Raw genomic sequence first — 115,343 nt, 5'->3', positions numbered from 1 at the left:
AGTGTGCGCCATTACCTGCGCCGCTTTCAATCATGACTCTATGGCCATTGGCTACCAGTGCTGACACCGCATCTGGTGTAAGGCAAACCCTTTTTTCCTGAAAGTGTGTTTCTTTTGGAAGGCCAATATACAGTGCGCCTTTTTTATTATAAACCTCTAAGGTTTCTTCTTGTGGCATTAATTGCTCACGGGTAAACGGCGACAGTGATTTGCTCATTTAAGTTAAATTGATAACTCAAATTACGGATAATATTTTAAATGGCGCAAGTGTAATATGAAAAATCGGTTGGATTGAATTGTTTTAATGCCGTGTACAGATCGCAAATTGATTTAGGCTCTTTGCGTCTTAGCGTCTTGGCGAGAAACAACTAAATATACCACGCAAAGTCGCTAAGTCGCAAAGCGAAGAGCTTTTTATATTTGAACACATGAATATATCTTCACAATTTCTTTTGCGTCTTAGCGTCTTAGCGAGAAACAACTAAATGTACCACGCAAAGTCGCAAAGTCGCAAAGCGAAGGGCTTTTTACATTTGAACACATGAAATATCTTCCCAATTTCTTTTGCGTCTTAGCGTCTTGGCGAGAAACAACTAAATATACCACGCAAAGTTGCAAAGTCGCAAAGCGAAGAGCCTTTTATATTTGAATACATGAATATATCTTCACAATTTCTTTTGCGTCTTAGCGTCTAGGCGAGATATACACCAAGAGATCTCAAAGGTTCGCTAAGGTTAATGCAAAGTTCAATACGTGTTTCTATTTTATCTCTTTGTGTTTTGTAGAGTTCTTTTTAGTCTTCCTCGTTTTTAAAAGAAGAGTTGATCCGGAACTATGCGTATTTTAAAATATTATTGTGAACTAAAGCTAGATTGGATTATTAAAAATACTGCTTTACCTTACCCCAAAACGTGGTAGGTTTAATCATAAACTCAGCTTCTAATTCTTCCATCGTTTTACCGGCGTCGTTTAATTTATCCATCATTTGGGCCCTGATTAAATAAATCGAAGGTATGATGATGGCCATTAATGGAACTAAGTATATTAACTTAAATTCATCGAAATGTAGAGATTCATCGGCGATAACACCTGCCAGCTGATAGGCATACATGGCGATTGGCACTAAAATAGCATGGTACCACCAATGTTTACAAGTAAAAAACCATATTAAAAGCAATAATAACGGTACCAACTTACCCATTATTGACCATACACCAATCTGTGCACTTTCGTAATAACCACTTCGGTATGTAAAAAGTCCTGTTGTCCAAACCTGTTCGTTCGGAACGAAAGTATATAAATAAAACAAAAAGGGAGTCGCTGCCACTAAAGTGCCGGCAATACTCCCCATTACAATGACTTTTCTACTAAGTTTTTTATCCGTTAGAGTTGATCTTAACGAGTCTTTTGTCGATTTGCGTAGTTTGCTGATCATCTAAATTGATAATTTTGTCAAATGCTTGTGCAGTAAACAGAACACCACCAAAAATTGCAATTGCTAATACATACTTTTTTGTTTTCATAATTCAAGGGATTTAATTAATTAATTACACTTCAAAGATAACTTTCAACACAGGCTTCAACTGTTAATGAAATGTTAAAGAAAATGAGGTGTACCCCTTAAACGTTACGGTTTTTCCGTAGTTCTTAGCAATACTCTGCGGTGTGCGGGCTAAAATTTTAACATTTTTTTGACTGCAATAGGTGCATTTTTAGGTTAAACAATAGTTTTCGGTTAATTTGAGGCTGCGTACATCGTTATTTACAGTACTAAAATACAATGCTGAATGCGTCTCCGGTAACAAATCTGCTATAATTTGTGGCCATTCTATCAAAATCCAGGCATCGCTATCTAAATAATCTTCAATGCCTATTTGATACAATTCTTCTACATCTTGTACGCGGTATAAATCAAAATGATAAATGGTGTCCTTTTCTGTAACATATGGGTTCACCAGAGAAAACGTAGGACTACTAACCACATCATTACTGCCCAAAGCTTTTACTATAGCTTTGATAAAGGTAGTTTTACCGGCACCCATATCGCCGTAAAAACATACCACCTTGCTGTTTAACTGCTTTAAAACAGTATCTACAGCCTTCGGCAGTTCTTCTAATTTGTAGGTTAGTTCCATGCTATCATTGATAGATTTACCATGCAATATTACATAATCTTTTTGACAAAACCTAAGAAAAAGTGTATTTCGTCGATTATTTGTGCGTTTTATGGATAAACATATGATAATTTAACTTTTCATAATTCACATTATCAATTGTTTAAGCGTATTTCTGTCAGAAGGTTGTTTTTGGATATAAAATCTAAACAAAATTGCTTCGAAAATTTAAAGTCTCAAGTTGTTATTCGATTTTAAATCATAAGCTGAAAACAATAGTTTTGTTGAAAACCAACGGATTAAACCGTGGGTTATTCCAAGTTATATTATTTACCAAACCAGACCGTTTAATTAGCTTTAAGCCATTAAGTTAGACCACCAATTCAACACTACTTCTGCCTTGGTAGCATCACCACAAAAGGTATCACCATTTCTTCTAAACTGATACCTCCGTGCTGATAGGTGTTGCGGTAATAGCTTACGTAATGATTGTAGTTATTGGGATAAGCTAAAAATAAATCGTCTTTGGCAAATACAAATGAACTATTCATACTCATAGATGGTAAGTGAATGTCTTTTGGATTTTTAACTGCCATAACATCGCGATCTTGATAAGTGAGGCTTCGGCCTGTTTTATACCTTAAATTTAAACTGGTATCTCGATCTCCAATTACCTTAGACGGATTCTTAACATTGATGGTACCGTGATCTGTAGTGATGATTAATTTAAATCCTAAAGTTTGCGCCTGTTGGATAATTTCCAGCAACGGCGAATTCTTAAACCAACTTAAAGTTAACGATCTGTAGGCTTTATCGTTTGAGGCCAATTCTTTTACCACTTCCATTTCTGTTTTGGAGTGGGAGAGCATATCTACAAAATTGTAAACTATAACTGTTAAATCGTTGTCTTTTTGAGATTTAAAAGTTTCGGCAATTTTTTTACCGTTTTTTAGGTTGGTGATTTTATGGTATTCAACCTTTAGATCACGTAATCCAAGTCGTTTTAACTGGGCTTGTAAAAACTCAGCTTCATATAGGTTTTTGCCGCCTTCGTCGTTATCGTTTTTCCAGTATTGCGGAAAAAGCTTTTCCATTTCCAAGGGCATTAATCCGGAAAACAATGCATTACGCGCATATTGCGTAGCGGTTGGTAAGATACTGTAATAAGGTATTTCGGTTAACTTTTTATAATAATTGTTGATAACCGGCTCAAAAGACTGCCACTGATCGTAACGCAAATTATCAACTACAACTAATAGCGTTGGTTGATCTTTACTCAACTCGGGCACCACTTTCTCTTTAAATAGGGTATGAGACATAACAGGCGCATCTTCCGGCGAATCAAACCAGCTTTCGTAATTTTTTTCAATAAACTTACCAAACTGTGTATTGGCTTCAGATTTTTGAGATTCTAAGATTTCGGTCATGCCTACATCTTCAATATCGTCTAACTGTAATTCCCAGTATAAAAGTTTTCGGTAAAGTTCGGCCCAGTCTTCAAAACTATTCACCATAGCCATATCCATCGCAATTTTTCTAAATTCCTGCTGATAGTTGGACGTGGTGCGTTCACTCACCAAACGCGAATGGTCTAAATTCTTTTTTATCGATAATAAAATTTGATTGGGATTAACCGGCTTAATAAGGTAATCGGCTATTTTGTTACCAATGGCTTCTTCCATAATGTATTCTTCTTCACTTTTGGTAATCATTACCACCGGAATATTGGGACGCTTGGCCTTGATTTCGTTTAAGGTTTCCAGACCGGTAAGTCCCGGCATGTTTTCATCTAGGAAAACAATGTCAAAACTGCTGTCGTCTATAATTTCTAGGGCTTCTGTACCACTTTGGCAGGTGGTAACCTTGTATTGTTTTTGTTCTAAAAATAAGATGTGCGGTTTAAGTAAATCAATTTCGTCGTCTACCCAAAGAATATTTATATGGTTCATGTATATTTGTTTATTGAATTTAATGATTGATGTCTGCTAACAAACTTAAAATATTTAACGACCCAATTTACGGTTTTATTACCATACCAAATGAGCTAGTTTTTAATTTAATTGAACATCCTTACTTTCAAAGATTGCGCCGTATTTCGCAAATGGGCTTGTCTTATTTGGTGTATCCCGGTGCACATCACACGCGTTTTCACCACGCTTTGGGCAGCATGCATTTAATGCAAAAAGCCATACAAACACTTAAAATAAAAGGGATTGAAATTTCTGAAGACGAAACCAACGCCTTATTGTGTGCCATTTTGTTGCACGATGTTGGCCATGGTCCGTTTAGTCATACTTTAGAACACAGTATTGCCAAAGGCTTATCTCATGAGCAAATTTCGCTCAAATTTATGCAATATCTCAATAAGGAGTTTAACGGAAGTTTAACGACTGCCATTGCCATCTTTAAAGGTGAATATCACCGAAAGTTTCTTTGTCAGCTGGTTTCCGGGCAATTGGATATGGATCGCGCCGATTATCTTAAACGCGATAGTTTCTACACAGGCGTTGCCGAAGGTAACATTAATAGCGAACGATTGATTAGTATGCTTAACGTGGTTGACGACCGTTTGGTTATTGAAGAAAAAGGTATTTACAGCGTTGAAAAGTTTTTACTGGCCAGACGTTTGATGTATTGGCAGGTATATTTACACAAAACCAGTTTATTAGCCGAACAATTACTGATGAACATTTTAAAACGCGTTAAGTGGCTTTATCAAAACCAGATCAAAATTGAAGCAGGTAAGGCCTTGATGTATTTTATTGAAAACGACGTTTCATTAGATCAATTTAACGATATAGCTTTACAGCAATTTGCCGCTTTAGACGATTATGATATTATTTACGCCATTAAACAATGGCAATTTCATGACGACAAGGTATTACAAATGCTTTGCCGAATGGTCATCAATCGACGATTGCTCACTATTAAAATCAAATCAAAACCTGTAGCGCCATCTAAACTGAAAGCTCATTTAATGAAATTTGCCGAAGCTCATGAAATGACCAATGAAGAAGCAGCCTATTTTATATTTGATGGCAGTATTTCTAATCAGGCTTACACCTTAAAAAAAGAACAAATATTAATTCAGTTTAAAAATGGTAAGTTGCAGGATATTGTTAAGGCCTCAGACCATTTTAATCTCAAAGCGCTCACTAAACCTGTTGTTAAATATTATATCTCTTATCCAAAGAATAGTATATGAGACATTTTTTCTATTTTTGCCAGTAATCAACCAACCGCTAAAAAATGAACATGTGAAATTCACAGCACAACAAATAGCAGGTATTTTAGAAGGTGAAATAGAAGGGAATCCCGATGTTGAAGTTTCTAAACTTGCCAAAATAGAAGAAGGTATTCCGGGAAGTCTTACTTTTTTGGCCAATCCAAAATACAAGTCCTATATATATACTACCAAAGCGTCAATCACTATTGTAGATAAAGCTTTTGTGGCTGAACAAGCAATTACAACAACCCTTATTAAAGTTGAAGATGCTTATAAAGCATTTTCGCAATTACTATCGTATTACAATCAAATTAAACTAAATAAATTCGGAATAGAACAACCTAGTTTTATTGCGGAAACCGCGCTCTATGGAAAAGATATTTACCTCGGAGCTTTTTCATACGTAGGCGACAAGGTGAATATTGGCGATAATGTTAAAATATTCCCGAATGTCTATATCGGCGATAATGTAACCATTGGATCCAACACCATTATATTCGCGGGTACTAAAATTTACTCCGATTGCGTTATTGGAGCCAGCTGTGTAATCAATTCGGGCGCTATTATTGGTGCTGATGGTTTTGGTTTTGCACCAGACCAAAATGGTGAATATCAAAAAGTACCACAAACTGGCAATGTAATTATTGAAGACAATGTAGATATTGGAGCCTGTACTACGATTGATCGTGCCACACTAGGCAGCACCATTATAAGAAGAGGCGTAAAGCTAGACAATCAAATACAAATAGCGCATAATGTTGAAATTGGTAAAAACACTGTGATAGCGGCACAAACTGGAGTTGCCGGTTCTACCAAAATTGGCGAAAATTGTCAAATTGGAGGTCAAGTAGGTTTTGCGGGTCATATAACGGTTGGTAATAATGTTAAAATCCAAGCGCAATCTGGCATTGGTCGAAATGTTAAAGATAACGAGGTATTACAAGGCTCACCTGCTTTTGGATATGGCGATTACAATAAATCTTACGTGCATTTCAAGAATTTACCTAGAATAATGAAAGACATCAATCAGCTTCAAAGTAAACAAAATGGCGATAGTTAAAACAGAACAAAGGCAAAAAACAATCAAAAATGAAGTCTCTTTAGAAGGTGTTGGACTTCATACGGGTAATATAGTAAAACTAACGTTTAAGCCTGCGCCAATTCATAGCGGATTTGCTTTTAAACGTATTGATTTAGAAGGTAATCCTGTAATTGAAGCCGATGCCAATTATGTTACCAATACACAACGCGGTACTTGTTTAGAAAAAAATGGTGTCACTATCCAAACATGTGAGCATGTTTTAGCCGCATTAGTTGGAATGGGCGTTGATAATGCTATTATTGAATTAAATGCATCCGAACCACCAATTATGGATGGCTCATCAAAATTCTTTGTGGAAGCTATTGAAAAGGCTGAAATAATAGAACAAGATGCGGTTAGAGAAGTTTATGTAGTAACAGACATTATTTCTTATACCGACGAAGAATCAGGTAGTGAGATTTTAGTAATGCCGTCTACAGAATACAAAGTCACCACGATGGTCGACTTTGGAACAAAGGTATTAGGAACTCAAAATGCAACCCTTAATCATATTTCTGAATTTAAAAATGAAATATCAGACAGCCGTACTTTTAGTTTTTTACACGAGCTTGAAATGCTTTTGGAACACGGTCTTATAAAAGGAGGCGATTTAAATAACGCTATTGTTTATGTAGATAAAAAGCTATCTCCGGAAACCATGGAGAAATTAAAAGTGGCGTTTAATAAGGATTCTATCTCAGTAAAACCTAACGGAATTTTAGATAACCTTACCTTACACCATCCAAATGAAGCGGCACGACATAAATTACTAGATGTAGTTGGTGACTTAGCACTTATTGGTACAGCCATTCAAGGGAAAGTGATTGCCAATAAACCTGGGCATTATATCAATACCCAATTCGCAAAAAAGATGTCGAAAATTATAAAAAATGAACGTCGCAACAATGTGCCAAATATCGACATTAATCAAGAACCCTTGATGGATGTTTGTCAGATTATGAATATGTTGCCGCACCGACAGCCATTTTTATTCTTAGACAAGGTTTTTGAGCTGTCCGACCATCATGTTATCGGGATGAAAAACGTGACCATGAACGAAAGTTTTTTCCAAGGTCATTTTCCTGGAGCACCAGTGATGCCTGGTGTATTAATTGTTGAAGCCATGGCACAAACCGGCGGTATTTTGGTATTAAGCACCGTGCCTGATCCAGAAAATTATCTAACTTTTTTTATGAAAATAGATAATGTCAAGTTCAAGCAAAAAGTAGTTCCTGGAGACACGTTAATATTTAAATGTGAATTGATTACGCCTATACGACGCGGTATTTGCCACATGCAAGGTTATGCCTATGCAAATGGTAAATTATGTGCAGAAGCCGAATTAATGGCGCAAATTTCAAAAGTAAAATAAATTAAGATGAATCAACCCTTAGCATATGTGCATCCAGGTGCCAAAATAGCCAAAAATGTTGTAATAGAACCGTTTACTACCATTCACAACAACGTTGTTATTGGCGAAGGTACATGGATAGGCAGTAACGTTACCATCATGGAGGGCGCTCGCATCGGTAAAAATTGCAGTATCTTTCCAGGTGCAGTTATTTCAGCGGTACCACAAGATCTAAAATACAACGACGAGGACACCACCGTAGAAATTGGTAATAATGTAACCATTCGCGAATGTGTTACGATTAATCGCGGTACTACCGATAAAATGAAAACCGTAGTGGGCAATAATTGCTTAATTATGGCTTATTGCCATATTGCGCACGATTGCATAGTTGGCAACAACTGCATATTTTCAAATAATAGTACCTTGGCTGGTCATATTACGGTTGGCGATTATGTGGTTTTAGCTGGTATGACTGCCGTACACCAGTTTTGTGCCATCGGTAACCATGCCTTTGTAACTGGCGGATCTTTGGTTAGAAAAGATGTGCCACCATTTGTAAAGGCGGCGCGTGAGCCTCTTTCTTATGTTGGAATTAATTCGGTTGGATTGAGAAGACGCGGTTTTTCGGCCGATAAAATCAGAGAAATCCAAAATATATACCGAATTCTTTATCAAAAAAACTACAATAATACCCAGGCAGCCGAAATTATTGAAGCCGAAATGGAAGCCACACCCGAACGCGATGAGATTTTGCAATTCATCCGAAATTCTCATCGCGGTATTATGAAGGGTTATCAAAAATCAAATTAACTTTGCAAATCAAAAGCTTCAACCGCGGTTGATTAAACTTTTAAATAAAAATTATATTTATGGCAACAACTTCAGATATCAGAAACGGATTATGCATTAGATACAACCATGATATTTATAAAATTATCGAATTTTTACACGTAAAACCCGGAAAAGGTCCTGCATTTGTTAGAACCAAATTAAGAAGTGTTACCTCAGGAAAGGTTTTGGACAATACTTTTTCAGCCGGACATAAAATTGAAGAAGTACGCGTAGAGACACACACATTTCAGTTTCTTTACAGCGAAGGCGATACCTTTCATTTTATGAACACCGAAGACTATAATCAAATTACCTTACAAAGATCGGCCTTAGACGCTCCAGATCTGTTAAAAGAAGGTGAGGTTGTAACCATATTAATCAACACCGAAGATGGTGGCTCACCTTTATCTGTGGAAATGCCTGCCAGCGTGGTTTTAGAAGTAACACACACCGAACCCGGCGTTAAAGGCAACACCGCCACCAACGCAACCAAGCCCGCAACTGTAGAAACAGGAGCTATTGTTAATGTGCCTTTATTTATAAATGAGGGTGACAAAATAAAAATAGAAACAGAAAAGGGTACTTACAAAGAACGCGTTAAGGAATAATGAAGTTCCTAAAACCTTATACCTTAAAGGAAATAGCAAGCCTTATTGATGCCCAATTCGTTGGTGATGCTAATTTTCCTGTTCTTGGCATGAATGAGATTCATGTGGTTGAAACGGGTGATATTGTGTTTGTAGACCACCCAAAATATTATGACAAGGCATTGCAAAGCGCAGCAACTATTGTGCTTATTAACAAAGAAGTAGATTGTCCCGAAGGCAAAGCCCTACTGATAAGTGACGATCCGTTCAGGGATTTCAATAAACTAACCAAGCACTTTAAACCTTTTGTACCGGCAACTTCTGCTATTTCCGAGAGTGCTCAAATAGGAAAGAACACCATTATTCAGCCTAATTGCTTTATTGGTAACAACGTTATCATTGGAGATAATTGTATTATTCATCCCGGCGTTATTATTTACGATGATACCGTTATAGGTAGCCATGTCACCATTCACGCCGGAACCGTTTTAGGCGCCAGTGCTTTTTACTATAAGAAACGTCCAGAAGGTTTTGATCCGCTTATTTCAGGCGGTAATGTGGTTATAGAAGATAATGTCGATATTGGCGCGTTATGTACCATAGACCGTGGTGTAACGGCCAGTACCACTATTAAAGCAGGAAGTAAACTAGACAATCAAATTCAAATTGGGCACGACACTATTGTGGGTAAAAAGTGTTTAATTGCTTCGCAAACAGGCATAGCAGGTTGTGTTGTTATAGGCGATGAGGTCACCATTTGGGGACAAGTGGGTAGCACCAGTGGTATTACCATTGGTGAAAAGGCAGTTATTTTAGCGCAATCGGGTATTAGTAAATCTTTAGATGGTGGTAAAACCTACTTTGGCTATCCGGCCGATGAATCTAGAGTAAAACTAAAGGAATTAGCGTCGATAAGACAAATTCCAAAGATTCTCGATGAGTTAAAATCCAATAGAAATAAACAATCATAAATTAGTGATAAAAGTCAACTTTAAGTTTTAAAAATAGAAGCTTAAAACTTACTTTTGCATCAGTTTTTAAAAACCTAAAAAATAACATCGATGAGTGTTTTAGTCAATAAAAATTCAAAAATAATTGTACAAGGATTTACAGGCAGTGAAGGTACTTTTCACGCCGGACAAATGATAGAATACGGTACCAACGTTGTTGGCGGCGTTACTCCCGGAAAAGGAGGCCAGATGCACCTTGATAAACCGGTGTTTAATACCGTGGCCGAAGCTGTTGAAAAAGCCGGAGCCGATACCAGTATTATTTTTGTACCGCCGGCCTTTGCAGCCGATGCCATTATGGAAGCAGCCGATGCGGGCATTAAAGTTATTATTACCATCACTGAAGGAATTCCGGTGGCGGATATGATTAAGGCATTCGATTACATAAAAAACAGAGATTGCCGATTAATTGGTCCAAACTGCCCCGGAGTTATTACTCCCGAAGAGGCGAAAGTTGGTATCATGCCCGGATTTGTATTTAAAAAAGGTAATGTAGGTATTGTTTCAAAATCGGGAACACTTACTTATGAAGCAGCCGATCAGGTTGTAAAACAAGGATTAGGAATTACCACAGCCATTGGTATTGGTGGTGATCCAATTATTGGAACTACTACCAAAGAAGCTGTTGAAATGTTAATCAACGACCCAGAAACCGAAGCTGTTGTTATGATTGGTGAAATTGGTGGACAGTTAGAAGCTGATGCTGCCAACTGGTATAAGCAAAGTGGCAGTAAGAAACCAATTATTGGTTTTATAGCAGGCGAAACTGCTCCTGCAGGTCGTACCATGGGTCACGCCGGAGCCATTGTTGGCGGAAGCGATGATACTGCACAGGCCAAGAAAAAAATTATGCGCGAATGCGGAATACACGTTGTTGATTCGCCTGCTGAAATTGGTAAAAAAGTTGCCGAAGTTTTAAGTTAATTTAATTGTTGTGTTAATACACCTCACAAGGTTGTCGTTTTAAATAACGCAATTTTGTGAGGTTTTTAATTCATTAACATTTTGGGTTTAATTATCTTTACACGTCACATTTACTAATTTAAATAACGAAAACACCTTTAATTAAAACAAAGAATATAGTTTAAATCTTTTTATATGAAATTACTACAAGGAAAAACAGCCATCATCACCGGAGCCAGTAGAGGTATAGGCAAAGGAATAGCCGAAATTTTTGCGCAACACGGCGCCAACGTTGCTTTTACATACAGCTCTTCGGCTGAGTCAGCTTTGGCATTAGAAAAAGAATTAAGTGCTCTTGGCGTTAAAGTAAAAGCTTACAAAAGCGACGCATCAAATTATGAAGCTTCACAACAGTTAGCTGAAGAGGTACTTGCTGAGTTCGGTTCGATCGATATTCTTATCAATAATGCAGGTATTACCAAAGACAATCTGTTGATGCGTATGAGCGAAGAAGACTTCGATAAGGTGATTGAAGTTAATTTAAAATCGGTTTTCAATATGACCAAAGCTGTACAACGCACCATGCTTAAACAGCGTTATGGGTCTATCATCAATATGAGTTCTGTAGTTGGAGTTAAAGGAAATGCCGGACAAACCAATTACGCTGCTTCAAAAGCCGGTATTATTGGTTTTTCTAAATCGGTGGCGTTAGAATTAGGCTCACGTAACATTCGTTGTAACGTGATAGCACCCGGATTTATAGAAACAGAAATGACTGCCAAGTTAGACGAAAATACCGTAAAAGGCTGGAGAGATGCCATTCCTTTAAAACGCGGCGGAACACCCGAGGATATCGCCAATGCCTGCGTGTTTTTAGCCAGCGATTTAAGTGCATATGTCACCGGTCAAACCTTACATGTTGACGGCGGTATGCTTACTTAACATACTTAAAGTATCAGAAAAATTAAATGACAAACCTCACAATTTTTTTTATCATACTATCATTTGGAATAGCGCTGTCATTGGCGCTATTTCAATATAGAGTGAAATCTAAAATTAGTAAAAAGGTCAGCGCTTATCTGGCAATTTTAAGGTTTGTAAGTATATTTACTTTATTGTTATTGTTAATAAATCCAAAGTTTCAAAACACCACTTATTATTCCGAAAAACCCAACTTGGTGGTTGCTGTTGACAATTCAGAATCTATAAAATATCTCAATCAACATGAAAGAGCAATTGACTTTTTAGAGACAGTAAAGTCTAATTCAGAGTTAAACAATCGCTTTAATATTGAGTTTTATCAGTTTGATAGTGAATTATATAATTTAACTGAAACTAATTTTGATAAGAACCAATCAGACATTTCAAAAGCACTATCGGGTTTGGCTGATATTTATAAAAACAGCAATACAGCCATTACCTTATTAACCGACGGTAATCAAACTTACGGTCGCGATTATCAGTACAGCGCTTCAACTAAAAAATTGCCTGTATTCCCTTTAATTTTAGGAGACACAACCAAGTATGCCGATCTTAAAATTCAGCAATTAAACGTTAACAAATACGCTTTTTTAAAAAATAGATTTCCGGTAGAAACAGTGGTAGTGTATGATGGTAATGAAGCAGTTTCAACACAACTAAAAATTTCGTCTGGAGATAGGATTCTTTTTTCTGAGACGATTAACCTAGATTCAAAAAATAATTCTAAAGTAGTAAATACCACCATACTCGCTGAAAATATTGGTGTTAAATCTTATAAAGTTGAATTGCTTCCGCTTGAAAACGAAAAAAACAGTACTAACAATATTAAAAATTTTGCGGTAGAAGTTATAGACGAAAAATCGAATATTGCAATTGTTTCGACCATGATGCATCCAGATTTAGGCGTACTAAAAAAGAGTATTGAAACCAATGAACAACGTTCGGCTATTATTTTAAAAGTAGATGAGGTTCTTGGTCAAATTGAAGATTATCAATTGTTTGTTTTGTATCAACCTGATGCAAGTTTTAAACCTTTATTTGATTTGCTCGATCAATTAGAACTGAACAGCTTTATCATTGCCGGCACCAATACCAACTGGCGGTTTTTAAACCAAGTTCAAACTAAATTTAAGCAAACCATTACCAATCAGTATGAAAATCATCAGGCCGCTCAGAATATTAATTTCAGCAATTTTATTATCGATAACTTAAACTTCAGCAACTTACCGCCTTTACGATCTGAATTTGGTGAATGTGAAATAAGAGTCCCTCATGACATTTTGCTGTTTAAAGTCATCAACGGTTTTGAAACTGAGGAAGCCTTATTAGCAACCACAGAAATTAACAATCAAAGACAAGCATTATTACTTGGTGAAGATATTTGGCGCTGGCGTGCACAAAGTTTTTTAGACGATCAATCGTTTAATAATTTTGATAATTTTATGGGCAAATTGGTGCAATATTTAAGTTCTAACAAACTAAAAAGCCGATTGAATATAGACTATAACTCTTTTTATAACAGCAGTGATAAAATCATAATCTCAGCGCAGTTTTTTAATAAAAATTACGAGTTTGAGACCAATGCCAAGTTGGTAATTTCACTAACCAATACAGAAAGTAACCAACAGTTTAACTATCCACTATTATTAAATAACAATAATTATGTTGTTGATTTAAATGGCTTGTTGGCAGGTGATTATAATTTCATAATTACCGAGGAGAACGAAAATATTTCAAAATCAGGCCAGATTAAAATATTGGAATTTAATATTGAACAACAATTCTTAAATGCCAATGCTGTAAAACTTCAAAGTTTGGCCGGTACAAATCAAGGTAAGGCTTATTTTCCAAATGAAGTAGAAACCCTTTTTTATGAATTGATTAACGATAAACGCTTCCAAATCACTCAAAAAAGCACCAAAAATATTGTACCTTTGCTAGACTTTAAAATTCTGCTAGCTTTATTAGCGCTCAGCTTAGGTTTAGAGTGGTTTATTAGAAAGTATAACGGATTAATTTAAAAATTTAAATTTTATGGAAAGATTACCAAAAATCGCATTACCGGGTATTATAGCAATTATTGTGCTGATAATTATTTTAGCGAAATCGGCGGTTACAATTGGTGCCGGACAAGCAGGTGTTTTATTTAAAACCTTTAGTGAAGGTGTGGTAACCGATAAACCACCTATGACTGAAGGTTTTCATATAGTTGCTCCTTGGAATAAAGTAATTGTTTACGAAACCAGACAGCAAGAGTTATCTGAGCCAATTAGAGCCTTGTCTTCAAATGGTTTGGATATTAAAATAGATACTTCTATATGGTTTCAACCTGAATACGAAAATCTTGGTAAACTCCACCAGGATAAGGGCGAAGCTTATGTTCAAAGAGTTTTAATACCGGCTATTCGTTCGGCTTCAAGAAGCGTGGTAGGTAGATATACACCGGAGCAATTGTATTCGAGCAAAAGAGATGCTATTCAGACAGAGATTTTTACCGAGACTAATAAATTATTAGAAGGTCAATTTATTCAGTTAAATGAAGTACTTGTAAGAGATGTTACTTTGCCACCAACAATTAAAGATGCCATTGAGCGTAAATTAAGTCAGGAACAGGAAGCATTAGAATATGAATTCAGACTTCAAAAGGCAGAGCAAGAAGCCGAAAGACAACGTATTGATGCCGAAGGTAAGGCGCGTGCTAACCAAATTTTAAGTGCGTCGTTAACCGATAAGATTCTTCAGGAAAAAGGAATTCAGGCTACTTTAGAATTATCTAAATCTCCAAATTCTAAAGTAATTGTAATTGGTTCAGGAAAAGATGGAATGCCTATTATTTTAGGAAATCAATAGTCTTTGCATAATTTTAACAAGCTAAAATTTGGAATTCAATTTATAATTTCTGAATCTTTGTTTATCAAAATAAGAAAAATGAATTTAAATCAATTACATCATCACCATTCACATACTGGCAATCAGGCGAGGTAATGATGTATTGATAACAAATAACATAATAAAACCCCGTTTGAGCTAATCAATCGGGGTTTTTTCATTCCTGCTCAAACCTTACAGCGATGAGGAAAGCAGAAACCCCGAAAGGTAAAAAAAGCTCAAATGAAAATTTGAAGTTTAACTTAAAACAAACCGTTTTATCGGTGATTAAAAAATGACAAAGCTAAAAATTGCAGTACAAAAATCAGGGAGATTACACGATGATTCCATGAGTATTTTAAAAGACATTGGCATATCCATCGATAATGGAAGAGACCAATTAAAAGCTTCGGCGAGAAATTTTCCTTTGGAAGTGTTTTATCTTAGAAATGGCGATATTCCTCAGTATTTAAAAGATGGCGTCGTTGATGCGGCTATCATTGGCGAAAACTTATTATTTGAAAAAGGGGCCGACATCAAATCTATCGAAAACCTTGGTTTTTCAAGTTGTCGTGTAAGTCTGGCAGTACCTAAAGGGTTTCAATACCAATCAATAAAAGACTTAAACAACAAGAAAATTGCTACTTCGTACCCTAATACAGTGCAAGATTTTCTGGATAAAAACGATATTACGGCACAGCTTCACATCATCAACGGATCGGTTGAAATCGCTCCAAATATTGGATTGGCTGATGCTATTGTAGATATCGTTTCAAGCGGTAGTACGTTGTTTAAAAACAATTTAAAAGAGGTTGAAGTAATTCTTAAATCGCAAGCTGTTTTAGCGGTATCACCAAAAATTACAGCCAACGCACAATTGGTTTTAGACACTTTACATTTCAGATTAAAGTCGGTTTTACGTGCACGACAATCGAGATATATCTTATTGAATGCTCCAAATGAGAAACTCGATGATATTATTAAAATATTGCCCGGAATGAAAAGTCCTACAGTGTTACCTTTAGCCGAAGAGGGATGGAGCTCATTACATTCAGTAATTAATAAGAACGATTTTTGGGAAATTATCGATGAACTAAAAGCCAATGGTGCCGAAAGTATTTTAGTTTGCCCAATAGAAAATATGGTCTTTTAATACTCTTTATAAAAAAAATTAGAACTAATCATGCAACAATATATCAATCCAAACCCTGAAACCTGGCTCGAAATTTTAAAAAGGCCAACTCAAACAGTCGAAAATATTGAAGATACGGTTAACCAAATTTTCGATGATGTTAAAAGGCACGGCGATAGAGCCATAAGTAAATATACCTCTATGTTTGACGGTGTTTTGTTAGAGTCGATTTTGGTAGATTCGTCCGAAATAGATGCGGCCGCCAATCGCGTACCTGAATCTCTAAAACAGGCCATTCAACTGGCTAAAAACAATATTGAGGTATTTCATAAAGCTCAAATAACAGATCGTGTAGAGGTTGAAACTATAACGGGTGTCAAATGCTGGCAAGAAAAACGCCCCATTCAAAAAGTTGGTTTATATATTCCGGGTGGCACGGCGCCGTTATTTTCTTCGGTATTGATGTTAGCAATTCCTGCTAAAATTGCCGGCTGCAAAGATATTGTGTTGTGCTCGCCACCTAATAAACAAGGCCAACTAGCTGATGAAATTTTATACGCTGCCCAGTTGTGCGGTGTAACAAACATTTTAAAAGTAGGAGGTATACAAGCCATTGCCGGATTAACTTTTGGCACTGAAAGTATTCCTCAGGTTTATAAAATTTTTGGACCCGGAAATCAGTTTGTAACGGTTGCTAAGCAATTGGCTACAAAATACGGTGTAGCCATCGATATGCCTGCCGGACCAAGCGAGTTGCTGGTGGTTGCAGACGATAGTGCTAATGCCGCTTATGTAGCTTCAGATTTGTTAAGTCAGGCAGAACACGGTGTTGATAGTCAGGTGATTTTAGTAACGACTTCAAAAGATTTACTTAAAGAAGTAGAAGTTGAAATCAAAAGTCAAATAAGTGTGTTACCTAGAAAAGTTATTGCTGAAAAAGCCATTAATAATTCGCGCATAATATATGTTGAAAATGATGAAACGGCTTTAAAGCTTATCAACGAATATGCTCCCGAACATTTTATCATTTGCTGTAAAAATGAAGATTTTTATGTTAATGGTATTATCAATGCAGGCTCAGTATTTATTGGTAATTTCACACCGGAAAGTGCCGGTGATTACGCCTCTGGCACCAATCATACACTGCCAACCAACGGTTTTAGCAAAGCTTACTCGGGTGTTAACTTAGATAGCTTTAATAAAAGTGTCACCTTTCAAAAAATTAGTGAAAGCGGCATTAAAAGCATTGGTCCGGCCATAGAAGCTATGGCATCAGCCGAAGGATTACAAGCACACAAAAACGCTGTAACTTTGCGATTAAAGGATTTAACCAATTAAATGTCATTTCGAGCGCAGTCGAGAAATCTGTAAAATGAAAGTAAAAGAGTTTAATATAGCGTCTTTATTAAGAGATAACATCAAATCGATGAAACCATATTCTTCGGCTAGAGACGAATTTAAAGAAACCACTGGCGATATGGTTTTTATTGACGCTAATGAGAATCCATTCGAAAACGGACTTAACCGTTATCCCGATCCGCAACAGCGTGAATTAAAACAACGACTTTCAGAAATAAAGAACATTCCTGTTAGTCAAATTTTATTAGGAAATGGCAGCGACGAAGTATTAGATTTGATTTTTAGAGCCTTTTGTGAGCCTAATCAGGATGAAATCATCACCTTGCCGCCAACCTATGGTATGTACGGTGTTTTAGCAAATTTAAATGCAGTGAAAAACGTTGAAGTTGAATTAGAAGCCAACTTTCAACCAAATGTAAAAGCCATATTTAATGCTGTAAATAGCCAAACAAAACTTCTGTTTTTATGTTCGCCTAACAACCCAACCGCTAATAGTTTTGAGGCCGGATTAATGGAACAACTCATCATGAACTTCCCCGGAATTGTGGTTATTGACGAGGCTTACATCGATTTTTCAAACGAAGAAAGTTGGTTGAGTAGGTTGCAAGAGTTTCCAAATTTAATCATCACGCAAACACTTTCAAAAGCTTATGGTTTAGCCGGAATTAGGTTGGGAATTTGTTATGCTTCCGAAGCCATTATTGCCGTTTTAAACAAGATTAAACCACCTTATAATATCAATCAGCTCACGCAATCACAAGCCATTGCTCGTTTAAATCGAATGGATAAGGTTGAACAAGAAGTTGCAGAAATTTTAAATGAACGCGAAAGACTTCAATCCGAATTACAAAAAGTTAACTTTGTAAACACTATTTATGATTCTGATGCTAATTTTATTTTAGTAAAAGTAGACGACGCTAATAAGCGCTATGGGCAGTTAATAAATTTCGGAATTGTAGTGCGTAATAGAACAACTCAGCCGCTATGTCACAATTGCTTGCGTTTAACTATTGGAACTAAGGAAGAGAATGATAAATTGATTGAAATCTTAAATATTTTGAAATAATTATTGAGATTGCAAGCGTAGAAATTAAAATTGTATAAATAAACAAGAGATTCTTGTGTACACAGGAAATTAATATGAAACAAATACTTTTTATAGATAGAGATGGCACCTTGGTTATTGAACCGCCAACAGATTATCAATTAGATAGTTTTGAAAAGCTCGAGTTTTTTCCAGGAGTATTTCAATTTTTGGGAAAAGTAGCCAAAGAACTCAATTTCAAATTGGTAATGGTAACCAACCAGGATGGTTTAGGAACGGATTCATTTCCTGAAGACACCTTTTGGCCGGTTCAAAATTTTTTAATTCAAGCTTTTAAAAACGAAGATATTGAATTTGATGAAGTGGTAATAGATTGCACTTTCGAACATGAAAATGCACCTACCAGAAAACCCCGAACAGGATTGCTAACCCATTATATGGATGGTAATTACGATTTACAAAATTCCTACGTCATAGGCGATAGACTTACCGATATTCAATTAGCACAAAATTTGGGAGCAAAAGGCATTTTAATAAATGTTGAAAGTCAGGAAAAACCAAGTCAGAATGCTATTAATAATTTTAAAGAGGTATTTACTTTGCAAACATCGTCTTGGGAAGAAATTTACAACTTTTTGAAAGCCGGTCAACGTTTGGGTAGCATTGAACGCAATACCAATGAAACCAAAATTAAAATCGACCTTAATTTAGATGGCACCGGAAAGAGTAACATTGATACCGGTATTGCTTTTTTTGACCATATGCTAGACCAAATAGCACGTCACGGACAAATAGATTTAAACATAAAAGTAGATGGCGATTTAGAAGTGGATGAACACCACACCATTGAAGATACTGCCATTGCCTTGGGCGAAGTGTTTGCCAAAACTCTAAGCAATAAATTAGGTATTGAGCGATACGGATTCTGCCTGCCTATGGACGACTGCCTAGCCCAGGTAGCGATTGATTTTGGAGGCAGAAACTGGCTGGTTTGGGAAGCCAAATTTAAACGTGAAATGATTGGTAAAATGCCAACCGAAATGTTTTATCATTTCTTTAAATCATTTACTGATGGCGCTAAATGTAATCTCAATATTAAAGCTGAAGGTACCAACGAACATCATAAAATAGAAGCCATATTTAAAGCATTTGCCAAAGCTATTAAAATGGCTGTTAAACGCGATGTGGAGAAAATGATATTGCCATCAACAAAAGGGGTTTTATAAAAACCAAATTTCAAATTTCAAATTCTAATAATTTTTAAGTTGGATTTTGGTGCTTGATTTTTGGATTTTAAGTTTTTATTGTCCAAAAACAGAATTTATTAAAAGAAAAACATTTTGAAAATCATCATTATTAATTACGGAGCGGGTAACATTAAAAGTATTCAGTTTGCTTTTCAAAGATTGGGGTTTGATGCTGTTTTGACCAACGATCCGGAAGAAATTAGCAATGCAGATAAAGTTATTTTTCCCGGCGTAGGTGAAGCAAGTTCTGCGATGAACAAATTAAGGCAAACAGGCTTGGAGGTTTTAATTCCGCAATTAAAACAGCCGGTTTTAGGAATTTGTCTGGGAATGCAACTCATGTGTAACCACACAGAAGAAGGCAACACTCAGGGCATAGGTATTTTTGATGTTAATGTAAAACGTTTTTCAAATGCAGTAAAAGTCCCACAAATGGGATGGAATACCATTCACAATTTAAAATCAGATTTGTTTAAAGGTATTCATGAAGGTGATTATATGTATCTTGTTCACAGCTATTATGCCGAAAATTGTAATCAAGCCATAGCGACAACAAATTATGAATTAGAATATGCTTCGGCTTTAGAAAACGGCAATTTTTTTGGAGTTCAATTTCATCCCGAGAAAAGCGGTAAAGTTGGGGAGCAGTTATTAAAGAATTTTATTAAATTATAATAGCAAGTGATTTTTAATAATAGTAAAAATAAAATTTATTAACAATATAGCAAATAATAAAATACCAATGAATGGATATTCTTGACATGATATTGCTTGGCATCGTTATAGCATCTAACAACCTTGCGTTTTCATTTGGTTTGGGCGCTTTGGGGACTAAGGCTTATCATCTCAGAATTGTAATTGTTTTTACAATTGTAGAATTTACAATTCCACTTATTGGGCTATTTATTGGTCGGTATATCAGTTCATTTATAGAAAATTACGCAGATTTAATAGGGAGTATAATTTTAATTGGTCTTGGTTTTTATACCATTTTTACTTCCTATAAAACTAAGAAGGAAACAACTGAATCACTAGAATACATAACCTCAGTAAAAGGATTGTTATTGATAGCTTTAGGGCTAAGTACAGACAACCTTTTAGTAGGTTTTAGTTTAGGACTTGGAGATGTAAACCCATTGAAATTAGCGTTTTTTATAGCCTTTTTTTCTATGGTATTTACCTTTGTGGGTCTTAAGACTGGCAAATACATTAAAAGTACTTTTGGTAAATATGTCCAGATTTTTGCAGGTGTATTATTAATTATTTTAGGAATTATTAATTATTTGGGCTTTTCATTTTAATTATGAAATTAACTTTTTTGAAACAAAATAAAATTTAAAGCATGCGCATTATCCCAGCCATAGATATCATAGAAGGAAAATGTGTTCGTCTCACTAAAGGCGATTACGACACAAAAAAAATATACAATGAAAATCCGTTAGAGGTTGCCAAAGCCTTTGCAGATGCAGGTATTCAATATTTACATTTAGTTGATTTAGATGGTGCAAAAGCGCAGCATATTGTCAATTATAAGGTGCTTGAAACTATTACTTCAAAAACTAATTTAAAGGTGGATTTTGGTGGCGGACTCAAATCAAATGAAGACCTGCACGTTGCTTTTAACTCGGGTGCACAACAAATTACCGGTGGTAGCATTGCCGTTAAAAGTCCGGAGATGTTTGAAAATTGGATTAATAAATATGGTCCTCAAAAAATTATCTTAGGTGCCGATTGCAAAGACCAGAAAATAGCTGTTAGCGGTTGGAAAGAGCAATCTAATATAGAAGTGATTTCGTTTATTAAAGATTATCAGAAAAAAAACATCCAGTATGTTATTTGTACTGACATTTCAAAAGATGGGATGCTAGAAGGTCCTTCATTAGAATTATATCAAAATATTATACAAGTTTGTTCCAACAGTAGTAATACACAATCCATTAAGCTCATAGCTTCAGGTGGTATTACCTCTGTTAAAGATTTAGAAGAATTAGACGCCATTGGCTGCGAAGGCGCTATCATTGGAAAAGCCATTTACGAAAATAGAATTAGCTTAAAAGAATTAGAAAGATTTATGTGATATTAGATTTACGAATTACAAATTACGATTTGGGAAATTATGAAATTAAATTTTGAACAAGATGAAGAATGAAATGTTGCAGAGAACAAAACAATTTGCTATTGATTGTTGGCATTTTTGTTCTAAAGTTCCCAAATCAAGAGAATTTAATGCTTATGTAAATCAATTATTAAAATGTTCTAGTTCTGTTGGTGCAAATTATCGATCTTCTCAGCGTGCTAAATCTACTGCAGATTTTATTAATAAACTTAAAATTGTAGAAGAAGAAGCAGATGAAAGTATGTATTGGTTGGAAATATTTGAGCAAATTTTACCTGAGTATGCTGATGAGATAAAGGGATTAATAAAAGAGGCTAACGAAATTTTAGCGATTACAGTTGTATCCATAAATACAATTAGAAAAAATCAAAATAAATAAAATTCAAGAAACAAAAACCATAATTCGTATGTCGTACTTCAAAAATCTAATATGAGCACATGCTAACAAAAAGAATCATACCCTGTTTAGACATCAAAGACGGTCGTACCGTTAAGGGTGTTAATTTTGTGGATTTACGCGATGCCGGTGATCCTGTAGCGCTTGGAAAACAATATGCAGAATTGGGTGCAGACGAGCTGGTGTTTTTAGATATTTCGGCAACACAGGAGAAACGACGAACTATGCACGATATGGTGTTAAAAGTAGCCGAGCAGGTCAACATTCCATTTACAGTTGGTGGCGGTATATCGTCGGTTGAAGATGTAGACGATTTATTGCATTGTGGTGCCGATAAAGTATCAATTAACTCTTCGGCAGTGAAGCGTCCGGAACTTATTAATGAATTATCAGCAAAATTCGGTAGTCAATGTATTGTAGTAGCTATAGATGCCAAGCAAATTGAAGGTGAATGGTTTGTGCATTTGGCCGGAGGCACTATTCCAACAAATATTAAATTATTTGATTGGGCAAAAGAAGTAGAGGAACGTGGTGCAGGCGAAATATTATTCACATCCATGAACCACGACGGCACTAAAAACGGTTTTGCTAATGAAGCTTTAGCCAAATTGTCAAGTTTGGTAAATATTCCTATTATTGCATCAGGTGGCGCAGGAACCATACAGCATTTTGCCGATACTTTTACAATAGGAAAAGCAGATGCAGCCCTGGCGGCAAGTGTATTCCATTTTGGTGAAATTCCGATTTTAGAATTAAAGAATCAATTAAAAAATAAAGGTTTAGCTGTAAGATTATGACTGTAAATTTTGATAAAAATAACGATGGACTTGTCCCGGCCATTATCCAAGATGCCAATACTAAAAACGTCTTGATGTTAGGTTACATGAATGAAACGGCATTCGAAAAAACCATAGCCAGCAAAAAAGTAACCTTTTTTAGTCGTACCAAAAATCGGCTTTGGACCAAAGGTGAAGAAAGTGGCAATTTTTTGCATTTAATTGATTATAAATTAGATTGCGATAGTGATGCGTTGCTAATTTCTGTTAAACCCGAAGGACCAACCTGTCACAAAGGCACCGACACTTGTTGGGCTGAAAACAATACAAGTTCTTACGGCTTTCTGTCTAAATTAGAAAATGTTATTGAGCAACGTAAAAATTCAGCTGAAGGGAATACTTCTTATGTGGCGTCTTTATTTGAAAAAGGCATCAATAAAATTGCACAAAAAGTAGGCGAAGAAGCTGTGGAAGTAGTTATTGAAGCTAAAGACAGCAACGATGATTTATTTTTAAATGAAAGTGCCGATTTGCTATTTCATTACTTAATTTTATTGCAGGCAAAAGGTTATCAACTTCAAGACGTTGTATCTATACTGGAACAGCGCCATTCAAAATAAAATTTAGAAACTTGAATCTTGAAATATAGTCACTTTTATTTAGTTAAATTTCAATATTTGGGTTATCGTTTTCACGGATGGCAAAAACAACCCAATTTAAAAACGGTGCACCTAATGATAGACAAAACATTGCGCTATGTAATGGATGGTGCGGCCTTTAAATCATTAACGTCCAGCAGAACGGATGCTATGGTTTCGGCTAACGAAAGTGCTTTTGAGTTATTTACATTTGAGGAAATAAATAATTTAGATGAATTTTTGATATGGTTTAATCATAATTTACCTCAAGATATTAGAGTGCTTTCCATTAAGCCAGTAGACGAGAAGTTTAATATTATTCAAAACTCAAAAATTAAAGAATATCATTATGTGTTTTCTGAAGGACAAAAGAATCATCCGTTTTGTGCACCAATTTTAACTACAATTTTAGAGCCACTCGATATTGAAATAATGAAACAAGGCGCCAAGCTATTTCAAGGTACTCATTATCTAAAATCCTATTGTTATAAGCCAACCGATCATGGTGAGTATAATCGTACCATACTGGAAAGTACCATTACAGAAAATACCGTTTATAAAGCAAATTTTTTTCCGAAAACATCTTACATTTTTAAAGTAAAAGGCAAAGGATTTATGCGCAATCAAATTCGATTGATGATGGGTGTCTTAATTAAATTAGGTAGAGGTGAAGTAGATTTGACTTTTATTGAAAACTCCCTAAAACCTGATTTTGATTGTAAAATTGATTATATAGCACCGGCATCAGGTTTAATCCTGAATCATGTAAATTTTGACGGATTAGATTAAAATTTTCTAGTGGCTTTATAAATTATAAAACAACAAACTGCGACTATAGCTAATAAAACCAATCCATTAACCATCTTGCCGTAAATTAGACTACCTATTGCAAAAAGCGTAGCATATACACCCAAGACACCAACTATAAAAGCTAGAGTTTTGTAACCAAATCCTTTAAATTTGGAATCTTTACCAAAAATCAGCAGATTAAAACTATTGAGCGTTTCTTGTTTACTTGGTTGGGTGAGTAGTGTTACTGTTATCCATCCAATTGTTGTGATGACAACTCCCGTAACCAATTGCCAGTGAGATGCTAATTCAAACCATGGTGTTTCCAACTTTCCATTTACAAAAAATAAAACAGCGATTACAAACGAAATCGCCATAGCTGCGATTTCGCTGTAAGGATTGATGCGAGACCAAAACCATCGTAAAATAAACAGTAGACCGGTACCGGCGCCAATTTGCAATAACAAGCTAAATACATCTTTAGCCGATTGCAAATAGAAAGAAAAAAGTCCGGCTGCTATCATCAGCAAAACAGTTGATAGTCTACCAACAAGTACCTTTTGTTTTTCAGTTGCCTGAGGTTTTATGAAACGCGCGTAAAAATCGTTCACCACATAAGAGCTGCCCCAATTTAATTGCGTTGAAATCGTGCTCATAAAAGCAGCCATTAATGAGGTGAGTACAATACCAATTAAACCAATTGGCAGGTAAGTCATCATTGCGGCGTAGGCTACATCATCGCCTTGCATTTCGGCTGTAAGATTTGGAAAAGTATTATTAAGACTTGACAAATCAGGATAAATAATCAACGATGCTAAGCCCACTAAAATCCATGGCCAGGGACGCATAGCGTAGTGCGCAAAGTTGAAAAATAAAGTAGCCCAGGTAGCGTGATTTTCGTCTTTTGCGGCCAGCATTCTTTGAGCAATATAGCCACCACCACCTGGTTCAGCGCCGGGATACCAAGTGCTCCACCATTGAACAGCAAATGGAATAATGAGCAGAGTAATAACAGCTTCGGTATTATTAAAATCCGGGAAAAAGCTTAATTTATTATTGACGAGTTCGTGAGATAACAAGTTTTCCAAACCCCCAATTTCAGGTAGATTAACTATGTAAATAGTAGCCCAAACACTCCCAATCATAGCCAGTAAAAACTGGATAAAGTCTGTTAACAAAACACCTTTTAGTCCGCCTAAAGATGCATAGAACACCACAATAACCGACGCATAAATAAGTGTTTCGGCTTGGGAAAGCCCGAGTAAAATATTGGCAATTTTAGCTCCGGCCAAGCAAACGCCCGCCATGGTAATGATGTTAAAAATTACACCAAGATAGATAGCTCTAAAACCTCGCAAGAAAGCGGCCGCTTTTCCGCTGTAACGCAATTCGTAAAACTCTAAATCGGTTGCGATACCGCTTTTCCGCCACAGTTTGGCATAAAAAAAAACGGTAAGCATACCTGTTAATAGTAAAGCCCACCAAACCCAATTGCCCGATACGCCGTCTTTTCTAACTAATTCGGTTACTAAACCGGGTGTATCGGCTGCAAAGGTTGTAGCCACCATACTAACGCCTAAAAGCCACCAGGGCATATTGCGGCCTGAAAGAAAAAATTCGTTACTGGTTTTACCGGCTTTTTTTGAAACATAAATTCCAATGCCGGCAAAGAGTACTAAAAAGAAAATAATAATGAACCAATCTAATGTATGAAGCGTCATGCTGTGTTGTTATGGAATACAAAGCTAAAATTTAATCGCAAATAAAAAAGGTATGGAAACCAATGATTGCCATACCTTTTTATAACTATTTAAATGTTAGTTAATCTACAACATGCAGTTCTTCTTTATTGATAAACTTACCATTTTTAGACTGACCAAGAATAACAACATCCTTGGTACGTTCGTATGTTTTAATTGTTCTTAACATTTGTTCTTCCGTACTGCTATGCAACTTAATGCCCGAATTAGCGCCTTTATTGCGTATTTCAATATAATAACCATCTTTTAATTTGATAGGTTTTGTTGCCGGTCTTCCCATGAAATTGGATTTAATAAATTAAAAAGTCAGGCATATTACATATTATTTTAGAAATTAACAAAAAGTATGGGTACTTTTAACAGAGAATTAAGCAATTTTATACTTATTATTTTCTTTTGATAAATATGAGTTGTTTACAATAAAAAAAATATGTCATAATTAGATAATTACAGTTGAGTACTTTCTGTTCAACTTCAACTATATTTTCATAAAATATGTTGTATATTTAAACGTCTTTAACAACGATTTGATTAGAAAAAAATTAATAAAATTTAACCGAATATTTCATGAAAAACTTGACATTATTATTGCTCTTTTTTTCCCTTTTCGGCTGTGGAGCTAAACAAGCAGTTTCTGAATTACCGAGTAAACGTACTTTAAAAGGAACTTGGGAACTTACCGACATTAAATTTATTGGAGAGAAAGGTATTTATAAAGCTTTTTTGTTCGATGCCGCAGATTCGGCTTGTTTTAAGGGAAGCGAATGGGTTTTTATCCCTAACAACGCCTCCGGAAGATTTACAACAAACGCCAGTAACTCTACTTGCGATATATTAAACTATCGCATTATATGGTCATTTTTGGAGGTAGGTAACAACAAGTCTTTTCAATTTAAATATGCCGATGAAAAGAATAGACCACAAAGCAAAGATAAAACAGGCTATAGAGCAGAAATTAATGAACTTACTGCCGGTAATATGATAATAACTCTACCTTCAACTTATGAAGGTAATTCATTTGATGTGGTAATAAAATTCGAGAAAAAATCTGATAATATAAATCTTTAGAAATATGAAAACAATTTTAAAATATAGTGCAGTCATTATGCTTTCGTTTGCAATAGTAGGTTGTTCTGCTGTTCAAAACGCTAATAAAACTCAAAAAGGTGCTGTTTTAGGAGCTGCCGGAGGTGCTCTTGTTGGCGGACTTATAGGCGGTAATTTAAAAGGGGCATTGATTGGCGCAGCAGTTGGTGGTGCATCGGGTGCTGTAATTGGTAACGTCATGGATAAGCAAGCTCAAAAAATTGAAACAGCTGTTCCCGGTGCCGAAGTAGAACGCGTCGGGGAAGGTATTCTTATTAATTTCGACGAAAATAGTGGTGTTAACTTTGCTACTAATAAGGCTGATTTAACGGTAACTTCAAAAGCTAATTTAGATAAGGTTGTAAATGTGTTTTTAGAATTTCCTGACACTAATATCCTTGTTCAAGGACATACAGATAGTACAGGTAGTGAGGCCTATAACATGGAGCTTTCTAAAAAAAGAGCTAAATCTGTTGTAGATTATTTAAAATCTAAGGGTGTCGCAGCCAATAGATTATCTATGGAAGGTTTAGGCCAAAGTATGCCTCGCTTTGATAATAGCACTGCGGAAGGTAGATCAAAAAATAGACGTGTTGAGATAGCTGTTATTGCAAATGAGCAAATGATAGAAGACGCACGAGCAAAGCAAAATTAAAATTTTAAAAATTATAACTTTAAGGGCTTCTAAACGGAGCCTTTTTTAATATTAAAAACTATAGTAATGAGTTATACTTTAGAGTCTGAGATTTTTGAGTTTATTAATGAACTGAAATTAAACAATAACCGTGAATGGTTTAGCGATCATAAAAACAGGTTTAAATCTCTAGAGAAAAAATTTAAAACAGAAGTTGAAAATTTGCTGTTAAAAATGCGGCAGCACGATGACATAGAATCCTCTAAAATTTTTAGAATCTATAGAGACGTTCGTTTTTCAAAAAACAAGCAACCGTACAAAACACATTTTAGCGCCGCTTTCGTACGAAGAAAACCACTGTTGCGTGGTGGTTACTATTTACATCTAGAACCCGATAATAGATCGTTTTTGGGCGTAGGCTTTTGGGACCCCAATGCCGAAGATTTAATGAGAATAAGAAAAGAACTCGAAATGGACGCTTCAGAATTCAAAGTGGTTATCAATCAGTCACCACTTAAAAGTACTTGGGGACATATTGAAGGTGAGTCGCTTAAAACCGCGCCAAGAGATTTCGATAAAAATCATCCCGATATAGAATTAATTAGAATGAAACAATACATCTTCACAAAGTATTTTAGTGATGACGAAGTTTTTCAAGATGATTTTCTAGAGCAGGTCAACAATAGTTTTAAAGCCATTAGACCATTTTTTGATTTAATGAGCGATGTGCTTACTACCAACCTTAACGGCGAACCTATTATCTAAATCGCTTTTAAAATTTCGGCTTTTTGAAATAATTGAAGTTGACTTACAAGTCGTTCCTTAACCAGATTCATCATTCGTTTGTTTAAAGCCGAAGAATTGGTTGTGTAGCTTTCATATTCTTCAAGAGTGAACATGCCTATAATCATTCCCTTAACACTGTTTCTAAACTTCATATCCTTGTGAATGGCATTTTCGATATAATCTAGCTGTTTTTGAGTTGATAATTCGTAAAAAACATTTTTGTGCTTGGCAATATAATTCTTGAAAACGGCAATAATTAAATCGTTTTGACTCTTAATAACCGGTCTTAAAGTAGCATTCTGAAAGTACTCCTCTGAGCTCATGGCGTCGTGTAAAATGGCCGAAGCAATTGTTGGTCTTAGGTTAAGTAAATCGGTAGAGCGTGTTGTCATGATATTTGATTTTGACTAAAATTAAAAATTAAGAGACCTTTACATTTTTTGTCGGCAATTTGTTGTTAACCGTTTTATTAACATCATTAGATTTGCGAAGGTTTTAGACTAAAATTATACCTTTGACAAAACACTTAAATTATGAGATTTCACACCAGAAAATGGGTCAAACCAGAAGACCTTAATCCTAACGGTACCTTATTTGGCGGCAGGCTTTTAGCCTGGATTGATGAAGAAGCCGCTTTATATGCAGTGATACAATTAGAAAACAATAAAGTAGTTACCAAGTACATGTCTGAAATAAATTTTATGAGTTCTGCCAAAACCGGCGATATTATTGAAATTGGCATTGAAGTGGTAAAATTTGGAAAAACTTCGGTTGTGCTCAACTGCGAAGTTCGCAATAAAATGACCCGTGAAACCATTATCACCGTTGATAATCTTGTTTTAGTTAACCTTGATGAAAACGGGAAACCCAAACCTCACGGCAAGACAAAGGTCGAATATGTTAAAAATCGATTAACTTAATTATTTTTTTACTTCAATAGAATTGATTTCCATTACTTCCAGTCCGAAAAACGGAATCGCTGCAATGACGTGGTCAAAAATATCGGCCATAATTTTCTCATAATAAACCCAACGTTGGTCGCTGCTAAATGCATAAATTTCCAGAGGAAAACCATAAACAGTAGGTTCTAACTGTCGGGTCATAATGGTCATATCTTTCTTTATATCGGGATGACCTTCAATGTACGTGGCGATATACTGTCTGAACACCCCGAAATTGGTAAGGTTACGACCATTAAGTAAAATACTTTTATCGCGTTTATTTTCAATATTAAAGGTGTCAATCTCAGCTTGTCTTGTATTTAGAAAATCGGTAATACGTTGAATGGATTTTAATTGTTCAACTTCCTCCGGTTTTAAAAATTTAATACTGGAAGGTTTTATGATAACCGAACGCTTGATACGTCGGCCACCGGAATCGGTCATGCCGCGCCAGTTTTTAAACGAATCGGAAATAAGTGCGTAAGTAGGAATGGTAGTAATGGTTTTATCCCAGTTTTGAACCTTTACTGCTGCGAGGTTTATTTCAATAACGTCACCATCGGCGCCGTATTTTTCCATGGTAATCCAATCCCCAATTCTTACAGTGTCATTAATGGCAACCTGAATGCTGGCAACAAAGCCAAGAATAGTATCCTTGAAAATAAGAAGTAAAATTGCTGAGGCCGCACCAAGGGTTGTAAAGAATTTAATAAACTCAATTCCCGTTAGCATGGCAAATATCACAGCAATAGCAATGATCCAAACAAAAAGCATGGCTACCTGAATGTAACTATCAATTGGTTTGTCTTTTAAAGAGTTAATGGTTTTTGAAAAAGACCGAATTGTTTGTAGTAAACTTCTAATGATCCAGACCACCATTAAAACACCTAAAATTCTTAAAACCAATTCCATTTTAGATTCAAAAGCAGGAAAATCAACAAAAACAACAGGAAGAAGTTCAAAGGCTATTAATAGCGGAATGATATGGGCTAAATTTCTTGGTGTTTTGTGTTTTACAAGAAAATCATCGAACTCGGTTTTGGTTTTTAACGCAAAATTGTTAATCAGATTTAATAAGATTTTTCTGAGAATAAAATCTACTACCAACAAAATTATAGTGAATACTAAAAGTAAAGCCAACATATTGAGATATCTGGCTAAAATTTCAGAACTACCCGAATCAATTAGTACATCATATATATAATGATTAAATGGCTTTAAAATGTTATAATCGTTCATTTAGCTAAAGGCTTTAAATATTTAAAATCAATGTAAAAGGTTGCAAATGGTATTAAAGCAGCCATTAAAATTTTGGTTAAAATAAAATTAGACCATTTTTGTTCGGCTCTTACCACAAATGCCAAAGCGATATATGCAACAAAAAGTAAACCGTGAGGCATTCCTAATAGTTTTACATAGCTTTCATCCTCAAGCAAGTATTTTACCGGAACAGCAATAAACAACAATAAAATATAAGAAATACCTTCTAAAAATGCGATAATCCTAAATGCAGTTATCATACTTTAAATTTTCGTTTTAACCAATTGCAAAAATAAAGCTTACAACCTACATAAAACAGTATTTAACAGGTTTTAATAGATGGATTTATATTGTTTAATTTTTCTTATTTTCGAATATCTATCTAATAATTTCGAAAGAGATGAACACAAATGAGTTTTTAGCATCACGACTTGAAGAAGTCTTTATTAACGGAACATGGATTGCCAACACCAATTACAAAGCACAATTACAAAAGTTGTCATGGGAAAAAGCTACAGAAAAGATTGCCGGTCTAAACAGCGTTGCGGCGCTAACTTTTCATATAAATTATTATCTCAATGGTATTTTAGAGGCCTTTAAAACAGGAGAATTGACCATTAAAGATCAATATAGTTTTGAGGTTAAGCCAATTAATAATCAAAACCAATGGAATAATTTAGTTGAAACACTTTTAACCAACGCCGAAAGATTTATTGTAGCTGTCTCACAAATGAACGATGAAATTTTAAACAGTGATTTTTTTGATAAAAAGTACGGCACCTACCACAGAAATATTGAAGGTGTTATTGAACATAGCTATTACCATTTGGGCCAAATAGCTTTGATAAATAAGCTTTTAACGAAATGAGGTAACTCAACAACAACTAATGTAATAACTAAACATTCGGTTTAAAGGCATAAACCCATTCTATTGTGTCTTCATTAACAATAGTTTGTTCTTTAATAAAATGATGTTTTTCGTAAAATTTACCCAGATCCTCTTCTTCAATAACCAACCAAAATTTTTGTTTTGGCATTAAATCCTTAATTTTTTCAATCCAAAGTGAACCCATTTTTTGATTTCTTTTATGCTCAGCAACCCATAAAAATCCGATGTACAAATAACCCTTATCAAACCATGTTTGTAATTCAGTACTGTGTAATTTTAAGTCGGGTGGCATGGCACTGAAAAGGATACCACCTGCAATAACATCGTCACCATCATAAAAAACAATCACCTTAGAACTAGATTTATAATCATTCCAAAATGGAACAATATTGTCTTGCCATTCTATTGGAAGTATGTTAAAGAATAAATGTTCGTTACTTTTAAGCTGTACTAATTCGGCATCCATTTTTTAAAAATTTAATTACAGAAGTCCCCAAGACCAAAGTTTATCTGAATCTTCAAACCATCTGTCGCCAATATCGGTTCGGTAGTAACCATTATTAACAATGACATTATTAATGCGATTGTACATCATTTTTTGTGCATCTTTCATGGTATTTCCTGTGCCGCTTACCAGTAAGGCTATGCCTGTGTTCCCTGTGATTAACCATTCATCATTCACCTTTTTTAGATGCATTGGATGAAGTCCTTCTTTTAAATCTTTTTTAAACACCACTACTGCATCTTTTGAAAATAGCTCAAAGGTTTTCATGTCATCGTATGGAAATGGTGGAACCACAATAAATGCACCAACTTGAAAGCCTTTTTTAGTTTGAATTTTAAACTTTTCACCCTTTGCTATTTTATAGAGTAAATTACCAATAGGTTCGGTAATACCAGCTCGTTGAATCATTATTTGCGGGTATCCAAACCTAGATGTAAATTCTAAAGGATAAATGCCGTTGCCGTTTACAATGCAGTTAATATCAATATGCCCTGTAAAATTTGACTTGGCGAAGGTTGCCTCAAATTTTTTTAAGGTGGCGTCAAAAATAGGGGAATCATTCACCCAAAACATACTGGTTCCCATTTCACCGGTAGAAACACCTAATTCTTTAGGAAACAATTTTTTATGTTCAAAAGTTACGTTAATAGGTTTTAAAAACTCTTTGCCATTAAAAAAAGCAGATACCGAAATTTCAACACCCTTCACCTTTTTTTGTAATTGAAAATTTCCAAAATCGTTACCCCATGTTTTTTCATAGGCTCTTAAAATTCTAATAACATCAGCACCTTCATCATCATTACCCACAAATAAAAGTTGTTTTAACTCCTGTGTTTCGCCCGAAGGCTTAATGACATAAGCATCCGGATGTGCTTTAATATAAGTGATAGCATCTTCAAAAGTGGCAAATTCTTTAGAAGGCAATGTTTTAATTTTGTGTTTTTTAAGCTCATCATTACCAAAATTTCGGTCTAGCTCAAGCTTGTCGGTGTAGTTACTTCCACCAAAAACCGGTTTGCCTTCAGCTTTTAATAGTTCGGCTTCTTTACTGTAGCCGGTATAGTCAAATATCACTAAATCGGCCCATTTTACCTGACTCTTCCAACTTTTAACTTTGGGAATAAAACCATCGCCAATTTCTTTACATTCCTTTTCTTGAATAAAAAATTTAATAGAATGTCCCTCATTTTGTATGGCCAAGGCCAGATCTAAGGTTTCTCCCCAACGGGAAACTAATAGTATATTTTTTGGTATGTCTGATTTAGGTTTCAAGAGATGTGTTTTTTACTGTTATAAATTATGAGCTAAATTAGTTAAATTTTGAATTGACTATTTTTTTTGAATGTCAAAAACTTAACATTCTTATAAGTGAAATTATCTTTGCATCAGTTATTTTTGTTAGAGAGAATTAAACTTGCAACTAAATGCCTATAAATACCCAATTACATATCATCATATTTTTTATAGCCTTCTATGGAATGAGTTTTGCCCAGGAACAACCACCTAAGAAATTAGATAAAAAGGCAAGAAAGGAATTAAAAATTGCTACTAATTATCAAAATACGAAAGCATTGGTTGAAAGTGGTAATTTTGATTATGAAGCCGATTGGGTATTTCCTTTAGGACAACCGCGAATAAGTTTATTGGGTAATGTTAACAGGTTGCGATTTGAGAATAATATTCTTGAAGCCAATTTACCTTACTTTGGAACAAGATATAATGATGGTTATGCAAGTGCCGGTATCAATTTTAAATCAGAAATCGACGAGTATAAAGTTGATTTTCAAGATGACAATTACAGAATACTCATTACTTTTGTTGTGGTAGATGAAAAGGAACGTTATCAGTTTGACCTGGAAATAGAAAGCGATGGCTCAGGCCGATTGTATTTTGCTTCTAATAAAAGAAATGCCCAAACCTATTCAGGGCTTATACTACCCATAAAAAAGAAATAATATTTTGAATAAGCAAGATTATAAAATACACATCATTGGTGCTGGTATTAGTGGTCTAATAGCAGCGCAAGTTTTAGAAAAAAACGGTTACAGGCCCATTATAATTGAGGCGTCAGATCGGGCCGGAGGCAGAATTAAAACAGATTTGGTAAATAGCTATCAGTTAGATCACGGTTTTCAGGTGTTGTTAGATGCCTATCCAAAGGTAAAGCAATACCTTAATTTAGATGCTTTAGAAGCACAATACTTTGCTCCCGGTGCTATTATATTTAAAAACGGCGAAAAACAAATTATAGGCGACGGATTTAGAAACAAAAATTTATTATGGTCTACTTTATTAACTAATGTTGCTACAATTTCAGATAAACTTAAAATTTTAGCACTTAACAAATCACTTAGGAATACTACAATTAAAGACATTTTTAACAAACCGGAGCAAACTACGCTTCAATATTTAAAGTCAAAAGGATTTTCAGATAAAGTGATAGAACAATTTTTTAAGCCTTTTTATTCGGGTATTTTTTTAGAACCTCATTTAGAAACTTCCAGTAGAATGTTTGAGTTTGTTTTTAAAATGTTTGGTGAAGGTAACGCAGTGTTGCCAAAAGCCGGTATTGGAGGCGTTACCAATCAACTGGTAAAAGAATTAAAATCTACTAAAATTTTATACAACACAAAGGTTAAAGAGGTTAAAGACAAAGTAATTGTTTTAGAAAATGGAGAACAGCTAAAAACACACTTTACCATTATAGCAACTGCAGCCGAACATTTAATTGGCAACCTTAACAATCAGCAAACACAATGGAAAAGTTGCGATTGTTTGTATTTTGAAATTCCTGAAAAACCATACAAGCTGCCATTAATTGGATTGATAGCCGATACTGATGCACTCATCAACAATTTATGGTTACATAATAATTTAGATGTAGACAGTGTTGGTGCTCAGAATTTATTATCGGTAACGGTGGTGAAATCGCACAATCTCAAAGAAGATGAACTTGTAGAACGAGTAATTAAAGAACTAAAGAACTATTGCAAAATTGATGATGCAAAATTTATAAAAAGGTTTAAAATAGACAAGGCCTTGCCAAAATTGCATGATTTAAGATGCGATATGGCTGCAACCGAAACCAGAATAAAACCAACCATTTTTCTGGCAGGAGATTATTTATTGAATGCTTCTTTAAACGCGGCCATGACTAGTGGCGAACGTGCAGCCGAAGGTGTTATTGCCGCTTTAGAAGATGGTCTCTTTGTTGAAGAATTAACTTCAGAATATATTTAAAATTATTTTTAAACGCCGCAAAACTAATGCAGAAAACCCTTATCTTTGTAGTCACAGTGTAAGGTGACTGTATTTATTATTGTTTTTGAAATTTACTTCTGGTCTTCTCAAAGATCTTATTAACTTTTCTCTTCTAGTGATATTGGCCTTAACTGATTATTATTAATTAAATTTTATTGAATGGCTAAATCACAGCAAACCTTTAACAAATCTGAAAAAGAAAAAAAACGATTAAAAAAACGCGACGATAAGCGTAAAAAAATGGAAGCCCGTAAACAAGATCGGGAAGAAAATGGAACCATAGGTATTCCTATTGCTTATGTTGGGCACGACGGACAACTTTCTGACACACCGCCAGATCCTTCACTTAAAGTAAAAATCAAGGCTAAAAATATTGAAGTTGGAGTGCCAAAACAAACCAAAGAAGATAGAGAAGCTCTTAATCCTGTAAGAAAAGGAAAGGTTTCGTATTTTGACGCTTCAAAAGGTTACGGTTTTATTATTGACGATGAAGATCAGGAAAAATACTTCACGCATGTGAGTGCGCACATCGATACCATTACTGATAACGACAAAGTCTCTTTTGAATTAGAAAAGGGGCAAAAAGGCCTCAATGCTATTAAAGTGCAGGTAATTAAATAAAACACTTTGAATTTTTATATAACAAGAACAGCCTGATATTTTCAGGCTGTTTTGTTTTGAGTCATATTAATATTAGAAACCTCCTTTTCTATTGCCATCTCTAGGTGTTGGCCATTCCATTGGTTCACCGGTTCTTCTGTTTAAAGGTAATACCGCGCGTTCTCTAGACGATTTTTCAGGGTCTTCACTCGCCATGTAAGTCATAATGGCAATTAAAGCCACATTATTTTTCAAATCGTCAAACACAATTTTATCATAAGTATCTAAATTGGTGTGCCAGGTATAATTCCAGTAAGACCAGCTTAAAGAGCTCATGCTAAAGGCCGGTGCACCGGCTGCTAAGAAAGAAGCATAATCTGAACCGCCTCCGGCAGGACTTCCCGGAAAGTTAGTTTCTATATGCTTTTTAATATCTTCAGTCACAGGTTGCATCCAGCGGGTAAGGTAATCGTATGAATTCAAAAATCCTTGTCCGCCTAAACTCACAACGCGACCGGTACCATTATCTTGGTTAAAAACTGCTTGAACACCCTCTACAATCTTTGGGTTATCGTGAACAAAAGACCTAGAGCCATTCAATCCTTGCTCTTCGCTACCCCATAAACCAACAATAATTGTGCGTTTAGGGTTAGGGTAGTGTTTCTTTAAAATTCTCGCAATTTCCATCATGGTAATGCTTCCTGTGCCATTATCGGTGGCTCCGGTGCCGCCATCCCAAGAATCAAAGTGTGCTGATAAAATAATGTATTCGTCAGGTTTTTCGGTGCCTTCAATTCGTGCAATGGTATTAAAAGTAGGAGCGGTGCCCAAATCTTTCGATTCGGCATATATACGCAAAGTTGGTTTCTTTCCGTTTAGGGCTAAGCGGTATACTGAGCCATAATCCTCTAATGAAATATCTACTGTTGGAATATTTTTAGTTCTGGAGCTAAATATTTTGTTGGCTCCAAAAGCTCTGGACCAGTATGATTGAACGATACCTGCGGCACCGGCATCTTCTAAGGCTGCATCTAAGGTTCTACTTGTGTATCCGGTTTTTCTAATATTGTCATTCCAGGCTGTTGTTTGCTCGTCGCGTTCTTTTTTCATTTTCTCAAATGATTCGGGTGTGGCAAATTCTTCCCAGTTATAATCTGGTCTTCCAGTAGGTTGAGGCATAGAAGTTAATACCAATTTACCTTTTACATTTGGCAACCAGTTGGCAAAACTCAATGAGTCTGAAATATTTTCTGGTAAAATTATAGCCTCAGCAGTAATGCCTTTTTTAGGTGTGGCTGCACTCCAAGCTAACTGCATACCTTCAATAGATTTAACGCGGGGAGACACCATGTCAATATGTGTAATACCGCGTTCCCATGCACGCCATTCGCCGTATTGCTGGTTTTCGGCTGAAATATTCCAGCTTTTAAATTTATCAACAGCCCAATCGTGTGCTTGTTGCATTTGAGGTGAACCTACCAAACGCGGACCAATCTCATCCAGTAACTCGAATGCTAATTGCTCAAGTTGCGAATTGTTGTAAGTTTCATCCATAATGTTTTTGACAATGGTCTCTTGATCCTGAGCCAAAATCAATGATGGAAGAAGTAATAAATTAAAAATAAATACTTTAAAAATTGAATTCATAGTTAGTTAGTTTAAGAATTGCATAAAGTTAATTGTATTGTTGTTTTAACTGTGTTAAATATTTCAAAAAGCCTCTTTTCTTTTCGCATTTTTAGGATTTCATTTAAGGGTAATTAAAAATAATACTGCTAATATTGCGTCATATTTATAACTAATGAGCCAACCACCAAATAAGTTTCTAGTAATAGGAGCATTCTTCTCAATTTATTTTATTTGGGGTTCTACCTATTTGCTCAACAAAATTGCAGTAAAAGAATTGTCACCTTTTTTTTTGGCGTCGGTACGTTTTACAATTGCAGGTATCTTAATTTTTATACTTTGCAGGATTTTAGGTATTTCACTCAAAATCACCAAAACTCAATTACGAAATTGTATCATCAGCGGATTTTTATTTCTGGCTTTTGGTAACGGTATCATTGTTTGGGCTTTAAAATACGTAGATAGCGGTTTTGCGGCCCTTGAAATTTCGGCGCAACCACTGGTGGTTTTGATATTAATGCTGATTTTTCAAGGTAAAAAAATTAAATCAAGTTCTATCATTGGTGTTGTTTTAGGCGTTATTGGTATTTACCTTCTGGTAAGCCAGAAGGCTATATTAAGTCAGGAAAATTCTGTTATCGGTATGCTGATGATTTTTGCCTGTATGGTTAGTTGGGGCTATGGAAGTTTATTTGTAGGTACAGCCGATTTACCCAAGAATTATTTTGTAACCGCAGCCTATCAAATGATTTCAGGTGGATTGATATTATGTGTTGCCAGCCTGGCATTTAATGAACCTTGGTTAAACATTACCCTATGGAGTGAAGGCGTTTACTGGTCTTTAGCCATCTTAATTATTTTTGGCAGTATCGTTGCTTTTACTTCATTTAACTACCTGTTAAAATTTGTATCTCCAGAAAAAGTGGCCACTTCAACTTATGTAAATCCAATTGTAGCTTTATTACTTGGTTGGTACTTTTTAAATGAAACTATTACTTCTCAGTCAATCATTGCTGCCATGGTTTTATTAACAGGTGTTTATTTTATCAACACCAAAAGAACCATGGTTATTTTTTCCAGATTTAAAAGGTAAACAATTCTAATGTTTACTATTAATGTTTTGGCCACTAAAGTTTAACAAATCTTAACAGAATTGTGCTATTTGTATAATAGCAGGGTTATTTGCATGTTGTATCTTTAGAGATCAATAAAAAATCTTTAAAAAAATTATTCTGTAGATGACAAAACAACCACTTTTGGAACCAATATCATTAGCCAACACTATCCAACTTAATAATCGTATCGCTATGGCACCTATGACCCGCAGCCGGGCCGATAATGCTGAGAACGCACCAACCGAGGCATTGCACGGCTTATACTATGAGCAGCGAGCATCGGCCGGACTGATCATTACCGAAGGTGCACAGGTCTCAAAACAAGCTGTTGGTTACATCAATACTCCCGGAATTTATTCTAAAGCACAAGTAGAAGGATGGAAATTGGTAACAAAAAAAGTACACAATAAAGGCGGTAAAATTTTCATTCAATTATGGCATGTAGGTCGCATGTCGCACCCTGATTTTCATAATGGTGAATTGCCTTTAGCACCTTCGGCAATTAATCCCAATGCTAAATCGTATACGCCGCAAGGATTTAAAGAAACCGTAACACCTAAGGCAATGACTATTGAAGATATAAAAACTACCATTGCCGATTTTGCTAACGCGGCAAAAAACGCTGTAGAAGCAGGATTTGATGGCGTTGAAATTCATTCGTCAAATGGTTATTTGTTTCATCAGTTTTTTAATAATTCATCTAATCAGCGCACTGATGTTTATGGTGGTAGTATTGAAAATAAAGCACGCTTTTTATTTGAAGTACTTGCTGCCGTGAAAAAAGAAATCCCCGAAGAACGCATAGGCTTGAGGCTCAATCCTTCTTTACATAATGCCTTTGGAATGACCTTAGATGAAGAAACTATTCCCACTTTTGAATATATAGTTGAACGTCTAAATGATTATAATTTAGCTTACTTACATTTATCTGAGCCATTTACCGATGTGTCTGAGGTACCGCACGCAGTCACCCAAATTGCAAAGCATTTCCGTCCGCTTTATAAAGGCATACTAATAATTAACAACGAATTTGACCAAGAAAAAGGCAACGCTATTTTAGAGGAAGGATTGGCCGATATGGTAGCCTATGGTAAGCCTTATATTTCTAATCCGGATTTGGTAGAACGTTTTAAACTAAACGCTCCATTAGCTGAATGGGACGATAGTACGTTTTACACTACCGGCCAAAAGGGTTATACCGATTATAAATTTTTAAACCAATAAACATTTAAACACAAATATTATGAAAAAAACAATTTTTAGCTTGATGGCTGTTGTGTTGATAAGCACATTTAGTTGTAAAGATGAATCTAAAAAATCTACTTCGGAAGACATTATTGAAGTAGTAGAAGTGAATATTAAAGGCGAAACCGTTACCTATGCTACCGATTCAACAACCATGAAAGGTTACATCGCTTTTGATGAAAACAATACCGAAAAACGTCCGGGAATCCTTGTTATCCACGAATGGTGGGGACACAACGATTATGTGCGTGAACGTGCCGATATGTTAGCCGAATTGGGCTATGTAGCACTAGCCGTTGATATGTATGGCGATGGAAAACAAGCCGATCATCCCGACGATGCCGGTAAATTTGCAGGTATGGTGATGCAAAACATGGAAGAAGCAACTGCCAGATTTAATGCAGCTTTAGAATTATTAAAGTCTAATCCAAACGTAGATGCGGAAAAAATAGCAGCTATTGGTTATTGTTTTGGAGGTAGTGTTGCCTTGTCAATGGCCAATGCCGGTAGCGATTTAGATGCAGTAGCGGCTTTTCATAGTGGCGTGGCCTTGCCGGTCATGCCTTCAGATCAGCTAAAAGCAAGGGTACTTGTTTGTAATGGTGCCGACGACCCATTTGCTTCGTCTGAATCAATTGAAACATTTAAAAAGCAAATGGATAGTATTAATGCCGATTATAAATATGTAGCCTATCCTGGTGCAGTGCATGCATTCACATCGAAAGATGCTGATGCTTTAGGTGAGAAATTTAACTTACCTTTAGCTTATAACAAAGAAGCAGATGAGAAATCATGGGAAGAATTACAAATTTTATTAACCGAAACCTTTAAATAAGATGAATCAACAAATAAAAGCTTACGGCACCAAAGGTGCTGACGAAAAACTAGAAGCGTTGCAAATAGAGCGTCGCGAAACAAAGGCCAAAGATGTACGCATTGAAATTTTGTACTGTGGCGTTTGTCACAGCGATATTCATACAGCTAGAAATGATTGGAAAAACTCCGTTTATCCTGTCGTTCCGGGTCATGAAATTATTGGTCGTGTGTTAGAAGTTGGTAACGAGGTTGCAAAATACAAAGCAGGTGATTTGGTTGGTGTGGGTTGTTTAGTAGATTCCTGCCGAACTTGTCATTCCTGCAACGACGGACTAGAACAATATTGCGAAAACGGTTGGACAGGAACTTATAATAGTGCCGATAAACATTTAGGTGGTTATACTTATGGTGGCTATTCTACCACTATTGTTGTAGACGAATCATTTGTTTTAAAAGTACCTGAGAATCTCGATGCCAAAGGAACGGCGCCTTTATTGTGTGCCGGTATCACCACTTGGTCGCCTTTAAAACACTGGAATGTAAAAAAAGGAGATAAAGTTGGCATCGTTGGTTTAGGCGGTTTAGGTCACATGGGTGTTAAATTCGCCAACGCTTTGGGAGCTCATGTGGTAATGATTACTACTTCGCCTTCAAAAGCCGCAGATGCTAAATCGTTAGGTGCACATGAAGTTTTAATTTCAACCGATGAATCTGAAGTTCAAAAGCATCTCAATAGTTTCGACTTTATTTTAAACACTGTGCCTGTGGCCCATGAAATGGATCCTTATATTGCTATGCTAAAACGCGATGCTACTATGGTAATGGTTGGAGCGGTAGAACCTTTAAAACCATTTCATGGCGGTGGTATTATCTTAGGAAGAAAGCGCATAGCCGGTTCGCTTATTGGCGGTATTAAAGAAACTCAGGAAATGTTAGACTTTTGTGGAGAACATAATATCACTTCAGATATTGAAATGATAAACATGCAAGATATTAACAACGCCTACGAACGCGTTATCAAAGCAGATGTTAAATACCGATTTGTCATTGATATGGAAAGTTTAAAGAACTAAATTCTATTACATAATTGCTATAAAAGGCCAATAACCCTGTGTTGTTGGCTTTTTTATTGAATAACAATCTTTTGGCATGCTAATTCAATTTTGTTTCGGAATTGTATAAAAGTTACATTCGCTTAATGTATTGTTAAATGTGGAAATTATCAGGATTTCTATGATGACATTTTTCTATCTTTAGAAACTACAATAACCAACTAACTATTCAAATTTATGAGATTCTTTACAAAAGTTTACATTGCTTTAGCGTGCAACCTGTTTTGGTTTAGCCATATTCAGTCCCAAGAAGACATTTTAGCGCAACTTAACGAGATTGGCATAGTAGAAGAAAAAGTAATGATGCCTATGCGTGATGGTATCAGGCTTGCAACCGATATTTATCGACCCAAAGCCGATGGTAAGTATCCCATCATCTTTTCAAGAACACCTTATAATTTTAATACATGGGTGGATGGTAAACAAAGTTTAAGAGAAGCACAACGAGCTTTAGATTATATAAAACAAGGCTATATTTACGTGGTTCAAAATGAACGTGGCCGTTATTTTTCTGAAGGCGAGTGGGATATTCTAGGCGTTCCTCTAACCGATGGCTACGACGCTTTTGAATGGATGAAAAATCAACCATGGTCTAATGGTAAAATAGGAACCATTGGTTGCTCATCTACTGCAGAATGGCAAATGGCAGTATCAGCCTTAGATCATCCTTCGCATGCGGCCATGGTGCCGCAGGGTTTTGGTGCCGGTGTTGGCAGAGTTGGTGATATTAATGAACAAGGTAACTGGTACCGCGGTGGCGCAGAACAAATGTTATTTTTTGCTTGGCTTTATGGCGTAGAACACGATAAATTCAAACCACGTATTCCTGAAGGTGCTACGCAGGAAGACCTGATTCGTATTTCTAGATTTTATGATTTAGGTCCAAAAAACCCTTCGGTAGATATGTCGGAAGCTCTAAGCCATCTGCCCATTCAAGATATTTTAAAGAACGTTAACGGCAAGCGCGAAATTTTTGATAAAATGATTGTTAGAAAGCCAAACGATCCTGCATGGTTTGAAGGAGGTATTTATCACGATCATATGGAGATTAGCCAGCCCAGCTTTTGGTTTGCTTCATGGTATGATGTGTCTATCACGCCTAATTTAGCTTTGTTTAATCATGTTAGAAAGAATACTAAAGATGCTTTTATAAGAGACAATCAGTATCTGGTAATCGCACCAACTTTGCATTGCGCCTACACAAGAGCAACCGAAAACACCATTGTTGGCGAACGTAGCGTTGGAGATGCTCGTTTAAACTACAACGAGCAAATTACCAAATGGTTCGACTTATGGTTGAAAGACGAAAAAAACGATTTTAAAGAAAACACACCACGTGTGCAATATTTTACCATGGGAACCAATGAGTGGCAAAGTGCCAATACCTGGCCACCCGAAAACACCAAAATGACGACTTTTTATTTGAACAGTAACGGAAAAGCTAACACTCGTTTTGGTGATGGTACATTAACTTCTAAAAAACCAACAGCCGACAACCCCGATAGTTTTGTTTACGACCCAATGAAGCCGGTTCCATCTTATGGCGGTAACGTTTGTTGCACAGGCAATGCCATTAAAGCCGGTGCTTTTGATCAAAAAGATATGGAAATGCGCGATGATATTTTGGTTTATACTTCCGATGTTTTAAAAGAAGATACCGAAGTCTCAGGTTTTATTGAGGCCGTCTTATACGTTTCTTCTAATGTAAAAGACACCGATTTCACTTTAAAACTAATTGATGTGTATCCGGATGATACAGCCTATAATTTAGACGAAACCATTCAGAGAGTACGTTACCATGAAGGATATGATAAAGAGGTGTTTATGGAAGAAGGTAAAGTCTACGAAGTTAATTTAACACCGCTTTCTACCAGTAATGTCTTTAAAAAAGGTCACCGCATTCGCATTGAAATATCCAGCAGTAATTTTCCGCGATTCGCCCGAAATTTAAATACCGGTGGTAATAATTTTGACGAATCGGTTGGCGTAGTTGCTACAAATAAGGTGCACCATTCAAAGGCTTATCCATCGCAAATACGTATTCCTATTGTAAAATAATTTGTAAAATAACTTTCAAAAAAATCTATGTTTCTTAGCGAATCTTTCTTTAATAGTTCTATCACAGAGTAGCACATAGAATACACAGAGTTGCACGAAGAAATTGTTAGTTTAAATACAGTAAAACACAACACATGAAATCAGTTCTTTACCTTTTGTTGCTATGTTTAAATATCAACCTATTTTCTCAAAAGAAAGTATTAGATCATTCAGACTATGATATTTGGAATACCATTCAAAGAGAAACCATTTCACCCGAAGGTGACTTTGTGATGTATTCACTGGAAAAGGGTGAAAAAGATCAGCATTTAAAAATTAAGGATAACAAAGCCAAATTGGTGTTTGAACACGAGCGCTCAGAACGCGGTAGCTTCACCTATGATGGCAATTACGCCATTTTCACCATTAAACCGCGGAAAGACAGCATTACCGAAATGAAACGCCGTAAGGTTAAAAAAGAAAAAATGCCAAAGGATACTTTAGGAATTTTCGACTTAAAGAATAAATCCCTTCAAAAAATAGCCCATATTAAATCGTATCAACTCCCTGAAAAATGGTCGGGTTATGTAGCTTATACTTTTCAGTTAGACGAAAAGAAAAAACCTTCAAATAATGAAAAGTCAAAAGATTCAACCCCAAAAGATTCCACTAAAACCAAAAAGAAGCCAAAAGTTGCTGGTGACAAAACCGGATATCATTTGGTTGTTAGAAATTTGCAAACAGCTAAAGAAGACACCATTCCTTTTGTAACTAACTACATGTTCGCTAAAGAAGGAAAGAAGCTGGCATATACTACCACAGGCAATGTAGATAATGACAATGCCGGTGTATTTGTAGTCGATTTAGAAAATCAATCTACCCAACGAGTGTTTGCTTCGCATACCAAAACTACCTATCCGAAATTGAGCTTTAGCGATTCAGGAAACCGATTGGGTTTTATCGTCGATACCGATACAACTAAAGCATTTGTAAGGCCAAATCAGCTTTATTCGTGGAATTCTAATGACAATCAAGCAGAATTGTTGCTTGATAATAGTTCGGCTCCTCAAGGTTATTTAGTGTCATCTAATGGTAGTTTAAAATTCTCCAAAGATGAGTCTAGGTTGTATTTTGGATTGTCAGTGCCGCCAATTGTAAAAGATACCACCTTGTTAGACGAAGAGATTGTGAACGTTGAAGTTTGGACCTACAACGAGCCAAGGCTGTACACAGTGCAGGAAATACAGGCTGAGAGCGATCAAAAAAAGTCTTTTGAAACGGTTTATCAACTCAATACCAAGAACATTGTTCAAATCGCTACAGAAGAATTTCCTGATGCCAGAATTTCGGAAGAAGGTAACTCAAACTACGCTATTGTGAGTAATAGTATGCCTTACACGCTCCAAAGTCAGTGGACTATCAAACGTCCTGCAGATGTAGCCATCGTAAATGTCAATAATGGTAACGTCCAACCGGCTTTTAAACAGTTTTTTGGCAGCCTTCAAATAAGTCCTGATGGTAAATACGCCTACGGTTATCACGCTATTGACAGCACTTGGTACACTTACAATTTAGAAACTTTAAAATATACCGAACTTACTAGAGGTAAAGTATTTTATGACGAATTAAACGATTCGCCTATCGAGCCCGGTTCTTATGGTTTGGCTGGCTGGACCAAGGATGATGAATCTATTGTGATATATGACCGATTTGATATTTGGGAATTCAACCCGGAAACAGCTAATGCCAGCAAATTAACCGATGGCAGACCCAATAATATGCGCTATCGTTTTGTGAAATTAAACCCTGATGATAATTATATCGATACTTCAGGTAAATGGTTTTTAACTACTTATAATGAAGAAACTAAGAATTTAGGTTATTACGAATACAACTATAAAACCAAAAGCGGAAAACAATTATTAGACGGACCATTCCGTTATTCAAATCCGCAGAAAGCCAGAGATCATAATACCGTAATTTATAGTCGACAATCATTTACTGAGTTTCCTGATATCAGACTTTCAGATTTAAATTTTAAAAAACAAACGGTCATTAGTAATGCCAATCCGCAGCAACAAAATTACAACTGGGGAAGTGCCGAATTGGTGTATTGGACGTCTTTAGATGGCATTCCCTTAACCGGGATGTTGATTAAACCCGAAAACTTCGATCCCAATAAAAAGTATCCCTTATTGGTTAATTTTTACGAGAGAAGTTCTGATGGATTGCACAATCACCGCATTCCAAGAGCCGAAAGATCCTCAATCAACTACAGTTTTTACACCAGTCGTGGTTACGTTATTTTTAACCCCGACATCCATTACCGCATTGGATACCCCGGCGAAAGTGCACTTAACTGCGTTATTCCAGGTGTTACGTCTTTGATTGAAAAAGGCTTTATTGACAAAGACCGAATTGGTACACAGGGTCACAGTTGGGGCGGTTATCAAATAGCCTATTTAGTGACCAAAACCGATATTTTTAAGGCAGCTGAGTCTGGTGCTCCGGTAGCGAATATGATTAGCGCTTATGGCGGTATTAGATGGCAAACAGGTTTAAGTCGTCAATTTCAATACGAGCACACCCAAAGTAGAATAGGAGGTACGCCATGGGATTATCCGCAACGCTATGTTGAGAATTCGCCTATTTTCAACATCGATAAAATAAATACACCTTTACTTATTATGCATAACGACGCCGATGGTCATGTGCCATGGTATCAGGGAATTGAATTTTTTACAAGTTTACGACGTTTAGGAAAGGCGTCATGGATGCTCAATTATAACGGTGAGCCTCACTGGCCTTTAAAAATGCAAAACCGAAAAGATTTCAATATTAGAATGGCGCAGTTTTTTGATTATTATTTAAAAGATGCGCCCAAACCCAAATGGATGGAAAGCGGTGTGCCGGCTTTGGAAAAAGGCATTCATCAAGGATATGAACTCATAGAAAAAGAATAAATCATGCTAAAAAAAATCAACTGGGCCGAAGTGCCTGTAGAACAAGTTACCGAAAAAATGCAACGCCAAATGATTTACGGCGATAAAGTTATGGTTGCTAAAATGAAATTTAAAGACGGCTTTTTGGTGCCGCTTCACCATCACGAAAACGAACAGGTTACTCAGGTAATATCAGGTACCATTCGTTTTTGGTTTGGAGCTGACAAGGAGCAAACTATGGATTTAGGCCCTGGTGATTCTGTAGTCATTCCATCTCATTTACCTCACGAGGCCTTAATGATTGGGGATGTGGAAGAAGTAGATACCTGGTCGCCCATACGCGCCGACTGGTTAGATGGTACCGATGATTATTTAAGAAAGTAACTCGTGGACTTAGGTTTAAAAAACAAGATAGCTTTTGTGGCAGCCTCCAGTGATGGATTAGGAAAGGCTGTTGCCATGGAACTAGCTCAAGAAGGTGCAAGAGTCATTATTAATGGTCGGAATCCCGATCGATTGGGAGCGACTCAAAAAGAAATTGAGGTGGCTTGTAATTACAAAGTTCTCGCCATTGCAGGTGATTTATCAAACCCAACCGAACGGGCCAAAGTACTAGAATCTATTTTTAAAGAAGTCAATCATATCGATATTTTAGTTACCAATACAGGTGGTCCACCGGCAGGCAGGTTTGAAGATTTGTCACTCGATCAGTGGCATCAGACCTATCAACTACTACTAGAAAGTGCTGTAGCCTTAATTCAAGCTGTACTTCCCGGGATGAAACAACAACAATGGGGTAGAATTATTGCGATTACCTCTCAGGCCGTGAAGCAACCGGTTGATAATCTAATTTTATCGAATTCGGTGCGGGCTTCGGTAGTTGGATTAGTAAAAAGTTTATCTAACGAACTAGGTATTTACAATATTACGGTTAACAACGTCATGCCCGGCTATACCAAAACTAACAGGTTGTTATCTTTAATAGATACCAATCCCGATTTTAAAGATGCCATCAACGAAATCCCCTTAAAACGATTCGGAAATCCCGAAGAATTTGCTGCAGCTGTTACCTTTTTAGCAAGCGAACGAGCTAGTTATATTACAGGGACTTCATTGGCGGTTGATGGTGGTTGGATAAAAAGCATGCTATAACACAAGATGATGAATCTAAGGAATAAAAAAATTTTAGTTACCGGCGCTTCAAAAGGTATTGGCTATGCCATTGCCGATTATTTAATGCAACATGGCGCCAATGTTGCTGTACATTTTAATAGTGGACAAGACGCGGCTCGAGAATTGGTCATTAAGTATCCAAATACCGAGTCTCGTTGTTTTCAAGCTGATTTGAGCAAACCGGAATCCGTAAAAACATTATTTGATGATGTTGTTTCTACTTATGGCAATCTTGATAGTGTGGTTTTAAATGCCGGTGTTTTTGTAGCGCATCCAATTACGGATTCTATTGATAATTGGTTCGAGGTTTGGAAAACAACTTTAGCTATAAATCTTGATTCGGTTGGATTACTCACTAAATTAGGGATTGACCACTTCAAATCTCAAGCTGCGGGTGGTCGATTTATTTATATTGGTAGCAGAGCCACGTTTAGAGGTGAAACACAAGAATACTTAGCCTATGCAGCGTCTAAAGGCGGTTTAACTTCTTTGGCGCGAAGTGTTGCACGTTCATTTGGTAAAGATAATATCAAGGCTTTTGTAGTTGCTCCGGGATTTACACGTACGCAAATGGCTGAAGCATTTATAGATACCTATGGAGAAGAACGTATTTTAAGTGAAATAGCTTTGAATGAACTCACCACACCAGAAGATATAGCGCCATTGGTGGGGTTGATGTGTAGCGGACAAATGGATCACGCTACCGGCGCTACCATTGATGTGAATGCGGGAAGCCATATTAGGTGAAAAGCTAGTTGTACTTTAAAAGAGGATTTACGTTTCAGAAATTTGGAAAGTAATAAATAACAAATAATAAGATTATGAAGGCATTGACCATCACTATTAATCCCAGTGTAGATAAAAGTAGTTCTGTTAGTGGCATTGTTCCTGAAAAAAAATTACGTTGTGATAATCCAAAATACGAACCTGGTGGCGGCGGTATCAATGTCTCAAGAGCGCTAAAAAAACTTGGGCTTGACTCCTTGTCATTATTTACTTCGGGCGGTAGAACCGGAAAATTATTAGAATCGTTGTTGCTAGAAGAGAGTTTGCAAATACTCCCATTTTCGGTAAAAAATGAAACAAGAGAAAATTTTATTGTGGTTGACACGCTAACTAATCAACAATTTAGATTTGGATTTCCGGGCCAGCCATTTTCTAAAAATGAGCAAAAAATACTTTTAGATACCATTAACGCTATCAAAGATTTCCCTGAAATAGCAGTAATTAGCGGAAGTCTTCCAGATGGCGTTAATGTTGAATTGATGAAAGACCTCATTCAAATTTGCAAGAATAAAAACAGTAAGGTTGTTATAGATACTTCAGGTGAAGCTCTCACGGCCGCGGTAGAGGAAGGCGTTTATCTTATAAAACCAAACATTGGCGAATTAGCCGTCCTTACCGGTAAAAATGAATTAACGGTTCATACAATGGAAACCGCTGCAAAACAATTAATAAACAATGGTTCAGCAGAAATTGTTGTAGTATCGATGGGTGCATCAGGAGCCACCTTATTTAATAACAACGAAAAAATATATCAGCCTGCACCACTCGTAAAGGTTAGGAGCACAGTAGGTGCCGGGGATAGTATGGTAGCTGGTATGGTCTCCGCTCTGCTAAACAATAGCAGCATGAAAAACGTTTTGCGTATGGGTATTGCATGTGGTTCTGCCACTACGATGGCTGAAGGAACCGGACTGTTTAAGACTGAAAACGTTTATAAAATCTTAAAAGAACTGTCTTGACAACCAATATTTATATGAAGGTTATACGAAAAAAAGCATCTAAACTTTAAGTTTTTTCTTAAGACTGTTGACCATCAGAAAAATTGTACTTTTCATAGACTTTATAGTAGTTAAGTACAATATTATAAACTACAATTATCTAAAAAAACGCTTTAACAATATATAAAACCCGTACTTTCCGGCAATATTGGTCATTGTAATTACCCAATTGGCCGGTTTTAGGTCCTCTTTCAATTCGTTTTTTGTCAATTTCATTTTTTCTAAGGCAATCGCGCGCTCTAACTTTAATAGTTTTAGATGTTGATCGATTTCCTCAAAAGTTTGGTAATTTTTCATGGTTTATTAATCGAAGAATTTATGAGATAAAGTTTTAATTATCTTATTACTAATAAGGTGTCGGTTAAAATAAATGATGGCAGTAAACAACAAGAATATACCGGCAACAGATACATAACCTAAAGCTATGTTATTAAGTATATTGCCCAATGCCATAGCCGCTGCAAAAGCCAAGAAGAATAAGACGATTAGCAATAATCCACCTATAATTAATGCTTTTGCAATTAAACTAGCTGAAATTGTTAGCTGTTGAAATACTTTGAGTGTATAATATTCCTGAGTTTTTTTGATATAAGTTTCGCCGGAATCCGACATTTTACCGGTTGATTTACTTACGGATTCAAAAATATTCATGCTTATGCTTTTTGATATTTCTTATTTTTAGACTTAAGCTCAGCCAACTTGTTTTCAAGTGTAGTGATGACATCTTCAGTTTTGTGACTCATATCGGAAACTATAGATTCAACTTGTTCATCTAAAGTTTCTTTTTTATGCGACACCGTGTTTACAACACTTTCTTTCAAATGAACTGCCCCTTCCTGAATTTTATCTCTGGCAGCCTGGGCTTCGTCTACGATGCGCTGTCTTGTGTTAGAGCCTTTATCTGGTGCAAACAATATTCCTAAAGTTGCGCCAATGGCTGTTCCTGCTAATATTCCTAAAAGTGTACTACTGTCTCTTCCCATAATGTTTAAAGTTTTTGTTAATGTTAATATTTTGTCTTTGACTTATTTCAAAATTGTAATTGTATTTTGAAAATAAGATATCTATATAATACAATTATTTTTTGAATTAACAAGTTAATTTAGAATTACTTTAACATTCGAAGACCATTAGGAGTTCTGTGTCCAGGTAATAGTTGAGCTTAGTTGGTAGGGAACATATATTTTGAGAGATTAGAAGTTTTAGGCTTTCAATCTCTTGGTTTTTTTGTTGAACCAAAGCATTCAAAATTTGACGTAGGGTCAAATCATGCTACCAACGAGCCATTGCCAATTGTAATCAAGTAACCTATCTATACATAACACTTTTTATGTTTACAAATTCTTTAAGTCCAAAACCACCGTGTTCTCGGCCGTATCCAGATTCTTTAACACCACCAAATGGCATGGCAGGATCGGCCAAACCAAAAGAATTGATAAATACCATACCCGTATCGAAGTATTTCTCGGCTATTTCGAAAGCGGCCTCTTCGTTTTTAGAGAAGATTCCTCCACCAAGTCCAAAGCGACTGTCATTGGCAATGCGCATAGCATCTTTGTTGTTTTTAGCTTTTATTAAGGATGCTACCGGCCCGAAGAGTTCATCTTCATAAGCTGGCTGACCCGGTTTTACATTTTCCAAAACTGTTGCTGGATAGAAAAAGCCATTTCCGTTGGGTATTTTTCCTCCGCAGGCTATTTTGGCACCTTTCTTTACACTTTCCACCACTTGTTGGTGCAGTTCATTGCGAAGATCTTCACGTGCTATTGGGCCCAATTGCGTACTTTTGATATTGGGGTTGCCAGTTTTGACATTGCTCATGGCTTCTACAAATTTATCCCGAAATTCATCATACACCTTTTCCACGACAATGAAGCGCTTAGCTGCAATACAGGTTTCACCGTTGTTATAAATACGTCCTTTTACGCAGGCTTTTACGGCAAGGTTAATATCGGCATCCTCAAAAACCAGATAGGCATCGTTGCTTCCCAATTCTAATACCGATTTTTTCAATGCGGCGCTTGCTTTTTGTCCGATATTTTTTCCTGCATCTGGACTTCCGGTAAGTGTAACGCCTCGCACTAGTTTATTTGTTATCACAGTATCTGACTGATCGTGGTTAATAACCAACACGGTAAACAAACCGTCTGGAATATCGGTTTTTTGGTAAATTTGTTCAAGTAGCTTACCTGATCCCGTTACATTTGAGGCGTGCTTCAACAACACACCGTTACCAGCCATAAGGCTTGCAATGGAATAGCGCACCACTTGATAGCTAGGATAATTCCATGGCTGTATGCCGTATACGACTCCTATAGGTGCATAAGTTATGCGTCCTTTATTGTCGTTTACCATCTCCCGATCTTCTGTTTTTAATTCTTTTGGTCCTATCTTAGCCGTATAGTTGCAAATAGCAACGCATAAATCTACTTCCTGCCGACTTTGCTCTAGGGTTTTCCCCATTTCGTCGGTCATTAATTGCGCTAATTCTTCCTTCGACTTGATCAATTCTTTTCCAATGGATAGAATGATTTTAGCGCGATCTTTCGGCGAAATCTCTTTCCACGTTTCAAAAGCTTTATGGCATTTTGATATAGCCTTTTTAACAGCTTCGTCGCTCATGTAGGAATAATGATGCAGACTTTTGCCTGTTGTGGGATTGATAGTTTCTATTGTTTTTTCTTTTTTCATGGTGTTTATTTTTGATCGTCTGTTATCCTTGTTCAGTCGGCATAAGGTAAACATCGTTGATATTTACCCTGTCGGGCTGATTTAATGCATAGAAAATAGCATCGGCGATATCTTCAGCCTCTAGTTTGGTCATTTTTTGCATCTCTTTTAATTTTTCTTTTATATCCTCGTCTGTAATAGACTCAAATAGGCTTGTATCTACAGCTCCTGGCTCTATAGAGGTTACTTTAATACCATATTTAGGTGCCAACTCTTTTCGCAGTCCTTCTGAAAACATTTTTACTGCAATCTTAGTGGCGCAATACACAGCACCGCCAGGAAAGTAATTATGTGCTGCAGAAGATGAAATATTGATGATATGGCCGCCTTTGTTTTTTCGCATGGTGGGCAATACGGCTGCCACGCCATTAAACACACCTTTTATGTTGACGTCTACCATTTTTTCCCATTCATCGGTCTTCAGTTTTTCAACGTAGGAGAGTGGCATCAATCCTGCATTATTCACCAAAACATCGATAGACCCATATGCATCTAAGGTTTGAGAAATCGCTTTTTTAAAATCGGATGGTTTAGTAACGTCTGTTTTTACGACCATTGCTTTACCACCGTTTTTTACAATACTATCTTTAAGGGTATTTAGTTCATCTTCACTTCTTGCACACAATACTATAGAAGCACCTTCTTTGGCTAGTTTCATAGCCGTCGCTTTTCCTATCCCACTAGAGGCGCCTGTAATTATTACAACTTTGTTTTTTAAATTCATCTTATTTTTTTTAATTGTTAATTTTACTATTTCAATTTTTGTAAACTTACCAATATCAGGTTTGGCAATCATTACAGATTAATAATAGATGTTTATAGAAATCAAAGTAGTTGATAACTTGTTTCTTATGTAATAAGAATTTACAGAGAGGTAATATGGTTGCGCCACAGGTAGCGATCGGAAAACAAGTGCAAGGATTTATTACGCTGCCCAAGAAATACTGAATAGCTTCGAATTGACTTTGTCGTTAATATGCTATCGCGCGCTATGGTGATAGATTGTCGCAGTAGCGAGGTTATAATTAAACTTTATATAAACTAAACTGCACCTCCAAAAAAATAGGAAGTGCAGTATTCGCAAAATTCATAAATTTAAAAAGGCTTTTTTGAATTGGGTAAATTTACTGGTTTTGACTTTTTTGCGCCTTTATATACTGCAACGCACGCTCTAAAACTTCATCTTTATCTTTTTGCAAACCTTCTAGAGTAGGTTGTACCTCTATGTCTGGTTTTATTCCGATTCCCACGAATTCAGTGCCATCATACATGGCATCACGCTTAGAACAAACAAAACCTATACCACCACCGGGTAACGGATAGCCAAGAGGTTGACCGGTGCTACCACCTGTGGCTGTGCCTATTAAAATACCTCTATTGGCAATTTTAAACGCAGCACTAAAATCTTCAGCGGCAGAATAGGTTAATTCACTAATAAGTAAAACCACTGGTTTGTTATAGGTTTCTGTATGATAGGGTTTCCAGTCGTAGCTTATTTTTTTAGATTGAATGGCGTTTCCACCCCAAGCGCGTTCTGACGGATGGTAGGAGTTCATCAAGGTCAAAGACGGATAAAAAGGCTCTTTGGTTAAATAGCCAATAATCTCATGGCCCCAATGACCGTTTCCACCACCATTATGCCTGATATCAATAACCAAGGCATTGGTTTTCATTATTTCAGGAAAGTGTTTTTTGAATTCTGTAAAGGTATCTTCATTTACAAAGCTATCAATGATTAAATGTCCAACATTGCCAGGCAAGGTTTGGTAGGTTACCGGGGTTTTGGTGTTCCAGTCATAAGGAGAACGTGTAAAAATCTCGTATACCGATGTGCCTTTGTCGGTTTTAAAATCTAGCCTAACCGAACTGTTTTCCGGGCCGTTTAGTAAATCATGATAATAGATTCTACCAATACTGTCTTGTTTTGTTGAAAAATGAAGTGTTGGACTGATATTTTTAAGGATATAATCTTGTACGTGTACACCATCTATATATTCCAAAATCATTCCTTTTTTAATTTTATCGTAAGCAGGATCGGTTGATTTAATATCGTATACCACCGCTAGCCCGTTAAGTTCTTTAAAATAGATAGGAACACGATTAAATTTTTGTTTTTTTAAATGATACAACGGTGGTAAAACACGTGTATGACCATCCCTTAAATGCTGGTTGAATTGCATTAATACAGTATAGGTATCCATAATGTCGCTAGTGTTCATTACCTTAGGTATATAAGCCCGATACAAGCTGTCCCATTGCACATGAGGAATCAAATCGAAGTTGGCAAAGTTAAATTTGGCCTCGTGCCAAACAGTGCTAAGCGCTTGAATTTTTTCCTCCATGCTAAGGCTGTTGGTAACAAAGGTGGTATCGAACTCTATTTTTGGAAAGCGTTCATTTTGAATTTTTTGATATACAAGAGTGTCCAATTTTGGCTGAGAAAAAACCGACAGTCCACCTAAAATAGCAAAAAACATACAGATTGTTTTCATGACAATGATGATTTAGTTTAGTACAAATAAGACGAGCAACTAATATGTTTGTGACAGGAATGAATATAAATTTTGAAAGTGCTTAATACCAATATGGTAGCTCATCAAGAGAATTTAATCCAGATTTACTTGAACTATAAAATAGTTGTAAAAAGTAATTAGAGTTAATCTTGAACACCACGAACCTGTAAAATAAGAGATGAAATTACCTCGAATCTCATTAGATAGAATTATTTGAATTTACCGGCAAATTCTTTTGAACAAATTATCAATTATTCGAATCCGAATTTTCGTTTAATATTATTGACTAGTAAAAGAATTTTACTGTAGATGAACTCATTAGTTTTAACGTAGTTTAACGCAATGATACAAACCAAAATCAAAAACATGAATGCCCCAAAAACTGCTTCCCACGGCGCTAGGGTCTTTCCAATGAGCTGACTCAATCCCAAGCCGGTAAAACTTCCGTAGATAATTATAAAATGAATAACGTAAATAGATAAGGTTTTTTGACCAATTTTTAAAATTAAAAAATGCTTTAGGACATTTTCAAGTAAATAAAAAACAGCAAATAAAATCAGCACATCACCTAGTCTTGTAAAGAGATAGTTATAGCCGGCGCTTAATTTAAATACTTCAATACCAGTCATTAAATTAAGTTTATATAATATTAAAGATGAGTATTTTATTAATATGATGCCTGTTGTAATAAATCCAATGATGATACTGGTTTTAAACACATTCCGCTCTAAATAGCGATAAAATAAGGTGGAAATAAATCCGCCATAAGCCATATAACCAAACCACGGTAAAATCGTAAAAACAGATTTATTGGCTTTGCTCATATAATTGGCAATAGCAATTGGCAGGTGGCTTAAATCTAGATTTCGGTACAGAGGTTCTGTTACAAATATGACAGTTCCTAATACAAGCAGTAGAACTGAAAATATCAGTGTTTTTTTAAAGGTAATTAAATACAGTAGAATAATAATGATGAGCGATAATCCAATACACTGTAAAACATCCACTACAAGCCAATAAGTATCAAATTTACCTTCAAACCACATCAATATTGGTATACGCAACAAATAACCAATACCAATTAACATAATACCTCTAATGAGTCCTTTCTTAATTCTAAACCACTCTTCACCTTTTTGTTTGGCTTTAATAAGTAAATAGGTAAAAATTAAACCTGAAATTGTAAAAAAGGTAGGAGCGGTGATACCTCTAAAATAAGACCAAACGGTAAAAGCGGTATATTCATTACTTCTGAATCTTACTTCAAGTAATGCGTCAATGAAGTGGCCTTGCAACATCATTAAGATAGCAAAAGCACGAACGGCGTCAATAAAAAAGAGTCGTTTGGTACTCAAAAGTTGGAGGTTAATGTGCGAATTTAAAAGATATTATTGAGAATATGAATGTCAAATCTAACTGATGATGTATTTTTACGTAACCTAATTTATTTTGATTTGGATAAAATAAGTCACTTTTTAGCTGAACTCCAGAGTTTTGCATGGGGTTTACCTTTGTTAATATTACTTACCGGTGGTGGAATATATTTTTTAATTCGGTCTAAATTTTTACCATTTCAATATTTTTTTCATGCCATAAATGTCCTGCGTGGTAAATACAGCAACCCTAATGATCCAGGCGAGATTTCACATTTTAAAGCATTGAGTACGGCTTTGGCTTCAACCGTTGGTATGGGTAATATTGCCGGTGTGGCCGTAGCTATTTTTATTGGTGGTCCCGGAGCCATTTTTTGGATGTGGGTTAGTGCCATTATCGGCATGGCAACTAAATTTTTTACCTGTACTCTATCTATAATGTACAGAGGTAAAGATAGTGCCGGTAATATTCAAGGTGGTCCCATGTATATGATTACTGAAGGTTTAGGCAAAAAATGGAAACCTTTAGCAGTTTTTTTTAGTTTGGCCGGATTGATTGGAGCCTTGCCTGTATTTAATGTCAACCAACTAACTCAGGCTATAAATGATATTTTACTAAAACCGGCTGGCTTATTTTCGGGCATAACAACTAATTTAATAATTGGTGCAGTATTGGTAATTATAACCTTTATGGTGATTTTAGGCGGACTTAAAAGTATTAGCAATGTAGCTTCGAAGTTGGTACCTTACATGGTTGTGTTATACTTTGTAGCTGTTTCTGTAATTTTAATAACTTATATCGACGTACTTCCTTACTATCTAAAATTAATCATTACCGACGCCTTTAGTGCAGGATATTTTAAAGGCGAAGCCTTTTTGGGTGGTACTTTGGGTGGTTTAATTTTATTGGGAATAAGACGCGGTGCTTTTTCTAATGAAGCCGGAATAGGCACCGCACCAATGGCACATGGTGCCTCTAAAACCTCTCAACCGGTAAGAGAAGGTTTGGTAGCTATGCTTGGACCGTTTATCGATACCATTGTGATTTGTACCTTAACGGCACTGGCCATTCTTGTAACCGGTGTCTGGCAGAGTTCGCCGGCTAATGGCGTAAGTTTAACAGCTACTGCATTTACCTCGGCCATGCCTGTAATTGGAAATTATGTACTTTTACTGTGTATTGTTATTTTTAGTGTGTCGTCATTATTTTCTTATGCCTATTATGGCACCAAGTGTATGTCTTTTTTAATTGGTGACCGGCACAAATATCTTTATAACTACTTGTATTTGGGAAGCATTTTTATTGGTGCAACCACCACCTTAGATATGATGATTAATTTAATTGATTCCTTTTTTGCATTTATGGCCATACCAACCATGATTGTAACCATTATTTTAGCACCAAAAGTAGTCAAGGCTTCAAAACTCTATTTCAAATCGCTTTCTAACAAGACCTAGTTTTGTTTAATGATTGATGAAATTGGTTGGAACAATTTATTATTATTTGTATATATATTGCTAAATTACTATATTTATGCTAAAATTATATATATGGTAATTGAACAATGTCCTAATTGCAGCTCGAACCGGTACGTTAAAAGTGGGATTATTAATGATCGTCAACGTTATAAATGTAAAGACTGTAGTTACTTTTTTACAGTTAATAAACTGGGTAAATCTATTGATAATTATTATGTTAATAAAGCCTTGCAACTTTATCTGGAAGGTTTAACATATAGAGAGATTGAGCGTATTTTAGGGATCTCTCATGTGTCTGTTTTAAACTGGGTTAAAAAGTATAATATCAAAAGACCTCAAAACACTAATTACCATCCTACCTACAAGATTCTAAATCACGAAGAGCTTTCTAAATATTTTTCTCAGAAATCTAATTTATCGGGTGCAGGTACACTAGTTACTGAACTTGGCGATAAATTTATGCTCATCAAATGGGAACGTTTTAAGGATTAACTATAATTAATTAACGCATATATATATCGAATTTTATAGCATCAGTATAATTCAACAATTTGGCGGTAACTAAACCAACAAATTGAAAATTATGAGAAGTGTTTTTTTTACCTGTTGTTTGCTTTTGTCTATAGGCATGTTTGCACAGGGATCAATGGATTACGGTAACGGTTTAAAAATTAATTTAAACGAAGACGGCTCCAAAAATTTACGATTCATCTTATGGAATCAAATATGGATGCGATCTACCGACATGAATCCTGGAACCCTAGTTGGCGATGAACCTACCAGTAATACTGTTGATATTGGCAATCGAAGACTTAGAATTTTAGCTTATGCCCAAGTTTCTCCCAGATATTTAATTGTAACGCATGTGGGTATCAACAACCAATCGTTTATTAACGGTGGTGTTGCCGGTGGTGGCGGAACCGGTGGTAATGGCGCCGGAAAAAAACCCGGACTATTCTTTCATGATGCATGGAATGAATATGCCGTTTTTCTACCTCAAAAAGATAAGAAATTCAGTCTTACCATTGGTGCCGGTTTACATTATTACATGGGTTTGTCTAGAATGACTATGGGTTCTACATTAAACTTCATGGCTATCGATGCACCCATATTTAACTGGCCGCTTATAGAGGCTTCAGATCAGTTTGCAAGACAGGTAGGCTTATTTGCCAAGGGTAAATACGGGAAAATTGAATATAGAATGAGCGTCAATAAACCGTATGCCACCAATCTTCAACCGGTAGATGCTGCCGATGCCGGATTGGCAAGAGCAGTTGACAATAATGGCAACCCCAAATGGTCTACCGCAGGTTATTTTGAATATCAATTTTTAGATAGCGAATCTAATTTTCTACCTTTCAAAGTTGGCACTTACCTAGGAACTAAGAAAGTATTTAATCTCGGTGCCGGATTTTACAGTGCCGGAAACTCAACTCAAAGTTCTGTTAATGGCAATATCAATAATCACGACATCAATCTATTTTCGGGTGATGTGTTTTTAGATATGCCTATAGGAAAGAAGGAAAATAAAATGGCCATTACTGCTTATGGCGCTTATTACAGCTATGATTTTGGTCCGAATTACTTAAGAAACATTGGTATTATGAATATTGGCGTTAACGACCCCAATTTCACGGGAGCCAGAGCATTAGCCGGTGCAGGTAATGCGCAACCTACTATCGGTACCGGTAATATTTTCTATACCCAGGCCGGCATTTTACTTCCTAATAAAGCCGAAAAGCCTAAACTAAGAATTCAACCTTTTACTGCTTACACTTACAAAGATTTTGAAGCCCTTGACACCGGTTTAAGTAATTTTGATATTGGTGCTAACTTTTTTATAGATGGTCATCATGCCAAAATAACTACCCAATACTCTTCAAGACCTTTGGTTTTAAACAACGGAAATAAAACCTCAAAAGGAGAATTTATTATTCAACTTCAAATTTATTTATAACAACTAACAATCAATTATCATGTCTGAAAAACAAAAACACGCTACAGCCTATTGGAAGCAAAACCTAAAATATCTGGTTATTTTGCTTTCTATTTGGTTCGCCGTTTCATACGGTGCCGGTATCTTTTTTAAAGATGCACTTAACGCCATAAAAATTGGTGGTTTTCCTTTGGGATTCTGGTTTGCACAACAAGGTTCCATCTATGTATTCGTCATACTCATTTTTGTGTATGTAAGACTTATGAATAAGCTGGATAAAAAGTTTGGCTTCAACGAATAATTAAAAAATTAAATTCAAAAATCATGACAGTACAAATATGGACATACATTATCGTTGGGATCACCTTCGCATTGTATATAGGAATTGCAATCTGGAGTAGAGCAGGCTCTACAAAAGAATTTTATGTAGCCGGCGGTGGTGTATCGCCACTGGCTAATGGCATGGCTACGGCAGCAGATTGGATGAGTGCCGCCTCATTTATATCCATGGCGGGTTTAATCTCTTTTATGGGTTATGATGGTACAGTTTACCTCATGGGTTGGACCGGTGGTTATGTGCTTTTGGCACTTTTATTAGCACCTTATTTAAGGAAATTTGGAAAATTTACGGTACCTGATTTTATAGGCGACAGATATTATTCAGATACTGCCAGAACAGTAGCGGTTATTTGCGCCTTGATTGTTTCGTTTACTTATGTTGCCGGACAAATGAGAGGTGTAGGTGTTGTTTTCTCAAGGTTTTTAGAGGTCGATATCAATACCGGTGTGATTATAGGTATGGTGATTGTTTTGTTTTACGCTGTTTTGGGCGGTATGAAAGGTATTACCTATACTCAGGTGGCGCAATATTGTGTACTTATTTTCGCTTTTATGGTTCCGGCCATCTTTATTTCAATTCAAATGACCGGCAATCCAATTCCACAAATAGGAATGGGTGGTACCCTGGCAGATGGTTCGGGAACTTATCTACTTGATAAATTAAACGGATTATCAACCGAATTAGGCTTCGCCGAATATACCAGTGGCACCAAATCAATGATAGACGTATTTGCAATTACCTTAGCTTTAATGGTAGGTACAGCCGGATTACCTCACGTTATTGTGAGATTCTTCACAGTTAAAAAAGTAAAAGACGCCCGTAAATCGGCAGGATTAGCTTTATTATTCATTGCCATACTTTACACAACGGCACCCGCGATTGCTGTTTTTGCAAGAACTAACTTAATTGAAACAGTTAGCAATGAAGAATACACCAGTATGCCGGAATGGTTTTCGAAATGGGAAGAAACAGGACTGCTTGTTTTTGACGATAAAAATGCTGACGGAAAAATTCAGTATGTGGCCGATAAAGCTACCAATGAACTTACCATCGATAATGATATCATGGTGTTGGCCAATCCGGAAATAGCCGACTTACCAAATTGGGTCATTGCCTTACTGGCTGCAGGTGGTTTGGCCGCAGCTTTATCAACCGCTGCCGGTTTGTTATTGGTTATTTCGTCTTCAATATCGCACGATTTAATCAAAAAAATGATTAAACCGGATATTTCTGAAAAAGGCGAATTATGGGCGGCAAGAATTTCGGCTACAGTGGCTGTGGTTATTGCAGGCTACTTTGGTATCAATCCGCCGGGATTTGTGGCGGCCGTTGTAGCACTGGCATTTGGTCTGGCTGCTGCTTCGTTTTTCCCTGCCATCATTCTAGGTATATTCTATAAGAAAATGAACAAAGAAGGCGCCGTATCAGGAATGATTGTTGGTTTGTTATTTATGTTATTTTATATGCTGAAGTTTAAATTTGGAATTTTTGATGGCGGAAAGGCTGCCGTTGATGGACTCAAAGCCGATTGGTGGTTTGGAATCTCTCCCGAAGGTTTTGGAACCATCGCCATGTTGGTGAATTTTGCCGTAGCATTAACGGTTAACGCTTTTACCAAAGAACCACCCGAGCATGTTCAAGAAATTGTTGAGAATATCAGAATTCCTTCAGGCGCCGGAGAAGCACAAGATCATTAATAAAATTATAAAAACAGTATCGTATTTATGCGATGCTGTTTTTTTCTTATTTTTAAAGAAAGCTATTACACCTTGAAAAAACGTCACGAACAAAAATTAGTTATTCTGGCCATAGCACTGTTAGTAGTGCTCAATATTCCCGTGGTGTATATATTCGATGCCAATACATCTGTTTTTGGAATCCCCGCATTGTACGCTTTCATATTTTTTATATGGTTTCTGGCCATAGTTATCTCATATATTATTTTAAGTAAACACTATGAGTAACTATACGCTAATAGGAATTATAATTGTGTATTTGGCATTGCTGTTTTTCATTGCCTATTTGGCCGAAAGAAATGCCAAAAGCAAATACGTTAATAATGCGGTTGTCTATACCTTATCATTAGCCGTTTACTGTACTGCATGGACCTATTATGGCAGCGTAGGAATTGCCGCAAATTCAGGCATTAATTTTTTACCCATTTATCTGGGTCCTGTGATTGCTGCACCGTTATGGATTGTTATCCTTAGAAAAATCATTCGTATATCAAAACAGCACAAAGTAAGTTCCATTGCCGACTTTATCTCGTTGCGTTACGGCAACAACCGATTTTTAGGTGCCTTAGTCACGGTGTTGTGTTTATTGGGAATTGTGCCTTATATATCACTGCAACTGAAAGCTGTTTCAGAAACTTTTCAAATTTTATCAGCTGAAAATCAATACGTATCAACATCCATTTTTGATGATTCTACCTTTTATATCGCTGTTCTTTTAGCTGTTTTTGCGGCCTTTTTCGGAACCCAAACCACCGATGCCTCCGAAAAACACCGAGGCATTGTTGTTTCAGTGGCTTTTGAATCGGTTTTAAAATTGGTCTTCTTTTTAATCATCGGCATCTACGCCACCTATGTTTTATTTGATGGTACCGGCGATATTTTCGACAAAATGAGTCAAACCGAAAATTTTAGCAAGCTTTACAGCTTTAATGGATTGGAAAATGGCTTTACTTGGCTTTATACCATTATGCTATCGTTTATGGCCATATTTCTATTGCCGAGACAATTTCAGGTATCTGTTGTTGAAAACGTAAGAGAAAAACATTTAAAACACGCTATTTGGATGTTTCCGCTGTATTTGTTACTCTTCAATATTTTTGTGATTTACGTTGCGTGGGCAGGAAATCTTTCTATAGGTAATGCCGACTTAGCCGAATACTACGCCTTGTTGCTACCTTTACAAAACAATAATAATTTTCTAGCCTTATTGGTCTTTTTGGGAGGCTTTTCGGCAGTCATTTCAATGGTAGTGGTTTCTACATTGGCTTTGTCAACTATGGTGAGTAATAACCTTATTATTCCTTATGGTTTTCTCGATAAGTTTTTGTTAAATCACCCGGAACGCAATGCACGCTATATTAAAAATATACGCCGAATTTCGATATTTTTTATCATTATCGCAGCCTACGCATTTTATGTCAATTTATCGTTTTACTCGTCATTGTATTCTATTGGCTTAATTGCTTTTGTAATTATTGCCCAGTTGGCACCATCCTTTTTTATTGGTTTATTCTGGAACCGTGGTTCTTCAAAAGCGGCAGTTATTGGTATTTTGGGCGGACTGGCAGTGAGTTTTTATACGCTTATCATTCCTTTTAGCATTCAGGCGTTTAACGGCTCTAGTTATTTTGTAAACGAAGGTCTATTTGGTTTAGGTTACCTAAAACCGCATGCCTTATTTGGTGTTGATTATTTAAGTGTGCCTGCACATGCCTTCTTTTGGAGCATGTTAATTAATTTGTTTTGCTACTTAACCTTTTCATTGAGTTCTAAAGGAAATTACCGAGAGCGCAACTATGCCGAAATGTTTGTTGATAGCCGCAATTACAGTAAGCTTCAAGATAATGCATTGGTTTGGAAAGGTGAGGCTTACGTGGCAGACATTAAAAATGTATTGCAAAAGTTTTTGGGTGATCAGCGTACCGATAGAGCCTTGCGCATATTCTTCACCAAATACGATTTGCCACCCGATACCCAAATGGCCGATGCCAGATTGATTAATTTTTCTGAAAAATTACTAACCGGCAGCATTGGCAGCGCTTCGGCTAAAATATTAATATCCAGTGTGGTTAAAGAGGAAGAAGTGAGCCTGGTGGAAGTACTTAAAATTCTGGAAGAGTCTAAAGAAACCATCGCCAACAATAAATTACTCAAAGATAAATCGAATGAATTAATGCAGCTTAGCAATCAGCTTAAACTTGCTAACGCCGAATTACTTCAAAAAGACAAGCAAAAAGACGAGTTTTTAGATACCGTGGCACACGAACTTAAAACGCCTATTACCGGAATTAGAGCTGCTACAGAGGTATTACTGGACGACGACGATGAGATGCCAAAAGAAATGAGACAACGTTTTTTAGAAAATATGCTGAATGACTCCGACCGATTGTCGCGATTAATTCACAGCATTCTGGATTTTGAAAAACTCTCAACAGGAAGAGCGCATCTAAATATTGCTAAACACAATATTAGAGAGACCATTAAAAAATCGTTGGATAGTTTAAGTCAGCTAGCTGCTAAGAAAAACGTTCAACTGTGGTGTACCAATAAAAGTGATTATTATTTAAAGTACGATGAAGATAGAATATTGCAGGTGTTTACCAATTTAATATCTAACGCTTTAAAATTCACTGAGCCGGCAAAGGGAAACATTTACATACAGTATAAATACGATAATGGATATTTAGAAATTCAGGTAAGCGATAACGGCAAAGGTATTCCTGATGAAGATTTGCCATATGTGTTTGATAAGTTTTATCAGTCTAAAGACCAAAACACAAAAAAACCTCACGGCAGCGGACTTGGATTAGCCATTTCTAAACAAATCATAGACAATCACGGCGGTAAAATATGGGTTGAAAATAACGCAAAAACAGGTGCAACTTTCAGCTTTACATTACCTTTTGTGAAATAAAAAAGAAGACAGATGAAAAAGAGCATTTTAATTGTAGACGACGAACCAAACATTGTAATGACCTTGGAGTATACATTCAAAAAACAAGATTTTGAAGTTTTTATAGCGCGCGATGGTAGCGAAGCCATTCAAATTTTAGACACACACACGCCCGATGCGGTATTGCTTGATATCATGATGCCAAACATAGACGGTTACCAAACTTTGCAATACATCAAAAGCAAGGAACAGTTGTCGCACACCAAAGTCGTGTTTTTAACAGCCAAGAATCGCGCTTCCGATATGGAAAAAGGACTCGCCATGGGTGCAGATAAGTACCTCACAAAGCCATTTTCAGTAAAGAAGGTTGTAGCCGAAATTCAAGAGCTTCTAGAATAAATCATCAGTCTTTCAACTTAAATTATAGCATAAACAATTTAACATGAACTATCAAAAATTTTATAACCACAGCATCCAAAACCCGGAAGAATTTTGGATGCAACAAGCCCAACTGTTAGCCTGGCATAAAAGTCCGACTAAGGCATTGGGTAAAGATGAGCACGACTATCACAATTGGTTTAAAGATGGCGAGCTTAACTTAAGCTATCTGTGCATCGATAAGCACATTGAAGATGGTTTTGGAGATCAAAATGCCATCATTTACGATTCACCTGTTACCAATACCAAAACATACATCACCTATAATGAACTAAAAAAAGAAGTTGAACAGTTGGCGGGCGGCATTAAATCTCTTGGATTAGAAAAAGGTGATACCGCCATTATTTACATGCCAATGATTCCGCAGGCTGTTTTTGCCATGTTGGCTTGTGCCAGACTTGGTGTGATTCATTCGGTGGTATTTGGTGGATTTGCACCTCACGAATTAGCCATTAGAATAGACGATTGCAAACCTAAATTGATTTTAACCGCTACCAGCGGCATTGAAATAGACAGAATTATACCTTACAAACCTTTTGTAGATCAAGCCATTGAAAAATGTGAACACAAACCAAAACATGTGGTGGTTTTTAAACGCGGATTTTTAACAGATGTACCTTTAAAATCTTACGACATCGATTATAAGGAGCTCGTTTCGACATCTCAGCCGGCAGATCCTGTGGTGGTGCCATCAACACATCCTTTATATATTCTTTATACTTCCGGAACTACCGGAAAACCAAAAGGTATCATCAGAGATTCAGGTGGTTATGCGGTAGCCTTGAAATTTTCAATGACATACGTTTATGATGTTGATCCCGGCGAAGTGTTTTGGGCTGCCAGTGATGTTGGCTGGGTGGTGGGTCATAGTTATATTGTGTATGCGCCATTAATCAATAGGAATACCACCGTATTATTTGAAGGCAAACCTATTAAAACACCGGATGCCTCGACCTTTTGGCGTGTGATTTCAGAACATAATGTAAAGGTCATGTTTACAGCACCTACCGCTATAAGAGCCATTAAAAAGGAAGATCCGGATGGGAATTTTATAAAATCTTTTAATTTATCTTGTTTAAAATACCAATTTTTAGCCGGGGAACGCTGCGATGCCGCCACATTAAACTGGACTCAACAACATCTCAATATTCCCGTAATAGACCATTGGTGGCAAACAGAATCGGGTTGGCCCATGCTTGCCAATATGGCCGGATTAGAATTAATGCCCGTTAAACCGGGTTCAGCATCCGTCCCTGTTTGTGGTTATAACGTGGCTATTTTAAACGAACTGGGTGAAGAAGTTGAAGCAGGCGTTGAAGGTTATGTGGCAGTAAAATTGCCGTTGCCACCCGGAACACTGAGCAATTTATGGGGAAATCCTGAACGTTTTAAAGCCGGATACCTCAATAAATTTCCCGGATATTACTTTTCAGGTGACGGTGGTTATAAAGATGAAGACGGTTACGTATTTATCACCGGTAGGGTAGACGATGTGATCAACGTTGCCGGTCACCGTTTGTCTACCGCCGAAATGGAGGAAGTAGTAGCGTCGCACACGGCAGTGGCCGAATGTGCCGTATTTGGGGTGCATTGCGATTTAAAAGGTCAGAAACCTTTGGCGCTCATTGTTGCAAAATCTGAGACAGGTAAATCATCACAACATATTTCTAATGAAGTGGTAACACTGGTTAGAAAGGAAATTGGTGCAGTAGCAGCACTTCGCGAAGTGCTGGTAGTTCAAAGGTTACCAAAAACCCGCTCAGGCAAAATTCTTCGGAAATTGCTGCGTCAAATCGCTGACGATTTAGAATATAACATTCCATCTACCATAGACGACATCGCTATTGTAGACGAAATAAAAAGTGTATATCAACAACATCAAATAGGAATTCATAAAAACATATCACATCATGAGTAATTATCATATCAAACATCTGGAAGAATATTATCAAGTCTATCGCAAATCGGTTAGAAATCCCGAGTTATTTTGGGAAGAAGTAGCAGAAGAGCACTTCTTATGGAGAAAAAAATGGGACAATGTATTGAGCTGGGACTTTAAAAAACCTGAAATTAAATGGTTCGAAGGTGCCAAACTCAACATCACCGAAAATTGTATCGACCGTCATTTAACAACCCGCGCCAATAAAACCGCTATTTTATTTGAGCCTAATAACCCAAACGAACCTGCTCAGCATATAACTTACAAACAACTACATGAGCGAGTTGGCAAGTTTGCTAATGTGTTAAAAAGTAAAGGTATTGGCAAAGGCGACCGCGTATGTATTTATTTACCTATGATTCCTGAATTGGCAGTGGCTCTTTTGGCATGCGCCAGAATAGGTGCCATACATTCGGTGGTTTTTGCCGGTTTTTCGGCTACGGCACTTTCTACAAGAATTAACGATTGCGATGCTAAAATGGTCATTACTTCCGATGGTTCTTATCGCGGCGATAAAAGCATCGATTTAAAAGGCATTGTGGACGATGCCTTAAAATCTTGTCCGGGTGTTCAATCGGTTTTAGTAGTGAATCGCACCAACCGAACCATTCAAATGAAAGATGGCCGAGATGTTTGGTTACAGCCCTTATTAGATGAAGCTGATACAAATTGCGAACCAGAAATTATGGATGCTGAAGATCCGCTATTTATTCTTTATACTTCGGGCAGCACAGGAATGCCCAAAGGCATGATGCATAGCACAGCCGGTTATATGGTTTATACGGCCTATACTTTTAAAAATGTGTTTCAATACAAAGAGGAAGACATTTATTGGTGTACGGCCGATATTGGCTGGATTACAGGACATAGCTATATAGTTTACGGTCCGTTAGCCAATGGCGCCACCACCGTCATGTTTGAAGGTGTGCCCAGTTATCCTGATTTTGGACGCTTTTGGGAAGTGGTAGAAAAACACAAAGTCACACAATTTTATACTGCTCCAACCGCAATAAGAGCTTTGGCAAAACAAGGAATGGAATTTATTGAAAAACACGATTTGTCATCACTGAAAGTTTTAGGAACCGTAGGCGAGCCCATCAACGAAGAAGCCTGGCATTGGTATAACGATAACGTTGGTAAAAAGAAAAGTCCGATTGTAGACACTTGGTGGCAAACCGAAACCGGTGGTATTATGATCACGCCCATTCCATTTGCTACGCCTACCAAACCAACTTATGCCACCTTGCCGTTTATAGGTATTCAGCCGGCTTTGATGGACGAACAGGGCAACGAAATCAAAGGGAATCAGGTAGATGGCAGGTTGTGTATTAAATTTCCATGGCCATCCATTGCACGCACCATTTGGGGCAATCACCAAAGATATAAAGACACTTATTTTTCAGCTTTTGAAAACATGTATTTTACCGGTGACGGCGCATTACGTGATGAAGTTGGTTACTACAGAATTACCGGTAGGGTAGATGATGTAATCATTGTTTCTGGCCATAATCTTGGTACAGCACCTATTGAAGATGCTATTAACGAGCATCCTGCCGTTTCCGAAAGTGCCATTGTAGGTTTCCCACACGACGTAAAAGGTTTTGCTTTGTATGGTTATGTAACTTTAAAAGAAACAGGCGAGAGCAGAGATCACGATAATCTTAGAAAAGAAATTAATCAGGTCATTACCGAGCATATCGGACCCATTGCTAAACTGGATAAAATTCAATTTACCTCAGGCTTACCAAAAACCCGAAGTGGTAAAATCATGCGCCGTATATTACGAAAAATCGCCTGTAAAGAAACCGATAATTTAGGCGATACCAGTACATTGCTGAACCCGGAAGTGGTTCAAGAGATTATGGATAATGCTTTATAAACATAATTTAAGTAGCTTGATATAGGGATAAATTTACAGAAAACTGTAGATTTATCCCTTAAATCATAACAGATGAACCTGAGTAAAGTAAGTTATTGGAATGCTCTTAGAAAGTTAGTCACCAAAATAGTGGTCGTACTTTGGGTTATTGAAGTGTCTGTATTAATTGCATTATTGGGATTTCAAAAATTCACCAGTTATTTTTTAGATCCGTTGCAGTTGAATGTGATATTGGTAATGCTGATTGATTTGGTGCTTTATATAATGATTATTAATGTGTTACTCTTGTTTTTTGAATTTTTAGACATAACTCTAAAGTTCAAAACAATTCCAATTCTCAAGAAATTGTTCAAAGTAATTGTAATTATTTTAGCTGTAGCCCCAATGCTAGTGTATTTGGCATTTTTGATTTTGGCTGATCCTAAGTATATACATTTGGTGGCTTGATTTTTTTAATGTTGGTTATTAGGACTGATTGTAAATTTATGTTATCAAATAAAACAACAATAAGGGCATGGAAAATAAAATTTTTCTTAATGAAGGCTTTAAAATAGTTAAGTTTCTTTTTAATGTGTTTATAGTTACAGATATTGCTATTTTGGTCAGAGTATTATTTATGAATTATGGGAAGAAACTCGAAATGAATAATGTAGTAACAACTATCTTAATATTCGGAGTCATAACAGTTTTACTTTATTTATTGAAAATTGCAATTAGAATAAAATTAAATAAAGATCAGATAAAATAGGATACCCGATTGAGCCGATTTGCAATCCTATGTTGTATATTTTCAATATATCAATGATTACACAACCTTTTAATAAAACCCTTTCAGGGTTTGAAACCCTCTTGGGGCAGTAGCCATAGCGCGCTGTCAGTATTTATGATTCAAATTGTTTTAATGGCGGATTTACTTGTGCTTATAAATTAACATCCCTTTTCCATAACTTAAATGACCGGAAGATTTTTTTGGTAACTACAAATGTTTTTTTTAACCTAAATACAACCCCATTCTTATTTTCCAATAGGGCACTTCTTCTTTGAGGTATTCAAATATTGGTTTTACGCTTTCATCATCGTGTTTGAGCTCCTTCTTAGCTTTTAGAACGAGCGTAATTTCTTCTTTGTTTATGAATTTCAAAAGATCGATGGGTTTACCTAGGGCATGCATTTTTTGTAAATGTCCGTAAATCGTGTCATCTTTAAGGTTTCTTTGTAGTGCAATTTCAGAAACTGTATGTCCTTTTTCATACAATTCATAACTTAGTAACTGCGTTGGAACTTTTGATTTTTGTTTAGACAATTCCTCCCGCTCTATTATTAATTGGTCTTTAATGGCTGCTAAAAATCGTTGCCCGTATTTTTCATTTTTGGCTTGTCCTACACCGCTCACTTGAAGAAATTCTTCTTCGGTTTGGGGCAATTTAGTTTCCATATCTTTTAAAGTAGCATCACTAAAGACAATATAGGCGGGCACATTTTCTTCAATGGCTATCTCTCGTCGTAGTTGTCTGAGTTTTTCAAATATCCCTATCGATGCTGTTTTTTGAATGTACTCTTTCACAGCTGATTTTTCCTTGATTTGCAGCGAAGCCAATTTCACTTTTTTGCCTTCAAACAAGATTTTATTTGCTAATGGGGTTAGAAGTAAGCGACCATTTTCGTGAAAGCGAATTTCAAAAATTCCCTGATTAATCATTTGAATGATGTATTGTTGTAAATCTAGCCAAGGGATATCTTTAGCAATGCCGTAGGTCTTGATATTTTGGTAACCTTTGTCGTACACCTGAGCATTTTTAGAACCTCGCAAAACATCAATCACCATACCCAAAGGTTCTTGTTGATTGAGTCGAAAGATAGCAGAACAAACTTTTTGTGCGAGCGTAGTGCCGTCAAAAAACAGCGGTGGAGTTTTACAATTATCGCAGTTGTTGCAATTTTCAGAGATGTGCTCGCCGAAATAATTTAGCAATGCGATGCGCCGGCAGCTCAAGGCTTCGGCAAATTGCTGCATGCGTTCAAGTTTTGCCAACTGAAAATCGCGTGTGGTTGATTCTTCAATAAATTGACGGAGTTGTATCACATCTGCAAAACTGTAAAAAAGCAGGGTTTGTGCAGGCAGGCCGTCGCGACCACTTCTACCTATTTCTTGGTAGTAGCCTTCAATATTTTTGGGCATATTATAATGAATTACCCAGCGCACATTGCTCTTGTCGATGCCCATCCCGAAGGCGATGGTTGCAACGATAATGGGTATGTGGTCATTAACAAAACCATCTTGTATGCGAGTGCGGTCATCTGTTTCAAGTCCGGCGTGATAGGCTTCGGCTTTGTAGCCTTTTGATTTTAGTTTTTCAGCAAGAGTTTCTGTACTTTTTCGGCTAAGGCAATAGATAATTCCACTTTCATCTTGGCGATTTTTCAAGAATTGCAGGATCTGAGGGAGTCTGTTTGTTCCCGGGCGTACCTCGAGAAATAGGTTTTTTCGGTCGAAAGAGGCTAGGTGTTTGTTGGCTCGGGGAATTTGTAATTGTTTGATGATATCATCTTGGGTGGCAGTATCTGCGGTGGCGGTAAACGCAGCAACAGGTATATCGGGAAAGGTATTTTTTAATTTCCCCAACTGGGTATAAGCGGGGCGAAAGTCGTGCCCCCAAGCCGAAATACAATGGGCTTCATCGATGGCAAAAAGTGAAACATTGTTCTTATTAAGATGCGGCAACAAAAAGTTTAGACTTTCAGGGGCAACGTACAAGAGTTTTATTTTTTGGTTACGGAGATTTTGAAGGACTTCGTTTTGAACGTTTGGACTTTGGGTGCTGTTGAAAAATGATGCTGAAATGCCATTGGCGCGAAGTGCATCTACCTGATCTTTCATTAATGCTATGAGTGGCGAAATAACAATGGCTGTGCCAGGCAACATCAAAGCAGGAAGCTGAAAGCATACAGATTTCCCGCCACCGGTGGGCATAATAGCAATCACATCTTTTCCTGAGAGAATATCTGTAACAACTGCTTCTTGATTTGGTCGAAAGCTGGCAAAGCCAAAGTGTTTTTTTAATAGGGAAAGGGTATTTTCTATAGTAATCATGATACAAATTTAAGATTTACTGATGGATTTAAAAATTTCTGGCAAAGGCGCAGAAGCGCAAAGTTTTTAATTGAATATTTCATTGCGACTTAGCGTCTTAGCGAGAGCTAACATGGATTAATAAATTATTTACAATAAGACATTTTTTATTGATATGATGAATGCTTAAAAGTTTCTCGCAAAGGCGCGGAGGCGCAAAGTTTTTACTCAAATGTTTCGCTTCGACTTAGCGTCTTGGCGAGAATTAACATTGATTTATAAATTATTAACAATACGTTTAATTCCGGTTTTAATTAATGGTTCATTAAAGTTAATCAGCAACCCTAGTTTTAATCCTGTAATTTTTAAATAAGTAAGTAGTTGTTTTGGATGCACCGGTGCGATTTGCTCAACCGATTTTATTTCAACAATTACTTTGTTTTCAATTATTAAATCTGCCCTGAATCCGAGATCCATTTTGATTTCATTCCAAAAAACAGGAATAGGACTTTGCCTTTCTATTTTTAATCCTTGTTCAGTGAGTTCATAATACAAAATAGTTTCATAAATCGACTCTAACAGTCCGGGACCAAGTTGAACGTGTATCTTATAACACGCATCAACTATTATTTTGGCGATTTGATTTTCTGACATAATGAATGTTTAGAAGATTCTCGCAAAGGCGCAGAGGCGCAAAGTTTTTAATTAAATGTTTCGTTACGACTTTGCGTCTTGGCGAGAATTAACATTGATTTTGAAATTTTGATGTTTCGTTATTTGGAAAGCATCAACAATTCGTTGCAAACCACTTCAGTGATATAACGTTTGTTGCCGTCTTTGTCTTCCCAGTCACGAGTAGTGAGTTTGCCTTCTACGGCAACTTCCTGACCTTTATTGACGTATTTTTCAACAATCTCTGCAGTTTTTCCCCAAGCAACCACATTGTGCCATTGGGTATTTTCTACTTTTTCACCTTTTGTGTTAGTGTAGTTTTCATTGGTGGCCAAAGAGAATTTTGCTAATTTCTTTCCACTTTCAAGATTTACGATTTCAGGTTCTTGTCCTAATCTTCCGATCAACTGTACTTTGTTTCTTAGTGCGTTCATAATAATAAAATTTAATGGTTAAACAGTTCATACATTGTGTTGTTTCAACCAATTGGTTTCATTCAACAATGCAAAGATGTAACAGTCTGCAAATTTTATTCGGTTCTTACACATTTGCTTTCGTTTGTGAGCGTTTGTTGTCGTTTGTAAACGTTTTTATTATTGATAATCAATATTTAAAACTTCAGTCGATTTTAAAAGAACTGACAACATCTAAAAAGAGAGCAACAAAATAAAGGTTGGAAAGATGGTTATCGCGCTAAGTAGATTTACAATATTTTGTTCATTTTAGAATAAACTGATTATATTCTTAATAATCTATTGAAAGAAAAAATTGTTACTTTTCTGAACAACTATTGTTTTAGATCTGCCTCAAACTATACCGAATTAGAAAACCTGATAGATATTGTGGTGATTGATTTATTTTAAGACATATAATTGCCAAGGGCTGTAAATTCTGGCCATCGGGTGGCACTAATGTAAATGTATTTGGCTTTTATGGTTTTAGCCGATACGAAGTATATACATTTGGTAGCTCAATTAAAGCCCTTTCAGGGTTTCAAACCCTGAAAGGGCTATTATATCAGCGATACCGGTTTAGTCTATTATCAAGAAGATTAATTTACAGTAGTGCAAAAGATTATGCAAAAAAAAAAGGATTACTAGATAATGTTATTGTTTTTCAGTATTTTGGTTGAAAGAATAGAACTATTTATAGATTGTTGGAACCACACGATGCAATCGTGCGGCAGCAGGGGAAAGGGCTTCAATCGATTTAATAACTTACAAAACCTCCCTAAGCACCACCCAAACATTAGCAGCCAGAATTTTGTGACCTTCAGCTGTTGGATGTATACCGTCTTGTTGATTGAGTTCCTCAACACCACCAACGTTTTCCAGCAAAAATGGAATGAGTTGAATGTTGTTTTTCTCTGCCAATTCAGGAAATACATTTCTAAATTCTTCAGTGTATTCCGGACCCATATTGGGCGGAATTTGCATGCCTGTTAAAATGATTTGAGCCTTCGAATTCTTTTCTTTTACGGTATCGATAATGGCTTGTAAATTGCTTTTGGTTTCAGAAATGGGTATACCGCGCAAACCGTCATTGGCACCCAATTCCAACACAAAAACATCAATGGGCTGATTGAGAATCCACGACACTCTGTTTTTGCCACTAGCGGTGGTTTCACCGCTTAAACCTGCATTAATTACCTGATAGGGTAGTTGCAAGGAATCTATTTTTTGTTGTATCACCGCCGGAAAGGCTTCATCTGTATCTACACCAAGTCCGGCCGTAAGACTGTCACCAAAAAACAAGATGGATTTGGTGTTGGTAGCAGCTTGGGCTTCTTCGGAAACTTCTGTTTGGGTCGTTTCAGTTTTTTTATCGGTTGTTTCGTTACATGAATTCACTAATACAAACAGCGAAAAATAACAAAACATTAACAAGATTCTCATAGCATAGAAATTTTTTATTAAAAGCAATTCGTTATTTTGTTCATTCATACAAAACTACTGCAATAATACATTATAAATGACAAAGATATTAAACGTTGAGAACTTAGAGAAAAGCTATGACAGCGGATCTAAAAAGTTAACTATTTTAAAAGATATCAATTTTTCTGTTGAGGCCAAGGAAACCTTCGCTATTGTTGGTCCGTCGGGTAGCGGAAAAACCACCTTGTTAGGGTTATGCGCGGGTTTAGACCAGCCTGATAGTGGTGTGGTAGAACTTTGTGGCGTTCAATTAAATGGTTTAACAGAAGATGAGCGTGCGTTGTTACGAAATAAAAAAGTTGGATTTATATTTCAAGATTTTCAATTACTTCCTACGCTAACAGCCTTAGAAAATGTGGCAGTGCCATTAGAACTTCAAGGAGATAAACATGCTTCAAAACGAGCGCTGGAATTATTAGAGAAAGTTGGTTTAAAAGACCGCACGCATCACTATCCGTCGCAATTATCGGGTGGCGAACAGCAACGTGTGGCGCTGGCCAGAGCATTTTCCAACAGACCTGAAATTTTAATTGCCGATGAGCCCACAGGTAATTTAGATGCCGATACCGGTGAGAAAGTTGTAAAGTTATTATTCGATTTAAATAAAGAAGAAGGTACCACTTTGGTGATTGTTACCCACGACATTGAGCTGGCTCAAAAAACAGGTCATATACTTAAATTAAAAGGCGGTCAAATTATAGAAAACACCAAAACAGCCTTATGAATCAACCAAAGAAATTTTCGGGTGCTACCACTGTTTGGTTGTTTAAAATGGCATGGCGTGACGGCAAGGCCAGTTTCAATAAGTTAGGACTTTTTATGGCGTCTATTGTTTTGGGAATTGCAGCAGTTGTGTCTATACAATCGTTTAGCGAAAACCTAAAAAGTAATATTGCCGTACAATCCAAATCATTAATGGGAAGCGATTTTAAAATCGACAGTAACAAGGCTCCAAACGAAGTGGTGATGACCATCATGGATTCGTTAGGTGGTTATAACGCCAGAGAAATTAATTTTCCATCAATGGCAGCTTTTCCAAATAAAGAAGGTACTAAGTTTGTACAGGTAAGAGGCATCGAAGGTGGATTTCCATTTTATGGCGAATTAGAAACAGAGCCGGTAAATGCTGCCAAAACATATCAATCTAACCAATCGGCATTAGTGGATGCTACCGTGATGTTGCAACTTAATTTAAAAGTTGGTGATAGCATTAAGATAGGCGCCATCTCTTTGCCAATTGCCGGTGCTTTAAAGTCGGTTCCCGGCAGTAATGCTGTATTCAGTACAGTAGCGCCACCGGTGGTGATACCTTTTGAATTTATAGAAGCTTCTGGATTGGTACAAACCGGCAGCAGACTGGATTATGAGTTTTATTTTGTAGCTGATCCCAATACAGATTTAGCTGCCTTAAATAAATCAATAGGCAAACGTTTAGATGCCGAAGAAGCCGATTTAGATATTCACACTTCTACGAGTCAACGACTTGGCAGACGTTACGATAATTTTGGAAGGTTTTTGAATTTGGTAGCCTTTATTGCCTTATTACTAGGCTGTGTTGGTATTGCGAGTGCCATTCATATTTATATCAAGGAAAAATTGAGGTCGGTGGCCTTGTTGAAATGTTTGGGTGCCACCAAACGTCAGACGTTTTTAATTTACTTAATTCAAATTGCTGTTGTTGGCTTCTTGGGTGGTATTATTGGCTCGATTTTAGGTATTATTTTACAGCAGTTATTTCCTGTTTTACTAGAGGGTTTGCTTCCTGTTGATGTTGAAATCACACTGGTTCCCAACGCTATTTTTATGGGCGTGTTATTGGGTCTGTTTATGTCGGTATTGTTTGCCTTGTATCCTTTAATTGGTACCTTGTATATTTCGCCTTTACAGGCCTTGCGCATTGAGGAGAAGTCAAATCCTCAATCGTTAAAAGCGGGCATTTTTGTTTTGATGGGCATTTTTGCGTTTATATTTCTGTTTTCTTATTGGTTACTTAAAGATTTAAGATATGCTCTGGCTTTTGTGGTTGGTCTTGTTATTACTTTTTCAATTTTAGCCGGAATCGCTCATGTCTTTATGAAAGCTATCAAACGGTTTTTTCCATACTCATGGGGTTTTATACCACGCACCAGTTTGCTCAACTTGTACAGGCCTCAGAACCAAACTTTAATTTTAGTGTTGGCCATAGGTGTTGGGTCCTTTTTAATAAGCACCTTATACTTTAGCAAAGATTTGCTATTAGTGCAGGCCAACATGGAAGCACAGGAAAATACAGCCAATATTATACTTCTGGATGTGCAAACCGGTCAACAAGAAGATGTGGCTAAAACCATTAAAGCTAATAACCATCAGGTTATTGATAACATCCCTATAGTTACCATGCGCATGCACAGCATTGGCGGAAAGCTTGTAAACGCCATTAAAGAAGATTCAACTTCAACCATTAACAGATGGGTTTTAAATCATGAATTTAGAACAACTTACCGCGATAAGCTCATTGATTCTGAAACGCTTGAACAAGGTGAATTTACATCTAAAGCTGATGGATTAGATGCGATACCAATTTCGGTGAGTGATAATCTTTCTCGCGATGCCAAGTTAGAAATCGGAGACGAAATTGTCTTTAATGTTCAAGGTGTTTTAATTAAAACAGTGGTTGGTAGCATCAGAACAGTAGATTGGAGCCGAATGCAACTAAATTTCACGGTGTTATTTCCAACAGGTGTTTTAGAAAGTGCACCGCAGTTTAGAGTGTTAACAACTCAGGTACCTGATGAAAGGGCTTCGGCCACATTGCAGCAGCAACTGGTGAGTCAGTTCCCTAACATTTCGGTTTTAGACCTCAGACAGATATTGTCGGTTATTGAAAATCTTCTGAATAAAATAGGTTGGATTATCAATTTTATGGCCTTTTTTAGTATCCTCACAGGTATTATAGTATTACTGGGGGCAGTGAGAACCAGCAAACATCAGCGTATTAAAGAAAGTGTACTTATGCGTACCATAGGCGCCAAGAGTCGTCAAATTCTAAAAATGATTGCTTTAGAATATATCTATTTGGGAATTTTAGGTAGTTTAACCGGAATTATATTGTCTTTGGTAAGCAGTCAGCTACTTGCACTATGGATTTTTGAAACGCCATTTTCACCATCGGTTATACCTTTTGTTGTTTTGTTTCCGGGAATTACAATATTGGTTTTGGTTATCGGACTCACTAATAATTTGAGCGTGATTAAAAAACCGCCGTTGCAAGTGCTTAGAAGAGAAACTAATTAAATAGCCATTTCAACAATACTAATTTCAAGATTGTATTTTAAGTGTTCTTATCGCATTATAATCGCTCTATTGAATGAGGTAATTACATTGACGATTAAAGCTCGATATAATAAATTATTTTAAACTTAATTATTTATTGGCGTTTTCAAAATATTGAATTCTGTAAAAAGCAAAACAAATGTATGCCCATTTTACATAACTCCGAAAATAAAAAAGCTATCTCGTGGTGTTGAGATAGCTTTTAAATATTAGTTGCTTCTAAGTGTATCAAAATAATCCTAATAGCCACCACACGATTAAAAAAACTACGATAGTTCCCAAACATCCGCCGCCTAATTTTTTTGCGGTAAAACCAGCAATTAAACCTTTGAAAATTTTGTTCATTTTAAATGAATTATACTTTTTCTTTAGTCGCTTCTACATTCACCGCCTTGGTAGCTACCTTAGTTAATTTTTGATCTGCAGCTTTTTCTTCTTTAAGTGTAGTTTCAAGAAGTGAAACAGCCTCTTTTAAACCTAAAGTTTCAGCAAACTGGCGCAGCGTTCCATACGAAGCAATTTCGTAATGTTCTATTTTTTGACTAGCCGAAATAATTCCGGCATCACACATCGGACCCTCTTCACATTCTTCCATGATGCCATCGGCCTCTTTAATTAAACCTTCCATGGCATCACATTTTTCTGCGATAGGTTTTTTATCAATACTTGCAAAGACTTTGACTAAACGTTCTATTTGCTCGTGCGTTTCTTCTAAATGATTTTCTAAAGCATCAACCAAGTCTGTTGAAGTTGCATTTTTTTTCATCTTCGGAATTGCTTTGGTTAATGCTTTTTCAGCCCAATAAATGTCTTTCAACTCATCTTGAAATAACTTCATTAATTGAGTCGATTTCATTGGTATATGTTTTGAATTTCCTTTGGATTGTTTACCGTTTTGTGAAACGGTCATTGAACCTGATTTTTGATCTTTCATTTGTTTTGATGTTTACTAATTAATATTGTTGTTTTATATAGATTTAATCCGGCTTTAAAGCCATTTGAATAAATCTTCATTAAGCATTTACCAAAGCATCACGCAAATCTTTTACATGATGGTGATCGGCGTTAAGCAGAGATTTTTGGTCGCTAATCATCTTTCGATAAGAAACCTTTAAATCTTCCAAATCATTTTCTAATACATCTTCATAAGTATCCTGTGCCTGGTCTTCACCATACTCACAAGAGTTTAAAATAGCCTTTCTATCTCTGCCTGTAAGGGCAGCCTTAACGTCCATCCAAGCTCTAAAGAATTTCCCTGAAGTTTTGGTGCCTTTAGCAACATCGCCACCTAATTTTTGAACTTCACCTACGAGTTCTTGTTTGCATTTTTGACTGGTTGAAATAAATCGCGCAAATAAGGTTTTTAAGTCTTGCTCATCAGTTGCTTCTGATGCGGTTTCATAGCCCTCAATTCTATCATTATTAATAGTAATAAGTGAGTTTAATACGTCAATTGTCTTGTCATTTTCCATTTTTTATAGTTTTATAGATTAAAAAATTATTATTAATTTGTTTGTGTAATTTTTGATTTGGCATCGATGCTCTCCTCATAAACCGACCAACTCATTATGCCATTTTTAGACTGTGTTGCTTTATCTACTTTTGATTTGCGTTCGGTGCTAAGTGATTTGTTGTCGTTTTGTACCGACAAATTGTTCTAAAAGAAGTTTAGCAAAACGAACATCTGGTTTAGAAACCCTCGCATTAAATTGTAATTCTTTTACGTGATGAAACATTTTTTTTATTTATAGGTTGGATAACCTGTTAGAATCTGATTAAGTAAAGCTTCTGTTCTGTTGATATACAAAAATACAGTTGATAATCAATCTAATCCTTACATAATCCTTATCAATAATAACATAATTTACATATTAGTAAAGGAAATTACGACCGTGTTTCTTTGGGGTTTTTTAATAATTGTTAGACGTAAAGAATAAAGAGATTAGCATTATTTAGGTAATATCAATTCAAGAATGCCTACCTTTTATAAGTGCGGGAAAATTGACATTGATTAGTATCTGAATTAATTTTAAACAGAATTGAGTTTAAAATACCATCAACTGAATCGGCATATACCTTAAATAGGTTTATTGGTGTTTGGAAATCTTACTTTTGAAGGATTTTTTTTAAGCTCTTCCATAACGCTTTCAAAGAGTTCTTTTTTGATTCTACCTGAATTTTTAGGATCAACCAAATATCGTACAACTACTTCTATCCAGGTGTTGTTGTGCGATTTTAAAATAACTGAAGGATATTCATTTACATTTAACTCATCAACAGGTGTGTCAGCCAAAATCTTTTTAAAACGCTTCACTCTTCTAACCATAGCTTCACCAATTTTAATTTCAACAATACGTTTTACCGTTTCACTTGTAAATTTAAAATCGCTATCGTATGAAATGAAAAAACTAAGCTCATTCCAAATAAATGGAAACAGCGGCCACGAATAATTATATACATATTCACTGAACACTTTTGAATTGGCAAATCTAATAATACGCCCACTTGGATGATCGGAGGTTAAATAATCACCATTAAATTCCCATAAAGTGGTATCTAAGTAACTTACATTAATAACATCGCCAAAGACATTGCCAATTTTAATGCGTTCACCAACTTCGTAAGGTTTACGGATAAGAATGTAGAGCCATCCAAAAAAACTTGTGATTAAATTTTGTAAAGCAAATCCAAGAATCAGTGATACAATGCCAAAAGATACCATTGCTGCATACCAGTTGGCAAACAACAGCGACAATATTATGGCAAGTATCAGCATACCGGCGAACAAGTCGGCGATACGATTAAAATTAAAAACCGATGATTTATTTTCTATTTTGTGGTCAAATATTATTTTTAGGAGTCTCGTTGCCATTAACACTAATGAAATGAACATAACGGCCAAGGTGAGCTTTTGTGCTATTGGAATATAATTGTCGGAAATAGGGATGCGATCCCATCTCAGCAAAAAATAAAAAACAATACAGGCCAAAAATACAATAGCAGTAATACCCAGAAGCGGCGCATCTTTTTTAAAAGTTATCGTACCTTCGTTTGGTGATGAGATTGAAGTTTCGCTTAAGGCTCGTTGTACCTTTTCATCCTTTTTGATGTCTTCTATGGCTTTATCTTCAATAGGGTCTGTTGTTTCCATAATTCACTTTTAATTTTCAGTATAATCTTGTTGGTGCTATAAAACCGCCTAATCAACCAAGTAAAGTGTGCGAATAGACTATGATATCAAAAAAATTAATTAGGCTCTTCTGTAAGTACTGTTATTTCTATCCTGCGTTCATCGCTAATCATTTTATTAGAAGATAGAACATCCCCGAAGTTTTGAAAGAATATTTTATCTTCGGAAATCCATTGTTTAATTATTTCTGATAAATAGTTGATTCTCTCATTAGTGATTTTTTTATTAACTATTGAGCTGCCAGAACTATCGGTATATCCTGAGAGTGTTAAGTTCAATACCTTATTATTATTGCTTAATGTCTTAATTTGTTTTAACACAAGTGCTTCATTATTAGGAACTATATTGCCTTTATCATAAAAAACAACCATCGAACTAGTATCCGGTTTTTTAGATAGAGCGGCATTTCTTTCGTTCTGTCTGGCAGCTGCTGATTTCTCCATAATTGACATTCGGCTATTAAGCGATTTTAAACTGTCTTCTAAGTTCTTAACAGAGTATGTTAATTTTGACGCGTCAACGGGTTTGTTGACTGATTGTGAATTTCTGTTTTGTTGTTCTAGAATAACAGTATCTCTTTTCTGTGGTTCAAGTTGTAGACTTCGTAATTGGCTTCTAAGATATTGAATAGTATCGTTTCGATCTTTAATTAATTGCATGCTTAATTGATCGGATTGTTGATTGTTAGACGGCTGACGCTGCGTTCTATCTCTTAAAATAAATGATTGTTGCTGCCTTTTGGTATTTGAACTTTGCTGTGCGTTTATCTGATTTTGTAAGCTCTGAATTTGATCATCTTTCGCTTTGAGTTTTTGCCGATTCATGTAATCCTGATGCTGATTTTCTAAAAGAGTTGATTCAGCTATTTCTCTCACCATAAAAATTGTATCGTTTTTTATGGTATTAGTGCTTTGCAGTTCATCGATTTGGCTGAGAATTGGAACAATTGTGTCGTTTTTGGTTTGTAACACCTGTGTGTTATTATTATAGGGCATAAGAGCATCTTCCTTATTTATATTTTTTGTTTCTATTGCATTATCTGTGGTGTTCAATTTCTGGTTTAAAGATTTTGTAACCACTCCATTTTGAGTTTTTGAAGAATTGATGCTGTCGTTTCTATCTTCTATAACTTGATCGCTTTTGATTTCTGACTGATTATCTGCTTTTTTTACTATCTGCATTTTTTTTCTATTTTCTGCAGTGTCATTTTTTACACTATTGGTTGTTTTAAGTTCATTTTTATGAGTTTGTTGCGATTTTAAATTGTCAGTTTTTATTTGAGCTGGTGTTTTAAAACTTTCTACTTTTTGCACACTGTCTTTTGGTTGAAAATCTTGTTGTTCGCCCCATACATAAATACTGTCAGTTATTGTGTACTGTTGTTTTTGAATCTCAGATATTTGAAAGCGTAACTGCTCAATGGAATCGGAAAGAGAAGTAAGCAATTTTTCAACTCTTTTTTGATATAAACTATCTGTTGATTTGCGCATCATTTTTTTAATAGAGTCGGTCTTTATCTCAAAATCAACTATCTTTTTATCAGCCCTTATTGAGTCACTAACTAAATTTTCGCTATCTATATATAAACCTCCATAACTATGCTTTTGAACTTTACAAGCATTAAAAGTCAAGATCATATAACCTAATAAAAATATTCCAATTAATTTTTTACTCCCATCCATAGGTTTAGTTCTAATGCCAGTCCGGCTGTTGGTATTACTGTTAATTTATTAAAATTTTGATTTCCTTTTTCACCCAATACTATAACACCTGCATTAAAGCGCAACACCTTAAAGAAACGAATTCCAAGGCCGGTGTATACAGGAAGGTTAACTCCCGGGGTTACAAATTTAGTGCCTTTGCTATCTTCAATTGGTTCAAATAAAACTCCAATAGAAAAGCCAAATGAATCAACCATTTTAGATCTTGATGCCAGTGTACTTCTATTACTAAACGGCAGGGTTATTCCTGCACCAAGTGTAAAATTGGTGTTGTTTGTAGAAATGTTATCTATGCTAACCGATTTGTCCCATGCGTACATACCAATATTTACGGGTAGTGTAAAGGATTCTTTATCAGTTTCAATATTATTAACGTTGGCCTGTCTGTAGTGCTGTACGAGCTGTGTGTTTAAAAACGGTGCGATTTCTGAGCTTATTAAACTTACTAAATGTTCTACCTTTTCGGCAATCATTGCGTTTGCTTTATCATCTATCTCTGCACGGGTTGATTTTTTAAAAAACCTCCCAAATTTAAAATCGCTTTGATTATTTAAGGCCTCTAAAATAAGGGGAGATGGCGCTTGCATTGGTATTAAATTCTTCGACTCATAAAATTGAAAAGAATCTGATAATAATTGATCAATTTTTTTGTAAACATCCTTTGGCTTGTTTACAATTACATTTTTTCCATCAAAATAAAAGTTGTTAGTAAGCAAAAAACGTACACGATCTTCAACATCGTGCAGCAGCGCTTCTTTTTTGTCTGGTGATAAAAGTTTATAAGTAATGATCTCAAAATCGTATTTTGAATTGGATCTAAGAACTGCCGGAACCACAATATTAAAAGTTTCTGAACTATTACTGTCTATTCTATTCCAAACATAGTAGTGTAGCACATCGTTTTTATCTTCGTTGTAAATATTAATTTTCACAAATTCGATGTCACTGCCTGTCTCTCCTGTTATCACAAATGGTTCATCGTATGGAATTTTTGGATTGTTGTAAAAGGATCCTGATTCAAAATCAACTTTTACACTTCTCTCTTGTGCATTTAAAGCAGAAAGACAAAGGGCGAAAATGGCCAAGTTTAATAGTACTTTTATAATTATAGGTTTCATGGTCTATTGCAATTCGGTTAATTTCCAAAGTACGATACTTCGATATTGTAGTCTTGCACAATGCTTTATTCTGTTTATGTTTATGATAACTTTAGGTTTATTAAGGATGTTTGGCAAGTGCGTAACAATTGATAAAAAGTTGTAACAAAAAATCCGTTATGATTACCGGAAATGCTTGTCGATTTTACTTTTTACTAAAAGAATTTTGAATTCGATAAACATTTCGAATGGATAACTTTAAATTAATATTTAGGTAAGTTATCCAGACGAAATTGTAATCATAGAATTTCTTTAGCTTTAAATTTTTTAAAACCGTGAAGACCGCAGGCCTTAATAAAAAAACCGACGTGGTTTCACCATTATTTTCTATTCTGTCTCTTAAACAATTACTTGTATAAGAATCAATTTAATTAAATGAATATCCTTTTGTTTGATAAAAATTTAATTGGCATTAATTTTTCTTCAAATGCATCATATGACTAGATTTTTTCTGACATTCCTTTGAGTGCTCAAGATGTTTGCGCAAATCTGGTAAAGTAGCAACAGCCCAATTTTTAATATCGGTATCGTTACTTTCTGTTGACGCTTTTTCAAAGTCTTCTATTGATTCTTCATGCAGATTGATCATCATATCAGTATATACTTTGTCAAAATTATCTTTAGATTCATAGAAGAATTCATCGTAATCGCTCTGAGCGCTGACATCCAGAAAAGTAGGAATTTGAATATTTTTGCGCTGCGCTAGTGCTGTTAAATCCTTTTGCGACTTTTGGTGGGCATCTTCCATCATTTTTCCCAACTCCCTAACTTCTTCTGTTTTTCCGTTTTTCTGAGCCAATTTTCCTGCCTTTATTTGTTTTAGGTTAGTTGTGGCTGCTCCTGCAAGAAATTGTGAATCTCTTTTTTGCTGCTGTGCGTTAAGTCTATAGTTAATTCTTTCATTAGCAGATCTATTATCAATTAATATATCGTTGCCAAGTAGATCATTATCGGTACGGTAATAGTTACTAAGACTATCATTACTTATTTTGTAGTTGTCCATTCTATTACTATTGTCTTGATTGTATAAGCCGGGTTCTTCAGTATTTTGTGCCGGGCCACAGGATACAAGTGTTACAATAAATGTTGTTAAAATTATCTGTATGATAATTTCTTTTAAAGGTGTTAATGTTCTCATTTTGATTTATTTTAAGTTTTAGTATTTCTAATTAAATAGGTTTAAACGGAACGACTTATAAAGTCATTCCGTTTATTGGTACCTTAAAATTCTAGTATTGAATTTCTTGACCTTTATTACTTCTCCAATTATTTTCAAGATATTCGGCGTCTTCATCGTTACGTGGACGAACTCCTAATACAATTTGTCCATCTTCAATACCCGATTCGTATAATTTAGCTCGGGCTTCTGGAATTCCAGACCCTACCAATGCTCCAATTACACCACCTGTAATGGCGCCTGCACCTGCACCGGCTAAACCTGCTGCAATAGGACCGGCAATTACAATTCCCAAACCGGGTATAGCCAAACTTGTGCCTATGGCGGCAATAACACCTGCAACAGCACCAACCGAACCGCCAATTGCAGATCCTTTACCTGCACTTTCGGCAGCTTTTGTGCCTATTTCAGTTTCTTTGGCATAACCCGAAAAATATTTTTTACGAGTATCGTCGGACATTACTAAATTAATGTCATCCTTTTTATAACCTCTTTCTTGTAATGTATTGTATGCATTTTCTGTGCTTTCACGGTCACTAAACATACCGGTTAACAGACTTCGATGTGTTGCATTGTTTTCAACCTTACGATCTTGATTTTGTTTTTGTTTTGTTTTCATCTTAAGTTTTATTTTAACTGTGATTTATATACTTATTATTAATATGTAAAGGTTAAAAAACTATAATCGATAGATTTACAAAATCTTAGAAAGATATTATAGAATTCACATGTCAATACGAGCAGTGTAAATAGTTAGAAAAACAAGTTAATTTCACTTTAAGATTGTCCGTTTTTAAAATATTTTTTAGTGGTTTAGAGACTTTAAAAAGATGGATATTTGATAGTCATCATTCATTTTGAATGATTTTTTTTTCATGTTTAAGTCTTGCATGATAAGGTGTTATGATTGTATTATAAATATTAACACCATACTGTTTTAAAGTTGTCTCTCGCCTTATTGTTTGACATATTCTTGTGTTTATTTTGTAATACTTGAAGTTGATTTCTTTTATAACATAATTGAAATAAACTAGTTATATGTGAATTGTATAATAAAATAAAGAGATTGTGCAACACAAATTATTATATAAAGAATACATTCGTTCAGATTATTCAAGCACCAAATCTTAAAATAACAATTAGAACAGGTAACCATGATTCAACAAGCAAAAAATAAAGTAAGTATTAAAGAGCACTACATACCCAATGCCGAAATATGTAGCCAGATCATTGATAGTTTAAAGGATTATTCAATTCTAACGGTTGATAAAGAACTCAATATAAACAGCTGGAATTCAGGAGCAGTTAAAATATTTCAATATACCAAAGATGAAATTATCGGAAAGCCATTTGAGATTATCTTCACCGAAGAAGACAAAAAGAATGGGATTCCAAAAAAGGAAATTGAAACGGCTTTAGCTGAAGGAAAATCTAAAGATATAAGATGGCATCTATGTAAAGATAGCACTACATTTTATGCCGATGGTTTGGTGTTTCCTTTAAAAAATGAAGAAAATGAAGTGATGGGTTTTGTAAAAATATTACGCGATATCACAAAACGAAAGGCTTCGGAAGACGCCATAAATAAATACGCCAAAGAGTTAGAAGATTTAAACAGACATAAGGAAACAGTGCTGGCTATCTTGTCGCACGATTTAAGAAGTCCGTTAGCCGGTATCATTCAAGGCGCCGAATATTTAAAGTTAAACTATGAAATTTTAGAACCTGAGTTTGCTCAAGAGTTATTGGAAGAACTGCATACGGCCTCCATAAGCGAGTTGAATATGCTGGATTATCTTGTGGAATGGGCCAGAATAAAATATGCCGCCGAGGCATTTGCACCAGCCAAAATTGAACTCGTTGATTATGTCAACAAAGTTTTTCAATCTTTAAAAGAAACGGCAGCTATTAAAACTATAGTTTTTCACAATGCTGTGGAAGAAGAAAGTTCTGTGTATGCCGACGGTAAAATGTTAATTTCTATTTTACAAAACATTGTTTCAAACGCCATCAAACATTCTCACGACGGCGGTAAAATAATGGTGTCTGCAAAAAAAAGAGATCACATGATTATAGTTGAAATAAAAGATACCGGTAGAGGCATGTCTAAAGAAATACAAGAAAAACTTTTTACGCCAGAGGTTATTTCACTCTCTAAAACCGTTGAAGAAAATAAAGGTGCCGGTATTGGTCTAATATTGGTGAAAAGCTTTCTTGAACGCAATGGTGGTCATATCTGGGTTGAAAGTGTAGAAGGTAATGGGTCTTCATTTTATTTCACCTTACCTATTGAAAAGCCAGCAGAAAAAGTAAACATATTGGAAGATGTTAAATGTATTGGAGGTTAATTGATTACTCAGGTTATTCAGTCTTGTAATATCGTTAAAAATAGATATGGTGGAACTAAATTCCACCATATCATCAAATAATTGCTATCTATTAATCAAATTCGAAATTGTAAAAAAATGTTATTTTAAAGAAGGAAAACTACTTAAAATTTTATTGATACCTGCGGTAATATTTTCTTCTTTAACCGATTTGTCGCTTACTACACTAGTTCCTGAACCCATCCATAATAACTGATCTTTTTTAGCATCAACTAAATTGATTACCAACGTACCTTCGGTATAATTGATTTCCCGTGTATTAGTGGTACCAATACTTGTACCAACTCTCCAGCGTCTACCATAATAACCACCCATATCGTAGTTGGTAGATTGATAATCTGTTTTTTCTTTGGTTTTAAGTCCCAAATCAACTAACATATCAGGATTGTCAGACTCTGTGAGTCCTTTACTCTTTAGATTAGACGAAATGGCATTTAGGATTCGGTTTTTAACCAAATCATTAGTGGGAAGTTCCTTTGACTCCTTTGTAAAACCAAAAGTTTTGTAATCGCTTAAATTAACGGATTTGTCGTAATCTGAAGTTGTTTTTACAGAACTACAAGAACTAAGAATCGTAAGAACGATGATTAATTTGAGTAGATGTTTTGTTTTCATAGGTTTTAATAATGTTAATGATAAATGACCAAAGTGAATTTAAGACAATTTATAAAGTGTTACAAATTTTTTATAGTCAACTTTCTAATCAAATAAATCGGAAGATAAATACCTGTCGCCACGATCGCAAATAATAGCAACCACCAATCCACTTTTCAGAGTTTTACACAATTCTATGGCGGCATAGACGCTGCCACCGCTACTCATACCGGCAAAAACTGCTTCTTGTAGGGCTAATTGTTGGGTCATGTTTTTCGCCTGAGTTTCGTTAACTTCTATAATTTGATCTATTTTTTTAGGGTTGTATATTTTTGGTAAATATTCAATTGGCCATTTTCTGATGCCCGGAATAGAAGCACCATCTGCAGGTTGCACCCCAACAATTTGAATGTTGTTGTTTTGTTCTTTTAGATACGTAGATGTACCCATAATGGTACCGGTAGTTCCCATGGTGGCTACAAAGTGCGTGACTTTTCCTTTGGTGTCTCTCCAGATTTCAGGTCCGGTGGTTTTGTAATGGGCTTTCCAGTTATCGTCGTTGGCAAATTGGTTAAGCATGATATAACCTTCATTATCGCGTTTGGCTTCGGCGTAATCTCTTGAGGCGATGATACCGCCGTCTGCCGGCGTAAGCGTTACTTTTGCACCAAAAGCCCGCATGGTTTGTACGCGTTCTTTGGTGGAGTTTTCGGGCATTACCAATTCGATATTTAGTTTAAATAATCCGGCAATCATCGCCAGAGCAATACCGGTATTACCGCTGGTAGGCTCGATAAGTTTGGTTTGTTGATTGATATCGCCACGATCGAGGGCACTTTTTAAAATATTATAGGCTGCACGATCTTTAACACTTCCGCCGGGATTATGACCTTCCATCTTAAAATACAGATCCACATTTGGATTAGGGTTAAGGTGTTGCGATTTTACCAACGGCGTGTTGCCAATTAATTCTAAAATACTCGAATGCATACGTTACTTTTTTGGAACGGGTTTTATTTTTATTTCAGGTGTGTGGTAAACCAAAGAATCCGGTGGAACAGACTGTGTGATCCAAACGTTACCGCCTATAATACTATTGGCTCCAATAATAGTGTCACCTCCTAAAATTGTGGCATTGGCATATATGGTAACGTTGTCTTCAACGGTTGGATGCCTTTTGATGTTTTTATCGGTTTTATTTACAGATAGCGCTCCAAGCGTAACACCTTGATACAATTTAACATTGTTTTTAATAACCGTGGTTTCGCCAATCACCACACCGGTAGCGTGGTCAATAAAAAAGCAACAACCAATATCGGCTCCGGGATGAATATCTACACCCGTTACTTGGTGCGCATACTCGGTCATAAGTCTCGGGATTAAAGGTAACCCTTTCAAATATAGCGGTCGGCTTAACCTATAGACAGCTGTGGCAAAAAATCCGGGATAGCACAAATAAACTTCTTCTAAAGATTTTGCCGCCGGGTCGTGACTTTCGAGCGACTGAGCATCTTGATGTAGCTGGTCTAATATATTGGGAAACAAATGCAAATATTCGTCCCATATTTCGTGACATCGTTTGGCTTTGTCCCAGCAAACAATATTGACAAGTTCAATAAAAACTTGTTCTAATTCTATTAACGACGTTTCTAAAGGAACATCTTTATCAAATAGACATTTAAAGAGAAGTTCTGTAAAGTGTTCAGTACGTGCTTTTACCCGATAAGAAAAATCGGGTTGCTTTTCTTTTATTCTCTCAATGAGGTCTTTCTTTTTCATAGTATCCAAGTCGTCAACAAAAATACTTAATTTGAGGCTATGACCTTGGCTTAAATTGGTAACTTTTTTTGACGAAACCCAAATTTTACCCGCTTGTAAAACTGATTAAATTGCGCATCTAAAACTTATGTTTTATTTTAGCCTAAATACTTTTAATATGAGCAAGAAACTTTCAACAACTAATCGCATTAAAATTGGATTTGCTTTCGCCATTGTTTTTTTATTAGTTATTGCCACGAACAGATTTGACAAAAAAAGATTTGAAACAGTGGAAAACTCCTTAACATCTGTTTACGAAGACCGATTGGTTGTAAAGGGCTACATTTACACGTTGAATAATATTTTTCACAATCAGGAAAAAATGTTGATTAAACATGCTGAGCCTTACAGCATTAATTCTTATCACAGCACGGTTAATTCGTTGTTAAGCAGTTTTGAAGCCACCAGGTTGACCTCAGAAGAAAAATCAACCCTTAGAAATTTGCGAGATAATTTTAATAAACTAACCGATTTGGAATTAAAATACGTTTCAGCTGAACGTGATACTTTAGGAGCTTCAGAATCAGATCAAATTAAAACCCAAATTAGTCGTATTCAACGAAATTTAGATCAGCTTGCAAATATTCAACAAACCGAAGGTGAAAACATGACGCGCTTTGCTAAGCAATCTTTAAATACTTCATCTTTAATGTCGAACATAGAAATAATTCTGATTATTCTCGTAGGTATCGTAGTTCAGTTCATTATCTTTTACAAATAAGAATTTTTATTAAGTTTAGGGTATCTCTGCTGTTGGAATAATAGGAACAATCTTTGCTGTATGTTATTGCGAAAACTGAAACAAACAGTCATGAAACTACTAAACATCTTATTTTTTGTAATCATTTTTCTAGGAATTTCAAATTTTGGGTTTTCCCAAAAAGTATTTAGTGTAGATTATCAAAATCAGGCCGATGTGAAGGTATTTGTGGTGAAGTACGAAAACCAGGCCGACTTAAAAGTTTTTAAGGTGAAGTATCAGAACCAAGCGGGCGATAACAATGGTAAATGGTTTTTTACCGAATATCTTAATCAGGCAGACAAGAAAATATTTTTTGTAGAGTACGAGAATCAGGCAGATTTAAAAGTCTTCTTTGTTGAATACGAAAATCAAGCCGGATGGCGAAACAGTGCTAAAAAGCATTTAATGTATTAATTTAAGATGGACTAAATATGTTTAATAATTATGCATCAAGTATTTAAAGAAACACAGCGTTTTACACAATGGTGGCTTTGGGCCATTAATATATTGGTATTCCTGTTGGTATCTCTTACCTTGTATACAAGTTTGAATATAGAAACCAATACAAATAATTATTCATGGATGTTATTTATTTGGATCATCACCTTGTTAATTCCTGTTTTATTTTGGTTAATGCGTTTAGAAACACGCATAGATCGCGGAGGTATTTACATTAAATATGTACCTTTTTTAAGGCGTAGTTATAAATGGGAAGACATCCAATCTTTTGAAGTTATCAATTACGGTTTTGTTGGTGGTTGGGGCATCAGGTTTGGTACCAAATACGGTACAGTTTATAACGTAAAAGGCAATAAAGGTTTGTATTTAATCCTTAAATCCGGTAAGCGCGTTTGTATTGGTACGCAACAACCTGAATTATTGAAAAAGATGTTAGAAAAGTTTAAAGTAAATTCCTGATGTCATCACTTTAAATGTTGATTTTCAAAACTTAGCTAAGATATTATCCTATATTTCCTTTAAAGGGTTCCATGGTTTTTTCTTCGGAAGCTGAAATACCGTCTTTTTTAACCACTTTTATAAAAGTGAGCCATAAAATCTTTAAGTCAAGCACAAAACTGCAATTTTTGACATAATATATGTCAAACGCAAACTTTTCATCCCATGAAATAGCATTGCGGCCATTAACCTGTGCCCAGCCTGTAATTCCCGGACGTAACAAATGCCTTTGTCTTTGTTCTTGATTGTACAACGGCAGATAAGAAACCAGTAGTGGTCGCGGTCCAATTAAACTCATGTTGCCTTTAAGAACATTAAATAGTTGTGGTAACTCATCTAAAGAGGTATTCCTAATAAAATTACCAACAGCGGTAATACGTTTCATGTCTGGAAGCAGGTTGCCATCTTTGTCTTTTTTATCGTTCATGGACTTAAATTTAACTACTTTAAATAAACGTTCATTTTTACCCGGGCGCATTTGATAAAAAAAAGGCTGGCCATTATTAGCAATAATTAAAAGCAACGTTATCACTACTAATATCGGACTCAATAAAAGCAGTAATATGAGTGAAGCCAGTATATCTAGCATTCTTTTAATTATTTTGGGGTACATGATTTATACAATTTGGTAGTTTAAATTTAATTAAAACTGCAGTTACGAAAATAAACTATTTACCTAAACTAAGGCAAGAAACTTAATTTAAGTTAGTTATTTGTAATAACTGTTTATATTAGTACTCTTGATTTATGTGGTAAAAAAGTTGACATGTTGTTTTAGAACTAAGGTTTTAATAAACGAAAGCTTAAATTATTTCGAATAAAAGTGTTCAAAATTATACAAAATGTATAAATTTGAACAATACAACGTCTTCACAGTATGATGTTATGTCGTTTTTTGTACTTTTAGTTTAAAATTTATATAAACATGCGCTTAATACTCTTCTCGGGGGCTTTTCTCTGTTTGCTGGCTTGCAATAATAACACACAATCGGTTACTACACCGCCTCCAAAAGTTCAAGTAGTTTCGTTACAACAACAAGAAGTTACTTTAGAAAAAGACTTTGTAGGTCAGGTGTATGGCTATAACGATATTCCCATTAGAACCCGAGTTGAAGGGTTTCTAGAGAAAATAGCTTTTCAGGAAGGCAGCTTTGTTAAAAGGGGAGATTTACTGTATGTTGTAGATCCAGATCCACTTCTTGAAGCTGTTAATGCTGCCAAAAGTGAATTAGCAAGAAGCCAGGTTAACAACGAAAGAGCTATAAGCGATTTAAACCGCATTGAGCCGCTTTCTGAAATAAATGCCGTTAGTAAAAAAGATTTAGATGCTGCCTTAGCCGAAAAAAAAGGAACAGATGCCATTGTTAATGCCTCTGAAGCCAATCTTAATCTGGCTCAAATAAGGTTAGGATATGCCAGTATTAAAGCGCCAGTTGACGGCATCATAGGAAAAACCATGGCAAGAACAGGTGAGTTTGTAGGTCGAGCTCCCAACCCGGTTATTCTCAACACCATTTCAACAGTAGATTCGCTTCGTGTTGAATTTTTTGTAACTGAAAGTGATTATCTTGCTTGGGCCAACCATTCCAAATCCAACAAAAGTGATACTAAAAGCACCCCCTTACAATTAATATTATCTGATGGTAGTTTGTTTCCATACAAAGGCAAAGTAAACTTTATTAACAGGGAAGTTAATAATGTAACAGGTACCATCTTAATTCAATCAGTTTTTCCAAATCCGGACCGGTTGGTAAGACCCGGGCAGTTTGCCCGAGTTCGTGCTGCGGTTGAAACTTTACCTAATGCACTATTGGTGCCGCAAAGATGTGTGAATGAAGTTCAAGGAAACTATTTTGTTTTGCGCGTTAAAGAAAGTGGTGAAGTTGAACAAGTGGGTGTTCAATTAGGTCAGTCTTACAGAGATTACTTTATTGTTTTAGACGGACTGTCTCCCAATGATAAGGTTATTTACGAAGGTTTACAACGCGCCAAAACCGGTTTTCAAGTAGAGGCAGAAGTAGTGGAGTTTCAATCTCAATTTAAAGCAGAATAACAATGGAAGAAAATCAAAAAGACGTCTTCTTTGTAAGAAGGCCTATTGTTGCCATTGTTATCGCTTTGTTTATGGTTATCATTGGTGGCGTTTCTATTTTAGGACTCGCAGTAGAACAATATCCCGATATCACACCGCCTGTTGTAAGAGTGAGTACATTTTTTACAGGTGCCAATTCAACCACCGTCGAAAGTGCTGTTGCTACGCCACTTGAACAACAAATTAACGGGGTTGAAAACATGCTTTACATGAAATCTACCAACGCCAACGATGGTAGTATGAGCTTACAAATCACCTTTGATTTGGGTACCGACCCTGATATGAACACGGTGTTTACACAAACGCGCGTGGCTACGGCCACACCAAAACTTCCCGAAGCCGTCAAACGCATAGGTGTTACTACTCAAAAATCAATGTCAAGTATCTTGATGATACTATCGGTAAATTCACCCAATGGCACTTACGACAAGGATTTTCTTGGAAATTACTCTATTATTAATATTCAAGATCAGTTAGCGCGTATTAAGGGTGTAGGGCGTGTTCAAGTTTTAGGATCGAGTGATTATTCTATGCGTATATGGGTAAAACCTGATAGATTGGCAAAATTAGGCATCTCCATTCCTGAAATCATAAATGCCATTCGTGAGCAAAATGTAGTGGCTCCTGGCGGACAATTTGGTGCAGAACCGGCACCCCTGGGAACAGAGTTTACTTACACCGTAAGATTGCCCGAGCAATTGGTTGATGAGGAAGAATTTGAAAACATTGTCATTCGAACCATGCCCGATGGGAGTCAGTTGCGCATGAAAGACATTGCCGAAATTAAATTAGGTACTGAAAATTATAGATCTTTATCGCGAACAAACGGAAAAGACGCTGCTGCTATTGCCATTTATCAATCTCCCGGAACCAATGCGGTTGCTTTGGCAGAAGACATCATCAACGCTTTGGATGAAATGGCATTAAGTTTTCCGCAAGACTTAGCATACGAAGTATCCTTAGATGCTACCGAACCTATCATGGCAGGCATTGATGAAATTATTGAAACCCTTATCATCGCGTTGATTTTGGTGATTCTAGTGGTATTTTTATTTATACAAGACTGGAGGGCAACACTCATTCCAACTTTAGCCATACCGGTATCGCTTATTGCAGCTTTTATGTTTTTCCCGGCATTAGATTTCACCATCAACTCCTTGTCACTGTTAGGGTTGGTATTGGCCATTGGTATTGTGGTAGATGATGCCATTGTGGTGGTAGAAGCCGTTCAAGTAAACATTGAAAAAGGCATGTTGCCAAAAGCGGCTACCTCGGCGGCAATGCGGGAGGTAACAGGCCCAATTATTGCTACAACTTTGGTTATGATTGCCGTGTTTGTCCCTGTTGCAGCAATGGCAGGTATCACAGGTAAACTCTACCAACAGTTTGCTATAACAATTGCAGTGTCTGTGGTGTTTTCATCCATTAATGCCTTGAGTTTAAGTCCGGCATTATGCTCATTACTTATGAAAAAGCCTACCGAGTCAAAAGGACCTTTAGGCCGTTTCTTTAAAAAGTTTAATAATATGTTTGACCGCAGTACCAATTCATACGGTAAAGTTACCGCAGGTGTGGCTGGCAAGCTTAAACGCGGTGTGGTTTATTTATTAATAACGGTGGTTGCTGCTGGTATTTTTGGAAAATTAGTGCCAAGCGGATTTTTACCAGAAGAAGACCAAGGTTATTATTTTGTGAATGTGCAATTACCCAATGCCGCCTCTTTACAACGCACCGATGCCGTAGTTAAACGTATTGAAGAATTGCTCTTGCAAGATGAGGATATAGAATATGTAACGGCCGTCACAGGATTTAGTATGCTCTCTGGGGCTATGATTCCCAACAATGCATTTTTATTTGTAAAATTGGTAAAATGGGACGAGCGAGAGCGTACCGCCAACGAAATCACGGCTGCTACTAACGGTATACTTATGAAAGAAATCATCGAAGCACAAGCCATGGCTTTTGGTCCACCAGCCATTCCTGGCTTGGGTAACGGCTCTGGTTTTAGTCTTATGATACAAGATAAAAGTGGGAAATCGCCAGCATATTTAGCCGAACAAACCTATAAATTTATTGCTGAAGCGCAAAAACGACCCGAAATTGCCTCAGCTTTTACCACTTTTCAAGCTACGGTTCCTCAACGCCGCATAGTGCTCAACAACGACAAAATATTAAAATCGAATGTGGCGCTTAACGATGTTTACAACACCTTTGCAGCTTTTTTAGGTGGTGCTTATGTGAACGATTTTACCAAATATGGCCGTTTATACAAGGCCTACGTTCAGGCAGAACCAGAATACCGCCAAAACGAAAAAGGATTGGAACTCTTTTATGTTCAAAATAAAGATGGCGTTTCGATTCCGCTTTCAACTTTTGTAGACGTATTGCCCGATGCCGGACCCGATTATACCGTAAGATTTAATCTGCTAAGAGCTGCCGAAGTTACAGGTACTCCTGCATCAGGCTATAGCTCTGCCGAAGCTTTAAATGCCTTGGAAGAAGTTGCAGCCGAAGTGCTTCCTGGAGATATGACTTTTAGCTGGAACGCTATGAGTTATCAAGAGAAGAAAGCCTCAGGCCAGTTGGGTGTTGTATTTGCCTTTTCGTTGTTTTTTGTGTTTTTAATTTTGGCGGCACAATACGAAAGCTGGAGTATGCCACTATCCATTTTATTGGGCACACCTTTTGCCTTAATGGGCGCCTTCGGATTTTTATTTATAGCCCGAATGTTTAGCGAAAGTTACTTAACCAATATTTTTGCACAAGTCTCCTTGATAATGCTTATTGCTATGGCCGCCAAAAATGCCATTTTAATAGTAGAATTTGCCAAAATAAAATTTGATGAAGGTTTAAGCCTTTTTGATGCCGCTGTTCAAGCTGCTACCCTGCGTTTTAGACCTATTTTGATGACCACCTTTGCCTTTATCTTAGGTATTTTACCCTTATTATTAGCCAGTGGTGCCGGTGCTGAAGCCAGAAAAGTCATGGGTGTGGCTCTACTTGGTGGTATGGGCGTTGCTACTGCTATTGGTGTATTGATGTATCCTATGTTGTTTGTGCTGATTGGAAAATTGGCGGGCTACGAGAAAAACAGAATCGTTCAACCTAAAAACGATTAATCATGAAGGCGAGAGTTATAGTTATATTAGTAACGGTTGTTTTTTTGGTAGGATGTAAAGCAGGTAAAAATTATAATGGCTCAGATTTAACTGTGCCTGATAAGTTTTATTTTGAAGATGAAACAACCACCCCAGAATTGGTTGATGTTAATACCAAAGATATTAGCAAAGATAGTATAGCAGATTTGGACTTTTTTAGTTTGTTCAATGATATAGTTCTGGACACCTTACTGCAAAAGGCACTAACCTACAATCAGGATTTAAAGATTGCAGCCGAAACTATTGTGCAGGCGCAAGATGGTCTTATTGTGCAACGCTCAGCCATGTTACCCAATATAGGTGTTGATGCCGGTGCATCTCGTGGCAATTTTCAGGGTATAGTCTTACCGCAAGTTCAAAATACGTTTTATGCAACAGCCTTTGCCAGTTGGGAAATAGATTTTTGGGGTAAATTCCGTCGATTGAATGAAGCAGCCAGAGCGCGCATACTGCAAAGTGAGGAAGCGTATCGCGCTACCAAATTAAGTTTGGTAACTTCGGTAGCAACCAACTATTTTTTGTTGTTGGATTATAAAAACAGACTGGAAATATCTGAACGCAATCTGGCACTTAGAGATAGTGTACTTCAAATTATTCAACAACGATATGACAAGGGCATTGTAGCCGAAATAGACTTAAATCAGGCACAAATAAAACGGGCGGTAGCAGCCGAAGCCGTACCGCTTTGGAAGCGTTTTATCGCGCAAACCGAACACCGATTGAGTCTTTTAACCGGCGCTAATCCCGGACGCATTGTTACCAACACCAGATTGTTAGACATTGATACCGCTTTTGTAATACCGGCAGGATTGCCAAGCCATTTGTTATTAAGACGTCCCGATATAATGGCAGCCGAGCAAAATTTAATTGCCCAAAATGCCATAACCGGTGCTACCAAAGCTACTATGTTACCCAATGTTAGTTTAACCGGTTTGTTGGGCGCCGCTTCGAATGAATTGTCAACATTAACAGACGGACCGTTAGCGTGGAATGTAGGTGGTTCCATTTTTGGACCTTTATTTAATTTTGGTAGGCTACAACGACAAGTGAATATTGAAGAAAGCAAAACCAATCAGACACTTTTAGCCTATGAACGCACTGTATTAGATGCATTCAGGTCGGTTGAAGATGCATTGGTTGAAATTACCACCTTGAAAGAACAACTCAAAGCCAGGCAAGAACGCTTAGATGCTTCCCTAAACGCCCAGTATTTATCAGGAGAGCGTTACGACAAAGGAGTTACCAGTTATCTAGAGTTTTTAGAATCTCAACGCCAAGCTTTTGAGGCCGAGCTAAACTACACCGAAACCAGACGTGAGTTATTAGATGCTTATGTCAATTTATACAGAGCCTTGGGAGGTGGTTGGGAATAAATTTTAGTCATATAAGTTTTGTGTAAAACAACTTTTTTATTGTCTATATCTCTTCTGTTTATTACGGTATTGAACAGCCATCAACTCAATGCCCAGGTTGACACCCTCTATTTAAAAACATCGGAGATACTGATTGGTGAACTCAAAGAAATGAATAGAAATGTGGCTGTTTTTGAAACAGATTACAGTGACTCTGATTTTAAAATTACCTGGAGTAAGATAAAATCTGTTGTAACCAATACACATTATTTAGTTACTCTCAATTCCGGCGACAGGTATAGTGGAAAATTAAAAAGTAATGGTGAGGTTGTTTACATTATTTCGGAACAGGATACATTGGCGCAAACAACCATACCTGATATTGTTTATCTCAAAAAGTTAGATTCTAATTTTTGGAGTAATTTAAATGCTTCATTAAGCGTTGGTTATAATTACACCAAGGCCAACCAATTATCTCAATTTAGTATTAGAAGTAATTTCACCTATACCTCCAGACGCTGGTTGGCCGCTTCAAATTACAATCAGATTTTTTCATCACAAGATGAGGCTAATACAACAAGACGATTAGATGCCAATGTGCTTTACAATTATTTTTTTCAAAAAAAATGGTATGTTACTTCAGAGGTTAATTGGTTATCCAACACGGCACAAAACATCAATCTTAGAACCGTTAGCAAACTGGGGGTTGGTAAGTACATCATCAATAGTAACAGGCTTTACTGGGGCTTTAAAACGGGTTTGAGTTTTAATAACGAAAGTTTTGATTTTGAAAATACCATCACCACAAATAATAGTTGGGAAGCCTTCTTTGGTACTGAAGCCAATTTGTATGATATAGGCGATTTTAATTTATTAACCAGATGGGTGGTGTATCCAAGCTTATCAGAATCAAAAAGAATAAGAACAGACCTGAATATTGATGTGAAATATGATCTTCCATTGGATTTCTTTATCAAATTTGGTCTCAGTTTAAATTACGATAACCAACCCATTCAATTTGGCAGTCAAACCGATTATGTGTTTCAAACAACCTTGGGTTGGAGCCTCTAATAATACGGATATTCCGAGTTTTAATTCACATTAACCCGGTCAGAAACCAAAATATATTTTATCCGCTCAGAAAAAATTGAACGGAACGAAAGCCTCTTACTTTTTGGCATGGTGACTCATGTATTTACCAACTATAATTGCTGTAATTACCACTATATAGATTTGCCCTGTTAAACCTATTAAAATACTCGCTTTACGTGCCAGCTCTGTTGCAGGAGTGATATCACCGTAGCCAATTGTCATTAAAGTGATGTAAGAGAAGTACAATAGATTTTCTGATAAAGACAAATCATGGTCAATTCCAGAGAAAGAATTGGGATGAATATATTCAACCGTTAAACACAAAAAAACACCTAAAAGACCTAACGATATATAGCCGCTAATAAGCCCAAATATTTCATTCATTCCAACCACCCGGGCTTTTAAAACTTGTTTTATTAAATCAACTGATATGATTAAGTAGAAAATAAAAAAACAAGTTATTTTAACCAAATCAACAATTAATTCTTTTCGATTTACAATAAATTCACCTAAATATATCAAACAAACCAGGGATTATTATTGGTTGTATCACGCGATTTAATCTCGTTGAATTTTCAATGTTCTTTTCTTTAACTTATTTATAAATAATCTGTTATAAAGGTTTTCAAATTTTTCATAAAATTCATCGTTGCTTTGTTTGTTGCTCTAATTACTTGTTTTTTGTTAAAATTAATAATGTTCCGTAACAAATAGAATAAAACTAACACCTATAAATGTATACCTAATTTTAAACTCATCTATTCATGAAAAACACGCTCATCTTAAATGCCCTGGTATGGGCAGCAGTTATTTTAATAGCTTCTTATCTTTTTAAAGATGCCAACAACAACAAATACTTATTTATGTTGCTTATTTCAGGTGCTGCAATTAGTCAAACTTTTTTAACTTCACATATCAAAAAAAATCATTCTTGTTGTAAAGATTAATCGTTTAATGCACTACACTTATGAAACAAAAACAATTTGTTTATTTAATGGTTGGAGTAGTAGCATTGCTAATGCTACCGCTAATTGGTAGTTATATTTCTGCTGAAATTAACTGGTCTTTGTTTGATTATATCGTCATGGGTATTTTACTTACCGTTACCGGTTTAACCGCTATTTTAGTGTATAATCGTTTTAAAAACAGTAAATTAAAGTTCTTGTATTTGGCTATCATTGGAGTGGTCTTTTTGCTGATTTATATTGAGTTAGCAGTTGGTTTATTTGGATCACCAATTGCCGGCGATTAACATTAGCCTCAGAGATTATTATTAGTTAATATCACCTACCTGCGTGAAAAATTCTGAGGTAGCAGTTGATGTGTCCTAAAATTTAATAATTTTATAGCACTAACCAACTTAAATGTCGTCATCATGCCAGACCAGTCCTGGACTATAGAACTCAGCCGTCTTGCTGAAATCATCAGCGAATTACCTTTAGAAAAAACCATTAAATGGGGCAGTGATGTTTATACCTACAACGGCAAAAATGTGGTGAGCTTTGCCGGATTTAAAAACCATTTTGCACTGTGGTTTTTTAATGGTGTTTTCTTAAAAGACCCAAAAAAGGTTTTAATCAATACCGGTGAAGGTAAAACAAAATCGTTGCGTCAGTGGCGTTTTACTTCGGGAGAAGAGATTGATGCAGCCACTATTAAAGCTTATGTTTTGGAAGCTATTAAAGTAGAAAAGCAAGGCCTAAAAATAAAACCCGAAAAACACCAACCCGTAACTATTCCGTCATTATTGAACAAGGCCCTTAAAGAAGATGCCGCCTTTAACAAGGCTTTTAAGGCTCTAACTTCCGGTAAACAAAAAGAATATTGTTTACATATTAACGAGGCCAAACAAGAGGCTACTAAGCTTAAAAGACTCGAAAAAATAAAACCACTCGTTCTGGAAGGAAAAGGTTTATACGACAAGTATAAAAATTGCTAACGCTTCTAAATTCATCATCATATTACAAACTTAAAACAATCAAAAATGAAAAACCTAAGAACAGAAATTAAATGGGCCATCATCTTTACGCTGGTAGGCTTACTTTGGATGGTACTCGAAAAGATGGCGGGATTGCATGACCAATACATTGATTACCACCTTTACCTTACCAATTTATTTGCCATTCCAGCCATTATTATGATGGTTATGGCGCTTAAAGAGAAGAAACGTGATGTTTACGGCGGTAGTATGAGTTACAAGCAAGGTTTAATTTCTGGTATTATTTTATCGCTGTTTATTGCTATACTGAGTCCGTTGGCGCAATACATCACCACCTATTACATTACACCCGATTATTTTCCGAATGTGATTAAACGCTCGGTTGAAATAGGTTATTATCCGGATATTGAGGCGGCCAAAGCCAATTTTAACTATCAGAACTATGCCATTCAAGGTGCTGTTAGTGCATTTATAATGGGTGTGATAACTACTGCTATTGCTATGATTTTTATAAGAACTAAAAAAGGCTAATGACCCGATTTGAGGTATTTTTTAAATAAGCTAAATTCAATCAGAAGCAATTCTTTTTAATTCTGTAAATTTGAAAATCTCCATAAATTAAAAAACTCATTTGATAGCAAGACATGAGCTTTTTGAAATAATAAACGGTTTACAAAATAACCTTACCAATTAATTGATATAAAACACGATTGTGGGGATTAAAACTAATGAAAATTTACTAAGAACTATTGGGGTTTTCGGACTTACCTCGAATATTGTTAATGTTATTATTGGTTCGGGAATTTTTGTATTGCCGGCTGTTGTTGCGGCCGGTATGGGAGCATCGGGTGTTTTAGCTTATTTATTTTGCGGTATATTAATTGCCTCTATTATGCTATGCTTTGCCGAAGTTGGTAGTAAAATAACCATTACAGGCGGTATCTATACCTATATTGAAACGGTTTTTGGTAAATATGCCGGTTTTTTGGCAGGTAATTTATTCCTGGCGTCGGTAATTGCTGCAGATGCAGCGGTGTCTAATGCGTTGGTAAATATTTTGGCAGCAGGTTACAGCATTTTTGAGAATCCGTTGGTAAGGTTGGTTCTTTTATTTACTCTTTTCTTTGGTTTGGCACTTATCAATATTCTAGGGGTTAAACAAGGTCTCGGACTCGTTAAATTTTTCGTGGTTGCTAAAATTTTACCGTTGCTCGTGCTGGTAATATTTGGATTGTGGAAGGTTTCTTTAGACAATCTAAATTTTGAAGCACTACCAACCATAGATCAACTAGGTAGTACTTCTCTAATCTTGTTTTTTGCCTTTATAGGAGGTGAGTCGGCTTTAAATGTAGGTGGCGAAGTTAAAAATCCCCAAAAAAACATACCCAAAAGTATATTTCTTGGAATTGGAACGGTTTTGCTACTTTATATATTAATTCAAATTGTTGCACAAGGCGTTTTAGGTGATGCGTTAAAAGATCAAAAAGCACCTTTAGCCGAAACTGCGCGACAAATTTTTGGACATAAAGGATTTGTATTATTAACAGCAGGTGCGGCTATTTCAATGATTGGGTATATGAGTGGCACTATACTTAATATGCCGCGTGTATTGTATGCCTTGTCTAGAGACCGCGTAATTCCTGTAAAGATTTTTGGAAAAATACATCCAAAGCTAAAAACACCGCATTGGGCTATTTTAAGTTATGCTGCCGCAGGTTTTATTTTGGCATCTTTAGGCAGCTTTACTAAATTGGCCGTGATTGCCACGAGTGCCATATTGCTGTTATATTTTGGTGTAGTGCTATCGGTTATAAAACTGCGCTATTCTCAAAAAATAAATTCCGGTGGATTTATTATTCCCGGAAGGTTACTGGTGCCTTTACTTTCGGTTGGTATTATAATTTCTTTTTTGTTAAAGCTAACTTTTGAAGAAATTATAGGTACTATCATTTTTTTAGTTATATTATCGGTGATATATGCCATTAACAATTCCTTTAAAAAATGACCCAAACTGTTTTAAAACAATTAAACTCTTAAAAAGATGAATGCCATTGATATTGTCATGTTATTTGCAATTATTTTATTTGCAAGGCTGGCATTTAGACTTCTGCGAAAGTATATTGAAATGAAAAAAAACAATAAGGACAAAAATGATTAATTTTTTTAGACATTTACGCCTAAAACTTATAGAACAAGATCTAACAAACAAAACGGTGAATTCTGCATTGGTAAAATCATCGATAGGTACGTATTTTAAATACGCCATTGGTGAAATTATTCTGGTGGTGATTGGAATTTTGATTGCCCTTCAAATCAATAACTGGAATGAACAAAGAAAAAACATCTCAAAGGAAGTCCAATATTTAAACAGTTTTAAAACCGATCTTCTAGCAAACAAAAACGAATTGGAGCGCGTTATTTCTAAATCTGAATTTACAAGTAAATGCTCCGATTCATTATTAAATCACATTTCAGGCGATAGCGCTTATCTATATTTAAATCATATAGAATCTATGATTTTAGCGAGTGCTAACTTTACAGTATATCAAACTTTCGAAGGTACGGTTCAAGACATCATAGGTTCCGGTACATTAGATATTATAAAAAATGATAGTATACGTAAAGCTATTGGCTCATGGCACGCCAATTTAAAAGGGATTAGGGAATGGGAAAAACTAGATAAAGATGGCTCAAGCGAATATTACCGGTTTTTACAGCACAATATGCCACTTTTTCAATTAAATACCCAAGAATTTATTTTAACCGAATCTGAAAAGGAAAGACTGTTCAACAATCAGTTATTTCTTAACTTAATTCTAACCAGATACAGGACACCACGAATTTTAAACGAAAATTATAAAAACGAATTGCCAAGATTAAATAAATTAATCAACCTAATTGATATTGAATTAAATAATTAAGGTATTCAATGTGTTAGATTTTTCTATAATTAGTTGATGCATTGTTTTAAAACATATTTTATTTTTTGTTTTTGAGCTTTTTTACAAGTAAACAATTTTGTTTGATGGTCTCAACTTAAAATTAACAGTTAGCCCAAATTTTACGTATCTTGTAGGCACTAATCTGGCATTTAGCCATAAACCGATTGCCATGTCGCAAAAAGAATATTCAAACGGAGACATTACCATACTTTGGAAACCCGAAAAATGCACACATAGTGGCGTTTGCGTGCGTACCTTGCCACAGGTTTACAACCCTAAAGAACGGCCTTGGATTAAAATAGAGAATGCCACCTCAGAGGAATTGGTAGCTCAAGTAGCCAAATGCCCAAGTGGTGCTTTAAGTATTAAAAAATAGTTATATGATTCACATTGAACACGAAGAAGAAAACAGCAAAGGCCGTTGGATTGCCTTAAATTACGGTGAAGAAGCCGGTGAAATGACCTATTCTGTTGCAGGCGACGACAAAATTATTATCGATCATACTTTTGTAAGCGATGATTTTAAAGGTCAAGGCATTGGCGCCAAATTATTAGAGGCTGCCGTTGATTATGTTAAAGCACACGATTTAAAAATTATTCCGCTTTGTCCATATGTTAAATCGAGATTTGACAAGGATACCGAATTGCAAAGTTTGTTGTATTAATTGGTTAGTTTTTATCTTAATTTTCTTGTTATTTGACCATTAATGATGGTTTGCCTTAAATCCCCCAAAACAACCTAGCTATCAAAATCAATCATCATGAAAATATTTCGTCGTCTCAAAGCTTGGTTTAAAAAGGTTTTTAAAGCAATTACTCCCGGAAAGACTGCCGTGTGCGGTGCTGCCACTGGTTTACTTGTTATAGCTGTTTTGCTTTGGTTGGTGTATGCCATATTGTTTTATCATAAAACAAACGATGCGTGGTTATTGCTATTTGGACTGGTAATGATTTTGTTGATTGTATTAAGTGCTTATATTGTTAGATGGCTTATTAAACAGTTATATGAAATTCCTTCTCCTTACAAACTGGCTTTACTTATTTCCTTACCATTACTCATTTTAGTAAGTTTTGATTGGAAGATTGCCGTTTTTATTGTGGTGATAGCTTCCTTTTGTGGTGCAGCAGTTTGGACCTTAAAAAAGACAACCTGGAAATGCTTGTCATGGCCAAAAAGAGTGATGGCTGTTTTAGGCTTACTTATTGGTTTTGGTGGTTTGATAGCTTTTGGTATCGTTTACGGCAAAATAGGGTTTGATGAAGCACCTGTTATTAATGCGGCAAGAACTACAGGAAAATCTGTTGCCAACCTCGATGTGGTGTCGCCGGCTCAACAAGGTAATTTTCCTGTAAAAACACTAAGTTACGGCAGTGGTAAGGATTTGCACAGACCAGAATACGGTGCAGAGGCGACTCTAAAAACCGAAACCGTTAATGGTGTGGCATTTATTGATAATTGGAAAGGCGTGCATGGCTGGTTTCGTGAACGATACTGGGGTTTTGATGACAAAGAACTACCATTAAACGCCAAAGTTTGGTATCCTGATGCCGAAGGTAAATTTCCTCTGGTATTAATTGTGCATGGCAACCATATGATGCAGGATTATTCGGAAGGCGGTTATGCCTATTTGGGTGAATTGCTAGCGTCTAAAGGCATGATTGTGGTAAGTGTAGACCAAAATTTTATCAATGGATCCTGGTCTAATTTATTTGGCAGTCTTGAAAAGGAAAACGACGCGCGCGGCTGGTTACTGCTGGAGCATTTAAAAGTGTGGCACGAATGGAATGACAGCGGCGGTCATATGTTTTATCAAAAAATAGACACCAATAACATTGCGTTGATGGGTCATTCGCGTGGTGGCGAGGCCGTGGCCCATGCTGCTTTATTTAATACATTGCCGTATTATCCCGACGATGCATCGGTTAAGTTGAATTACAACTACCACATTAAGTCTGTGGTTGCCATCGCACCTGTTGATGGCCAATACGAACCTTCAAAACGCAGAACAGCATTGGAAAATATCAATTATTTTGTCATTCACGGTTCGCATGATGCCGATGTTAAATCGTATATGGGTTCGCAACAATTTGAACGTATAAAGTTTACTGACAGTTCTTATTATTTTAAGTCGGGTTTATATGTTTTTGGCGCCAATCACGGACAATTCAATACCAATTGGGGCAATAACGATATTGGTAATCCGTTTAGCGGATTGCTTAATTTAAAGCCTCTGATGCCATTAGAGAAACAATTAGAGGTTGCCAAAGTGTATATTGGTGCTTTTTTAGATATCACTTTAAAAAACAACAGCACTTATTTACCATTGTTTGTTGATGCCAGAACGGGCCAAGACTGGTTGCCCGAAACCATTTACCTCAATCAGTTTGAAGATATTAATTTACAACCAATTGCGAACTTCGACGAAGATTTTAATCTGGCCACCACAACTGTTAAAGGCGGTACCATTACAGCCAACAATTTAAGTGTTTGGCGTGAACAGGAAATTCAGTTAAAATGGCAACAAAAGGGTAGCAGGGCTTTGTATGCCGGCTGGCATTATGATATAGAAGACACAGATACGGTTGCTATTGCCGTACCGGATACGCTTTTAGCAAAGTACAGCATTCGTTTGCCCGAACAACTTCAGGACAGCACCGCAGTTTTGGTATTTTCGATGGCCGAATCGAATGAATCATCTAACCCTAAGGCTTCGGGTAAATGGGTTAACAATTCCGAAGATCATATTGAAAGCAATAACACCAATAATACCAATCATCAATCAAATAAGGATGGTAGCAAAGACACTTCCGAAGAAACAAAACCTAAATCTTCAGATGAAGAAACCGCCAAAACGCCCATAGATTTCACCATTCAGCTAACCGACGCTAATGGTGAGGTGGTGACATTTCCGCTGAGTCGGTTTTCGGCCTTGCAGCGCACTATGGAGGTGACACTTTTTAAAGTTGGTAGTTTACTGAATGAAAAAGAATCTGAATTGGTATTTCAAACCTTTTATTATCCATTGGATATACTTCGTCAATTAAATGATAACTTTAATCAGTTTCAAATAAAAGAGATCACAATAATATTTGATAAAAGTAGGGAAGGTGTGGTAATTATTGATCAGCTCGGATTTACAACAAATCTATTTCACCTTCAAAATAAACAATAATGAATGTAACCATAAAAAACATAGTAGTCTTAATGATATTAACAGTTGGCAATGGCTGTGGTGGTGATGACGATAATTGCATTTCGGATGTGGTTGTTCCTGTAGATACAGTTGAAGTTTCGGTAAATTCGGGTTTAGTAAATGAACCGGTTAATGTTGCCGTTAATTTTACGGTTATGAATGGTTGCGGAGCGTTTAACAAGTTTATTGAAACAAGGCAAGGCAACGTGATAACAGTGGCAGTAGAAGCCCGTTTTACCGGATGTATTTGCACTATGGTTTTGCAGGAGTTGTCGGCCGATTACAGTTTTATAGCCAACACACCCGGCGATTACGAATTAAGATTCAGTTCGGGTAATAACCAATTTATATCGGTATTACTAACCATTAATTAAATATTTTTTGACCATGAAACACATTTTAAAACTATTGATCTTATTATTTGGCTTTGGTGTATTGCAGTCTCAAAGTTTAATAGGTGCCTGGCAAAATGACCACGTATCAGAATTGGGTGAAGCGCTTACCAGTGTTTTAATTGTAGCCGATGGTTATCAAGTAATTACCACCTACAACAGCCAGACCGGTGCATTTATACATACCAATGGCGGCACCTGGGAATTACAAGGTAACATCATGACCGAAACAGTAGAATTTGATACCAACAATGCTGATTTGGTAGGAAAAACAGTAAGTTTTGAAATTGATCTCACCGATGATACTTTTCAAATTGTAGACGATAGCCGTAAATTTAAACGTATAGACAATGGTACACCCGGTAAGCTTAGTGGTGCGTGGTTAATGAGCGGCCGCATGCGCGACGGCAACCTTGAAAGCAGGCCTACCAACACACCCCGAAAAACTATGAAAATACTATCGGGTACGCGTTTTCAGTGGATTGCCTATAATACCGAGACCAAACAATTTATGGGAACCGGCGGCGGCACTTATACCACTATTGATGGCAAATACACCGAACAGATTGAATTCTTTTCAAGAGACGTAAGTAGAGTGGGAGCGGCTTTAGAGTTTAACTTTAACCTCAAAGACGGCCACTGGCATCACGAAGGCTTGAGCAGTAAGGGTGACCCTATTTATGAGGTTTGGAGTGTGAGGGAGTGAGGTTTAATAGTTGTGAGTTGTGAGTTGTGAGTTGTGAGTTATGAGTTGTGAGTTATGAGTTATGAGTTGTGAGTTGTGAGTTGTGAGTTATGAGTTGTGAGTTGTGAGTTATGAGTTGTGAATTGTGAGTTATGAGTTGTGAGTTATGAGTTGTGAGTTGTGAGTTGTGAGTTATGAGTTGTGAGTTATGAGTTATGAGTTGTGAATTGTGAGTTATGAGTTGTGAGTTGTGAGTTATGAGTTGTGAGTTCTAAATAAGGTTGACCTTTAGGGAATTAAAGATAAAGCCGAATGCTGTGTGATTGCTTGAACAAGGTCAGATACAAATCAGACAATTTTTAGTTTAAAATTATTCTATAGTAGCTAAGGTAGGCTTTATTTAGGCATTATCCATGGCTTTGGCAGGCTTAAGGTAGGTCTTTGAGCCGGTCTTGACCCGTCCTAAAATAGCTATTGACATCGATGAGGTTCCTTCATTGGATAAGCATCGATGAGTTTCCTTCACCCCAACTGCGTTGGGGTTCGGAATGACGGGCTTTTTTACTTCAACTGCGCTTGGTATGGTGCTTGTTAATGGGTTTTCATTCAGTTTTATTTGAAACATTTATAAAGCGTGTTTTTTTCAGGAAAAATTTGTTTATGATTCATCTTTTTACTATATTAGTAACCTATACTTCAGTTTGTTATATTTAACTTAAAGATGGGTTATGACACAAAAAATTGTTATTACGTTAAAACCTTTGCTTCATAGGGAAAGACCTCAGATAGGGATTTACTTTGGTTTCAATAATCATGTAAAGGATCAGGTAAAGGCTTACCAAGGCGTTAAATGGAGTAAGACGCATCGGATATTTTACGTTGAAGATTCGAATATTAACAGGGCTGAGTTGTTCAAGTATTTAAACCAGTTTGGTTATTGGGTAGATTATTCGGCCATAAAAAACACGATGTTGCCCAAGGCGCAACCTATTCAAACCAACAAGCTCGATAAGGTTGGGATGTATAAGGAATTACCGCAAACGCATCAGGATAAATTAAAGCGTTATATTGATTATTTAAGGGGTAAGCGTTTGAGCGATAGCACCATTAAGAGTTACGGTTATTTTATTTTACGTTTTTTGCATTATCACAAGGATGTTATGGTTAATAGCTGGACAAACGAGCATATAGATTTATTTATGGAAAATGTACTGGCTAAGGAGCATTACAGTATTAGCAGTCATCGCCAGAGTGTTGGTGCCATTAAGTATTTTACCGAATTGTGTGGGATGGCGGCATTTGATGCTTCGGGGTTTGAGCGGCCAAAGAAGAGCAAATTTTTGCCGGTAGTTTTATCTAAAGAAGAGGTGATAGACATTTTACAAGCCACTAAAAATTTAAAGCATAGGGCAGTATTGGCCTTGATATATTCGAGTGGGTTGCGTATTGGCGAATTGTTAAATATGGAGTTAAAAGATATTGATATAGACCGAAGTCAGGTTCATATTAAGAACGGAAAGGGCCGAAAAGACCGAACGGTTGTTTTAAGTGAAGTAATTAAGCCGTTGTTATACAATTATATACAAACTTATAAGCCACAGCGATATTTTGTTGAGGGTGCACCCGGTGAGCCTTACACTGCGGGTTCTGTGCGGCAATTTTTGCGAAAGGCCTGTGATGAAGCGGGCATTAAAAAGCGCGTTACGCCACACACCTTGCGGCACAGTTATGCCACTCATATGTTAGAGAATGGTGTAGATTTGCGGTTTATACAGGAGTTACTGGGTCATAGCAAGCCGGAGACCACCATGATTTACACGCATGTTGCGCAAAAGGATTTGATGAAGGTACAAAGCCCGTTGGATGTAACTGTAGATCAGATAACAAAAAGCAATAAAGGAGAACAAAAACTGTTGTTATCCCGCAATTTTAAATGATAAACGTTTATATTTGTGACGATATAACGAGTTGTAACCAATTTGAAAAATGAAACGCATACTATTCGGAATCGGAATAATTTTAATAATCGGAATTTTAGTATTGCGATATAATATTCCTATGACAAAAAATAGTATAGTCGGAATTTATGCAAATACTAATTACGGAAATGAACCTTGCTGTGTGGAATCACCTCACATAGCGGACACTTTGAAATTAAAATCGGACGGAACATTTACGAGCGGATATTATGGAAATGGAACCTATAAAATTAGTTACGGAATACTAACAACCGAAATTGATTGGACTTACGAATATGAATTCGGAAAAGCTGGACATAGTACATATTTCAGCAACAAGATTTTTGAAAAACCGAAAATCATATTGAATTATGACTTGAATCATTACTATGAAAAAGTTGAATAAAAAAACTGGTTACAACACCGGCTATAGTTCATTGCGGCGGAATTTCCTACTCGGAAATTCCTGCGTATTTGTTAACTTTGGGTTACGGCGGAAAATCCTCGCGGATTTATCCGCAACGAAACCATAGCCAAATACGTTGGCAAACATATGACAGAACAATGAAATTCATCAATCTAATCATCATTTTACTTCTGACTTTTAGTTGTTCAAACGAAAAAGAAATAGCGGAATTTGAGAAAGTTCTAGGCGAGGCAAGTAGTAAAACCCTGACTTTACTTGTAAACGATTTTGAAAATGACTTTCTAAAAAAACAGTATCCGAATTCTGATCTAAACGACTCTTACAGAAAATTCTTAATTGACTATAAAAACGGTACAACCGAAAATTGGTTACCTATACCAAAAAAGATTACTGATCGATTTGAAGCAAGTGAATTAAAAAAGGAAATGTATTATCATCCTGATTCTGTTTGGATTTTACCTAATAGTTCATACGACAAAGTAGAAGAGGATTCTTTATTATTTCTTGATTCTGACCGACCATACATTAAATTAAGAAAAAAGGATTTTTGGTACAGCAGTCCAGAAAAAATAGTATATGAATACGACCGCCATTACATAATAATAGACTCTACAACCAATAAGGATTCATTAATAAACAAAATAATGAATTTAAAATATGTAAATTATCAAACTGGAAGATATAGGCAAGCGACTGATTATATAAGAAAGTTTGGCGGATTTTTTGAAAAATTTTCTGATAGAAGAGGCGTTTTTGATAAAAAACAACTCAGTGAGTTAATCCTAGAAGAAGCTGACTTGAATAACGAACTTGTTAAAAAGTTGATTGTTCTGGAATTTGTATTATAAATACGTTTGCCAACACCGTGTAACAGGCATTGCTTCTGATTTTCCTCTCGGAAAATCCTCGCAAGCGTTAAGGTTTGTGTTTTTTAAGTATCTTAGTTCTTAAACCACGCAACGCCTGTTACACAAAAACGTTGTAATGCATTATAAGAACAACCAGTAATTAAGAAACAATGGCGGAATTATGAAAAAGTATATTTCTTTTTGGAATCTTGATTATAAAAGAAACATATTGCTTGGTTTGCTTTCTCAGAACAGAATAGATTATACTTCGAGAAAAAAACGAGACATTAAACTTGGAGTTTCATTTGATGTAATTTTATCTAAATTAAAATGTGATAAATACAAATTAGAGGAAATAACATCTGAATTATATGAGGAAAAAGAAATATTATACACTGATGTTGACCATAAAGGTCTTTACGCAACCAACAAAGGAGTAGTTTCTTCTAAAAACAACAAATACAAAAAAAAGTATGAGGATTTATGGATAATAATGTTACGGAACATTTCTCAAATATTAATTCCAATAATATCATTAATAATTACATTTTATATAATTGCCAAAGATGAGAAATCAACAGATATAAAGTTACAGGAATTGAAAGAAGACTTATTAAACCAAATAGAGAAAGTAAAATACCATCCCAATACTGAATATAATATGAAAACTGACTCTTTAAATATTGAATAACCGACATAAAATAACGCATTACAACAACGTATATCAAAAATGCTTACATACGTCATTAATTAATAATTGTGCGACTTTTCAAATAACTTAACTTTCGGAATATTACGGCTTGTAAATGCGCACTTTTCATATACAATACCGTTACCCACAAGTTTGAAGCAACTCCTGAAAGTGAATTAAAAACTTGAAAATATCGGCTCGTTAAGAACAAAAAGGACTCAACCGAATTGAAAAACTGAACGTTGAACCAAGCAGAACGGAATTAATTTATCGGACTAAAATGCTTGCCCGAGTTTCGGGATTCCAGGGAAATTTAAGTAAGTCATCATCTTTTGGCTGACTAGCAGAACGGCTGAATAGAACTTGACAAGCAAACCGAATTGATAAGCCCGAGTACGCGAATTGCATAAAAGTTGGCACAAATGTCAATCGTTCGGGCTGAGCAACTGAATGGCAAAACGCGCGTGACAAGCAGACCGAATAAAATAACGGATTAGGAAATAAAAAAGAAAATTAAGGGAAATTAGGAAGTGTAGGCTTTAAAAACCTGTGGGTAACACCGGCTATAAAAAATAGCTGCAAAGTGCTTAATTCAAAGTTTTGTGTATTTTTAAAATCAGTTAATAATCCGAAAAGTAAGCGCTGGTTAACACGCTACTTTTCATAGCCCAACACGTTGCCAACAAGTTTGAAGCAACTCCTGAAAGTGAATTAAAACAAGAAAATTTCGGCTTGTTTAGAACAAAAAGGAATTAGAAAAACTGACTTTTTGCGCGGACTAAAAAGCGGAACTAAAAAATGTGTCGGACATTAATGTTCGCCTGAGTTTTGGGATTCCAGCGAAATTTAAGAAAGTCATCATCTTATGGCTGAATAGCAGAACGGCAAAATAGAACGTGACGAGCAACACGCAGAAGAGAGAATAGGCTCATGATAAGATACATTAGAATAATAGAAGAACATAAAGGAATTAAAAAAACCAGTGGGTAACACCGGCTATAAAAAATAGCTGCAAAGTGCTTAATCCAAACTTTTTGTGTATTTTTAAAATCAGTTATTAATCGGAAAGGTTAGCGATTGTTTACACGCTACTTTTCATAGCCAAACACGTTACCCAACATTTAAAAAATGACCGAGTTTAAGCCTCCAATGTCGGACAGAGAAACCGAAGAATTAATTGAAATAGCAAATTGTACGGACGAGGATATTTGGCAACGAGAAGCAACGTTGCAAGCCAAAAAAGAACTGATAAAAAGAAATATATCACAAGAACAACAGAATGAAGTAATAGAAAGGTGGAATAAAGAAGCCGAGGAATACCTCAAAAAAGAAGCGGAGAGATTAGAAAAAAACAAAACCGAGAGTTATGAAAAATGGGAAATGGTTGTACTCTTTTTATTCGGACCGATTTTATTTATTAGACCATATTTATTTAACTCGCATACATTATTTACATTAAGAGGAGAAAACTATTTTTTAAAATTTAAGCAAAGAATTATAATTTTTGGATTAAGTTTTATCGCTTGGTTTTTCTATATAAATTATTCTTTCCAGCAATCGGAAAAGAAAAGACTTGAGGAAATTGATAAGATTGACATTTCTGACTGGAAAAAGAAACACGGATATGAATAAAAAAACGTTGGGTAACACCGGCTATAGTTCATTGCGGCGGAATTTCCTTCTCGGAAATTCCTGCGTATTTGCTAACTTTGAGTTACGGCGGAATAGTTCTGCCGAACCATTCCGCAACGAAACCATAGCCAAACACGTTATCTCACATATAAACCAACAGCTACTTTGAAAAATATAAAGCAAATAATTTACATTCTCAGTTCAATTTTGATTGTGTCGTGTGAATCAAATAAAAAGGAATCTGTAGAATCTGAATTAAATAAGAAATTGGAGACTGAATTTAAATATGACAGAGTTTGGGGAGTATACATCTCTGAGGATAATAGAACTAAAAGTGAAACGGAAATGTATATTTCTGGTGCAGATACAATCTATCAGCAATACAAGCTGTATAAAGATGGAAAAATAGACTCAACAAAAAGTAACTTTTATGTATTGGAGTTAAACAAAACTGGAGATAGTACTTACTTTGGAAAAGTACATTTTAATAATATTGAAAAATATTGGTATAAAAGTCCAGTAAATGAAGTAAGCCTCGGACTATCTTTTTTGCATATGGAACGCGATTCTGGAAAAGTATGGAATTTCGAATCGAAGAATAAAAATTATGTTGAATTTAAATATTTTCACCATAGTGACACCTTAGTTGGAATGTTGTATGAAACGAGGCATTTAGATACAATAATAAATGGCGAGAAAATGATACGGATTTTGGAATATGCATTACCAATAGATAATATGTCAAAAACCAATAACCCTTACATTGAAACATTTGAATTAACTGAGAATAAATACGTGAGATAACAAAGAACTGAGATAAAAACCAAGTCTTTTGTCAAAAATAATTAGCCATAAGTTTCCTGTCATTGTTGAAATAGAACAAATCTCCTTTAGTCGATTTGTTTCCAGTTCAACAAGCTACTTCCAG

General features: G+C 36.1%; 115 protein-coding genes (1 of these 115 running past the window's edge). 77 read left to right on the top strand and 38 right to left on the bottom strand.

Annotation, left to right across the window (positions count from 1 at the left end):
• The 5 genes from FJ651_RS15105 to porX all read right to left on the bottom strand — a co-directional run.
• On the bottom strand, nt 1-217 hold the beginning of the coding sequence (locus tag FJ651_RS15105) for an alanine dehydrogenase (RefSeq protein ID WP_140991582.1). The gene continues 983 nt to the left of window position 1, outside the view; 217 of the gene's 1,200 nt are visible here — the first part of the coding sequence; the start codon lies at nt 215-217; the stop codon falls past the left edge of the window.
• Nucleotides 218-880: 663 nt separating this feature from the next.
• Entirely contained in the window at nt 881-1,351 is a 471-nt protein-coding gene (locus tag FJ651_RS15100; protein WP_246085381.1) for a hypothetical protein, read from the bottom strand.
• A 25-nt stretch (nt 1,352-1,376) separates the two neighbouring features.
• Complete coding sequence (locus FJ651_RS15785; RefSeq protein ID WP_216746164.1) at nt 1,377-1,523, bottom strand: hypothetical protein; 147 nt, start codon at nt 1,521-1,523, stop codon at nt 1,377-1,379.
• A gap of 189 nt (nt 1,524-1,712) precedes the next feature.
• On the bottom strand, nt 1,713-2,135 hold the full coding sequence (tsaE, locus tag FJ651_RS15095; protein ID WP_140991580.1) for a tRNA (adenosine(37)-N6)-threonylcarbamoyltransferase complex ATPase subunit type 1 TsaE: 423 nt from the start codon (nt 2,133-2,135) through the stop codon (nt 1,713-1,715).
• A 368-nt stretch (nt 2,136-2,503) separates the two neighbouring features.
• Nucleotides 2,504-4,063, bottom strand: a complete 1,560-nt coding sequence (porX, locus tag FJ651_RS15090) for a T9SS response regulator signal transducer PorX (protein ID WP_140991578.1) — start codon at nt 4,061-4,063, stop codon at nt 2,504-2,506.
• 26 nt (nt 4,064-4,089) lie between these two features.
• Here porX and FJ651_RS15085 point away from each other — a divergent pair, with 26 nt between their 5' ends.
• From FJ651_RS15085 to FJ651_RS14985, 21 genes are all read left to right on the top strand, one after another.
• A complete protein-coding gene (locus FJ651_RS15085) occupies nt 4,090-5,319 on the top strand; it encodes an HD domain-containing protein (RefSeq protein WP_140991576.1) in 1,230 nt (409 codons plus the stop codon).
• A gap of 52 nt (nt 5,320-5,371) precedes the next feature.
• Nucleotides 5,372-6,400: a UDP-3-O-(3-hydroxymyristoyl)glucosamine N-acyltransferase gene (lpxD, locus tag FJ651_RS15080; RefSeq protein ID WP_140991574.1), complete on the top strand. Its 1,029-nt coding sequence runs from the start codon at nt 5,372-5,374 to the stop codon at nt 6,398-6,400.
• Nucleotides 6,387-7,793 carry a bifunctional UDP-3-O-[3-hydroxymyristoyl] N-acetylglucosamine deacetylase/3-hydroxyacyl-ACP dehydratase gene (locus FJ651_RS15075; RefSeq protein WP_140991572.1) on the top strand — a complete coding sequence of 469 codons (1,407 nt, stop codon included), beginning with the start codon at nt 6,387-6,389 and terminating at the stop codon, nt 7,791-7,793. The genes lpxD and FJ651_RS15075 overlap by 14 nt, the downstream gene beginning before the upstream one ends.
• Nucleotides 7,794-7,799: 6 nt before the next feature.
• On the top strand, nt 7,800-8,585 hold the full coding sequence (gene lpxA / locus FJ651_RS15070) for an acyl-ACP--UDP-N-acetylglucosamine O-acyltransferase (protein ID WP_140991570.1): 786 nt from the start codon (nt 7,800-7,802) through the stop codon (nt 8,583-8,585).
• Between the two features lie 59 nt (nt 8,586-8,644).
• Nucleotides 8,645-9,214 carry an elongation factor P gene (efp, locus tag FJ651_RS15065; protein WP_140991568.1) on the top strand — a complete coding sequence of 190 codons (570 nt, stop codon included), beginning with the start codon at nt 8,645-8,647 and terminating at the stop codon, nt 9,212-9,214.
• Nucleotides 9,214-10,164 carry a UDP-3-O-(3-hydroxymyristoyl)glucosamine N-acyltransferase gene (locus tag FJ651_RS15060; RefSeq protein ID WP_140991566.1) on the top strand — a complete coding sequence of 317 codons (951 nt, stop codon included), beginning with the start codon at nt 9,214-9,216 and terminating at the stop codon, nt 10,162-10,164. Before efp ends, FJ651_RS15060 begins: the two co-directional genes overlap by 1 nt.
• A gap of 90 nt (nt 10,165-10,254) precedes the next feature.
• A complete protein-coding gene (sucD, locus tag FJ651_RS15055) occupies nt 10,255-11,127 on the top strand; it encodes a succinate--CoA ligase subunit alpha (protein WP_140991565.1) in 873 nt (290 codons plus the stop codon).
• A gap of 174 nt (nt 11,128-11,301) precedes the next feature.
• Nucleotides 11,302-12,048 (top strand): 3-oxoacyl-[acyl-carrier-protein] reductase, encoded by a 747-nt coding sequence (fabG, locus tag FJ651_RS15050; RefSeq protein ID WP_140991563.1) that lies wholly within the window; start codon nt 11,302-11,304, stop codon nt 12,046-12,048.
• A 26-nt stretch (nt 12,049-12,074) separates the two neighbouring features.
• Nucleotides 12,075-14,108 (top strand): VWA domain-containing protein, encoded by a 2,034-nt coding sequence (locus tag FJ651_RS15045; RefSeq protein WP_140991561.1) that lies wholly within the window; start codon nt 12,075-12,077, stop codon nt 14,106-14,108.
• 13 nt (nt 14,109-14,121) lie between these two features.
• The gene (locus FJ651_RS15040; protein WP_140991560.1) at nt 14,122-14,937 is read left to right on the top strand and encodes a prohibitin family protein; all 816 of its coding nucleotides are present in this window, start codon (nt 14,122-14,124) and stop codon (nt 14,935-14,937) included.
• Nucleotides 14,938-15,250: 313 nt separating this feature from the next.
• A complete protein-coding gene (gene hisG, locus FJ651_RS15035) occupies nt 15,251-16,108 on the top strand; it encodes an ATP phosphoribosyltransferase (RefSeq protein WP_140991558.1) in 858 nt (285 codons plus the stop codon).
• A gap of 30 nt (nt 16,109-16,138) precedes the next feature.
• Nucleotides 16,139-17,425: a histidinol dehydrogenase gene (gene hisD, locus FJ651_RS15030; RefSeq protein WP_140991556.1), complete on the top strand. Its 1,287-nt coding sequence runs from the start codon at nt 16,139-16,141 to the stop codon at nt 17,423-17,425.
• 34 nt (nt 17,426-17,459) lie between these two features.
• Nucleotides 17,460-18,512 carry a histidinol-phosphate transaminase gene (gene hisC, locus FJ651_RS15025; RefSeq protein ID WP_140991554.1) on the top strand — a complete coding sequence of 351 codons (1,053 nt, stop codon included), beginning with the start codon at nt 17,460-17,462 and terminating at the stop codon, nt 18,510-18,512.
• A gap of 74 nt (nt 18,513-18,586) precedes the next feature.
• Entirely contained in the window at nt 18,587-19,717 is a 1,131-nt protein-coding gene (gene hisB / locus FJ651_RS15020) for a bifunctional histidinol-phosphatase/imidazoleglycerol-phosphate dehydratase HisB (protein ID WP_140991552.1), read from the top strand.
• Between the two features lie 114 nt (nt 19,718-19,831).
• Nucleotides 19,832-20,413 carry an imidazole glycerol phosphate synthase subunit HisH gene (gene hisH, locus FJ651_RS15015; protein ID WP_140991550.1) on the top strand — a complete coding sequence of 194 codons (582 nt, stop codon included), beginning with the start codon at nt 19,832-19,834 and terminating at the stop codon, nt 20,411-20,413.
• Nucleotides 20,414-20,484: 71 nt separating this feature from the next.
• Nucleotides 20,485-21,039, top strand: coding sequence for a manganese efflux pump MntP (locus FJ651_RS15010; protein ID WP_140991548.1), 555 nt, complete (start codon nt 20,485-20,487; stop codon nt 21,037-21,039).
• Between the two features lie 41 nt (nt 21,040-21,080).
• Nucleotides 21,081-21,815 carry a 1-(5-phosphoribosyl)-5-[(5-phosphoribosylamino)methylideneamino]imidazole-4-carboxamide isomerase gene (gene hisA, locus FJ651_RS15005; protein WP_140991546.1) on the top strand — a complete coding sequence of 245 codons (735 nt, stop codon included), beginning with the start codon at nt 21,081-21,083 and terminating at the stop codon, nt 21,813-21,815.
• 61 nt (nt 21,816-21,876) lie between these two features.
• Complete coding sequence (locus FJ651_RS15000) at nt 21,877-22,233, top strand: four helix bundle protein (protein ID WP_140991544.1); 357 nt, start codon at nt 21,877-21,879, stop codon at nt 22,231-22,233.
• Nucleotides 22,234-22,292: 59 nt separating this feature from the next.
• On the top strand, nt 22,293-23,048 hold the full coding sequence (gene hisF, locus FJ651_RS14995; protein WP_140991542.1) for an imidazole glycerol phosphate synthase subunit HisF: 756 nt from the start codon (nt 22,293-22,295) through the stop codon (nt 23,046-23,048).
• Nucleotides 23,045-23,647, top strand: coding sequence for a bifunctional phosphoribosyl-AMP cyclohydrolase/phosphoribosyl-ATP diphosphatase HisIE (hisIE, locus tag FJ651_RS14990; RefSeq protein WP_140991540.1), 603 nt, complete (start codon nt 23,045-23,047; stop codon nt 23,645-23,647). Before hisF ends, hisIE begins: the two co-directional genes overlap by 4 nt.
• Before the next feature lie 15 nt (nt 23,648-23,662).
• Nucleotides 23,663-24,454: a tRNA pseudouridine synthase A gene (locus tag FJ651_RS14985; RefSeq protein ID WP_394348099.1), complete on the top strand. Its 792-nt coding sequence runs from the start codon at nt 23,663-23,665 to the stop codon at nt 24,452-24,454.
• On the opposite strand, the gene FJ651_RS14980 is transcribed toward FJ651_RS14985, so the two are convergent.
• Both FJ651_RS14980 and FJ651_RS14975 read right to left on the bottom strand, forming a co-directional pair.
• Nucleotides 24,451-26,175: a sodium:solute symporter family protein gene (locus tag FJ651_RS14980; RefSeq protein WP_140991536.1), complete on the bottom strand. Its 1,725-nt coding sequence runs from the start codon at nt 26,173-26,175 to the stop codon at nt 24,451-24,453. The genes FJ651_RS14985 and FJ651_RS14980 overlap by 4 nt on opposite strands.
• Before the next feature lie 100 nt (nt 26,176-26,275).
• Nucleotides 26,276-26,494 (bottom strand): hypothetical protein, encoded by a 219-nt coding sequence (locus tag FJ651_RS14975; RefSeq protein ID WP_140991533.1) that lies wholly within the window; start codon nt 26,492-26,494, stop codon nt 26,276-26,278.
• Between the two features lie 287 nt (nt 26,495-26,781).
• On the opposite strand from FJ651_RS14975, the gene FJ651_RS14970 reads away from it, so the two are divergent.
• The 3 genes from FJ651_RS14970 to FJ651_RS14960 all read left to right on the top strand — a co-directional run bounded on the left by FJ651_RS14970 (nt 26,782) and on the right by FJ651_RS14960 (nt 28,699).
• Nucleotides 26,782-27,282 carry a lipocalin family protein gene (locus FJ651_RS14970; protein WP_140991532.1) on the top strand — a complete coding sequence of 167 codons (501 nt, stop codon included), beginning with the start codon at nt 26,782-26,784 and terminating at the stop codon, nt 27,280-27,282.
• A gap of 4 nt (nt 27,283-27,286) precedes the next feature.
• A complete protein-coding gene (locus FJ651_RS14965) occupies nt 27,287-27,955 on the top strand; it encodes an OmpA family protein (protein WP_140991530.1) in 669 nt (222 codons plus the stop codon).
• Nucleotides 27,956-28,021: 66 nt separating this feature from the next.
• Nucleotides 28,022-28,699 carry a DUF2461 domain-containing protein gene (locus FJ651_RS14960; RefSeq protein WP_140991528.1) on the top strand — a complete coding sequence of 226 codons (678 nt, stop codon included), beginning with the start codon at nt 28,022-28,024 and terminating at the stop codon, nt 28,697-28,699.
• On the opposite strand, the gene FJ651_RS14955 is transcribed toward FJ651_RS14960, so the two are convergent.
• On the bottom strand, nt 28,696-29,112 hold the full coding sequence (locus FJ651_RS14955; RefSeq protein WP_140991526.1) for a glyoxalase: 417 nt from the start codon (nt 29,110-29,112) through the stop codon (nt 28,696-28,698). The two genes, FJ651_RS14960 and FJ651_RS14955, sit on opposite strands and share 4 nt — an antisense overlap.
• A 141-nt stretch (nt 29,113-29,253) precedes the next feature.
• Between FJ651_RS14955 and FJ651_RS14950 the strand changes: the two genes are divergently transcribed.
• The gene (locus FJ651_RS14950) at nt 29,254-29,640 is read left to right on the top strand and encodes an acyl-CoA thioesterase (protein ID WP_140991524.1); all 387 of its coding nucleotides are present in this window, start codon (nt 29,254-29,256) and stop codon (nt 29,638-29,640) included.
• On the opposite strand, the gene FJ651_RS14945 is transcribed toward FJ651_RS14950, so the two are convergent.
• Complete coding sequence (locus FJ651_RS14945) at nt 29,641-30,900, bottom strand: mechanosensitive ion channel family protein (RefSeq protein WP_140991522.1); 1,260 nt, start codon at nt 30,898-30,900, stop codon at nt 29,641-29,643.
• A complete protein-coding gene (locus tag FJ651_RS14940; protein WP_140991520.1) occupies nt 30,897-31,181 on the bottom strand; it encodes a DUF3817 domain-containing protein in 285 nt (94 codons plus the stop codon). Before FJ651_RS14940 ends, FJ651_RS14945 begins: the two co-directional genes overlap by 4 nt.
• Nucleotides 31,182-31,321: 140 nt before the next feature.
• Here FJ651_RS14940 and FJ651_RS14935 point away from each other — a divergent pair, with 140 nt between their 5' ends.
• Nucleotides 31,322-31,789, top strand: a complete 468-nt coding sequence (locus FJ651_RS14935) for a DinB family protein (RefSeq protein ID WP_140991518.1) — start codon at nt 31,322-31,324, stop codon at nt 31,787-31,789.
• A 28-nt stretch (nt 31,790-31,817) separates the two neighbouring features.
• Here FJ651_RS14935 and FJ651_RS14930 read toward each other — a convergent pair whose 3' ends face one another.
• On the bottom strand, nt 31,818-32,276 hold the full coding sequence (locus tag FJ651_RS14930) for a GNAT family N-acetyltransferase (protein ID WP_140991516.1): 459 nt from the start codon (nt 32,274-32,276) through the stop codon (nt 31,818-31,820).
• Nucleotides 32,277-32,291: 15 nt separating this feature from the next.
• Complete coding sequence (locus FJ651_RS14925; RefSeq protein WP_140991514.1) at nt 32,292-33,587, bottom strand: phosphoribosylamine--glycine ligase; 1,296 nt, start codon at nt 33,585-33,587, stop codon at nt 32,292-32,294.
• Between the two features lie 152 nt (nt 33,588-33,739).
• Here FJ651_RS14925 and FJ651_RS14920 point away from each other — a divergent pair, with 152 nt between their 5' ends.
• From FJ651_RS14920 to FJ651_RS14910, 3 genes are all read left to right on the top strand, one after another.
• On the top strand, nt 33,740-34,270 hold the full coding sequence (locus tag FJ651_RS14920; protein ID WP_140991512.1) for a DUF4251 domain-containing protein: 531 nt from the start codon (nt 33,740-33,742) through the stop codon (nt 34,268-34,270).
• 4 nt (nt 34,271-34,274) lie between these two features.
• A complete protein-coding gene (locus FJ651_RS14915; RefSeq protein WP_140991510.1) occupies nt 34,275-35,555 on the top strand; it encodes an NAD(P)/FAD-dependent oxidoreductase in 1,281 nt (426 codons plus the stop codon).
• A 180-nt stretch (nt 35,556-35,735) separates the two neighbouring features.
• Nucleotides 35,736-36,197, top strand: a complete 462-nt coding sequence (locus FJ651_RS14910) for a cold-shock protein (protein WP_140991508.1) — start codon at nt 35,736-35,738, stop codon at nt 36,195-36,197.
• A gap of 72 nt (nt 36,198-36,269) precedes the next feature.
• Here FJ651_RS14910 and FJ651_RS14905 read toward each other — a convergent pair whose 3' ends face one another.
• Complete coding sequence (locus FJ651_RS14905) at nt 36,270-37,823, bottom strand: M20/M25/M40 family metallo-hydrolase (RefSeq protein ID WP_140991506.1); 1,554 nt, start codon at nt 37,821-37,823, stop codon at nt 36,270-36,272.
• Between the two features lie 154 nt (nt 37,824-37,977).
• On the opposite strand from FJ651_RS14905, the gene FJ651_RS14900 reads away from it, so the two are divergent.
• The 10 genes from FJ651_RS14900 to FJ651_RS14855 all read left to right on the top strand — a co-directional run bounded on the left by FJ651_RS14900 (nt 37,978) and on the right by FJ651_RS14855 (nt 49,987).
• On the top strand, nt 37,978-38,895 hold the full coding sequence (locus FJ651_RS14900; protein ID WP_140991504.1) for an EamA family transporter: 918 nt from the start codon (nt 37,978-37,980) through the stop codon (nt 38,893-38,895).
• 145 nt (nt 38,896-39,040) lie between these two features.
• Entirely contained in the window at nt 39,041-40,141 is a 1,101-nt protein-coding gene (locus FJ651_RS14895; RefSeq protein ID WP_140991502.1) for an alkene reductase, read from the top strand.
• A 19-nt stretch (nt 40,142-40,160) separates the two neighbouring features.
• Complete coding sequence (locus FJ651_RS14890; protein WP_140991500.1) at nt 40,161-40,997, top strand: dienelactone hydrolase family protein; 837 nt, start codon at nt 40,161-40,163, stop codon at nt 40,995-40,997.
• A 1-nt stretch (nt 40,998) separates the two neighbouring features.
• Complete coding sequence (locus FJ651_RS14885) at nt 40,999-42,051, top strand: NAD(P)-dependent alcohol dehydrogenase (RefSeq protein WP_140991498.1); 1,053 nt, start codon at nt 40,999-41,001, stop codon at nt 42,049-42,051.
• 216 nt (nt 42,052-42,267) lie between these two features.
• A complete protein-coding gene (locus FJ651_RS14880) occupies nt 42,268-44,148 on the top strand; it encodes a CocE/NonD family hydrolase (protein WP_140991497.1) in 1,881 nt (626 codons plus the stop codon).
• 134 nt (nt 44,149-44,282) lie between these two features.
• Nucleotides 44,283-47,090, top strand: a complete 2,808-nt coding sequence (locus FJ651_RS14875; RefSeq protein WP_140991494.1) for an alpha/beta hydrolase family protein — start codon at nt 44,283-44,285, stop codon at nt 47,088-47,090.
• Between the two features lie 3 nt (nt 47,091-47,093).
• Nucleotides 47,094-47,453 carry a cupin domain-containing protein gene (locus tag FJ651_RS14870; RefSeq protein WP_140991492.1) on the top strand — a complete coding sequence of 120 codons (360 nt, stop codon included), beginning with the start codon at nt 47,094-47,096 and terminating at the stop codon, nt 47,451-47,453.
• 3 nt (nt 47,454-47,456) lie between these two features.
• Nucleotides 47,457-48,221: an SDR family oxidoreductase gene (locus tag FJ651_RS14865; RefSeq protein ID WP_140991490.1), complete on the top strand. Its 765-nt coding sequence runs from the start codon at nt 47,457-47,459 to the stop codon at nt 48,219-48,221.
• A gap of 6 nt (nt 48,222-48,227) precedes the next feature.
• Nucleotides 48,228-48,989 (top strand): SDR family NAD(P)-dependent oxidoreductase, encoded by a 762-nt coding sequence (locus FJ651_RS14860; RefSeq protein WP_140991488.1) that lies wholly within the window; start codon nt 48,228-48,230, stop codon nt 48,987-48,989.
• Between the two features lie 74 nt (nt 48,990-49,063).
• Nucleotides 49,064-49,987 carry a 1-phosphofructokinase family hexose kinase gene (locus tag FJ651_RS14855; protein WP_140991486.1) on the top strand — a complete coding sequence of 308 codons (924 nt, stop codon included), beginning with the start codon at nt 49,064-49,066 and terminating at the stop codon, nt 49,985-49,987.
• 135 nt (nt 49,988-50,122) lie between these two features.
• On the opposite strand, the gene FJ651_RS14850 is transcribed toward FJ651_RS14855, so the two are convergent.
• The 7 genes from FJ651_RS14850 to FJ651_RS14820 form a co-directional block, all read right to left on the bottom strand.
• The gene (locus FJ651_RS14850; protein ID WP_140991484.1) at nt 50,123-50,323 is read right to left on the bottom strand and encodes a DUF6327 family protein; all 201 of its coding nucleotides are present in this window, start codon (nt 50,321-50,323) and stop codon (nt 50,123-50,125) included.
• 6 nt (nt 50,324-50,329) lie between these two features.
• Complete coding sequence (locus tag FJ651_RS14845; RefSeq protein WP_140991482.1) at nt 50,330-50,677, bottom strand: hypothetical protein; 348 nt, start codon at nt 50,675-50,677, stop codon at nt 50,330-50,332.
• A 2-nt stretch (nt 50,678-50,679) separates the two neighbouring features.
• Entirely contained in the window at nt 50,680-51,009 is a 330-nt protein-coding gene (locus tag FJ651_RS14840) for a YtxH domain-containing protein (protein ID WP_140991481.1), read from the bottom strand.
• 325 nt (nt 51,010-51,334) lie between these two features.
• Nucleotides 51,335-52,717, bottom strand: coding sequence for an NAD-dependent succinate-semialdehyde dehydrogenase (locus FJ651_RS14835; protein ID WP_140991479.1), 1,383 nt, complete (start codon nt 52,715-52,717; stop codon nt 51,335-51,337).
• Nucleotides 52,718-52,739: 22 nt separating this feature from the next.
• Nucleotides 52,740-53,480: an SDR family oxidoreductase gene (locus FJ651_RS14830; protein ID WP_246085385.1), complete on the bottom strand. Its 741-nt coding sequence runs from the start codon at nt 53,478-53,480 to the stop codon at nt 52,740-52,742.
• Between the two features lie 400 nt (nt 53,481-53,880).
• Nucleotides 53,881-55,248 carry a S41 family peptidase gene (locus FJ651_RS14825; RefSeq protein WP_140991475.1) on the bottom strand — a complete coding sequence of 456 codons (1,368 nt, stop codon included), beginning with the start codon at nt 55,246-55,248 and terminating at the stop codon, nt 53,881-53,883.
• Between the two features lie 272 nt (nt 55,249-55,520).
• Nucleotides 55,521-56,624, bottom strand: a complete 1,104-nt coding sequence (locus FJ651_RS14820) for a heparan-alpha-glucosaminide N-acetyltransferase domain-containing protein (RefSeq protein ID WP_140991474.1) — start codon at nt 56,622-56,624, stop codon at nt 55,521-55,523.
• A 48-nt stretch (nt 56,625-56,672) separates the two neighbouring features.
• Between FJ651_RS14820 and FJ651_RS14815 the strand changes: the two genes are divergently transcribed.
• From FJ651_RS14815 to FJ651_RS14765, 11 genes are all read left to right on the top strand, one after another.
• Nucleotides 56,673-58,100, top strand: a complete 1,428-nt coding sequence (locus FJ651_RS14815; protein WP_394348098.1) for an alanine/glycine:cation symporter family protein — start codon at nt 56,673-56,675, stop codon at nt 58,098-58,100.
• A 93-nt stretch (nt 58,101-58,193) separates the two neighbouring features.
• Nucleotides 58,194-58,613 (top strand): transposase-like zinc-binding domain-containing protein, encoded by a 420-nt coding sequence (locus tag FJ651_RS14810; RefSeq protein ID WP_216746163.1) that lies wholly within the window; start codon nt 58,194-58,196, stop codon nt 58,611-58,613.
• Between the two features lie 91 nt (nt 58,614-58,704).
• Nucleotides 58,705-60,078, top strand: a complete 1,374-nt coding sequence (locus tag FJ651_RS14805) for a porin (RefSeq protein ID WP_140991470.1) — start codon at nt 58,705-58,707, stop codon at nt 60,076-60,078.
• A 19-nt stretch (nt 60,079-60,097) separates the two neighbouring features.
• A complete protein-coding gene (locus FJ651_RS14800) occupies nt 60,098-60,358 on the top strand; it encodes a DUF4212 domain-containing protein (protein WP_140991468.1) in 261 nt (86 codons plus the stop codon).
• A gap of 23 nt (nt 60,359-60,381) precedes the next feature.
• Nucleotides 60,382-62,094 (top strand): sodium:solute symporter family protein, encoded by a 1,713-nt coding sequence (locus FJ651_RS14795; protein WP_140991466.1) that lies wholly within the window; start codon nt 60,382-60,384, stop codon nt 62,092-62,094.
• 72 nt (nt 62,095-62,166) lie between these two features.
• Complete coding sequence (locus FJ651_RS14790) at nt 62,167-62,361, top strand: hypothetical protein (RefSeq protein WP_140991464.1); 195 nt, start codon at nt 62,167-62,169, stop codon at nt 62,359-62,361.
• A complete protein-coding gene (locus FJ651_RS14785) occupies nt 62,354-65,047 on the top strand; it encodes an ATP-binding protein (RefSeq protein ID WP_140991462.1) in 2,694 nt (897 codons plus the stop codon). Before FJ651_RS14790 ends, FJ651_RS14785 begins: the two co-directional genes overlap by 8 nt.
• A 12-nt stretch (nt 65,048-65,059) precedes the next feature.
• The gene (locus tag FJ651_RS14780) at nt 65,060-65,425 is read left to right on the top strand and encodes a response regulator transcription factor (RefSeq protein ID WP_140991460.1); all 366 of its coding nucleotides are present in this window, start codon (nt 65,060-65,062) and stop codon (nt 65,423-65,425) included.
• Between the two features lie 43 nt (nt 65,426-65,468).
• The gene (locus FJ651_RS14775; RefSeq protein ID WP_140991458.1) at nt 65,469-67,382 is read left to right on the top strand and encodes an acetate--CoA ligase; all 1,914 of its coding nucleotides are present in this window, start codon (nt 65,469-65,471) and stop codon (nt 67,380-67,382) included.
• Nucleotides 67,375-69,282: an acetate--CoA ligase gene (gene acs, locus FJ651_RS14770; protein ID WP_140991456.1), complete on the top strand. Its 1,908-nt coding sequence runs from the start codon at nt 67,375-67,377 to the stop codon at nt 69,280-69,282. The genes FJ651_RS14775 and acs overlap by 8 nt, the downstream gene beginning before the upstream one ends.
• Before the next feature lie 72 nt (nt 69,283-69,354).
• Nucleotides 69,355-69,729, top strand: a complete 375-nt coding sequence (locus FJ651_RS14765) for a hypothetical protein (protein WP_140991454.1) — start codon at nt 69,355-69,357, stop codon at nt 69,727-69,729.
• Nucleotides 69,730-70,273: 544 nt separating this feature from the next.
• Here FJ651_RS14765 and recQ read toward each other — a convergent pair.
• The 4 genes from recQ to FJ651_RS14745 all read right to left on the bottom strand — a co-directional run bounded on the left by recQ (nt 70,274) and on the right by FJ651_RS14745 (nt 74,919).
• Nucleotides 70,274-72,373: a DNA helicase RecQ gene (gene recQ / locus FJ651_RS14760; RefSeq protein WP_140991452.1), complete on the bottom strand. Its 2,100-nt coding sequence runs from the start codon at nt 72,371-72,373 to the stop codon at nt 70,274-70,276.
• A 255-nt stretch (nt 72,374-72,628) separates the two neighbouring features.
• Complete coding sequence (locus tag FJ651_RS14755) at nt 72,629-73,006, bottom strand: GxxExxY protein (protein ID WP_140991450.1); 378 nt, start codon at nt 73,004-73,006, stop codon at nt 72,629-72,631.
• Nucleotides 73,007-73,125: 119 nt separating this feature from the next.
• Entirely contained in the window at nt 73,126-73,458 is a 333-nt protein-coding gene (locus tag FJ651_RS14750) for a single-stranded DNA-binding protein (RefSeq protein ID WP_140991448.1), read from the bottom strand.
• Nucleotides 73,459-74,241: 783 nt separating this feature from the next.
• Complete coding sequence (locus FJ651_RS14745; protein WP_140991446.1) at nt 74,242-74,919, bottom strand: arylesterase; 678 nt, start codon at nt 74,917-74,919, stop codon at nt 74,242-74,244.
• 76 nt (nt 74,920-74,995) lie between these two features.
• Between FJ651_RS14745 and FJ651_RS14740 the strand changes: the two genes are divergently transcribed.
• On the top strand, nt 74,996-75,682 hold the full coding sequence (locus tag FJ651_RS14740) for an ABC transporter ATP-binding protein (protein WP_140991444.1): 687 nt from the start codon (nt 74,996-74,998) through the stop codon (nt 75,680-75,682).
• Complete coding sequence (locus FJ651_RS14735; RefSeq protein ID WP_140991442.1) at nt 75,679-78,231, top strand: ABC transporter permease; 2,553 nt, start codon at nt 75,679-75,681, stop codon at nt 78,229-78,231. The genes FJ651_RS14740 and FJ651_RS14735 overlap by 4 nt, the downstream gene beginning before the upstream one ends.
• A gap of 394 nt (nt 78,232-78,625) precedes the next feature.
• Here FJ651_RS14735 and FJ651_RS14730 read toward each other — a convergent pair whose 3' ends face one another.
• The 8 genes from FJ651_RS14730 to FJ651_RS14695 all read right to left on the bottom strand — a co-directional run bounded on the left by FJ651_RS14730 (nt 78,626) and on the right by FJ651_RS14695 (nt 86,134).
• Nucleotides 78,626-79,204, bottom strand: coding sequence for a YciE/YciF ferroxidase family protein (locus FJ651_RS14730; RefSeq protein ID WP_140991440.1), 579 nt, complete (start codon nt 79,202-79,204; stop codon nt 78,626-78,628).
• 79 nt (nt 79,205-79,283) lie between these two features.
• Nucleotides 79,284-79,742: a ferritin-like domain-containing protein gene (locus tag FJ651_RS14725; protein WP_140991438.1), complete on the bottom strand. Its 459-nt coding sequence runs from the start codon at nt 79,740-79,742 to the stop codon at nt 79,284-79,286.
• A gap of 147 nt (nt 79,743-79,889) precedes the next feature.
• Nucleotides 79,890-80,006, bottom strand: coding sequence for a manganese catalase family protein (locus FJ651_RS15880; protein WP_216746162.1), 117 nt, complete (start codon nt 80,004-80,006; stop codon nt 79,890-79,892).
• A gap of 341 nt (nt 80,007-80,347) precedes the next feature.
• Entirely contained in the window at nt 80,348-81,421 is a 1,074-nt protein-coding gene (locus FJ651_RS14715; RefSeq protein ID WP_140991436.1) for a mechanosensitive ion channel family protein, read from the bottom strand.
• Between the two features lie 95 nt (nt 81,422-81,516).
• Nucleotides 81,517-83,142, bottom strand: a complete 1,626-nt coding sequence (locus FJ651_RS14710) for a hypothetical protein (protein ID WP_140991434.1) — start codon at nt 83,140-83,142, stop codon at nt 81,517-81,519.
• A complete protein-coding gene (locus FJ651_RS14705; RefSeq protein WP_140991432.1) occupies nt 83,121-84,299 on the bottom strand; it encodes a hypothetical protein in 1,179 nt (392 codons plus the stop codon). The genes FJ651_RS14710 and FJ651_RS14705 overlap by 22 nt, the downstream gene beginning before the upstream one ends.
• A gap of 451 nt (nt 84,300-84,750) precedes the next feature.
• Entirely contained in the window at nt 84,751-85,476 is a 726-nt protein-coding gene (locus FJ651_RS14700) for a DUF4142 domain-containing protein (RefSeq protein WP_140991430.1), read from the bottom strand.
• 91 nt (nt 85,477-85,567) lie between these two features.
• Nucleotides 85,568-86,134, bottom strand: a complete 567-nt coding sequence (locus FJ651_RS14695; RefSeq protein WP_140991428.1) for a hypothetical protein — start codon at nt 86,132-86,134, stop codon at nt 85,568-85,570.
• Nucleotides 86,135-86,669: 535 nt separating this feature from the next.
• Here FJ651_RS14695 and FJ651_RS14690 point away from each other — a divergent pair.
• A complete protein-coding gene (locus FJ651_RS14690) occupies nt 86,670-87,863 on the top strand; it encodes a PAS domain-containing sensor histidine kinase (protein WP_140991426.1) in 1,194 nt (397 codons plus the stop codon).
• Nucleotides 87,864-87,983: 120 nt separating this feature from the next.
• Here FJ651_RS14690 and FJ651_RS14685 read toward each other — a convergent pair whose 3' ends face one another.
• The 3 genes from FJ651_RS14685 to epsC form a co-directional block, all read right to left on the bottom strand.
• Nucleotides 87,984-88,517, bottom strand: a complete 534-nt coding sequence (locus FJ651_RS14685) for a DUF4136 domain-containing protein (protein WP_140991424.1) — start codon at nt 88,515-88,517, stop codon at nt 87,984-87,986.
• Between the two features lie 84 nt (nt 88,518-88,601).
• Nucleotides 88,602-89,486, bottom strand: coding sequence for a cysteine synthase CysM (gene cysM / locus FJ651_RS14680; RefSeq protein WP_140991423.1), 885 nt, complete (start codon nt 89,484-89,486; stop codon nt 88,602-88,604).
• Nucleotides 89,487-89,489: 3 nt separating this feature from the next.
• A complete protein-coding gene (gene epsC, locus FJ651_RS14675; RefSeq protein ID WP_140991421.1) occupies nt 89,490-90,275 on the bottom strand; it encodes a serine O-acetyltransferase EpsC in 786 nt (261 codons plus the stop codon).
• 157 nt (nt 90,276-90,432) lie between these two features.
• Between epsC and FJ651_RS14670 the strand changes: the two genes are divergently transcribed.
• From FJ651_RS14670 to FJ651_RS14660, 3 genes are all read left to right on the top strand, one after another.
• Nucleotides 90,433-91,035 (top strand): MCP four helix bundle domain-containing protein, encoded by a 603-nt coding sequence (locus FJ651_RS14670; RefSeq protein WP_216746161.1) that lies wholly within the window; start codon nt 90,433-90,435, stop codon nt 91,033-91,035.
• A gap of 90 nt (nt 91,036-91,125) precedes the next feature.
• Nucleotides 91,126-91,470, top strand: coding sequence for a DUF6150 family protein (locus FJ651_RS14665; RefSeq protein WP_140991417.1), 345 nt, complete (start codon nt 91,126-91,128; stop codon nt 91,468-91,470).
• A gap of 30 nt (nt 91,471-91,500) precedes the next feature.
• The gene (locus FJ651_RS14660) at nt 91,501-91,974 is read left to right on the top strand and encodes a hypothetical protein (RefSeq protein ID WP_140991415.1); all 474 of its coding nucleotides are present in this window, start codon (nt 91,501-91,503) and stop codon (nt 91,972-91,974) included.
• 43 nt (nt 91,975-92,017) lie between these two features.
• Here FJ651_RS14660 and FJ651_RS14655 read toward each other — a convergent pair whose 3' ends face one another.
• A complete protein-coding gene (locus FJ651_RS14655; protein ID WP_140991413.1) occupies nt 92,018-92,626 on the bottom strand; it encodes a sugar transferase in 609 nt (202 codons plus the stop codon).
• A 312-nt stretch (nt 92,627-92,938) separates the two neighbouring features.
• Here FJ651_RS14655 and FJ651_RS14650 point away from each other — a divergent pair, with 312 nt between their 5' ends.
• The 4 genes from FJ651_RS14650 to FJ651_RS14635 are packed head-to-tail and all read left to right on the top strand — an operon-like array spanning nt 92,939 to nt 99,686.
• Nucleotides 92,939-94,066 (top strand): efflux RND transporter periplasmic adaptor subunit, encoded by a 1,128-nt coding sequence (locus FJ651_RS14650; protein WP_140991411.1) that lies wholly within the window; start codon nt 92,939-92,941, stop codon nt 94,064-94,066.
• 2 nt (nt 94,067-94,068) lie between these two features.
• Entirely contained in the window at nt 94,069-97,224 is a 3,156-nt protein-coding gene (locus FJ651_RS14645; RefSeq protein ID WP_140991409.1) for an efflux RND transporter permease subunit, read from the top strand.
• Between the two features lie 2 nt (nt 97,225-97,226).
• Nucleotides 97,227-98,636: an efflux transporter outer membrane subunit gene (locus FJ651_RS14640; RefSeq protein WP_140991408.1), complete on the top strand. Its 1,410-nt coding sequence runs from the start codon at nt 97,227-97,229 to the stop codon at nt 98,634-98,636.
• Between the two features lie 39 nt (nt 98,637-98,675).
• Nucleotides 98,676-99,686: a DUF481 domain-containing protein gene (locus FJ651_RS14635; protein WP_140991406.1), complete on the top strand. Its 1,011-nt coding sequence runs from the start codon at nt 98,676-98,678 to the stop codon at nt 99,684-99,686.
• A 96-nt stretch (nt 99,687-99,782) separates the two neighbouring features.
• Here the strand turns inward: FJ651_RS14635 and FJ651_RS14630 are convergent, their stop codons facing one another.
• Nucleotides 99,783-100,229: a potassium channel family protein gene (locus FJ651_RS14630; protein WP_140991404.1), complete on the bottom strand. Its 447-nt coding sequence runs from the start codon at nt 100,227-100,229 to the stop codon at nt 99,783-99,785.
• A 242-nt stretch (nt 100,230-100,471) separates the two neighbouring features.
• Here FJ651_RS14630 and FJ651_RS14625 point away from each other — a divergent pair, with 242 nt between their 5' ends.
• The 11 genes from FJ651_RS14625 (at nt 100,472) to FJ651_RS14575 (ending at nt 108,880) form a co-directional block, all read left to right on the top strand.
• Entirely contained in the window at nt 100,472-100,654 is a 183-nt protein-coding gene (locus FJ651_RS14625) for a hypothetical protein (RefSeq protein ID WP_140991402.1), read from the top strand.
• A 20-nt stretch (nt 100,655-100,674) separates the two neighbouring features.
• Nucleotides 100,675-100,959 (top strand): hypothetical protein, encoded by a 285-nt coding sequence (locus FJ651_RS14620; protein WP_140991400.1) that lies wholly within the window; start codon nt 100,675-100,677, stop codon nt 100,957-100,959.
• Nucleotides 100,960-101,082: 123 nt separating this feature from the next.
• Complete coding sequence (locus FJ651_RS14615; protein ID WP_140991398.1) at nt 101,083-101,646, top strand: YdeI/OmpD-associated family protein; 564 nt, start codon at nt 101,083-101,085, stop codon at nt 101,644-101,646.
• A gap of 45 nt (nt 101,647-101,691) precedes the next feature.
• Nucleotides 101,692-102,177 carry a DUF4199 domain-containing protein gene (locus FJ651_RS14610; protein WP_140991396.1) on the top strand — a complete coding sequence of 162 codons (486 nt, stop codon included), beginning with the start codon at nt 101,692-101,694 and terminating at the stop codon, nt 102,175-102,177.
• A gap of 181 nt (nt 102,178-102,358) precedes the next feature.
• Nucleotides 102,359-103,651, top strand: coding sequence for an APC family permease (locus tag FJ651_RS14605; protein ID WP_246085380.1), 1,293 nt, complete (start codon nt 102,359-102,361; stop codon nt 103,649-103,651).
• A gap of 145 nt (nt 103,652-103,796) precedes the next feature.
• Nucleotides 103,797-104,567 (top strand): DUF6090 family protein, encoded by a 771-nt coding sequence (locus FJ651_RS14600; protein WP_140991394.1) that lies wholly within the window; start codon nt 103,797-103,799, stop codon nt 104,565-104,567.
• Nucleotides 104,568-104,757: 190 nt separating this feature from the next.
• On the top strand, nt 104,758-104,964 hold the full coding sequence (locus FJ651_RS14595; RefSeq protein ID WP_140991392.1) for a (4Fe-4S)-binding protein: 207 nt from the start codon (nt 104,758-104,760) through the stop codon (nt 104,962-104,964).
• Between the two features lie 4 nt (nt 104,965-104,968).
• Nucleotides 104,969-105,253 carry a GNAT family N-acetyltransferase gene (locus FJ651_RS14590; RefSeq protein ID WP_140991391.1) on the top strand — a complete coding sequence of 95 codons (285 nt, stop codon included), beginning with the start codon at nt 104,969-104,971 and terminating at the stop codon, nt 105,251-105,253.
• 96 nt (nt 105,254-105,349) lie between these two features.
• A complete protein-coding gene (locus FJ651_RS14585) occupies nt 105,350-107,761 on the top strand; it encodes an alpha/beta hydrolase family protein (RefSeq protein WP_140991389.1) in 2,412 nt (803 codons plus the stop codon).
• Nucleotides 107,761-108,156 carry a hypothetical protein gene (locus tag FJ651_RS14580; RefSeq protein WP_140991387.1) on the top strand — a complete coding sequence of 132 codons (396 nt, stop codon included), beginning with the start codon at nt 107,761-107,763 and terminating at the stop codon, nt 108,154-108,156. Before FJ651_RS14585 ends, FJ651_RS14580 begins: the two co-directional genes overlap by 1 nt.
• Before the next feature lie 13 nt (nt 108,157-108,169).
• A complete protein-coding gene (locus FJ651_RS14575) occupies nt 108,170-108,880 on the top strand; it encodes a membrane or secreted protein (protein ID WP_140991385.1) in 711 nt (236 codons plus the stop codon).
• 379 nt (nt 108,881-109,259) lie between these two features.
• Here the strand turns inward: FJ651_RS14575 and FJ651_RS14570 are convergent, their stop codons facing one another.
• Nucleotides 109,260-109,484 carry a hypothetical protein gene (locus FJ651_RS14570; protein WP_140991383.1) on the bottom strand — a complete coding sequence of 75 codons (225 nt, stop codon included), beginning with the start codon at nt 109,482-109,484 and terminating at the stop codon, nt 109,260-109,262.
• A 103-nt stretch (nt 109,485-109,587) separates the two neighbouring features.
• On the opposite strand from FJ651_RS14570, the gene xerA reads away from it, so the two are divergent.
• From xerA to FJ651_RS14540, 6 genes are all read left to right on the top strand, one after another.
• Nucleotides 109,588-110,796, top strand: coding sequence for a site-specific tyrosine recombinase/integron integrase (xerA, locus tag FJ651_RS14565; RefSeq protein ID WP_140991381.1), 1,209 nt, complete (start codon nt 109,588-109,590; stop codon nt 110,794-110,796).
• A 49-nt stretch (nt 110,797-110,845) separates the two neighbouring features.
• Entirely contained in the window at nt 110,846-111,223 is a 378-nt protein-coding gene (locus FJ651_RS14560; RefSeq protein ID WP_140991379.1) for a hypothetical protein, read from the top strand.
• Between the two features lie 158 nt (nt 111,224-111,381).
• Complete coding sequence (locus FJ651_RS14555) at nt 111,382-112,092, top strand: hypothetical protein (protein ID WP_140991377.1); 711 nt, start codon at nt 111,382-111,384, stop codon at nt 112,090-112,092.
• 181 nt (nt 112,093-112,273) lie between these two features.
• Complete coding sequence (locus tag FJ651_RS14550; RefSeq protein WP_140991375.1) at nt 112,274-112,783, top strand: hypothetical protein; 510 nt, start codon at nt 112,274-112,276, stop codon at nt 112,781-112,783.
• A 1,128-nt stretch (nt 112,784-113,911) separates the two neighbouring features.
• Nucleotides 113,912-114,415 (top strand): hypothetical protein, encoded by a 504-nt coding sequence (locus FJ651_RS14545; protein ID WP_140991373.1) that lies wholly within the window; start codon nt 113,912-113,914, stop codon nt 114,413-114,415.
• A 165-nt stretch (nt 114,416-114,580) separates the two neighbouring features.
• Entirely contained in the window at nt 114,581-115,219 is a 639-nt protein-coding gene (locus FJ651_RS14540; RefSeq protein ID WP_140991371.1) for a hypothetical protein, read from the top strand.
• Nucleotides 115,220-115,343: the final 124 nt, after the last annotated feature.

Source organism: Paucihalobacter ruber, from assembly GCF_006494535.1.
GTDB lineage: Bacteria > Bacteroidota > Bacteroidia > Flavobacteriales > Flavobacteriaceae > Paucihalobacter > Paucihalobacter ruber.
The sequence above is the reverse complement of the archived record's forward strand: the minus strand, read 5'-3'. Positions and strand labels throughout refer to the sequence as shown.

Bases quoted from the DNA above. Each gene is read 5' to 3' on its own strand.
- FJ651_RS14730 (WP_140991440.1), bottom strand. From the start codon at position 79,204: ATGAAAGATCAAAAATCAGGTTCAATGACCGTTTCACAAAACGGTAAA.
- FJ651_RS15045 (WP_140991561.1), top strand. From the start codon at position 12,075: ATGACAAACCTCACAATTTTTTTTATCATACTATCATTTGGAATAGCG.
- FJ651_RS14950 (WP_140991524.1), top strand. From the start codon at position 29,254: ATGAGATTTCACACCAGAAAATGGGTCAAACCAGAAGACCTTAATCCT.
- hisIE (WP_140991540.1), top strand. From the start codon at position 23,045: ATGACTGTAAATTTTGATAAAAATAACGATGGACTTGTCCCGGCCATT.
- FJ651_RS14665 (WP_140991417.1), top strand. From the start codon at position 91,126: ATGAAACTACTAAACATCTTATTTTTTGTAATCATTTTTCTAGGAATT.
- FJ651_RS14740 (WP_140991444.1), top strand. From the start codon at position 74,996: ATGACAAAGATATTAAACGTTGAGAACTTAGAGAAAAGCTATGACAGC.
- FJ651_RS14545 (WP_140991373.1), top strand. From the start codon at position 113,912: ATGACCGAGTTTAAGCCTCCAATGTCGGACAGAGAAACCGAAGAATTA.
- FJ651_RS14695 (WP_140991428.1), bottom strand. From the start codon at position 86,134: ATGAAAACAAAACAAAAACAAAATCAAGATCGTAAGGTTGAAAACAAT.
- FJ651_RS14830 (WP_246085385.1), bottom strand. From the start codon at position 53,480: ATGAATTTAAAAAACAAAGTTGTAATAATTACAGGCGCCTCTAGTGGG.
- FJ651_RS14735 (WP_140991442.1), top strand. From the start codon at position 75,679: ATGAATCAACCAAAGAAATTTTCGGGTGCTACCACTGTTTGGTTGTTT.
- hisB (WP_140991552.1), top strand. From the start codon at position 18,587: ATGAAACAAATACTTTTTATAGATAGAGATGGCACCTTGGTTATTGAA.
- efp (WP_140991568.1), top strand. From the start codon at position 8,645: ATGGCAACAACTTCAGATATCAGAAACGGATTATGCATTAGATACAAC.
- FJ651_RS14890 (WP_140991500.1), top strand. From the start codon at position 40,161: ATGAAAAAAACAATTTTTAGCTTGATGGCTGTTGTGTTGATAAGCACA.
- FJ651_RS15010 (WP_140991548.1), top strand. From the start codon at position 20,485: ATGGATATTCTTGACATGATATTGCTTGGCATCGTTATAGCATCTAAC.
- FJ651_RS14705 (WP_140991432.1), bottom strand. From the start codon at position 84,299: ATGAAACCTATAATTATAAAAGTACTATTAAACTTGGCCATTTTCGCC.
- hisG (WP_140991558.1), top strand. From the start codon at position 15,251: ATGACAAAGCTAAAAATTGCAGTACAAAAATCAGGGAGATTACACGAT.
- FJ651_RS14900 (WP_140991504.1), top strand. From the start codon at position 37,978: ATGAGCCAACCACCAAATAAGTTTCTAGTAATAGGAGCATTCTTCTCA.
- FJ651_RS14935 (WP_140991518.1), top strand. From the start codon at position 31,322: ATGAACACAAATGAGTTTTTAGCATCACGACTTGAAGAAGTCTTTATT.
- FJ651_RS15100 (WP_246085381.1), bottom strand. From the start codon at position 1,351: ATGGGGAGTATTGCCGGCACTTTAGTGGCAGCGACTCCCTTTTTGTTT.
- lpxA (WP_140991570.1), top strand. From the start codon at position 7,800: ATGAATCAACCCTTAGCATATGTGCATCCAGGTGCCAAAATAGCCAAA.
- FJ651_RS14775 (WP_140991458.1), top strand. From the start codon at position 65,469: ATGAACTATCAAAAATTTTATAACCACAGCATCCAAAACCCGGAAGAA.
- FJ651_RS14745 (WP_140991446.1), bottom strand. From the start codon at position 74,919: ATGAGAATCTTGTTAATGTTTTGTTATTTTTCGCTGTTTGTATTAGTG.
- FJ651_RS14785 (WP_140991462.1), top strand. From the start codon at position 62,354: ATGAGTAACTATACGCTAATAGGAATTATAATTGTGTATTTGGCATTG.
- FJ651_RS14840 (WP_140991481.1), bottom strand. From the start codon at position 51,009: ATGGGAAGAGACAGTAGTACACTTTTAGGAATATTAGCAGGAACAGCC.
- FJ651_RS14975 (WP_140991533.1), bottom strand. From the start codon at position 26,494: ATGGGAAGACCGGCAACAAAACCTATCAAATTAAAAGATGGTTATTAT.
- FJ651_RS14885 (WP_140991498.1), top strand. From the start codon at position 40,999: ATGAATCAACAAATAAAAGCTTACGGCACCAAAGGTGCTGACGAAAAA.
- FJ651_RS14710 (WP_140991434.1), bottom strand. From the start codon at position 83,142: ATGGATGGGAGTAAAAAATTAATTGGAATATTTTTATTAGGTTATATG.
- FJ651_RS14600 (WP_140991394.1), top strand. From the start codon at position 103,797: ATGATTAATTTTTTTAGACATTTACGCCTAAAACTTATAGAACAAGAT.
- FJ651_RS14970 (WP_140991532.1), top strand. From the start codon at position 26,782: ATGAAAAACTTGACATTATTATTGCTCTTTTTTTCCCTTTTCGGCTGT.
- FJ651_RS14860 (WP_140991488.1), top strand. From the start codon at position 48,228: ATGATGAATCTAAGGAATAAAAAAATTTTAGTTACCGGCGCTTCAAAA.
- hisA (WP_140991546.1), top strand. From the start codon at position 21,081: ATGCGCATTATCCCAGCCATAGATATCATAGAAGGAAAATGTGTTCGT.
- FJ651_RS14940 (WP_140991520.1), bottom strand. From the start codon at position 31,181: ATGATAACTGCATTTAGGATTATCGCATTTTTAGAAGGTATTTCTTAT.
- FJ651_RS14810 (WP_216746163.1), top strand. From the start codon at position 58,194: ATGGTAATTGAACAATGTCCTAATTGCAGCTCGAACCGGTACGTTAAA.
- FJ651_RS15060 (WP_140991566.1), top strand. From the start codon at position 9,214: ATGAAGTTCCTAAAACCTTATACCTTAAAGGAAATAGCAAGCCTTATT.
- tsaE (WP_140991580.1), bottom strand. From the start codon at position 2,135: ATGGAACTAACCTACAAATTAGAAGAACTGCCGAAGGCTGTAGATACT.
- FJ651_RS14690 (WP_140991426.1), top strand. From the start codon at position 86,670: ATGATTCAACAAGCAAAAAATAAAGTAAGTATTAAAGAGCACTACATA.
- FJ651_RS14620 (WP_140991400.1), top strand. From the start codon at position 100,675: ATGAAACAAAAACAATTTGTTTATTTAATGGTTGGAGTAGTAGCATTG.
- FJ651_RS14895 (WP_140991502.1), top strand. From the start codon at position 39,041: ATGACAAAACAACCACTTTTGGAACCAATATCATTAGCCAACACTATC.
- FJ651_RS14905 (WP_140991506.1), bottom strand. From the start codon at position 37,823: ATGAATTCAATTTTTAAAGTATTTATTTTTAATTTATTACTTCTTCCA.
- FJ651_RS14765 (WP_140991454.1), top strand. From the start codon at position 69,355: ATGAACCTGAGTAAAGTAAGTTATTGGAATGCTCTTAGAAAGTTAGTC.
- FJ651_RS14555 (WP_140991377.1), top strand. From the start codon at position 111,382: ATGAAATTCATCAATCTAATCATCATTTTACTTCTGACTTTTAGTTGT.
- FJ651_RS14660 (WP_140991415.1), top strand. From the start codon at position 91,501: ATGCATCAAGTATTTAAAGAAACACAGCGTTTTACACAATGGTGGCTT.
- FJ651_RS14755 (WP_140991450.1), bottom strand. From the start codon at position 73,006: ATGTCAGAAAATCAAATCGCCAAAATAATAGTTGATGCGTGTTATAAG.
- FJ651_RS15880 (WP_216746162.1), bottom strand. From the start codon at position 80,006: ATGTTTCATCACGTAAAAGAATTACAATTTAATGCGAGGGTTTCTAAA.
- FJ651_RS14615 (WP_140991398.1), top strand. From the start codon at position 101,083: ATGCCAGACCAGTCCTGGACTATAGAACTCAGCCGTCTTGCTGAAATC.
- FJ651_RS14590 (WP_140991391.1), top strand. From the start codon at position 104,969: ATGATTCACATTGAACACGAAGAAGAAAACAGCAAAGGCCGTTGGATT.
- FJ651_RS14580 (WP_140991387.1), top strand. From the start codon at position 107,761: ATGAATGTAACCATAAAAAACATAGTAGTCTTAATGATATTAACAGTT.
- FJ651_RS14700 (WP_140991430.1), bottom strand. From the start codon at position 85,476: ATGAGAACATTAACACCTTTAAAAGAAATTATCATACAGATAATTTTA.
- FJ651_RS14595 (WP_140991392.1), top strand. From the start codon at position 104,758: ATGTCGCAAAAAGAATATTCAAACGGAGACATTACCATACTTTGGAAA.
- FJ651_RS14575 (WP_140991385.1), top strand. From the start codon at position 108,170: ATGAAACACATTTTAAAACTATTGATCTTATTATTTGGCTTTGGTGTA.
- FJ651_RS14870 (WP_140991492.1), top strand. From the start codon at position 47,094: ATGCTAAAAAAAATCAACTGGGCCGAAGTGCCTGTAGAACAAGTTACC.
- FJ651_RS14585 (WP_140991389.1), top strand. From the start codon at position 105,350: ATGAAAATATTTCGTCGTCTCAAAGCTTGGTTTAAAAAGGTTTTTAAA.
- FJ651_RS14875 (WP_140991494.1), top strand. From the start codon at position 44,283: ATGAAATCAGTTCTTTACCTTTTGTTGCTATGTTTAAATATCAACCTA.
- FJ651_RS14825 (WP_140991475.1), bottom strand. From the start codon at position 55,248: ATGAAAACAATCTGTATGTTTTTTGCTATTTTAGGTGGACTGTCGGTT.
- FJ651_RS14670 (WP_216746161.1), top strand. From the start codon at position 90,433: ATGAGCAAGAAACTTTCAACAACTAATCGCATTAAAATTGGATTTGCT.
- FJ651_RS15000 (WP_140991544.1), top strand. From the start codon at position 21,877: ATGAAGAATGAAATGTTGCAGAGAACAAAACAATTTGCTATTGATTGT.
- hisD (WP_140991556.1), top strand. From the start codon at position 16,139: ATGCAACAATATATCAATCCAAACCCTGAAACCTGGCTCGAAATTTTA.
- FJ651_RS14960 (WP_140991528.1), top strand. From the start codon at position 28,022: ATGAGTTATACTTTAGAGTCTGAGATTTTTGAGTTTATTAATGAACTG.
- FJ651_RS14980 (WP_140991536.1), bottom strand. From the start codon at position 26,175: ATGACGCTTCATACATTAGATTGGTTCATTATTATTTTCTTTTTAGTA.
- porX (WP_140991578.1), bottom strand. From the start codon at position 4,063: ATGAACCATATAAATATTCTTTGGGTAGACGACGAAATTGATTTACTT.
- FJ651_RS14685 (WP_140991424.1), bottom strand. From the start codon at position 88,517: ATGAAAACAAAACATCTACTCAAATTAATCATCGTTCTTACGATTCTT.
- fabG (WP_140991563.1), top strand. From the start codon at position 11,302: ATGAAATTACTACAAGGAAAAACAGCCATCATCACCGGAGCCAGTAGA.
- FJ651_RS14855 (WP_140991486.1), top strand. From the start codon at position 49,064: ATGAAGGCATTGACCATCACTATTAATCCCAGTGTAGATAAAAGTAGT.
- FJ651_RS14800 (WP_140991468.1), top strand. From the start codon at position 60,098: ATGTCTGAAAAACAAAAACACGCTACAGCCTATTGGAAGCAAAACCTA.
- FJ651_RS14750 (WP_140991448.1), bottom strand. From the start codon at position 73,458: ATGAACGCACTAAGAAACAAAGTACAGTTGATCGGAAGATTAGGACAA.
- hisC (WP_140991554.1), top strand. From the start codon at position 17,460: ATGAAAGTAAAAGAGTTTAATATAGCGTCTTTATTAAGAGATAACATC.
- sucD (WP_140991565.1), top strand. From the start codon at position 10,255: ATGAGTGTTTTAGTCAATAAAAATTCAAAAATAATTGTACAAGGATTT.
- FJ651_RS14780 (WP_140991460.1), top strand. From the start codon at position 65,060: ATGAAAAAGAGCATTTTAATTGTAGACGACGAACCAAACATTGTAATG.
- epsC (WP_140991421.1), bottom strand. From the start codon at position 90,275: ATGAAAAAGAAAGACCTCATTGAGAGAATAAAAGAAAAGCAACCCGAT.
- FJ651_RS14655 (WP_140991413.1), bottom strand. From the start codon at position 92,626: ATGTACCCCAAAATAATTAAAAGAATGCTAGATATACTGGCTTCACTC.
- FJ651_RS14640 (WP_140991408.1), top strand. From the start codon at position 97,227: ATGAAGGCGAGAGTTATAGTTATATTAGTAACGGTTGTTTTTTTGGTA.
- FJ651_RS14850 (WP_140991484.1), bottom strand. From the start codon at position 50,323: ATGAAAAATTACCAAACTTTTGAGGAAATCGATCAACATCTAAAACTA.
- FJ651_RS14650 (WP_140991411.1), top strand. From the start codon at position 92,939: ATGCGCTTAATACTCTTCTCGGGGGCTTTTCTCTGTTTGCTGGCTTGC.
- hisF (WP_140991542.1), top strand. From the start codon at position 22,293: ATGCTAACAAAAAGAATCATACCCTGTTTAGACATCAAAGACGGTCGT.
- FJ651_RS14910 (WP_140991508.1), top strand. From the start codon at position 35,736: ATGGCTAAATCACAGCAAACCTTTAACAAATCTGAAAAAGAAAAAAAA.
- recQ (WP_140991452.1), bottom strand. From the start codon at position 72,373: ATGATTACTATAGAAAATACCCTTTCCCTATTAAAAAAACACTTTGGC.
- FJ651_RS14570 (WP_140991383.1), bottom strand. From the start codon at position 109,484: ATGTTTCAAATAAAACTGAATGAAAACCCATTAACAAGCACCATACCA.
- FJ651_RS14945 (WP_140991522.1), bottom strand. From the start codon at position 30,900: ATGAACGATTATAACATTTTAAAGCCATTTAATCATTATATATATGAT.
- FJ651_RS14795 (WP_140991466.1), top strand. From the start codon at position 60,382: ATGACAGTACAAATATGGACATACATTATCGTTGGGATCACCTTCGCA.
- FJ651_RS14920 (WP_140991512.1), top strand. From the start codon at position 33,740: ATGCCTATAAATACCCAATTACATATCATCATATTTTTTATAGCCTTC.
- xerA (WP_140991381.1), top strand. From the start codon at position 109,588: ATGACACAAAAAATTGTTATTACGTTAAAACCTTTGCTTCATAGGGAA.
- FJ651_RS14560 (WP_140991379.1), top strand. From the start codon at position 110,846: ATGAAACGCATACTATTCGGAATCGGAATAATTTTAATAATCGGAATT.
- FJ651_RS15785 (WP_216746164.1), bottom strand. From the start codon at position 1,523: ATGAAAACAAAAAAGTATGTATTAGCAATTGCAATTTTTGGTGGTGTT.
- FJ651_RS14815 (WP_394348098.1), top strand. From the start codon at position 56,673: ATGTCAAATCTAACTGATGATGTATTTTTACGTAACCTAATTTATTTT.
- FJ651_RS14930 (WP_140991516.1), bottom strand. From the start codon at position 32,276: ATGGATGCCGAATTAGTACAGCTTAAAAGTAACGAACATTTATTCTTT.
- FJ651_RS14550 (WP_140991375.1), top strand. From the start codon at position 112,274: ATGAAAAAGTATATTTCTTTTTGGAATCTTGATTATAAAAGAAACATA.
- FJ651_RS14835 (WP_140991479.1), bottom strand. From the start codon at position 52,717: ATGAAAAAAGAAAAAACAATAGAAACTATCAATCCCACAACAGGCAAA.
- FJ651_RS14725 (WP_140991438.1), bottom strand. From the start codon at position 79,742: ATGGAAAATGACAAGACAATTGACGTATTAAACTCACTTATTACTATT.
- FJ651_RS15075 (WP_140991572.1), top strand. From the start codon at position 6,387: ATGGCGATAGTTAAAACAGAACAAAGGCAAAAAACAATCAAAAATGAA.
- FJ651_RS14625 (WP_140991402.1), top strand. From the start codon at position 100,472: ATGAAAAACACGCTCATCTTAAATGCCCTGGTATGGGCAGCAGTTATT.
- FJ651_RS15040 (WP_140991560.1), top strand. From the start codon at position 14,122: ATGGAAAGATTACCAAAAATCGCATTACCGGGTATTATAGCAATTATT.
- FJ651_RS14845 (WP_140991482.1), bottom strand. From the start codon at position 50,677: ATGAATATTTTTGAATCCGTAAGTAAATCAACCGGTAAAATGTCGGAT.
- FJ651_RS14645 (WP_140991409.1), top strand. From the start codon at position 94,069: ATGGAAGAAAATCAAAAAGACGTCTTCTTTGTAAGAAGGCCTATTGTT.
- FJ651_RS14965 (WP_140991530.1), top strand. From the start codon at position 27,287: ATGAAAACAATTTTAAAATATAGTGCAGTCATTATGCTTTCGTTTGCA.
- cysM (WP_140991423.1), bottom strand. From the start codon at position 89,486: ATGCATTCGAGTATTTTAGAATTAATTGGCAACACGCCGTTGGTAAAA.
- FJ651_RS14805 (WP_140991470.1), top strand. From the start codon at position 58,705: ATGAGAAGTGTTTTTTTTACCTGTTGTTTGCTTTTGTCTATAGGCATG.
- FJ651_RS14715 (WP_140991436.1), bottom strand. From the start codon at position 81,421: ATGGAAACAACAGACCCTATTGAAGATAAAGCCATAGAAGACATCAAA.
- acs (WP_140991456.1), top strand. From the start codon at position 67,375: ATGAGTAATTATCATATCAAACATCTGGAAGAATATTATCAAGTCTAT.
- FJ651_RS14955 (WP_140991526.1), bottom strand. From the start codon at position 29,112: ATGACAACACGCTCTACCGATTTACTTAACCTAAGACCAACAATTGCT.
- FJ651_RS14610 (WP_140991396.1), top strand. From the start codon at position 101,692: ATGAAAAACCTAAGAACAGAAATTAAATGGGCCATCATCTTTACGCTG.
- FJ651_RS14880 (WP_140991497.1), top strand. From the start codon at position 42,268: ATGAGATTCTTTACAAAAGTTTACATTGCTTTAGCGTGCAACCTGTTT.